Source organism: Exiguobacterium sp. s166 (assembly GCF_018618855.1).
In the GTDB taxonomy this organism is placed as follows: Bacteria; Bacillota; Bacilli; order Exiguobacteriales; family Exiguobacteriaceae; genus Exiguobacterium_A.
In genome coordinates this window covers 807,402-904,819 of sequence record NZ_JACSMU010000001.1, presented here as the reverse complement: position 1 = coordinate 904,819, position 97,418 = coordinate 807,402, and the positions used below count along the sequence as shown (strand labels likewise).

Genomic DNA, 97,418 nt, shown 5'->3' with positions numbered 1-97,418 from the left:
CCGGCTGCATATTGTTGGAATGTTTTATAGACGTCGGCTTCATGGGCACGGAGGACTTCTTCCGCTGCTGCCTTCGGCAGTTTACCTTCAGTTGCTGTATCGAGGAAGCTCGAGAGATCCTGGACGAACTCTTCTGTTTCCGCTTTTGACGCGTTGATGCCGTCCTGGTCGTCCGCTTTCACGGCTTTGACGAGATCAGTTGTGTATTTGTTGTGATCAACGAAGATTTTTTCGAATTGTTTTGCACCTTCATCGCCATAGACAGAAGCGATCGCCGGTGTCATGTCGAGTGCGTTCTGTTTCAGTGCTGCTTCATAATACTTCGCATCTTTTGATCCGTCATATTGTTTTTTCATGTCCATGACGGCAAGCACGAAGTGCTCAGAGAGTAACTGATCGAGTGTTGCACGGAGGTCAGCGGCTTTTGTTTTGACCGTGACGTTCTTCGCGCTCTCTTCATGTTTCATGTCGTCTCCGCCACCGGAAGCGAATGCTGCCGTTCCTGGTAATACGAGTGCTGCTGCCATTGCTGTTGCTGCGAATTTTTTTGTGTTTTTCATCTTGTCTCATCCTCTCAAATTTGGGTGATATCTAGTTAGTATTTGGTAGTTGTTGTCTGTATCGTTCTGAACAGCATACGCACCTGGTTTTTGTTTGGATTGGAAAATTGAAAAAGTTTTTTAAAAAAAGTATGAACGGTTCGGTTTCTTCCTTATATACAAAATGCGGAACTTTTTTTACAAGTTCATCGTTTGTGCATGTTACACTAAAAAAAAGAACCGTTTTGTAGCTAAACTGCAACTATTTAATACCAGGTACTAATATGCTATACTGTTCTTTAGACTGAACCAATGAAAGGTGATCAAGATGGTACAAAATCAAGCCGGAACGGACCAACCGACCCGTGAACGTCTGAAACGTAATCAACAGATCAAAAACGAAGAGCAACAGGAGCAGGAACCGAAACAACGTAAAAAGCTGCGTCAGTATTCTTCACGCCGCGTTCCCATCCTTGTTCGTTTATTGATCATTGTTCTTCTTATTGTCCTTGCGTTAGTGATCGGTGCCATGGTTGGGTATGCGACACTTGGTGGTGGCGAAGCGATGGATGTCCTCAAGCTCGACACATGGACCCGCATCACCGATTTTTGGACACAATCTTAAATTAACCAGTGATTGGAGCTGTGTGATATGTATACGATTGAACAAATCAAGGAAGTGATTCCGCACCGGTACCCGTTTTTACTCGTCGACCGGATTTTAGAAGTCGAAGAAGGAAAACGTGCTGTCGGCATTAAAAATGTCACGGCAAACGAAGAATTCTTCAATGGCCATTTCCCGGACTACAACGTCATGCCTGGTGTTTTGATCGTTGAGGCATTGGCGCAAGTAGGTGCCTTTGCTGTTTTGAAGATGGAACAAAACCAGGGCAAACTGGCCTTTTTTGCCGGCATCGAGAATTGTCGTTTTAAACGTCAGGTCGTTCCCGGTGACCAGCTCCGACTGGAAGTCGAACTGACGAAACTGCGTGGACCGATTGGTAAAGGACGTGCCACAGCAACAGTCGATGGGGAAGTCGCCTGTACTGCTGAACTGACTTTCGCAATCAAGTGAATCCGTGATGAAGCGTGTGCTGATTCCTTTGGCAATCTCGCTGCTTGTCATTACCGGTTGTCAGCATGCTGACGAGGTGGAGACTGCTTCCCCGACGGTCATCATCGATCCTGTCACACGTGCTGGACAAACGGAAAACATCTCGGCTCAGATTTCAGCGACGGAAAATGATCGGATGCGTCTGACGATTCGGACGGCAAATGACATCCGGCTGGATGACCAACAGGTCGATATTCGACTGGATGTTGCCAATCAGTCGATTCCGTTCCCATTCGTTTCGTTTACGGCGAAAAAAATGGGGGAAATCAGAACATATACCTCGGATACGACGATTGAAAAAGAAGTCTTCGATGAAAACCGTCTGCCGGTTTTAATCATCGATGCCGGCGCCGGACGTGGAATTGAAATTCCGCTTGAAGTCGTCCGTTAATGGAAAAGAACCATACGATAAACACCGGTTCCCCGGTTATCGTATGGTTCTTTTTTTCATGTTTCTAGTAGCTAAAAGAGGGAATTTCTCAAAGGAATACTTAGTCAGAAAAAATGAAGGAGGAACGAACCATGTCTGAACATCAACAAGTTGCGTTAAACGAATTACAAAAGTGCATCATAGCCTGCAATGTCTGTTTTGACGCTTGTCTAAACGAGCCGTATGTCGGTCATATGGCAGATTGTATCCGTCTTGATCGTGATTGTGCCGATATTTGTAGTCTCCTTAGCCAGGCAATTGCCCGAAACAGTCTGAACATCGCTGCTCTTGCGACGGCGTGTGTGGAGATTTGTCGAGCGTGTGCAGAAGAATGTGGCAAACACGAGCATGATCATTGTCAACAGTGTAGAGTTGCCTGTGAAGCCTGTGCGACAGCGTGTGAAGCATTAATCTGATGAACAAAACCAATAAAATCCATATAGGTTGCTTTGTTCCTTTGAGCAAAAGCGACCTTTTTTAATGAAAAACAATTGAATTTAAGATTTGATGTGGTTTATTTTTCCTTTATTGTTTAAAATCTAGGTAGAACATATTTAAAGAATGGGGCGAAATGAATAGAATGAAAAAATTAGGCATGTACATACTAGCCTGTTTGCTTGTTTTGGGTGTCATCACACCGGCACAAGCTGAAACAGCATTGACGTGGGACGTCAAAGGAACGGGAACGAATCCTTACACATTAACCTTTACGGGAGAAGGAGTCGTCAACCTCGAATCGGAAACTGCATTGGTTTTTGAAGAAGGTGTGACAGGGCAAGACATCGATATCGCGAAAACACCGATCGTGACGTTTACAGCAGAGACGGCACCAGTCGTCAAGATCGTCTCAGGCGATCAAACGAAAACGGTCTTGATTGAGTTTGGCCGTGAAGTCAAAGAGGAACCGACACCAAAAGAGCCGGTGACGGAAGAACCACCGGCAGAAGAACCGGTGACGGAAGAACCACCGGCAGAAGAACCAATCAAGGAAGATCCTCCTGCCGAGGAGCCAGTTAAAGAAGAACCAGTTAAAGAAGAACCAGTCAAGGAAGAACCGGTCAAGGAAGAACCAAAACCGGAGACGGAACAACCGGTCGCGACGACAGGAACGATCAGCGGAACGATCTGGTACGATGAAAACGAAGACGGAATCCGTCAAGACAAAGAAACGCGCATCAGTGATGTGCCGGTCTACCTCTTGGACAGGGACTATGACGTTGTCGACGAAGCCTATACAAAAGACGGTCTTTATTCGTTCAAAGACCTGAAGCCGGGCACATACTACATCGACGTCTACGGAATGGACATCGGCTACTACTCCACGTCACCGCAACACGAGGGGACGGACCCGACAATCGATTCTGACCTTGATGAGGATGATATGGCGAAAGTTAAACTGACAGCCGGTGAGAATGTAGAAATCGATGCCGGTTTATACGGTTATGATGAAGAAGCAGAGATGGATTTTTCAAACTTATTGCTCGTCACGAACTTCTTTGATGCGAACGCCGACAAGATTCCAGGTTACTCGGAGCAAACACTTCCTGCGACGTATACGGTGACGGATGCAATCACAGGCAGCGACGTCTATACGGAGAAAGTCGGGAAAGACGACGCATTGATGATTGAATTGACACCTGGTACGTACACAGTCAAAACAGAAGTCGCTTCCGGATACACGGTTGAAGCGATGCACCACATCTCACTGGACGACTTGATGGATTCGTTTGATTTTGAAATGACGAAAGCCAGCGTCAAAGCATTGGCAGTCGGCATGGCGGATGAAGAGGAAGAAGAATTCCCGGAATACGATGAGTTCTTGAAACTGTTCGAACGCAAAGCAACAACCGATTCGATCATATTGACGGAAGACACGATGGGGTATTTCCTCGTCGCGGAAATCGTGAAAGCAAAACCGGTCGTAGCACCGAAGCCAACACCGACACCGACGAAAACATCGGTCAAGACGGTCGAAGCACCGGCGACGAACGTAGCGGATCAACAAACAACGAACACGACGTCAAACGAACGTCTCCCACAAGCAGGTGAAGACAAACCATTCCCATATGCAGCAACTGGAGCAGGTCTCGCTGTAGTCGGAGTTTGGTTATTGTTACGACGCGCTGGATAATAGGAAAGCCCTTTGGACCGAATCGGTTCAGAGGGCTTTTTGATGTGTGTCTTGATTGACACACACGCACACACGTGTGTATATTAAGGGTATCAAATGAATGGAAAGAGGGATGACGATGTTAACAACAAAACAGATCAGTGAATTGTTACGTGTCTCGGAAGAAACGGTCCGTCGTTGGATTCGGACAGGCGAACTGCATGCCGAACAGGATGGTAAAGGGTACTTGGTCGATGAGTTGGCGTTAAAACGTCTCGTCGACGAGAAGTCACAGATTCCAGGCAACGCGATGAACAAAGTCTTGCCGATCATCAACGACCTGTTTGGTCCGGAAGCAGCGAAGTTCGCGAAGTCGAACTTGTTTGATCCGCTCCGTCAGTCGATGGATCAGTCAGCACCGCCACGTCCGGAAGCATCACCGGAGTCGGTCGCAGAAGAACTGAGCCAGCTGAAGCGGAAAAAACGTCGCCTCGAACTCGAACATGAACTGAAGTTGCTCGAAATCGAAGAGAAGATTGCCGTCCTCGAACAAAAGGCGTCACGTCTTTAATTTGAAAGAGCTGAACGATTCCGGTTAACTGACCGGGGTCGTTTTTTTATGAACGAAACCCTTTGATAAGCAAACGAATGCGGCTTCCGGACTCGGTTGTGCGACAATGAAAATATAATGAACGAAGGGGTTGGGAAAATGTTCGAACGTGATGTTAAGAACCATTGGCAAGTGACGTATCAACAAAATGGTTATCCGCATGTGCAGCAAGGCTGGGTCCTGTCACCGGAGCGGAAGGACGAGTTTGATCCGTTTATCCTGATGGCGGAAGACTGGTTCAAACGCGGAACGTTTTCCGATCATCCGCACCGCGGCTTCCAGACGATTACCTATGTCATCGACGGTCGGCTTGAACATATCGATAATCATGGCGGACACTCGATTTTAGACGCCGGGGACGTCCAGTACATGAACGCCGGCTGGGCGGCACGGCATGCCGAAGAAGCGGTCGATGACGATTTGATCCATACGTTACAACTGTGGCTCAATCTGCCGAAACGTTTGAAAGAGACGACGACATCGTATCAAAACGTCCTGCTGGAACAGGCACCGGTCGTGCCGCTTGCCGGTGGACACGTCCGGGTCTATTCCGGTGCGATTGCCGGCGTGACGGGACCGCTCGAGAGTCTGGTGCCGATTACGATGAGTGAGATTTCGCTGGCTCCCGGAGCGACGTATTCGCATGTCTTACCGGCGAATCATAACACTTTTCTATATGTCCTGGCAGGCGAACTGGAAGCCGGGACAAGCGGGACCCGCCTCAAGAAGACGATGGCAGCAACATTGACGTTTGACGAACAGGCTCAAGGGGACAGTGCATTCGCATTGACGGCTGTCAGTCGGACGAAGGTGCTGATTTATTCGGGTGAACCGATTCGGGAAGAAACGATTGCCTACGGACCGTTCGTCATGAATACGGAAGACGAGATTCGTCAGGCGTACCGGGATTACCATGATGGGAAGTTCGGACCGCCAGCCGTCTTGTGACGACAAAAAAACCAGTTCCGTCAAACGGACTGGTCTTATGTGTTCGATAGGCGGACACCGCTCGACCTCAAACTGAGGAAGAATCGGTTGTCCGTTTTTTCTTGCGACGCCAAAACCAGTAGCCGAGCCCGAGTGCAATCGGGATAGCGGCCAGGTAAGGATTCGCTTCTAGATAACTGATGATCTCAAACAGCGCGAACCATCCACTGAGTAAACCGAGGATGAGTAAGATCGTCCGAATCGCTTCGGGAAGCTTGCGGATACGATATGCGAAGAGACATACGAGGCAAAAGATGATAATCGCCACTAGCATTCCTCCCATTCCCGTATCCAGTATAGCGTATTCGAAAAGCTTTTTCGATGTTGAATGGTGTGTTTTTTATCCGCATGATTTTCGAACAATCCCACCTCTTGACCTGTCATATAGGGTGAGTCCATCAAGGATTCATCCTATTTTTTATGGAAAAGGAGAAGACGGATGAAAATCGACTACTTCAGCGTCATGCCGAGCGGGCCAAAAGGAGCACTGGAAACACACTGTCTGACGAATGGAAACTGGTACGAACGAATCAGTGAAGAATGGGAACGGGCGATTCATTATGGAGCAGGTTTGATTCGGATCAAGGACAAGGGCGCCGAATTACGGATTCCGATTGAATTCGGATTCGGTTACGTCTTGCAGTACTTACGGCAGTTCGCAGCAGCAGAACGACATACGATTGACCGGGCCAGACGACATCTCCAGCAGCAACTCGAATGGATCGGACGTGGTCTGCCGATTCAATTGCGTCGCTTGGGCGACATGATTGAACTGACGGCGGATGCCGATCACCGGTTTCAGCGCGAATCGTTTTTAGAGGCAGTCGATCAAGCGAATCAGAGTATATCCTGAGAGAGAAGCCGTCACGTTCAAAAGCGTGATGGCTTTATTGTATTTCAGAAAAATATTGACTTAAATGAAATTATATATAAATGTAAGCGTTCTCTTAAAAAGGTATGACCAGTTTTTTAATTTCCATATACAACCTGTGAATATATTTTACTAGTTACTACTATTCACCTATTTTTTACAAAAAACCTATTGTCGTTAGTTTCTGAGTTTTGTATATTTGAGCTGTAGCTGAGTGATTCACTTATCTCGAAGTGAGACTTGGTACGAACCTACAACATACAGAATGCCTTGTGAATGAGGCGTTCGACAACGTTTTTCTGTTCATCCCAAACTGGATACATAATGGATCACTGACGATCGTCTACTGTATAGGCGATGGATCGGCGTGTGAAACAGAACGTATTCCTCCGAAGAAGACAGAAAATCAGTTGAATGGCTAAAGTAAATATTTACAAATATTTTACTTTAAGTGTAGGTTATCTGGTTGGGGTTGTCGCATTTAGTTTTGAAAGACAAGAGGAGGAATTGTAAACATGGCTTACACGAAAAAATCAAACAAATTGTACGCTGCTGCAGCTGCACTCGCAGTCACTGCATCTGTCGTCGCACCGGTTGCTGCTGACGCGGCTTCGAAGGTCTCTGTCAAATACATCGAACCGATCTTGATGAAACATGCAGGCGGTGATAAGTACGCTGTTAAGAAATTGATGTTACCGACGAAAGTCAAAGTCAAGCTCACAAACGGCAAGTACGAAATGCGTTCAGTGAAGTGGAACGGTACCGTGAAGTTCGAGAAAAAGTACATTAACAAGTTCCAAGTCTTGTATGGAACAGTTTCTGGTACTTCGAAAAAAGCAATCCTCAAAGTAGAACTTCAGAACTATCCGGTTGATGTCCTCGAACCAGTCCTCGAACCAGTCGCAGTCGGAGGAAAAGTTGTTCTTCCAAGCACAATCAGCATCCGTTACAAATCAGGTATCATCGTTAAACGCCCGATCAGCAAATTCAACCTGAAAACACCAAACACATCAAAAGCAGGCAAGTATAAGCTTGCTTACTCATACAAAGGTGCGAACTCTGTCGTGACAGGTTCAATCAACTATGAAGTCAAAGCAGCGAATATCATGAACGTCATGGGAAGCGTCGATGATCAGACACTTTCTGTTAAAGCAGACGTCATGTACGCAGCGGCAGGCGCAATGACAGAACTCTTAATTTACCCAGGTAAAGATATGTCAAAAGCACCAATCGTCGTCAAAGGGACGCTTTCAAAAGGGAAATTCATGGCTTCGAAAGGCGGAATTCCTGAAGGTACACACAGCTATGTCGTGAAAATCGGCGATGTGAAATCAGCAGCAATGGACTTCACAGTAGCGAACACGATGTTGACGTCAGCAAAAGCAATCGGCAACAAAAAAGTGGAAGTCTCGTTCTCACGCGCGGTTGATAGCGCTTCAGTCGAAAACTTCAAAATCGCAGGCGGAACAGTTACAGCTGTTACCCTCAGCCCGGACAAAAAATCAGCACTTCTCGACGTGTCAGGTCTTGAGTACGATAAAGACTACACAGTGGAAGCGAAAGGCATCATGATCGGCGGCGTCGCTCGTGACCTCGGTTCAATGAGTTTCATGACACAAGGCGTTGAAAACCTCTGGATGCTTGAAGTCTCACCGAAAGCGTCGACAATCGTCGCAAACGGAGCTGACAACACAGAAGTGACGTTCTTACTCAAGGACAAAGCAACTGGTGAAGTCGACAAAAATGCAGACGATATCGTCTTGAAATTATCAACATCATTCGGTGCCCTTGCAAAAGACCGCGTGACAATTCAAGACGGAAAAGCAACGGTCATCCTCACTTCAGAGTTCAGCAATACGGACCTCGAAGCTATGATCCGTGCAGAAATCATCGAAACGGCAGCAGGCGATTACAAAAACCTCATCGGTAGGATTTCAGGAGAGACGAAAGTCAAGTTCAGCACAATCGCTGTTACTCCGGCTCCGATCGAGATGATTAACGTGCTCGCAGCTGAATCGAACCAAGCAGATCGCGTTACGGTCTTCCTCGATAAAGCAGTCTCACGTGAACTCTTACTCAAATCATTCGGACTTGATAAAGTCATGCAAGGTCTTCACGAAGAAGATTACCTCGCAAACGACAACATCCAGATCGAACAGTTTGACGGCATGAAACGCGTCATCGGTGTTAAAGCGATTCCTTCGAATCCAAAAGCATTCGAATTGATCCTGGACAAAGAAACACCACTCCAAGACAACGCAGTCGTTAAGCTCGTCGCTAAAATCACGAGCAGCACGGATACAGAAGTGAAATCAAAAGCAAGCTTCAAGTTGACGGATGCCCGTCCTGCTGAAGTAACATCTGTTAAAGCAGTCGGTCTGAACCAACTCGAAGTGAAATTCTCTGAAGCGGTCGATTCTGCGAAATTCAAAATCGACGGTCAATACGGAGAGAAGTACTTCAAAGTCACGCATTACGGATTTGACAACAAAACAGGTGTCGATCGCCGCGATACAGTCCGTATCATGCTCGATGACAACTATCCAGGTGTCAAAGAAGGTTACTTCGCTGCAGGTAAACACTCGCTTCAAGTCTGGGATACAATGGACTTCGCAGCACTTTCAGATGAAAGCAACATTGGAACGACACAAAACCTCGACTTCACGGTTGCGGCTGACACAGTCAAACCGACAGCTGGCGTCGTTGTTGAGTCACCTGAGCAATTCCGCGTGATGTTCAGCAAAGGCCTCAAAAATGCGAATATCCTTGCATTGCTTGATAACGAACTGAAGTTTGAGCGTTACAACTCGAACACGAAGAAATACGAAGACTTCAGCAAGTATGTCAATGTCACGTCGTATAACAAAGAGACGGGCGAAGCTGTCATCGAGTTGATGAAAGACTGGACGGAAATCTACGATACAGTCAACACGAAAGAAAACTACTACAACGATAAGTTCCGCATCACGCTCGACAAAGGTGCCATCCAGGCCGAAGCGAACGGTGAGAAGAACGATGCGTTAATCCTTGACCTCAGCTATGAAGGATCGCCGCTCAACACGCCGGACCTGAAGAGTGCTGAAATCAACACGATCGACCGCGTACCAATGACAAACGACTTCGTTGTCATGATGAGCGAGCCGGTGAAAATCCGTGACCTCGATGAGTACAACACGCCACTCATCAATGCGGACGGTATCGTCTTGCCTCCGAAAACGACAGTTGAATTCATCGGTAAGAACAAAGATGGAAAAATCGTTACAATCGACGGATCTGTCGTCAAGTACACGGATACAACGGACAAAAACTTCCAAGTCAAAGCAAACGAGAGCCTGCAAAAACTCGTCGACATGGAAGGGTACGGCGAAGACTGGAAAGTCGTCGTCAAATCATTGTCTGATGATGTCGGTAACACGGTTGCAACAGCGACACATGACTTCAAACTCATGAAAACGCCTGTTAAACCAGTCTTGACGCCGTTCGAAATCGTTAAAGTCTCGGCAAACGAGAAAAACGAGAAAGACGTCATCCGCATCAAGTTCACAGAGGGCGTTCAATACTCTGGTATGTACGATGCGACAAGCACAGCGAACTACATCCTGAACGGAAAATCACTTCCGGTCGGAACAAGTATCTCGCTTGCTGACTCAGATGACATCGTATCGAACGGACTTGATATCGTTAAAATCAAAGTCCCGGCTGGTACACTCAAAACGTTGTCGAACGTCATTGTCGTCAACAAAGATCTTCAGTCATACGACAACTCAGTCTTGACTGGCGGTTACGAGAAAGCAGTTCTTCTCGGATTAAACTAATTCCCTCGAACACCTTTCGTCTGGAAATGGATGGAAGGTGTTCTTTTTTATGACAATTAGTGCAATCGATTGCATTTTGTTAAATATATTGACTTTTTTTGAAAAATAGAAGGTGTTATCTTGAAAGAAAGATGTTAAATTATGTGATGTTGTTTAGTAATTAAAGGAAAAAATAATCAATTAAATACAGATAGTAAAGGAGACTTATATTGATGAAGAATACCAAAAAAGTATCGGCTGGACTGCTTGCTACCCTCGTAGCAACAAGTAGCTTCGGTGTAGCACCAAAACAAGCAGCAGCTTATACATCAGGTGAAAAATTAGATAATCATGTCATTTTCCAAAGTTTTAGTCTCTATCAGCCATATGACAGCAACATGTATCGGACACTTGCTAAAAAAGGTGACCTGTTAAACTCATGGGGAGTAACAGATGTATGGATGCCACCTGCTTATCGTTCGTTTGATATGGCGCGTTACATGGAAGGGTATGCTATCGCCGATCGGTATGACTTAGGTGAATTCCCGCAAGGACCGGGCGGCGCAACGGCGACGAAATACGGAAAAGCTAGTCATCTCGAGATGATGGTCGACATGTTGCATGATGACAACATCAAAGTTCAAATGGACTTGGTCCCAAACCAGATGCTTGGATTAAACAAGCGGGAAGCTGTTTTCGTACGTCGTGCGACAAGCTCAGGTGAGTTATTCACGAATCCATACACGGGCGGACAGACAACAAAAACGCTCGCGACACCTTACCTCGCCTATACAAAAGGCGGCGGACAGGGACAAGAAAAATACGGGTACCTCAAAGAGTGGAACAAAACCTTCTTAAATGGAACATCGCTTCAAGGTCAAGGTACAGGACGTGTCATGACGGACAAAGACGGTAAACCGTACCGTTACTTTGGACCGGAGAATGAGAAAAACTATTTACCTGAATGGTTGATTGAAGCGTCTAAAACTCAAAACTTGAATGTCGTCGATACTTATCTCGCGGCTGACGGTTGGTATGAAGTTTCACCGCAGAACTGGAAACCGATGTTATCGCAATACGCGAAGGATCCGGGTTACCTTGCTTATATGAAAGAAAATGGTTTCGAGACAAAAGAAGCACTCCTCGCGTCAGCGGACAATGGAACGATTGCGAAGTTGACGGAAGAATACATGAAGACACAAGCAACTTACGGATACGGAACAGAAGAACGTTCGTATCAGAATGATAACTCGGGCATCGATATCGAAGATCAGTTCCTCTTCGTAGATGAAACAGGATTTCCGCTTCAAGCCTATAACAAGACGATGACGAATAACGATGAGTTCTTACTTGGCGTAGACTTAGCCAACTCGAACAAAGAAGTCATCAAAGAACAAAAGAACTGGATGAAGTGGATGCTTGAAACATACAAGTTCGACGGCTTCCGGATTGATGCAGCGTCACACTACGATACAGCGATTTTAAAAGCGGAAGCAGAAGTCGCGAAAGAACACTTCGGTAAAAAAGAGCATTTAAGCTATATCGAGAGCTATAAGTCAGAGCAAAAAGCATACATGAAAGCTAATAACGATGAGCAGCTGATCATGGACTCACCACTTTACTTCACGATGCGGAATGCCCTTGGAAATGAAGCATCAAAACGTCCCTTGAGTGCCATCGTGACAGGTTCAACTGTTGATCGTTCAGCGACTGGTGCAACAGATGTATCAGCTAACTGGTCATTCGTTAATAACCACGATCAAGAGAAGAACCGCGTCAACCAGATCATGCTCGATCTGTACGGCATCAAAACAGGTATTCAGTACAAAGCAGGCGAAGAGCCGAAATCGTTTGAAAAAATGTACGATAAAGATACAGAAAAACAAGCACTCGCAATCTACAATGCAGAACTCGCAAGCACAAAGAAAAAGTATTCAGTGGATAACGTCGTCTCACAATATGCGTTCTTGCTGACGAACAAAGATACGGTTCCGACTGTTTACTACGGTGACTTGTATCAGACGGATGCTTCATATATGTCTAAGCAAACGCCATACTATGACGAAATCACGAACTTACTGAAAGTCCGTAAGCAATATGCATACGGTGCTCAGAAAGTGGCGTATCATACGACGAACACTTCAAAAGTCGCCGGCAGTCATTTGATTTCAAGTGTCCGACTCGGTAAAGACCGTAACACGGGTGTTGCGACAGTCATCGGGAAGAAGTCAACACTTAACACGACAATCAAAGTCGATATGGGCAAACAACATACGAACCAAGTCTTTGTCGATGCGAGTGGTGTAACCCAAACGAAACTTGTCACAGACAAAAACGGAATCTTGACAGTTCCGGTTAAAGGGATGAGAACGGCAGAAGTAAATGGATACCTCGGTGTCTTCGTTCCACAAACAACAAAAGCACCGACGGCAACAATCGAGAAAGCAAGTGTCTATCAAGGAAAAGGTATCAACCTGAAAACAAAAGTCTTGAATACGTCATCAACTGTATCATCGATTCGTTATCAAGTAGCGGACACGTCAAAAGCAACAGTGGATACTACGGGACGTCTCGTTGGTAAAGCATCAGGCAAAACGACTGTGACGGCAACCGTGACATTAAAAGACGGATTCGTCCTGACAACTACATTACCGATCGAAACGAAAGTTAATGAAGTGAAGCTGAAAGCTACACAAAAAACATTGAAAAAAGGTCAAACAACGACAATCGGTTATGCGTCAGCAAGCGATAAAATCAAATCTGTCAGCTATGCGTCGCTCAATAAAAAAATCGCGACGGTGAACACAAAAGGACAAGTTAAAGCAGTCACTAAAGGAACAACATCAATTCGCGTTACCTATACGACTGTTGAAAATTACAAGGTCGTTAAAACATTCAAAGTCATCGTGAAGTAAAGCGAATATCCATCACCTATTGAGGTGGTGGATATTTTTATTCCAAAAATAAAGGAATCAGGTAAATGATTTTTAATATTCCACATTATTCCAAAATTAACGGGTATATAGGGGTATAGACCTAAGACAATTGAAGGGGCGAAGGAATGAAAAAAATCATTGCAGGAAGTCTTGCCGCGAGTTTGTTCATGGGACTCAGCGTAAACGGGGAAGCCGTCGCGCAACAAAAAATTGCTGGTACAACACAAAAAACTGTCAGTGCAAAACAAATCAATCAAGCAAAAACGTTACCGACATTCCATGGCAGTTATGCCGGAACACCGATGAAAGGACGATTTGATGAAGACGGATTTGCTATCTGGTACATGGACGCCAAAGACTTTGTTCAGGACGGAACTCATCTTGAATTTGAACTGGATTGGGATGTCTACGGCACGATGTTTACGAGTAAGGCAGACATTGATGCGGGACGCGTCTACAATCGTTATTTCCAGCGTAACGACGAGACGATGTATTTCCCGCTCAGCTGGAGTGGACGGCAGTACTTGATTTTAGAAGGTTACCCGGGCGATACATATTCCGTCCCGTTCAGTGTCTCGCGTTACGAACCGATTGATGCGACGAGCAGTTCCTCTGTTAAAACGAAAGCGAGTACGACAACGGCTCTTATCATCCAGACAAAAGCGGGTATGGTACGCAGCAGCAGTCTTGGTGCCAAGTCTGTCGAAGCTTTTGCTCCGGAATTGCGTTTAGAAAAATTGACGTATCGTTCAGCGGCGGAAACGAAATTAGCGAAACAAAAGTTTGAGCAGTCGAGTGCGACGGCCTACGTCGAATATGATACGCCGATTCAAGCGTTCGGAACGGACGCTTTCAAGCATCATCAATGGTCGCTCCTGAACACCGGTCAGAAAAAAGGGTTGAAAGGAGCGGATATCGGTCTGACGGCGATGCAGAAACGGATTGCGAAGAAAAAACAGTCGACAACGCTCGTTGCGGTCATCGATTCCGGTATCAATCCGAGTTATGCCGATTTCGCCGGGAAAGTCCGGATGGATCTTGGTTATGATTTCGTCAACCGTTCGAAGACGGCGTGGGATGATTACGGGCATGGGTCGCATGTCGCCGGTATCATTGCAGCCGGAAGTGACAATACGTATGGGATGACAGGGATTAATGCCAAAGCCTCGATTATTCCGATCAAGGTCCTCGATGAGAACGGTGCCGGCTATACGTCGGACTTGGTCAGTGGAATCAATCATGCGGTGAAAAAAGGTGCCAAAGTCATTAACCTCAGTCTCGGTGGCGATACCTCTTCCAAGGCGGTCGAGTCGGCACTGGCTTATGCGAAAAGTAAAAATGTACTGATCGTCGCCGCCTCCGGGAACGCCGGCAAAAAGGATCTATCATATCCGGCACGCTCGAAATATGTGCTTTCCGTTGGTGCAACAGGGCGGACAGATAAACGGGCGTCGTTCTCGAACTACGGAACGGGACTCGATCTTGTCGCACCAGGTGTCGCGATTCCGAGTTATCTCGCAGACGGAGAACTTGCCTTTGCGAGCGGAACATCGATGGCCGCGCCGCATGTCGCCGCTGTCGCCAGTGTCTTGTACAGTTTCAAGCCGACGATCAAGTCAGCGGACGTCGAAAGTATCCTCAAAAAATCAGCGAAGGACCTCGGTTCGAAAGGATATGATACGACCTATGGTTCCGGTCGTCTGAATGCTGACCGGGCGACGAGTTACATTAAATGAAACAAAAGGTGGATCCGGTTGACGCCGGATCCACCTTTTGTGTGAAGTGACTTGAAAACAGAAAAAAATCTACGCGAAACGTAAAAATTAGGTGTTTAGCGTAAAATTTTCCATTATACTGGTTCTGTAGGTCAAAAGGTGGATGAAGGAGTGGAGAAATGAAGAAATGGATCGCAGGATTGACAGTAGCAGGTCTTCTCGGGACGATGATCCCGACTCAAATAGAAGCAGCAGGTACCGGGGCAAAGAAATTACCGACGCTGGACGCGAAAACAAAGAAAGCCTATATCAAAGGCAAGTTTGACAGTAAAGGAAAAGCATTATTTTATTTCGATACGAAAACCTACCTGACAGGCGGAACCCATCTGAAATTTGCTGCCGACGAGACAGAAGCCGTCACCGTTTATAAATTACAATCCGACTACAAACGACAACTGGTTTACGGACGATATGATCAAGTTACGGATCAGTCGCTCGTCTTCCCGCTCAGTTGGAGTGGTCGTCAGTACATAGAAATCGAAGGGAAGAAAAATGCGTCGTTTGTCGTGCCGTTTAAGCTTGAACGGTTGCAACCACTTCGGGAATCGATTGGTCAATCGGGTACGGTTGCGAAGTCAAGCAGCCTCGTAGTCAAGATGACAGGAGAGAACAGCCAGAAACAACAACTGTCCGTGAAAACGGCAGCCGTCAAGCACGAAACAATTGATGCCGGCCTCGGCCTCGTCAAGTTCACGTACCGGACGGTCATGCAGGCATTGGCGGCGAAACAGCAACTCGCAAAATCGAACAGTGTTGCGTATGTCGAGCTCGACAGCTCCATGCATGGACTCGGAGGCGACGTCTTCAAATCGTATCAGTGGTCACTAAACAATACAGGGCAACGCGGTGGCGTCAAAGGCGCCGATATCAACTTCGATGCGATGAAGAAACGGATTGCCGGGAAGAAACAATCGACGGTGCTCGTCGCGGTCATCGATACCGGTATCAATCCGACGTACGCGGACTTTGCCGGACGTGTCCGGATGGACCTCGGCTACGATTTCGTCAACCGCCGGCAACAGGCAATCGATGATCACGGGCATGGCTCGCATGTCGCTGGTATCATCGCTGCGAACAGCAATAACACGTACGGCATGTCCGGCATCAATGCCAAGGCTTCGATCATTCCGATCAAAGTGCTCGGCGAAGACAACTACGGGTCGAACTCGGATATCGCGAAAGGGATTTTACATGCTGTTAAAAAAGGTTCCAAAGTCATCAATATCAGCATCGGCGGTGGATTTTCATCCCGGGCTATCGAAGACGCTCTCGCATATGCGAAGCGAAAAGGGGTTCTCGTCATCGTCGCTTCCGGAAACGAAGGACAAAGTAAATTGTCGTATCCGGCCCGGTCCCAGTATGCGTTTTCGGTCGGATCGACGAACCGGTTCGATAAACGGTCGTCGTTCTCAAACTATGGCAAGGGATTGGATTTAGTCGCTCCGGGACAAGACATCCCGAGTTATCTCAGTGACGGTGAATCCGCTTTTTGGAGTGGGACCTCGATGGCAGCCCCACACGTCGTCGGTGTCGCGAGTCTCCTCTACAGTCTGAAGCCGACGATCAAAGCGTCGGAAGTGGAAGCGATCCTTAAAAAATCAGCACAGGATCTTGGCGCGAAAGGCTATGATTCGTCATACGGATACGGTCGCCTCGATGCCGATCGGGCGGTTCGATTACTGAAATGAAGAGAGTAGGAACATCATGAAGTGTTTAAAACAATTGGTGCTGGTCCTTGTCATCGGTGTCCTCTGCTTGAGCGGGACACTCGACGGACAAGCTGCATCGAAGGAAGAACAGCGCGTATTAAAAGAATACCGGTTGTTTAAGTTCGGTCTGACCGTGACGCAAATCGCCAAAATCATGTACGGTCCATCATACAAACAGCATTTAAAACAGACGAATGGAGCGACGGTCTTTAAGAAAAAAGCAGATTGGGCTAAGAATGAACAAGGTCATCGGTCACGGCAATATTCGTTTTATGACCAATCAAAGACGTTACCCCAAGTGACGACGCTTAAATTTTACACAAAGAAGAACAAAACAACATACTACCTCACGGAAAAGACGCTGCAGTTTGTAGCAGATACGACTACTGGTTTACGTGAAAGTACTCGGATGCTCCGACATGTGACACATATTGAGGGAGAAGAAACGGAAGCAGAGCTCGATCAGCTTTTGTCCGGTAAAGGATTGGGCATGGTAGCGCTACGTTGGTCTTGGAATTATCGTGCTGTTCAAACCAAACAGCAACAAAAAGAGCATGACTACCGGGGACGAGCTAAAATGTATGTCTTTAAAAGTTCGAATCCAAAGAAACAAATCAGTATGACGATGGGATTTGACGGCCGGAGCAAGCAGTATAAGTTAGATAACTTTTCTATCTTCCCGATTGAAATGAAGTAAAAAGGAGCAGTCTTTCATGCTAAGAGAAATTTTGAAATATGCGGTCTTGGTGTCGCTCATGACTTCGACTGTAGTGAGTATCCCGGTCGACGCGGCCACGAAACAGGAAAAACAAGTCACGACGGATTTTACAAAGTATAAGACAGGCATGACGATCGCCGAGTTTGCGAAACAACGATATGGAAAGACGTATAAAAAACACCTGACGAAAAAGAATGGACGGACGATTTTAAAGGAAAAGTCACCAAAAGAAGAGACGTCTAAGGATTTAGACTTCACAGTGTACTTCGTTCCCGGCAAAGAGGAAAAAAACTATATGACCTTTTTGTTTGCAGCTAAGCCGAAAGATAAAGTCTACCGTTTGGCATTAAGGTCCCTTGATTTCAGTGGGGAAAATCCGATGAGCGTCCGGCAAAGTGATCGACAACTCAAACGAGGCAAACAGGTCCAGTACGATATGACGGAGCAGCAGCTCGACAACGTATTGACAGGAAAAGGTCTGGGGGACTGGATGACATGGTCGACAACAGACTTCAGTCATAGCTTTTCCAAACAAGAGCTGAAAAAAATGGGTCTTGGTGAAGGCAAAACAAAAATCTATATTTTTCGGACAAATCATCCGAACAAACGATTACAAGTCCATATGACATTTGATTCAAAGAAAAAAACCTATCGTGTCGATTGGATGGAAAATATATCGAGTACGCAAGAACTCTACTAATCCTAAAACAGAAAAGAGCGACTACACATGAAAACAACATTTAGTAAACTCACAATCGCAGCATTAATCGCCGGATCAACACTGATCGCCGGAACAGCAGAAGCGGCAACGAAACAAGAAACAAAGGTAACGACACAATTCAAGACGTTGAAGAATGGGATGACGATTGAACAGGCAGCAAAAGTTCTTTACGGAAAAGACTATAAAAAACAATTAACGAAAAAGAACGGAATGACCGTCCTCAAGCAAAAAGCAGAGGCGACGAGCACGACACAAGGTCAAAAGACGACGATTTATAGTTTTTATGACAAAAAGGAAATCGTGCCTTCTGATATTACGACGCTGATGTTCATGACGAAGAAAAATAGTTCGGTTTATCGTTTGACATCGAAGTCGCTTGATCTGTTCCGTGACTCTTCGACAGGCGCGCGTGAAAGTAAGATGAAACTTGCAAAAGGCGCGAAAATTAAAACAGGAATGACTGAAAAACAATTGGATGGTGTATTGTCAGGAAAAGGATTGGGCGAATGGACAGGACTGGATTCAATTGATATGACATCTGTCCAAACTAAGCAGGAGATCGATTTAGGACTTGCGATTAAATCAGAGTTTAAAACATATGTCTTCCCGACTTCGACAAAACAGAAAAAATTTGTCATGCTCGAATACAATGTAAAAAAGAAAACGTACACTGTCTCAAGTCAAATGTCATATTAATAAGGACGAAAGAGTCTGCCAACCGGTAGACTCTTTTTTTCATCTTTTCCCGTTTTTGACAATTCGCCCGTAATTTTCAGTATACTCGACTGTAAGATCGTTTTTATTTGACCGATAATAACGAGAACTCATGAAGTTACATAGGAAACAAGCAACGTATAATAGAAGGGAACGTGGGAAAGTGGAACGTGTCAAAAAAAGAAGGAAAGTCAAAAAGCGCTGGACGCCGTTAAAGGTTATGCTGTTAATCGCTCTAGTGCTGGTCATCGGAATCGGAGGGTTTATCGGCTACACGTATTATCAGGTTGATCAAACCGTCAAAAAGATCCAGTCGCCAATCAAAAATACGGGTGACGAAGTCGTCGAGAAACAAAAACCGGTGTCTGTTTTATTGCTGGGTGTCGATCGTCGTAAAGGTGAAACAAACGGACGAAGCGACTCGATTATGATCATGACGCTCAACCCGACACAAAACGAAAGTCGTTTGATCAGTATCCCACGCGATACGAAAGTTGAGATCGTCGGTAAGGGGACAAATGATAAAATCAACCATGCCTATTCGTTCGGTGGACCGGAAATGGCGATTAAAACCGTCGAGAAGTTTCTCGATATTCCAATCAACTACTATGCAGAAATCAATATGGAAGGATTCACCTCACTCGTTGATGCGGTTGGTGGAGTGACTGTTAATAACGATCTAGATTTCAAAGTCGGCGATAAACAGTTCACGGTCGGAAAAATTAACTTAAACGGTGATGAAGCCTTGAAGTATACACGGATGCGTTATGAAGATCCGCGTGGTGACTTCGGTCGTCAAATGCGTCAACGCCAAGTCATCGAACAAGTTGTCGCTAAATTATCATCGGATGTTTCCGTCAGTAAGTTCAATGCGATCATGGATGTCGTAGGTAAAAATGCTCAGACAAATGTATCATTCAAACCGATGCGGACACTTGCCTTTGATTACATGGATGCGTTTAAAAATCAAAAGAATTTAAAGCTTGAAGGAACAGGTGGAAAAGAAGCGGATGGCATTTATTACTGGCATCCGACTGATGATTCACTGGCCCAAACGAAAACCGCATTACGTTACTCGCTTGGTCTGGAGTAAACAAAAGGGACAATCCGAAAAATGGATTGTCCCTTTTACTGTTATAGATTTTGTTCAGCCAATCGCACCCGGCTGGTACTTGTTTCTGTTTGTTCAAACCGTTGCAGGCGATAAGAATTACTGGTCACAAGACCAGTCGTCTCTGTTTCGAGTTGGAGAGGAGCGAGTGTCGCCAGTTCAGCATTGGTGATGGCTGTTTCAGCCCAGTCAATCGCAATGACCTTGTTATTTTGAAGGGTAAAAAAATGAGTTCCGTAAAACAGATACGTGTTGACTTCATCGGAAAACGTCCGTTCCGGTGGACCATAAGTACTATTTAAATCTTCGGCTTTTTTGCCGATAAGGTCAATGAGCGTCTCGGTGACGAAGCTTGTATCGAGATTGTCATTGACCCACGTCAATAAGGATTCGTCAGCAATCGCGTCTCCTTTTAAAGACTTCGTCGTATCGTTATTTTTGATATAACCTGTCAATTCATCCGTCAATTCAATCTTACTGATGGAGTCGGTCGTTTCAAGAACCCGGTAACCGTCACCAAAGTCAGCTTCAAAAAGTAGATCGGTCAAGGCAGAGTCACTATAGATGTTGCTGTTTCTGCTTTTGACGTAAATGACATTTGATTCTTCTTTGACCTCCGGCGTTGGTTCTTTTGTTTTTTCCTTTTCTTTTTCAACAGTGACCGGTTGTTCGATTGTTGACTTCGGTTTGCTGGAAGATGGACTCGCGATGTAATTGGAATAGACATATGTTCCACCGGCACCAAGAAGGAAACATAAAATCAGTAGAGCAACCCAACCCCAAGGGATTTTTCTTTTAATGCGTTGTTCTGGTCGGGTTTTCACTTTGTTTCGACGGATGGCTTCTGGTTCACGGTGCGTCCGCGATAGGGCTGGAGCAATTTCGATGTCCTCTTTAGGTTCGACAGGGCCATCTTCCTCAAGAATCGGACGAGCCACGAGTGTTCCATAAAAATCCGCCAATTCATTATGATGTTTGCCGGCTAAAAAAGCTGACCATTCTTCGGCGGTCACTGTATCCTGCTTGAATGGAACGAGTGGTGTTTGGCCGGTCAAACGAATCATCGTATCTGTTAACGATTCTGTCGAAGCAAGGCTTAAACGAATCCGTTCATGAAGGCGACGGATGTCTTCTTCCGAGTGCGATGTATAGTATTGAAGGGTTTGTAGAGAGCGATGCATGAAGATCTTCCTCCTATGTTGATATCCGGAAATTCATGTAAAACGAAACATGTCATTCTTTATTATACGCAACAAATTTCAAAAAACGTATGTTATTTCCTGAAATTTAATCAACCATTTCCCAATTTTTTGTTATACTGAGTTCTAGTTGATGAAAAAAGACACCGTATTAGACAAATAAAGGAGAATAATTAAACTATGAATGAAACGATCAGCTTACAGGAATTATTTTCAATTTTGAGAAAATCGCTTTGGCGGATTCTCGCATTGACCATCGTCGCAGCCGTCATCTCATTTGCCGTCAGTACCTTTTTGATCAAACCGACCTATCAAGCCGGTACGCAAATTTTAGTCACACCGAAAAAACAGGAAAACGATGTGATTGATGCTTCACAAGTCCAATCGTCCGTCACACTTGTCAATACATACCGCGTCATCATCAAGAGTCCGGCTATTCTCGAAAAGGTTCAGGCAGAAGTGGAAAATTCTCCCACTAGTATTAACGCCTTAAACAATATGATCACCGTTGAAAGTGAACAAAATTCGCAAGTCATCAATGTATCCGTTCAAAATACAGATGCTGCCCTTGCGTCAAACGTTGCAAACTCGGTTGCGAGCGTGTTCAGTGAAGACATTACGGATTTAATGAATGTCGATAACGTCAAAGTGTTATCTGTTTCGGGCATTCCGACAGCTCCGGTCAGTCCAAACATCATTTTAAATACAGCCATCGCTGCAGTGGTTGGCTTCTTATTGGGAGTAGGTCTTGCCTTCTTACGTGAAGTGCTTGACCGCCGGATCCGGACAGAGGAGCAGGTTCAGCAAATTCTTGATCTGCCTGTTTTAGGAAGTATTCCGGATATCGACAGCAAAGTCTTTAAGTCATCAGCGAAAGCAGCAAAACGGGAGGCGGCAAAACAATATGGCTAAGAAAAATAAGATGAACAAAGATGCCCGTAATTTAATTACGGTCACTCAACCGAAGTCGCCAATTGCAGAACAATACCGGACCATCCGGACAAATATTGAATTCATGGCAGTGGATAAAGAAATTCAAGTCATACTCGTAACATCAGCCACACAAAGCGAAGGGAAATCGACAACGTCTTCTAATCTTGCCGTCGCATATGCGCAACAAGGGAAAAAGGTATTGATTATCGATACGGATATGCGCCGTCCGACCGTGCATTATACGTTCCGTGTCGCAAACGGTCTTGGTCTATCCAGTTTATTAACGCGGCAAGCGGAACTTGAAAAAGCAATCATGCCGACAAAAATCGAAAATTTATCGATCCTGACGGCAGGACCAATCCCACCGAACCCGGCTGAATTGTTATCATCCAAATCAATGGAAAACCTCATTTTAAAATTACGGGAAGAGTACCATGTCATCATCTTGGACGCACCCCCGCTACTTCAAGTCGCGGACAGCCGGATTACGTCTAAATTGACGGACGGAGTCGTCCTGGTCGTCAGCTGTATGACGTCAGATCGTCAACGGGTCTTAAAGGCCAAAGAACAACTCGAACTGGCAGAAGCGAAGATTCTCGGTGTCGTCTTGAACCGCCGGGAGCTGACGGATGATTCAGCGTATCAATACTATTATTCCTATGAATAAGGGGTGCCATTATGGTTGATCTTCATTGTCATCTATTACCGCTGGTCGACGATGGTCCGGCGAGTGTCGAGCAAATGTTACAGCTGGCAGAGCAGGCCGCGAGTGAAGGTGTCACACGAATCATTGCGACACCTCACCTGTTCCATCCGCAGTTTGAGACGGAAGACGTCGATGTGAAACTGACCGTCGATGAACTAAACGTCTTACTCCATCAACGAAATATTCCGATTGTTGTTTACCCCGGGCATGAGATTCGTTTGACGGGGGATTTAATCGAAGAAGTTCAAAAGAGCATAGCGCTACCTCTCGCGAATTCCCGTTATTTACTGATTGAGTTTCCTTCGACCGGAATTCCGTCGTATGCACGACAAATGTTTGCCGAATTGATTTCAGATGGTTATGTTCCCGTCATCGCTCACCCGGAAAAAAACAAAGCGATCATTCAAAACCCGACATTGTTGTTTGATTTGATTTCAAACGGGGCAATCAGTCAAGTGACATGTGCCAGCCTGATCGGTAAGTACGGTAAAGATGTCCAACGTTTTGCCGTTGCGTTACTCGAAAACGGTTTGGCGCATCTTGTGGCATCAGACGCCCACCATACTGAAAAACGCCCGTTTTATTGGGAACAATGCCGGACATATTTGGAGCATGAATTAGAAGACTGGTTGTATGAAGAAATTTATGAAAATAATGAAGCAGTTCTTTTAAACCAACTCGTGACAATCAATCCTCCGAATCCGGTTGAAAAAAACTGGAAAGGTCAGTGGGTATAAAAGATGTAATGTCAAGAAATTGTAAAGAGAGTGGAAATACACTCTCTTTTTTCGATGATATCGTTTACATTTTAGGTATATGGAAAATTTTATAGAAGTGTCATTGATGGATGTGTTAATGTAAATTACATAAAGAATTCCAAATTAATTATATTATAGGGGAATTAAATGAGATGAGGAGGGGTATCATGACTCGTGTCAAAAAGGCTGTTATTCCAGCTGCCGGGCTCGGCACACGTTTTTTACCGGCAACCAAAGCGATGCCGAAGGAAATGTTGCCGATCGTCGATAAGCCGACGATTCAATATATCATTGAAGAAGCGATTGAATCGGGGATTGAAGATATTTTAATTATTACCGGTAAAGGGAAACGCGCGATTGAGGATCATTTTGATTCCGTGCCGGAACTGGAAGCGAACTTGATTGCGAAAAACAAATCGGAGTTGCTCCATCTCGTCGAAGCGACAACAAACATTAATATCCATTTCATTCGTCAATCAAAGCCAAAAGGTCTTGGAGACGCAATTCTGCAAGCGAAAGCGTTTATTGGAAACGAACCGTTTGTTGTCATGCTTGGGGATGATATTGTTCAGGCAGACGTCCCATGTACCCGTCAATTAATCGAGCAGTATGAGATTACGAACAGTTCCATCATCGGCGTTCAACCTGTTGCGGATAAAGATACACATCGTTACGGTATCGTCGATCCAAGCACAAGCATCTCAGAGAACTTACATAAGGTAAAATCATTTGTTGAAAAGCCGGCACCGGGAACAGCACCATCAAACTTAGCGATTTTAGGTCGTTATCTACTGACACCGGAAATTTTTAAATACTTGGAAACACAGGAAGTCGGATCCGGCGGTGAGATTCAATTGACGGATGCAATTACACGACTGAATGAAATGCAGCGGGTTTTTGCCTATGAATTCGACGGCAAGCGCTATGATGTCGGGGAAAAACTAGGATTTATTCAAACGACACTCGAGTTTGCCTTAAAACGCGATGATCTTGGAGACGACGTTGCTAAGATGATGGCAGACTTACTCGCAGAACGGGCGAAGGCATCTTCGTTAGTCTGAAAAATGCTGTAACCACCAAACGAGAAAGGAGAGTGTCCTTTGAAATTCTACTATTATTACCGCACGTTGACCTTAGCCTGCATTGATGCCGTAGCCTTAGGGGTTGCGATGGGATTCACCTACTTCTTCTTATATCCTAAAGAACTGTTTGATTTGATTGATAGTAAATTATTACTTCAATCAGCTGCTGTCTTTGCATTGTTGTTTGTCACATTGGCCTTTTTAATGAAGTTGTATCGTGTCAACTGGAAGTATGCCAGTATCCAAGAGGCGCTGACCTTGTCCTTGTCACTCGGTGCCAGTTCGCTTGGGCTGATGGTTTATCAAAAATTTGTGTTCGGACAAGTGCTTGAACGCATCACGATTCTTAGTTTTTGTATTTCATTATTATTGCTCGGAGCGATTCGTGTCGCTTTACGGTTACTCGGAATCGGACAACATTGGCGAAAATACGCGTTACCAAGAAAATTGGTCAAGTCGCGTAAACGAACTCTTGTCATTGGAGCAGGTCGAGCTGGAAGGTCTTTAGTCCGCCAATTATACGTATCTCCGTTCCATGAGTTAAAGCCTGTTGCATTTTTGGATGATGATCCAAAAAATATGCATTTCATGATTCAAGGGATTGAAGTGGTTGGGACAACAGCGAACTTAAAGTCGGTCATCGAAAAGCACCGGATTGAAGCGATTGTGCTTGCAATTCCGTCATTGACGCAACAACGACGAGTCGAACTGATCACGGAAGCGAAAACGCTTTGTAAAAACGTTCAGACGTTGCCGATGATCGAAGAATTGATTACCGGTAAGGTTTCTGTCAATGCGATTCGTGATGTTTCGATTGAAGATTTACTTGGTCGTGAACCGGTTGAACTCGATATTTCAGGGATTAAATCTGAAATCGAGGGACGAACGGTTCTTGTGACCGGAGCAGGCGGATCGATTGGATCAGAAATTTGCCGACAAATCATTCAATTTAATCCAACGACACTTGTACTGCTAGGTCATGGTGAAAACAGTATTTATCTGATTGAACGAGAGCTACGCGGACTTCAGTTTCCGATTAACTTAGTCCCGATCATTGCGGATGTCCAAGATCGCACACGACTGGAAGAAGTGTTTGCGACACATAAACCACAGGTAGTGTTCCACGCAGCAGCCCACAAACACGTGCCGTTAATGGAAGCGAACCCGTACGAATCAGTTAAAAACAACGTGTACGGGACAAAAAATGTTGCCGAAGTAGCTGACTTATTCGAAGCAGAACGATTTGTGATGATTTCAACTGATAAGGCCGTAAATCCAACAAACGTCATGGGATCCACAAAACGGATTGCGGAAATGGTTATTCAAGAGCTGGGATGTCGTAGCAAAACAAAATTTGCGGTCGTACGTTTCGGAAATGTACTGGGTAGTCGTGGCTCTGTCATTCCACTGTTTAAATCACAAATTTTAGCTGGGGGACCAGTTACGGTCACTCATCCAGAGATGACACGTTTCTTCATGACAATTCCGGAAGCAAGTCGGTTAGTCATTCAAGCCGGTATCTTAGCGGATGGTGGAGAAGTATTTATCCTTGATATGGGAGAGCCGGTCAAAATCGTTGATCTTGCGAAAAATATGATTGAACTGAGTGGTTTTACGGAAGACGAGATGCCGATCGTGTTCTCAGGGATTCGCCCGGGTGAGAAAATGTATGAAGAACTACTGAAAGATGGCGAAGTGGATCCGGAAGCAATTTATCCGAAGATTTTTGTAGGCCGAACACGTCAAAAAGAACCAGTCATGAATATTTTAAATATAGTGGATCGACATAAGAATGCACCACTGCAATTAAGAAACGTCTTACTTGATATTGCGAACGACGTAGTGGTTCGTGAAGAAAATTTAGTCTGACGAGCGATTTCTAAAAGGAGGAATGAAATTTGAATTACTTAAAAATCAAACGTCCACTTGGATTTTCGATTGCCTGTGTTGCCTGTTTAGTATTGATTCCTGTCTTTATCTTAATTATGGCTGCAATTAAAATTGAATCACGAGGTCCCGTGTTTTTTAAGCAAAAACGAGTAGGACTGAATAAAAATCATTTTAATATTCTAAAATTCCGAACGATGTATATTGAAACACCAAATGACACACCAACGCATTTGTTGGCCGATCCGGATGTATACATTACGCGTGTTGGTAAGGTTTTACGTAAAACTAGCCTCGATGAATTACCACAACTCTTTAACATTTTAAAAGGTGAGATGGCATTTGTCGGACCACGTCCGGCTTTATGGAATCAATACGATTTAATCGATGAACGTGATAAGTATCAAGCCAATGACACATTACCCGGTTTGACAGGCTGGGCGCAAATTAATGGACGGGATGAACTACCGATTGAAATCAAAGCCAAGTTAGATGGAGAGTATGTAAAACGAATGGGAATCCTGATGGATACCCGGTGTTTCGTCGCAACAATCTTTAGTGTTTTGAAAAGTGACGGAGTAGTTGAAGGCGGTACAGGAAAGATTACTGTAAAAGAAGTTGCAAGTACAAAGGAGTAACGAAATTATGAAAAAGGTCCTGATAACGGGAAAGAATGGTTATATAGGCACTGAATTTTATAAATGGATCAAAATTAACTCTACCGAGATTAGTATAGAATTTATAGATGTGAAAACAAATGAATGGAAGAATAAAAATTTTTCAAATTATGATGTGGTTTTACATTTAGCGGGAATAGCTCATTCATCACGTAATCCTAAATTGAAAGATTTATATTACAAAGTGAATCGGGATTTAACTTTTGATTTAGCAAAAAAATCAAGACAAGATGGTGTGAAACAATTTATTTTCATGAGTAGCATTATTGTATATGGAGAAGGAAGTTTAAATAAGACAAAAATTGATGGGAATACTATTCCAGTACCATCTAATTTTTATGGAGATAGCAAATTACAAGCAGAGAAATTAATAAAAGAGCTAGAAGATGATAGCTTTAACATTGCAGTTATTAGACCACCAATGATTTATGGAAGAAACTCGAAAGGAAATTATTCGAAACTATCTAAGTTATCGAAACTTACTCCTGTATTCCCAGATTTTTATAACGAAAGAAGTATGCTACATATAGATAATTTATCCTCATTCATTGCAACTATTATTTTAAAAAATGTTAAGGGTACATTTTTCCCTCAAAATAAATCCTACGTGACTACTTCTGAACTAGTTAAAACAATTGCTGAAGTAAATGACAAAAAATTGATTCTTGTACCAGGGTTTAATTATTTAATAAAAATACTAATAAAAAAACAAGAAATTTTTAATAAGCTATTTGGAAATTTAGTCTATGATAAAAAATTATCAGAGCATCAAAACCTAAATGATTATTGGGTGAATGATTTCTATGAAAGTATAGTAAAAACGGAGAGGGATATACCTTGAATAAACGACATATACTAGTGATTAGTCAGTATTTTTTTCCGGAAACTTTTCGAATAAATGATATGTGTAAGGAATGGATTGAACGAGGATACGAAGTAACTGTAGTTACAGGGATTCCAAACTATCCTCAAGGAAAATTTTTTGATGGATACGGATTTAGTAAAAAGAATAGAGAAAATTATGAAGGAATAAATATTATTCGCTTACCAATCGTTCCAAGAGGAAATTCAGCTGTTAATTTAGTCTTAAATTATATTTCATTCGTAATAAGCGGCGGAATATGGTCCTTATTTTCCAAATTAAATCCCACACATGTATTTATATTTGAAGTTTCTCCTATGACTCAAGCGCTTCCGGGAATATGGTTTGCACAAAAAAAGAAAATACCGTGTTTTCTATACGTACAAGATCTATGGCCAGAAAATGTAGAAATTGTAACAGGTATTCATAACAAAAATATTTTGAATGCTATTGGAAAAATGGTTGATTACATTTATAAAAGAACAACAAAAATTTTTACAACTTCTAACAGCTTTGTAACAGCAATTTCTAAAAGAGGTGTTCCATTAGAAAAATTAAAATTTTGGCCTCAATATGCCGAAGAGTTTTATAGAGTAATAGAGGATAAAGAGGTTCATGAAGAAAAAAATATTCGTTCGTTTGTATTCACAGGTAATATTGGTAATGCACAAGGTTTGGATATTTTGCCGAAAGTAGCTGCTGAAGTGAAAAAACTTAATCTAAAGAAACAAATAAAATTCACTTTAGTTGGTGATGGACGCTATAAATCTGAGCTCATAGCCTTAGTTAAGATGAACGATGTAGATGACATGTTTACTTTCGTAGATAAACAACCTGCAGAAGCAATTCCGGAAATCCTAGCAGAGCATGATGTTGCAGTTCTTACTCTAGCAAATAGTAAATTATTTTCAATGACAATTCCTGCGAAATTACAATCATATATGGCATGTGGTATGCCGGTCTTGGCTTCGGTTGAAGGAGAGTGTGATTCCATTATTAAAGAATCACTATCTGGCTTATCAAGTTCACCAAATGATGTTAAGTCAATGATTACTAATTTAATTCAATTCGTTAATTTATCGTCTGAAGAATTAAATGAAATGGGTATGAATTCTAAAAAATATTGTGAAAAAAAATTCAATAAGAAAAAATTGATGAATGAAATGGATGGCTATTTCGAAAAAAAATAAGTTTTTATAGATTGGAGTACATAAAAATGTTCAAAGATAAAATATTATTAATTACAGGCGGTACAGGATCATTTGGTCATCAAGTATTAAAACGATTTATTGATACAGATATCAAAGAAATACGTATCTTTAGCCGTGACGAGAAAAAACAAGACGATATGCGTAACTTAATTCAAAACGATAAAGTTAAATATTATATTGGTGATGTTAGGGACTACAACAGTATCGCTGACGCAATGAAGGATGTGAACTATGTTTTTCATGCTGCTGCATTAAAGCAAGTCCCTTCATGTGAGTTTTATCCAATGGAAGCAATCAAGACAAATGTCCAAGGTTCAGATAATGTATTTCGTGCTGCAAAGTATCATAATGTGGAACGTGTCGTTTTGTTAAGTACAGATAAAGCAGTCTATCCAGTTAATGCTATGGGAATTTCAAAAGCAATGGCTGAGAAGTGTATGATTGCAGCTTCACGCAATGTTTCTGAAGACGAGACAGTATTCTGTTCAACACGTTATGGTAACGTTATGGCTTCACGGGGATCGGTTATTCCTTTGTTCGTCAATTTGATGAAAGAAGGAAAAGATTTAACAATCACGGATCCGAGTATGACACGCTATATGATGTCATTGGAAGAATCAGTTGATTTAGTATTGTATGCCTTTAACAATGCTAAACAGGGAGATATTTTTGTACAAAAAGCCCCTGCATGTACAATTTTTGAACTGGCTACTGCGTTAAAGGAACTATTCAATGCGAAAAGTGACTTTAAAATCATCGGACCACGTCATGGTGAAAAGTCGTATGAGACGCTACTTACTAAAGAAGAATTTGTTAAAGCAGAAGATCACGGTGAGTACTATCGTATACCGGCCGACACACGTGATTTGAACTATGAAAAATTCTTTACAGAAGGTAACGAGTTAGTTCGCGACCATTTGGAGTATAACTCTGACAATACAAATCGAGTAAACGTGGAGCAAGTAAAAGAAATGCTTTTAAATCTTCCTTATATTCAGTATGAGCTAGCACAATGGAAAGGCGAAAAAGTCGAATCAGATAGCATCATTGAATTGATGTAAGGAGGATATATAATGAAAATTTTAGTAACAGGATCAAAAGGTTTTGTTGGGAGAAACTTGATCTCACACTTAAATGAAAATTCAAGATTTGAAGTATTAGAATACTCAAAAGATAATTCGGAAGCTGAATTAGAATCACTAGTAAAACAAGCAGATAAAATTGTTCACCTAGCTGGAGTGAACCGGCCAAAAACAGAAAATGAATTTAAGAGCGGGAATCAAGATTTAACGGCTAAACTTGTAGATTTTGCTAGTCGTTCGAATAAACATCCGCATATTTTACTATCATCCTCTACTCAAGCTGAGCTAAACAATCCCTACGGAGAAAGTAAATTGGGAGCGGAGCAAGAAGTACTTAAATATCATGATCAGACGGGATCACGTATTACGATTTATCGTTTACCTAATTTATTCGGTAAATGGAGCCGGCCTAACTACAACTCAGCAATTGCTACATTTTGTTACAATGTTGCGAATAATTTAGAAATTACTGTTACTGATCCTTCCATTGAGCTGAACTTAGCTTATATTGATGATGTAGTTGATAGCATAGTTGCTAACTTATTATCTGATAACAACGGTGTAAATAACACGTATGTTGCAGTACCAGTTACTTATAAAAAAACGCTCGAAGAAATAGTAACGTTGATTCAAAGTTTTAAAAACATGCGTGAATCTTTACTGTTGCCTAACTATCAAGATTTATTCGTCAAAAAACTATATACGACTTATTTATCTTACTTAGACGAGGATGAATTCTCATATGGTTTAACAAAACATGAGGATAATCGAGGTTGGTTAAGTGAATTGATTAAATCGGATTATATGGGACAAATGTTTGTCTCAAAGACAAAACCGGGTATTACACGAGGAAATCATTATCATCATACGAAAGTAGAGAAGTTTATCGTTATCAGTGGTGAAGCAATGATTCGATTCAGACATATTGAGAAATCTGAAGTAATTGAATATAAAATTGAAGGAAACGAAGCGCGAGTTGTGGATATACCACCTGGTTATACACACTCGATTGAAAATATTGGAACAGATGAAATGATTACTTTGTTTTGGGTGAATGAACAGTTTGATACAAAAAAACCAGATACTTATATGAGTGAGGTCATAAAATGAAAAAATTAAAAGTCATGACGATTGTTGGAACACGTCCAGAAATTATTCGATTATCAGCAACAATTAAAAGATGTGATGAATTCTTTGATCAAGTTTTAGTACATACAGGCCAAAATTGGGACTATACTTTAAATCAAGTTTTTTTTGAAGATTTAGAGTTGAGACAACCAGATCATTTTTTAAATGTTGTGGGTAGTCATCTAGGGGAAACGATGGGAAACATCATTGAAAAATCATATGAAATTTTACGTAAGGAGAAGCCAGATGCCCTTCTCATTTTAGGAGATACAAACAGTTGTTTATCAGCTATTTCAGCAAAACGTTTAAAGATTCCTGTATTTCATATGGAAGCTGGAAATCGCTGTTATGATCAAAACGTTCCAGAAGAGATTAATAGAAAAATTGTAGATCATACATCAGATATCAATTTAACTTATACAGAACATAGTAGAAGAAATTTAATTAGTGAAGGTATTCGTAAAGATCACATTATGGTTACTGGTTCACCAATGTCTGAAGTCTTGAAAATGCAAAAATCTCAAATTGAAAATAGTAATATTTTAAATGAGTTAGGATTAGAAAAAGACAGTTATATTGTTTTATCTGCGCATAGAGAAGAAAACATAGATATAGAAAAAAACTTTAATGAATTGATTGAATCAGTTAACTATATTGCAGATAAACTGAATAAAAAAATAGTATTTTCTGCTCATCCAAGAACATGGAATAAGATTGAAGAAAAAAATGTGAAATTGAATAAAAATGTAATGAAATTAAAACCATTTGGATTCAACGATTATAATGCATTACAAAAAAATTCTTATTGTGTACTTTCGGATAGTGGAACTTTGTCAGAAGAGTCGGCAATTTTAAAATTTTCAGGAGTATTAATCAGAACTTCTACTGAAAGACCAGAAGTGTTAGACAAAGGTTCAATTGTTATAAGTGGATTAGAAAAAAATACTATTGAGAATAGTATTCTTATTTCTCGTCTTTCTGCTAATGAATATAAAAAAATAACACCATTACCTGTAGACTATGAAGATGAAAATGTATCTATAAAAGTTGTTAAAATAATACAAAGCTATACTTCTATAGTTAACAGAGAGATTTGGAAGAAAGGTTAATTGAAATGAATTATTTAATTTCTGTCATAATACCAACAAAAAACCGAAGTAGTTTTTTGTCAGTAGCATTATCTAGTTTTGTTGAACATGAAGATATAGAAGTAATTGTAGTTGATGATAAATCAAACATGAGTGAACAATTAAAAAATAAAATAATTTGCCAAGAGTTATCGGCAAATTATTTTATTAACGAATATAAAGCCGGGGCTTCAAATGCAAGAAATTACGGGGCTTCAAAGGCTAATGGGAAATACTATTGGTTTTTTGATGATGATGATAATGTTACAGAAAAAACAATTTTAGAATTGAAGCATTGTATCAACAGTATGGAATCAGATATTTATTTACTTCCAATGAACCTAATTACAAACAACACTATAAAAAGAACTATTGTTCCATTGCCATATAAAAATAACTTTAATTATTATAGAAAAAATGGGCATCAAGTAAATACTTCTTGTATGCTATTTAAAAATGAAGTAATTTCTCAAAATTTATGGGATGGAAATCTTTTATCAGGACAAGATACAGATTTAATTTTACGTGCATCTATGGGTAGGAATATCAGTTGCTTAACATCTGTTAACCCAGTAAACGTTTTAATAGATCATAATGATAGAATAACAAAGAATGTAGAAAAACAGATAAATGGTAAAATACAATTTTATAAAAAAAATAAAGATCTACTTTCTCCTAAAAGAAAATTATATTATCTCACCACATATTATCTAAAAGTACCATACATAAAGAAGGTGCTTTCATGGTAAATAAAATCAGTGTTTTGTATATTAGTTCAGCAACTAGCCCAAAAGACATAAAGATTTTTTGTGACAAATACATGGACGGTATGCCTTTAAGAACACCACAACAAACATTTGATTATTCTATTGCAACAGGATTAAACGATAGTATGGAGAATATATCCTTTCTATCCTTACCTCCTTTACCTTCATTCCCTAAGAGTAATATCTTATACTATAAAGGGAGTAAGTCGAATATAGGTGGAGAAAATTTCATAAAATTTATGCCGATTCTTAATTTGCCGATTTTCAAATCTATATGGATATTTTTATATTGCATCTTTTATATATTACTTTTTAGTAAAAAGTCCTTAAAAAAAGAAATAAGTCCTATTTTAGTACTACACTGGCCATTTTATCCTACTATGCTAGCTGCTTTTTTTGTTAAGAAAATGACGAAATTAAAAGTGATTCAAATTGTACCTGATTTACCTGAAGATTCTAGTATGTATTATAAAAATAAATTTAAAAATTTTATTTTTAAATTTATTAATTTTGTTAAATTCCCCGTTATTCATTATATGGACGGTTTTATATTGTTGACAGACTTAATGAATAAAAAAGTAAATAAATTTAATAAGCCAAATATCATAATGGAAGGTATCGTTGATAAAAATGTTTTTGATTCAATAAGTTCTCAATCTTTAGAACAAGGAGAAAAAAATGAAAAAATCATAATGTATGCTGGTGCCTTAAACGAAAAGGTTGGAATATTAAATTTAGTAAACGGTTTTAATAAATATATAGAAGATGAAGATATATATCTTTGGATTTTCGGTAGTGGAGATTCTGTCAATTATATAAAAGAAATTGCAACTACCAATAATAGAATTATTTTTAAGGGGTCAAAATTTAGAGAAGAAGTATTAAAAAATGAATTAATGGCAGATTTGCTAATAAATCCACGACCCTCTAATGAGGAATATACGAAATATTCATTTCCTTCTAAAACGTTAGAGTATATGCTCTCGGGAACACCTTTACTCACAACAAAATTAACTGGTATACCTATTGAGTATGATCCTTACGTATTTTGGATTGAGGACGAGAGTGAGAAAGGCATTGCAGAAGCTATATTGAGAGTATTAAGTTTGAAGGCAGAAAATTTAAATTATCATGGACAGAAATCTTCAGAGTGGGTAAAGAAAAATAAAGACACAAAATCACAAACTTCAAAAATTATTAAGTTCTTAAAAAAAGTGTCTAGCGAGGTATGTTAATGAAAGAAATATCTAATAAAGGAGTACTCTATCTACCAATTGTTGTCTCTTTTATCTATTTAAATTTTACAATGTTTTTATATGAATTTGGACCATGGGATTGGCATACGCAAAACAAGTTTGCAACTTATTCTTATTTATATCTATATTTAGTATTTTTACTGTTAGGTTTTATATGGGGTGTTAAGAAAAATCTTAAAACTAAAGAGATTTTTCTTAATAAAAGAGACTTTAAAATTCCTTATAAACTAATAATTATATTCAGTATTTTTATGATTATTTTTAATACTGTAACTATTATTAGAAATTTGGGGCTAATTGGTTTTTCTTTTAGTGAGATTTTAGAACAAGTATCACTAGGAATAAGTGATCCTGGAGATCAATATTATAAAAAGTTAACTGTAGATAAATCTAATGCGATTGGGGGCTCAATATTTACATTTACTAGTGTAATCTTAAGTCCATTCACTTGGGCTGTTCTGCCGTTAGCATTTTATTTTTGGAAATCTATGAATAAAATTTCTAAAATGATATTTATTATAGCAATTGTATCAGAATGTTTGAAATGGATATCTATAGCTACTAATAAAGGGATATTTGATATTTTGATAATACTATCTTCAATTTTACTCTTATTAAGGGCCAACTATAACAAAAAAGAAAAGACACAGAATAAGCTAAAGCTAAAGCTAAATGGAATAAAAGTACTATTTATTCTCACACTTTACTTTGTTATTTCTTTTTTTGCTAAAAATATTTCTGGTCGTATAAGTGGGAATTTTAAAGCATTGCAATATAATACTGAAATCAATTTCAGTAGCATACTATTTTACATTATACCTGATAGTATGCATCCACTATTATTAGCGCTTTCCTCGTACTTAACACAAGGATATTATGCATTTTCTATAAGTACAAATTTAAAATTCCCAAATACTTTAGGATTTGGAAATTCTGTTTTTATTCAAGAAAATATGAAAAGTATAATTGGAAGTACGTTTTTGGATAGTACTTATCAGATGCAGCTGTTGAATTATGGTTGGGATCCGAATGTTAACTGGCACACTTTTTACTTGTGGATTGGGAATGATGTTTCTCTTATAGGTGTTCCAATAGTAATGTTTATAATTGGATTTTTATTTGCAATTAATTGGACAGAATGCATTATAAAAAAAGACTTAATCTCAATCATTAGTTTACCATTTTGGTTTATATTAATTTTTTATATTCCAGCAAATAACCAAATAGGACAAAGCCCTTACTTTTTCATTCCATTTTTCTTTTGGATAAGTCTATTTATAATAAAAAAATATTTTGTTTTGAAAAAAGTGGAAATATGAAAAATTTTTTAAGAATCTTATCATCGAGTGTTATTTCCATAATATGTAGTTTAGTAATTGCAATATTAATACCTATTAAATTAGGTGTTACAGAATTTGGATATTGGCAAATATTCTTTCTTTACTCAGGTTTTTTAGGGCTTTTTACATTCGGCTTCTTAGATGGTATTCATTTAAAATATTCTGGTTTAAATAAAAATAATACTAATAAAAAATTATTTCGAACATACTTTAGATTTTTAAATATATTGTTATTTTCTATATGTTTTATGTTTATAACGATCATATATTTTCTACCGATAAATCCACAAAAAGAAACTATTTTATATTATTTATCTATTAATCTTATTTTATTTAATTTAAATGGTTTTTTTATTCATTATTATCAAGTAACCTCAGAATTTAAGATGTACTCAGTTTCTCTGACTTTGGACAAAATATTTTTTGTGTTTTTAATAATGCCAATTTTATTTATTCAAGATTTTAATAATTATAAAATAGTTATATTTGCGAATGTTGCTTCTAGGCTTATTTTGTTGATAATACAGTTGAACTACAGTAAAGAAATATTGTTTGGAGAAAGATATAGAATTTTTAGAATCAAAAAATTAATTTTAAGAAATATTAAAAGAGGTAGTTTATTAACTGTAAGTTTACTGATTTCTATATTGCTCTTTTCTTACCCTAGAATTATTGTAGAAAGAACTTTTCCGATAGAACTATTTTCGATATTTTCTTTAAGTATGTCTATTCTATCAATGGTTGTACAAATTCTTTCTTCATCTTCAGCATATGTTTATTCATATTTAAAAAAAATAGATAAAAGTCAAATTAATTTCGTTTTAAAAAATATCTCAAATATCCTATCGCTGTTAACACCTCTCATATTGTTCTCTTATTACATTATTTATATATTAATAAGTGAATTTATGCCTAGATATAATGGAATTTTCGAATATATGTTCATGGTGTTCCCCGTTATAATTTTTCAATTAAGGAATAACATTTTAATAATAAATAGTTATAAGATAATAAGCTTAGAAAAGAACCTCTTCTATAATAATATTTTCACTTTTATAACTATAGTGTTTATTTTTCTTTTTACAAATCTTTACTTCTCTCTTGATATCAAAATGATTGTCAGTATTTTTTTAGTTATGAACATTTTTTATAGTATTTTAATGACTTATAGAATTAATAAAGTAAGAATATTGGATTTATCGTATCCGATTAATGAAATGATCCTTTCATTAATATTTATTCTTGTTAATTATTTGTTTAATGCTTTGTTAGCTATTAGTATAATGTCATTTATTTTTTTGATTTATTATCTGATTGAACGAAAAAAAATGGTTTGTGTGAAAAATACATTGAAAAGGATTTGATTTTATAAATGAGGATTACAGTAGCAGGAACGGGATATGTCGGTCTTTCGATGGCTGTTTTACTCGCCCAGCATAATGAAGTCACATCGATTGATATCATTAAAGAACGTGTCGAGCTTGTCAATGATCGGAAGTCACCGATCGTTGATGCGGAAATCGAGAACTTCTTACAAAACAAAGAATTGAATCTGCATGCGACAACTGATAATTTTGAAGCGTACAAAGATGCGGAATTCGTCATTATTGCGACTCCGACGGATTATGATCCAACACGGAACTATTTCAACACGCGGACGGTTGAGAGCGTCATCGCGACAGTACTTGCAATTAATCCGGATGCGACGATGGTCATCAAATCGACGGTACCGGTTGGCTACACACAAGAGCTAAAGCAGAAGTTCGATACACCAAACATTATCTTCTCACCCGAGTTCTTGCGTGAAGGACAGGCACTGCATGACAATCTTTATCCATCACGTATCGTCGTCGGTGAACAATCAGAACGGGCACAACAGTTTGCTAATCTGTTACTTCAAGGAGCCATTAAAAAAGATGTGCCGATTCTTTTAACAGATTCAACAGAAGCTGAAGCCATCAAGTTGTTCTCGAATACGTATTTAGCGATGCGTGTCGCGTTCTTTAACGAACTCGATACGTATGCGGAAGTCCGTAATCTTGATACAAAACAAATCATTGAAGGTGTCGGGCTCGATAGCCGGATCGGCAATCATTACAACAATCCTTCTTTTGGATATGGTGGTTACTGCTTACCGAAAGATACGAAGCAACTCCTGGCGAACTACGATGAAGTTCCGAATAACATTATCGGGGCCATCGTTGAAGCGAACCGTACACGGAAAGACTACATTGCGGATACCATCATCAAACAAAATCCGAAAGTCGTTGGGGTATATCGTTTGACGATGAAAACAGATTCAGACAACTTCCGCGCGTCGTCGATTCAAGGCATCATGAAACGGATCAAGGCAAAAGGAATCGAAGTGACGGTCTTCGAACCTGTGTTGAAGGAAGATACATTCTACAATTCTCGTGTCATCCATGATCTTGAAGCGTTTAAACAAGAATCAGATGTCATTCTTTCAAATCGGATGCATCCTGAGTTAAGTGATGTAGAAGATAAAGTATATACGCGTGATTTGTATAGTCGTGACTAAAAGAGATTCTTTGTAGATTGTTCTAAATAATAGATAAACCCTTATTTCGGAGACGAATGAGGGTTTTTTTATATCACCAAATCAAATAATACCAGCGTGAAGCATAAATTTCTTGAGTTGAATTTTTTGCTTTCGATTGGATATATTTTTTATGGATCCAATGAATGAACAACATAAATCTTCTGTTTGATTAAAGTCAGTTCTTAAAGAAAAATAAAATCGTGGAATTTTATAACGAAATGAAGAACAGAATTGTTTTTGGAAATGCTTCGAGTCTAACGGAAAAAGTAGTTGTTCTTCTCAACTATGAGAAAAACAACTACTTTATTTTTAGTCTGAAGCCGAATTTCGGTTCAACTTTTTTGTTTTATTCCGCTTCTGTTTTTGAATCATTTTAATGAGTGATAAAAATATCATCTGTCCGTCTGTCGTGACCGGGAAAAAGTTAAATACATTTACTAAACAAAGTATTTTCACCACTACCCATGCTCCGCCGTCCCCTTCGACCCATATACCAAAAGAGAAAAGAAGTAATGGTGCTGAACCTGAAATGATCAGATTTTGCCAGTCTACATGAGTATTATGATAACGGACCGTCGGAGTCAGAAAACGGTCGAATGTCACGCGTGGCTGACGTCGGAAGAGAAGCGCGAAACACCAATGGATACATTCATGAATAGCCACGACTAAACCAATCAACAGGACATAACTGATCAGGAGCAGTAGTGTCTCAGCTGTCATGTCGAGCAGAAGTCCGTCGTGTCTGCATGAATAATCCAAATAAAGTGAACAGTACGATAAAGGCGAGATACATGAGGAGCGCCTGTAATGTGAGTGAGAAATGCGTATTCAGTTCTTCTTTCGTCATCACAGTAGAAATTTTCAGACCGGTCATCGTTGTCACAACACTGGTTTCATTGATTTGGAAAAGCTCATAAATGTAATCAATCAAAAAGATGACCGCCCAGATTACAGTTCCTACACCAATCAATTTTGTGATTTTCATTTTGCCACCTCGTATTCTTTCTTTAGTATGAGATACAATACACCGAGCAAGAACAATAATGCAGGGTATAGCGCACCGTCTATGCTGACAAGTACTGACAGGAGAATAATTAAGATAATCGTCAAGACGGAAGCAATCGTCTCGTTGATATTACTTTGTGATTTCGGAAACAAAAACCCTGCGATTGTTGCCGCAAAAAAGATATTGATCCCGTATAGATAGGGGTTCAAACTACTTGTCTCGACAATCCCGACATATAAGGCAGGGGCCATTAGAATGATTGACACTCCGAGTAGGGAGCCAAGCTCCATCAACGGATGGATGCGGTATAATCCATACAGTTTGCGTACCGCCAACGTCGCATCTGCATAAGTGATCGTTACGATTCCTAAAATCGGTAAAAGGAATAACCACAGTTGCATCGTCCCCCCCAGACCCACTTGATAGAGCGCCCCGGCTGACATGACAGCTAGTAATGCCCAGAAATAAAGGAAGTTCTTACTTCGAATAATGGCCGGCATCGTTGTTGCCAGTCCAATATTAAAAGCGGGCAAGCCCAATTTAAAGTAACTCTGACGCACATAAAGATGGTTGCGGGAGAAGAATAGGGTTTGCAGGAGATACGCAGCTCCTCCAATCAAGATGCTTCCTGCCAGTACGAATAGGGTTAGTGTAAGAATAGAGTACGGCAGCGTGCTGACCCAAACATCGATTTGAAATCGTGTCTTGATTAAATGAAAGGTCACCAGGCCGATCAGACATAAATCGAGCACGAATCCTAATAGGGTGCGCTTCAGTCCGGAGATGTTTTGTAACAGGGCTGCGTACAAAAAATCAAGAATCCAAAAGCTTGCAATAAATACAGTATGTAGCGTTAAGAGCACAAGAAGCGCAGTTCCCCATTGCATCGGAATCAACTTCAGTGCAGGTGCCACGATAATCATCAATAACTCAAAAAAGACAAGTGCGACACTCAGTTTAAACAAGCGTTGACTGACATTAACTTCCCGTTCAGAAAAAGGAAGTGTTTGGGCGAAAAATAAAGAGTTTCGATTCAACGAGACTGTTGCGTTCAACAGAATGAACATGAACGTTCCTAAAATGAAAACGACATTGAAGTAACTGCTCAACGTCATTTTTCCTGCTAACAAGAGCGTCGCCTGATCAGCTTCTTTTGCGTTAGTCGTCAACGTCGAAAGTTGGACCATATTTAAATAAAAGTATCCGAGGTAGGCTGCCGTCAGCAGTAGTAATAATCCGTAACGGTTCAATCGGCTACGAAAGAACGGACGATTGAACAAACCATGAAATGTATCGTTATAGAAGAACTTCAGAAGACATAAAATGTTTTTGGACGATGGCGAACTTCTCACGCAAGACCTCCTCTTGTTTTATGACTTGTGTCAACTCTTCGGGAGACCCCTCAAAGTGTATAAGGGAACCATGACGCATGAGTCTGACGTCATTCGGAAAACGATCAATCGTGTTCCGTTCATGCGATACGATGATGATTTTCTTCGTCTCGCCAACCGCTGCGAACAGCTCCTGTACTAGAAGGGAGGTATCGAAATCCAGTCCGCCGAAAATTTCATCCGCGATTATATACTCAGTATTGGCAGCGAGTGCTGCAACAATTTGAATTTTCTTCTTCATTCCAAAGGAGTACGATTCGATGGTTTTATGTTGTCCATCCGCTAAATCGAGTAGTTCGATTAAGATGGGTGCTTTCTCATACTCACTTGTCTCGTATCGACTTAAAACGAACTGTACATATTCTTTACCTGTCATGTATCCAGGCAAATAAAAATCTGAAGGCAGATAGAAGAACTTAGACTTATATGCTTTGCTGCCCGGAGATAACGCATCAATCAAAATGTCACCACGATCTGCTTCGAGTAAGTTTGTCATCATGTTTAGTAATGTCGTTTTCCCACTACCATTTGTCCCGACGATCACAGAAACACCGGTTTTTGAGAACGTTGTTGATAATTGATCAATAATACAATTTTTTTTGAACGACTTCGTTAACTGTTTGATTTCAATCATTTTCTCGCCTCCTAAGAAAAACGGGAGCCCGAAGAGCCCCCGCTTATTAAGTACGTTACGAGGCTTTACAGCCAATACCCATTTGCCAAATCTTTGGCCAATTCAGCTTTACGTTTCCGTTAAAGCTGTAGCCGCGGCTTGTGCAATAAAAGGCATATGCAAAAATTCCAACTAAAAGGACTAACGCAAAAACCATCCAGAACCACTTGTTTTCGATCATGTTAAAGAATTTTTCTTCCAATGATAACTGATACGACACGAACATTGCAGACATCCGAATTCCTCCTTTCTCTTTTAAGATAGAAAGTTATTCATCCTCATGAAACATGGCATTAGTTTTTTGAAGAGAAAATTAAAACTTCCTTCCACTTGATTGTAACAAAAATTCCAATATTAGGAACAAGTCCTTTTGGAGCATCTTATTCAACGAATAATCATGACTTTTCTACCGAGGATTTCTCTAATACTAGTAGGTTATTAACTTGTTTTATAAATATCTGAATGGAACGTCCTACAAAAAGTAAAGATTATTCTCATAGTAGAATTAGATATATTATGGAAGAAGTGTTTGACATTACGTATTAATTGAGAAAACGATGACATAAACATGTATCGTTTTTAAGTGTGGGTCAGGTAGTCTTCAGGGGATTTTTAGAGGATGGCTAATTTGGTATTTTCCTGTGAGCTGAGCGATAGGAAAGTGTTGAAGTAGTGATCATATATTCGAACAGACGATAAAACAAAAACGGGTTTGGATGAAGTGAAATTTGAAGAGACCGACAAAAGCTGAACTTTTTGTTTGATTAAGGAGTTCAGCCTTTGGAGTATGAGAAGCGCATAGTTAAGCAGTTTTTAATCTATATGAGTGATACAGTCTTTACTTGATTAAAGTAAGAGTTATTTTTATTACTTTTTTTAAAATGATGCGTGTCAGACTCACTAGTGTAATAGAAACAAATGCTATTTACAGTTTAAACTAATTGATGAAGTTGTCCGATAATATAGTACAAGATTAGGCAAAATCATTAATGACTTGATGAGAGGACTGTAAAAATATATGCTCAATGTTTTTAAAAAATCAAGTGAGATTTTAAAATCACGTGCACACGTTGTTTTATCAGGCTCTCTGAATGAAGATATGAATTTCTTAGAAGGGCATCCTGATGCCATTTTTATATTAAATACAAAAGGTGAAATATTAACATGCAATAGTAAATTACTTGTTCTCTTAGGATACAAAAGGGAAGAACTCAAAAGCTTTTTAGAAGAAGTCGTCCCACCGAATTATCGGGAAGAGGTAAAAGAGTCTTTTCAAAGTACTCTTAAAGGCAAGACGGTTCATTATTCAATTGTAATTCGCCAGCAGAATGGTCAATCGCTTACAACGGAAATCACAAATATTCCGTACTATCAAGAAGGCATAATTAGCGGAGTATACGGCATCGTGCGTGATGTTACGGAAGAACAAATCTTTAAAAAGAATTATGCAGAATTGTTAAAACGAAATGAAGAAGAAGTATGGCGTTTAGCCACTCATGATCATGTTACAAAGCTGCCGAATCGTTTTTATTTTATGAATACAGCAGAGCAATGGCTTAATGAAGATAAAAGCATGACTGTAATAGCAATTAGTTTTAATCAAATCAGCGAAATAAACCGTACTTTGGGATACACGTATGGGGATGTATGGCTTCACGCGACGGCACAGCTCTTAAAAAACAACACACCTAAAGAGGCGTTCATCGGACAGTTGATAGGTGATGATTATGTAATTTTACTTCCCGAGTTAATAGGGTTCAATAAAGAGGAATGGATCGAAACGCTTTTATCGTTTAATAATCATAAATTTAGTTTAGAGTCGTACGAATGGTATGCCAAAGTTTCATTAGGAGTAAGTAACAGTAGTCCTGGTGAAGACGAAAAAGCCGAAACTTTAATCCGCCATGCTAATATTGCTTTGGATCGATCTAAAAAAAGTACTACTAAAGTCCATATTTATGATGCCTATTTAGACATTGAGGCATTTAAGCGTTATAAAATCTATTCAGACTTACGCTATGCGGTTTTGCGAGAAGAATTGTTTTTGGAATACCAACCAAAAGTAAATGCATGGACTGGTAAAGTGGAAGGTGCAGAAGCATTAATTCGCTGGGATCATCCGAAGTGGGGTCGTATTCCTCCGAATGATTTTATTCCACTTGCAGAGGAAAGTTCTGTCCATCTGAAAATTGCGGATTGGGTCGTAGAAGAAACATGTAGACAACTATCGGAATGGAAAAAGCAAAATCTTTTACTAGTACCTATCTCAATAAATGTTTCTCCCAAAAGATTATTACATGGTGATTTTGCAGAGGTTGTCTTTAAAAACTTAAGAAAACATAAGTTACCTTCTTCCTTGTTTGAAATTGAGATTTCAGAAACAGATATTTTATATGAAAATGTAAAAATCTCAGAAACACTGCGTCAATTGCATGATAAAGGGATAAGTATCTCTTTAGATGATTTTGGAAAAGGATATTCCTCTATTTCTTATCTACAGGACTATCCGATTGATACGATTAAAATAGATCGTAAGTTTATAAAGGATATTGATTCAGAAATTCGTGCCCGTTCCATCGTAAGGTCCGCAATTTTTATTGGTCAAGAGTTTAGATTGAATATTGTAGCGGAAGGCGTAGAAACTGCTGCGCAATTACAAGTTCTTCGCGGATTAGATTGTCCTACTATTCAAGGCTATTTATTCAGTCAACCTTTACTAGAAGCGGATTTTGCTGAAGTATTATCACGTCAACTGTTACTACCGAAAGAAGAGATTACTAATAAAGAGATTGCTACGTTATCGTTGCAGGCAAAATTAACAATTGATCGTATTGACGACGTGCCTGTGAAAATTGGCTCCTCTGTCATCATGATTTGCAGAACTAATTTGAAAAACTTAACTTTTTATTCTAACATTCGTTTTCCTGTTAAAGAGGAAGTGGAGTATAGATTAACTGTAGAGTTAACAGATAGATTTCAGGATGTTTCAATCCGGCTTCACGCTATGAAAGAGCTCTCAAACGGATTGCTGGAATATGAAGGATACTATACCAGCATTCATCAATCACATATCGTCATCACTGCCTTTCAAAACCTTAGATGAAGTAAAGCTTTAAAGTGTCGCTGACCTTTAGTCTCTTCCAGTTTTATCTTTATATACGAAGTTAGGCTGAGTGACAATATTAAGAAAGAAACAATCAAATAGTACAAACTTTCCGATTTTTCTACATTTTAAAAAGTTCACGGGTAGAGTTATTATATGAATGGGATTGAATAAAAAGTGAATGGGGAATTGAGGGGGAAATACTTTCTAAAAGGAGGTTCTTCTCATGACACATTTTGAATATCTAGACCACTATTTGAAAACGCATCTTTTTTATAGTAAATCGACAATCAAAGCATATCGCAGTGATTTACGACAAATGAAAAATCATCAAATTGAATGGTCAATGAAATCCTTGCAACGTTACTTTAATGAGTTGATTAAACGATACAAACCAACGACCGCGATGCGGCGATATCATGCCTTGATGGCACTGGGAAATGAACTCATCCGAGCGAAACGTCTCAAAGTTAATCCGATGAAACAAGTCCGTCCGATTGTTCACCAGCATATCCAACAACGTGAGCATCATCCACTCGAAGAAACGATTCAAATGATTCGTCACATTACGGATCCGACCTATCGTCTCTTCTTTGAACTCATCAGTCAAACGGGCCTCCGCTTTATGGAGGCCCGTTTGTTGTCGATCGAGGATATTCAGTTTGCGAAGTCGACGTTACTTGTACGACATGGGAAAGGCCGACGATTGCGGACGGTTCCGCTTGGAGAAGGACTTGTGAGTAAGCTTCGAACGTTTTTAGAAGGACGGACGACAGGGCTCGTCTTTCAGTCTGTCCGAGGCAAAGCCATCAATGAGCAGTCGGCTCGTGATGCATTACGTAAGCAGTCGCTTGCTAAGCGTGGACGACCGTTACATCCGCACGACTTACGTGTGTCGTTTGCGACGTATCTCTATCAGACAGGCAACCGTAAATTGCTTGAGATTCAGCAGTTACTTGGTCACGGCAGCTCCCGAACGACAGAAGGCTACATCATCAGTCAGGAAACGAAGCTCCAGCAAGTCATCGATGCATTGTCGGCGTAAGGCGGTTGATCGAGGACCGGGCAACTTCAGACGACGGTAAGATATACTGTTGCGTCGTCTTCGCGTCACTATGGCCGAGCAGGCGCATGACAGTCAGTAAATCAGCTCGATGTTCCCGGTAAATTGTCGTCGCGAACGTGACCCGTAAATCGTGTGGTCGGAGTGTCCGTTTTAAGACTTGCTCGCTGGCAAGCCGGAGTTGTTTTCGCGTCTGATTCGGATCCAGCAAACCACCAGCAGTGTTTTGAAATAAGGGACCGTCATTGGGTTGAACATCGAGATAGCGCATCAGGACAGTAACCAGTTCGTCGTGGAGCGGGACGTAGCGTGTTTTCTGTCCCTTGCCATGACGGACAAACAGTTGCCGTTCGGTTAGGTCGAGATCGGTCCGACGTAATTGTCGGGCTTCGTTGAACCGAAGACCTGTATGTAAGAGCAGGAAATAGAACGTATACATCGTCTCGTCTTGCAAAATCTCAATGACACCTCTCGCTTCGGTGTAACTAAAGGCAGTGCGATGTTTCGGTAGCGGACGCGTCGGTTTCTTAATTCGGGATAAGGGGTTCGAGGGAATGGATTTTTCAGCGACTAAGGCGTCAAATAGTGTCGCGAGTGCATTAATCCGCCGGGAGACAGTTGTCGGGGCGTAGGTTTGTTTTAACAACGTGATGTAACGATGCATGGAAGGGATGTCGATGGTGTGGGCGTGGGTACAGAAATGACGGACGTCAGCACGATAGGCTTTTTTCGTCAGAGGACTGTAGCTCGGTGACTGTTCGATGATGGCCAGTAACCGGTCCAAGTAAAACGTCATCATAGGAGGATGTCCTGGACTTTCTGTTTGAGTTCCGACTTGAGCGACCGGAGGCGGGCCGGAGAGTAGCCGAGGGTTTCCTCGTTACCATGAAGGAGGGCTTGAAGAATCGTAAATTCCTTGCGGGACAGTTCCTGTTTCAGTTGATCGAGTAGATAAGTGAACGAGACTTGCTGCTGACGGGGGAGTTCCGGTAACATCTCTACAGCGACTTCACCGGCGAGTGTCCGGTTGCGGGTCGCCAAGTAATCGAGCATCGCACCCTTCGCGCGAATCCGGGCGAAGGTGACGGTCATGACCTTACCTTCTTCGATAGATTTCCAGAGTCGGAGAAGTGCGGCTTGACGGCATTCATCCTGTTCATTCGGATGAATCGAAAGGCGGGAGAGAAGAGAGTTGACGAGGGGAATCCATTGTTTTAAGGCTTCATTCATGACGAGATGATCCAATCTGAGATATGCATATCTATGTATTCCGCGGTAGTTTCAGTATAAGTAGAGTTATCCTCTCTTTTCAAATCGTCTTTTTTGAATTATGCCAACGGTTTTCTAAACTTTCCGATTTCCTACTGTCGTCATTTCTACGACTGAACACGAAAAACTTCTTGAAAAACCGCCTGTTTCCGCCACTTGCTTCAGGATAACTCTACTTATCCTAAGGGGTGTTCGAAAAAGAAAATCCTTTTTTTGCAAGTCGTTACTACACAATTATTCTACAGTCTGAAAAACCAAGGTTAAAAGAAAAGACGAGATTTTTCAGATACTGCTTTCCTTGATGTGCAATAGAGAAGTAGAAGCGGATTGGCTGAAGGTGATACGGTAATTAAACCGGTAACGTTAATCTTCAACACGAACAATAATACTATTAAAAAGAAAAGGTTGGTTGAAATGGGATGAATTTAAAGAAAAAACGCCCGCGCATAACACTCATCCTAATTGGTGGTTTCCTGTTGCTAAATCTTGTCTGGTACGGGGTTACGGCGGTTGAGTACAAACCATTCGTTTCGGCTGTACCGGATTTTGATGGCGTACACAGTATGATGCAAGACGGTTTCTCCTATACGGTGGAGACACCTGACTACCTGTCTTATACAGGTAGACTGATGATCGCTGACAAACAAGCCGGATTGGCAGTCGGTGTATACCCACACTTGTTTCAAGACGACACGTACGAAGTCTGGATTCAAGAAGGATTGAATGGATATCTTCTTGACGTCAACAATCGTTTGGAACTACTCGAACCGTACGACGAGCAACAAGATGTACTTAATCGGAATAAATCGGAAATCACGCGTCTCATGGACCAAGTGAAGAGTGTGTTTTCACTTGATTGAATAACTATCTGAACCCAATTAAAATGTACTATTCATGTATGTTTTTAAAAGAACAAGGGTAACTGTAACTGTTAGCTAAGGGAATAAAAACTGACATTTACGGAGGCGGAAAATAATGAAGAATCTGGATGGATTTCCAACATCGTACTGGCGCACTTCGATTGAACCATCGAATTATCCGAAACTGGAAACAAATCTAACAAGTGACGTCGTTGTCATCGGGGCAGGCATCGCCGGACTCGTCACGGCTGTTCAACTGATTGAACGGGGCTATGACGTGACGTTGATCGAGGCTGACCGGATTGCAAGCGGGACGACCGGTTATACGACGGCGAAGGTCTCGTCTCAGCACGGCTTGATTTATGACGAACTGATCCAGACGTTTGGCGAAGAGAAAGCACGGCTCTATCACGAAGCGAATGAAGAGGCGATTCGGTTCCTCCGTGATCAGACAACACGCCTGGCAATCGAGTGTGAGCTTGAGGAACAGGATGCTTATCTGTATGTCGCGTCAAGCGGACCGAAACACAAGCAACTGATCAAAGAAGCAGAGGCATACAGCCGGCTTGGAATCAACGGCGGAGACGCGACGGAAGAGGTCAGAGGCAAGTTACCGTATCCTGTCGAACAGGCCCTCGTCATTCGCAATCAAGCTCAGTTCCATCCGGTGAAATACTTACTTGGTCTGGCCCGTTATTTCACGGAACAAGGCGGAAAGCTGTATGAACAGACGCGGGCGACGTCTGTCGAGTCGAAACGGACACCGACGGTATTGCTTGAATCCGGTCACCGGATTGAAGCGAAGAAAGTCATCGTCGCAACACACTTTCCATTTAACGACTTCAAGGGACTCTACTTCTCGAAACTCGAAGTTCACCGCTCTTACATCGTCTCGGGACTTGTTCCGGAAGAGTTCCCGGACGGTATGTTCATGAGCGCGGACAAACCGAGCCGGTCGCTCCGTCACGTGCACACGGCGCACGGGAAACGGCTTGGGCTGTTCGGTGGGGAGAACCACCTGTCGGGACATCAGACGGATACGAAAACGAACTATCAAGCGTTGGGTCATTTCGCCGAGAGTGAGTTTGGGGTAGCTGAAATTGATCAATTTTGGTCGGCCCAGGATTTGATTTCGCTCGATAAAGTACCGTACATCGGTCAGATGACGAGTGATGATCCGAATATTCTGGTCGCGACCGGATTTGCCAAATGGGGAATGACAAACGGGATTGCGGCAGGGTTGCTACTTTCCGATTTATTAACGGGAACGCCGAACCGCTTCAAGGGATTGTTTGACCCGAACCGGTCGAAGCTGAACAAGCAGGACGCGAAACAATTTGCGAAAAATAATGCCGATGTTGCAATCGAATTGCTGAAAGGGAAAGTGACCCGTGCCAGTCAATCGGCGGACGAACTCGGTATTGATGAAGGGGGACTTGTCCGTCATGCCGGGAAGACGGTCGGAGGATACCGAGACGAATCCGGTGAGTTACATCTCGTCAAGACGACCTGTACGCATATGGGGTGTGACGTCAAATGGAACAACGGGGAACGATCGTGGGATTGTCCGTGTCACGGCTCGCGGTTTGATTACGAAGGAAATGTCCTGGAAGGACCGGCGGTGAAACCTTTGAAAAAATTAAACTGACTAAAAAACATCCACGCCCATTGATGCGTGGATGTTTTGATTAGTTGTAAACACTTTTCGGAACAAAGATTTCCGGCTGACCTGTCGAATAAGGCGCAATCTCGTAAGACTGGAAGACGACCTTGATGCCATCCTTCATCATCAGATATTCTGATTTTTTTGAGACATCGACGTCACCCAATGTATCGACGAAGTAATCGTCATTGTTTTTTAATTTATTGTAGATGTACTTCTCAACTTTTTTAAACTGTGTCGATGTTTTTAAGACGCTTGTGATTGGCACTTCTTTACCTGTTTTCAATGAGTAGTTGACCCCATATTTATAACCAAATCCGTGGGCACCGCCTGTATAAGAATAATCCGACAAAGTGAATGTCAAATAAGACGTGTTATTTCCAGTAACTTTATAAGACGTGCTGTATGTATAGTTGCACATCGACGGATTTTTTTTGCAGTAAGAGGTTTTTCTTTCTTCTTTCTCGAAGGCTTCGATCTCTAAATAGTTTTGATAGGCGAACTTGGAGAAATCAGTTAGGTCAGTGTTGATCGTTTTTTGGACACTCGTCGATGGACCTTTCGTGACATATGGGTACTTCAATGCCTTTTTGTCTTTTGCGTACTTTGTGATGACGGTTGGTTTCGTCGCTGCATCAACAGACAAAGTGGTCGGTAAAAGTAATGTCGCTGACAGCAGGGGGATGAACCAGGATTTTTTCATAAGTAATCGCTCCTTAAAAATGTATTTCTTTTAGTATACGGGATTCTAGCCTAATTGTAAGTAATTCCCTTTACATTTCTTTTATCTCCAAATCAATATTTTGGAGTCCATCTGACCATAAATATTTCAAGTGATATCAGAATTTAATATTCATTTATTTTTTCGATGTGCTATAATTACCAGGTATTAAAAATATTCAAGCGTTTAACTATATCGGTCGGGTCGATCTTCATGTGGATGTTACGAATTCACCGTCACGAACGCCGTTTACAGGTTTCATATCAAGTTCATTTCATAGTAGCGTCGTGAACGCTGTACGAATTCGAGGAGGAAGCAACACATGAGTAAAGAAAAAATCGCCCAGCTTCGCAAACACGTTTCGCCTTTTGAGAAGGCAGACGTCAAATCAAGCGTCCGGCAAATGATCAATACGATCCTGCCGTTTCTCGTCGCCTGGTTCCTGGCCTATCAAGCTTTACAGATTTCCGTTTGGCTCGCTGTTCCGCTTGCGATCGTCGCAGCCGGTTTCGTCGTCCGGATGTTCATCATCTTCCACGACTGTACACACGGGTCATTCTTCAAAAACAAAAAGGCCAATGCAGTCGTCGGAACGATTACTGGCATTCTGACTTTATTCCCGTATGAGAAGTGGAAACGGGAGCACTCGATTCACCACGCATCCAGTGGGAACTTGGACAAACGCGGTGTCGGTGACATTTGGGTCATGACAATCGAAGAATATGTCGAAGCTTCAAAATGGACGCGTTTGAAATATCGTCTTTACCGTAATCCGTTCGTCATGTTTGGTCTTGGACCACTCCTGTTGATTTTAGTCGTCAGCCGCTTTAACCGGAAAGATGCCCGGAAAAAAGAACGTATCAATACGCATGTCATCAATGCGTCACTAATCGTCTTATACGGCATCATGATTTACTTCATCGGATGGCAGGCGTTCCTGATCATTCAAGGAACAACGATGTTCACGGCAGGCGTACTCGGAATCTGGTTATTCTACGTCCAGCATACGTTCGAAGACTCGTATTTCGAGGATGAGAGCGAATGGGATTACGTCAAGGCAGCTATCGAAGGCAGCTCATACTATGAATTGCCGAAAGTCTTGCAGTGGGTAACAGGGAACATCGGTTTCCACCACGTTCATCACTTAAGTCCGCGTGTACCGAACTACAACTTAGAAAAAGCGCATACGGCGACACCACCGCTTCAAAAGGCAACGACAATCGGCTTGTTCTCAAGTCTGAAGTCGCTGCGTTACAAGCTGTATGACGCTAAAAATAAAACGTTCGTGACGTTCGGGGAAATCAAGCATCTCTTGCGTGAACCGAAAACGTCTGTCTCATAAACGATAGGGTCTTACTTCTTTTTAAAAGGAGTAAGGCTTTTTTTGTTGCGAACTCCGACTTTTGCCGTATGTCTCGCCCGGGAATCCATGGTACGATGGCAAGTATTGAAAAGGAGGGATGTTCGGATGCGTCGCCCATCAATCGGCTACATCATGGCAGGAGCTATTTTGCTTTTATTATTTGGATTCAGTTCGATGAGTTATCAGCAACAATCCTTGATTCCGTTTCTGACGAATCATATCCCACTCGGATGGGTCTATGCCTTTTCGTTCGTCTCGTTTCATTATGAGGTGCCGATTAGTGTCGCAGCCCTGGGACCCGCAGCATTCCTTGAATTTTTCATCCGTAAAGGGATGCATGCCGGCCTGTTCTTCATCCTCGGGACAAGCCTCGTCCATGTCTTGCGTCTGCGCGGCTATCGTCCGGTTCCAGCTGCTTTCTTTGCCGCGACGACAGCGATGACCGTCGGAGTGTTCGATGAGTTCCATCAGCAATTGACCGGCGGACGGACCCCGCTCGTCGGAGACGTCCTCATTGATGGCAGTGGGGCTGTATTTGGAATTGTTCTGTATACGGCCATTCGCCTGTTTATCAAAGCCGACCGAATCGTTAAGACTGAGTACTTGCAGTCGAGTTAAAGACAAAAATACCCGGTCGTCTCAATCTTGCTGAGGCGACCGGGTATTTGGACGATTAGAAGCGTTGGACCCATTCGATTTTATATTGATATTGCGTCCGACCGAATTGTTTACGAAGCATCGTATCTGCTTTTTTCCGCGCTGCCGTGTGGTCACCGGCTTTAATGATCAGGCGATCTGTGTCCACGATTTCATCCTGTTCGATAACTTGATATTGAATCGTATATTCCTTATTAAAAAGTCCTAATAATCCCAAGAAAATCACTCCCATATTCTTCATTCTAGTAGTTAGTATATGGTATTTAAGAGGGAATAGCAATTTAAATAAATGACTATTGTCGCACCTGTCACTAAAAATTATATGGTTCTAAAGAATCATTCGCCTAATGTTTCAAATGTTACGATTTATGTTGGTATAACTAGATAAATGGTGTTTGAAAGTGGCTTTTAATCAACTTATTTATAACTTTAATGAGTCTTTAGACATACTTAGGGGGAATATATTTTTATCCTTAAAATATATTTAAATATAATGATTTGGATGATTAACAAGAATTGCCTTGGAACTCTTATGGAATTACCGGTATGATAAGAGGAGTGAGAAAAAGAGGTGAACCAATGCATGAGGAAGTGAAACAAATCAGACAGAGACAACAGTCCGCGACCGTACGAGAGCGACTTTATTTTTGGTTACTCTTGCTGAGTACACTCGTAACGGGTTGTGGCTTAATCATCGGCATTCTGACGCTTGAAACAATATGGATCATAATCGTTGGAACGGCCCTTGTTTTACTCGGTATGTTCTGGGTTCGTCAGTGGATTCGTGTCATGACCATCCGGACGGACGGGATGGTGCTGAGTGAACAGCAGCAGCCGCTTGTTTATGAACAACTTCGGCAGGATACGGAACGACTGGGATTCTGGAAGGTGCCGGAAATCATCGTAACAAACCATAAGACAATCAAACGTCCACGGACGATCGGCTTGTTTCAAAAGTATCTGCTTGTCTTACCGCCCGGTTATCCGGTCGATGAGGCGACGCGTTTCGAACTGTTGCGCGAGCTCGTCCATTTAAAACAGAACCACGAAGAGAAACGGATGCTACTGTTGCTCGGGAGTTGGGTGCCGTTCCTGAGAAGTGCTTATCTCCGGGCATGCGAAGAGACGGCTGACCGGCTGGCACTGGCTTGTCTTGCAGAAGAGGACCGTGTCCCGGCGCTTGTCAGGTCCGTTGTCGGTCCTGTCTCCTGGCAGACGTTGAACCTTGATGCCTATATCGGTCAAAAACGCCAACCGATGCCGTTTGCCGCAGCGCTCAGTGAATTGTTCCGAAATCAGTCGTCCATTTCCCGGCGGTTGACGTTTGCCGGACTCGACGCTCCGCGAAAACAGTCGACCCGTATTGCGAGTGCCGCCGTCGTCAGTCTGAGCTGTCTGGCCCTGGCCGGTCTGGTCTTCGCCGTGACCAAGCTTGAGTTGCCCACTTGGTTGCCGAATGGTGCCTCTTCCGTTGCCGAACAGACGGCGAAAGAAGATCTTGGAGAATCGAAACTGATGGCGGCGATTCAAAAGGGGACGCTCGCAGAAATCGAAACGTTGATTCCGAAGAGTGATATGCAGGCAGTCGATGCCGACGGCGATACGGCCCTGCATTATCTCGGGTACCGCAAGTCGAGTGAGGGGCTGGAAACAGTCTTTAAAGCCTTGCTTGCTGCCGGCAGTGATGTCGACGCCGTCAATGAGTTCGGCGAACGGCCGTTCATCACAGCGGTCTACAGCAACAACAAGGAATTGGTTGAGCTGTACTTAGAACGGGGTGAGAAGATCAATCAACAGGACGACGAGAAATACACACCACTCCATCACGCGGTTGAAGGCGAAGGAAAAGAGACCGTCCAACTATTGCTTGAGCGGGGCGCCGATCCGGTAATCAAAAATACCGATGGTTATACCCCATTGATGATGGCACAGGAGTATGAGCTTGATGACATCATCATCTTGCTGAAACAAAATCAGACCCAGACGTTATGAATATAACAACAGGATGGGATATGCTCCGCCTCCTGAAGACGCAAAAAGACCGGCTGTTAAGCCCGGTCTTTTTTTGCGGAATTATTTTGTTTCTGCTTTTGTATCAACGATCCGGCCTTCGATTTTGTAATCGACTTGACCGAGTGTTTTCGTAAAGTCGCGGAGGTTTTCCCAGTCTGAGAGACCAAGATCCGTCACACGGCCGGCTTTATAAGCCACTTCGAACGGTGTGAGTCCGTCGCCACCTTTTGCTGTGAAGGCATTCGTTGCGATGACATACGTTTTCGCAAGGTCAAGGGCTTCAAACGTATCGCCGTTTTTGACTTCTACTTTCGTGACACGGTCGCCTTTTGCGAGTTTGCTGCTGTATTCGAACTTCATGCCTGAGACGTGGAGGAAACCGCCGTTTTCGATTGGAGCGACGCCAACGCTGATTTCAAGCAAGTCTTTGATTTCCTGACCTGTCAATTTCGCTGTTGCGAGTGTGTTACCGAATGGAAGTGTCGTTAAGACTTCACCGACCGTGAGTGGACCGGCATTGATGGCAGCACGGATTCCACCACCGTTTTGCATCGCGATGACAGTCTCTGAATTGTACTCTTTAGCTTTTTTAAGCATACCGTCTGTGATCAGGTTTCCGAGTGCCGTTTCGCTGTTCCGGACACTGACTTCGCCACGCGGGTTCACAAGTTCGTTGACGATGTTCGCGCCGACTTCTTCGTTTTTAAGTTCTGTGATTTGATCAGCGTACGGTTTAAGGATAGACGCGGCAGTAGCATCTTCTGCTGCTTTCGAGACGTCGATCAATGATCCTTTATACTCTGTCAATTTCCCTTTGTAGTCGAACGTCAGGTTAAGATTTCCGAGGAAATCACCGTACTGGTAAGCTTGAGCGATGATAGTCGGCTCTGCTTTACCCGGTACGACCGTATCATCGACGACGACCGGTGTTTCGAGTTTCGTATGCGAGTGACCACCGACGATGACATCGATGCCGTCCACGTTACGAGCGAGCAACTGATCGTTGTCGACGGCCGGATTGTCATCGAAACCGATGTGCGTCAAGGCGACGATTTTGTTGACGCCACGGTCTTCGAGTTTTTTGACGGCTGCTTTCGCGCTGTCGATGTAGTTCGCGAAGGCGACAGTTCCCGGACTCGAGATATCGGCCGTTTCTTCTGTCGTCAGACCGAAGAAACCGATTTTTTGTCCTTTGTATTCTTTAATGATGCCTTGATAGATTTTACCTTTTTCAGGACCGGCTGTGATCGTTTTAGATTGCAGACCACTAAGTAATTCGTTTTTGCTGAAATCGACGTTCGCTGTGATGAACGGGAATTTCGCTTTCGTGACGAATTCTTGTAACGCGAGATGGTTGTCCGCATCCCCGAGATCGAACTCATGGTTACCGAACGTCATCATGTCGTATTTCATATAGTTCATCAGTTCGAGATCGGCTTGTCCTTTGAACTTATTGAAGTAAAGGGAACCGGAGAAGACATCGCCTGCGTCAAGTAACAGTGATGGTGTGCCGTCTGCTTTATAGGCAGTGCGGAGTTCTTTAATGACGGTTGCCCGTTTCGGTGCTTTATCAAGGTTTGCGTGCGTATCGTTCGTGTGCATCAAACCGATTGAGAAATCATCTTTATTGATATCGAGGACGTTGATTTTTGCTTTGAGTGTGATTGTTTTTCCGAGACGTGTGTAACTCGCGACGGCATATTTCACACCGGCTTCGCTCGTATCGACTTTCGACCAGCGAACCGGCTTGTCGTAGACACGGCCTGTCGCATAGAGGACAGCCAACATTTTCGGAAGTTCCGGTTTTTCACCGACATAGATTGTCTGTTCCTTGACACTTTCAACGAACTTGACGGCATAGTTTTGAATGAGGATTTTCACTTCGATCGGTGATTTCTTCTTGCCATACGTTCCTTTGACCGTCTGATAGCGGTTGAAGATGTGACGATCATAATTTTTCCACGTGATTTTCTCGCCCTTGTATGTAGCAGGTAACTTGACCGGGGCACCTTTTGTGAAGACGAGTGACTTGAGTTTGACCGTTTTGACCTTGACATGCGTTGCTGCCGATACAGTAGTCTGTGCAACCGGCACGATTGCCGATGTCGTCAGGGCGACAGCGACGGCTGCCGCGTAAAGCGGTTTTGATTTATACATGCGTAAAAATCCTCCTTCAAAGTGGGTGTATGAATACAAGGTCGAAATGCGATCGTTGACCTCTTCTTCTACTATAAGTCGTTCTTGACAGGTGGTGCGATAAAACTTTTGTAAAATTCGTAAATTCTTAGGTCGGACGACATGACAACCAGCGGGAGACGTCCGTTTCAGCACGTTTTTCTGGTTAATTTGACCTAAACATGTAAAATGATAACGCTTTCATTATAATCTGTCCGAATGAAAAAAGAAACGGAAATATACATCAAATCGTCAAACATTCCCATTAATTGATAATCTACTGGTGGAGTTCAGTGCATGAGTTCGGTATGATGAAGAAATGAGGAAACCGCGGGAGGAGAGCAACAAGACGATGAAAGAGACGATTCAAGGCACCATGGTTTTGGTCATCTTATGTGTGATGAGCATTTTACTGATTTGGGGATTGTCGTCCCCGCCCACGACGATTGAATTTCCACTTCTATCCCATTCCAAACCAGTCAGTAGCGATGTCTTTCATACCGCTGCCGACTGGTTTTTTTATCGGGGAGAAAGCTACAGTTTGGTGTCGGTTTGCCCAATACATTGACATGAATTTTAACGATGGCTAGAATTGATTAAGTGTATGGCACCCGGTGCCTGCTTTTTTAATAGGAAAAGAGTGCTTGAAAAGGAAGGGAGGAATGAATCAACGTGCAGGCGTCTGCCTGTCCGCAGTCGGTCGTTCGTTTGAAGAATCGCGAACGGAGCCCGTCTTTTTATTTTGAATTGGATGCAACCGAACTAAAATACATGTACCTTTACAGATCGGAAGGAAATTAATTATGTGGAAAGAAATGAAAAGCATCATCCGCGAACAAGTGGAGAATTTTCCGCTGATTCGCCGTCTCGCCCGTTATGAGATTAAATCGGCGCACGCGGAGCAACGACTTGGACTTTTGTGGGAGCTGCTCAATCCCGGTTTACAGATCTTTATTTACTGGTTCGTCTTTGGTGTCGGTCTGAAAGGGAATAAAAACGTCGACGGTGACACGCCGTTCATCGTCTGGCTCCTCTGCGGGATCGTCGTCTGGTTCTTCATCAATGATGCCTTGTTGCGCGGATCGAACTCGATCAACAGCCGACTGGCGATGGTGACGAAAATGCGTTTCCCGATGAGTGCGATTCCGTCGTATGTCATCCTATCCCGGATGTACCAGCATTTCGCGATGCTCCTGATTGTCTTCATCGTCATCATCCTGAACGGTATTCCGATCACATGGAAGTTACTCCAACTCCCGTATTATATGGCGGCGACTTACATCTTCGTCTACGCGTTCTCCCTGTGTTTCTCGACATTGATTACGCTCGTCAAAGACATTCAATTATTCCTGCAGTCGATGATGCGGATGCTCTTTTACCTGACACCGATTCTGTGGAACATCGAACGGTTCCCGGATGTCTTACATGGTGTACTTCGCCTGAATCCGGTCTTTTACCTTGTGGAAGGATACCGCGCGAGCCTGCTCGGCGGAGCCTGGGTTTGGCAGGAGTGGCCGACGGGACTTTATTTCTGGAGCGTGACACTGCTCTTGTTCACAGCCGGAACGTTTTTACACATCAAGTTCCGTAAATCATTCACCGAGCTCGTTTAAGGAAGGAAATCGCCATGTCTATGATAAAACTCGACCATGTCACGAAACGGTTCGATATGGTCACGACGACAAAAGAAAAATTTAAGTTACTGTTTAAGAATCAAAGTAAAAACGTTAAGACGTTTACGGCGCTCCGCGATGTCTCACTTGATATCGGGTCCGGTGAAGTCGTCGGTCTCGTCGGAATCAACGGTTCCGGGAAATCGACGCTGTCGAATCTGATTTCCGGTATCATCTATGCCAACGAAGGCGACGTCGAGATCAACGGGGAAGTAGCGATCATCGCCGTTTCCCAAGGGTTGAAAAACGTTTTGACCGGCCGTGAGAACATCCACCTGAAATGTTTGATGCTCGGGATGGACGATGCAGAAATCGAACGCCGGATGCCGGGGATCATTGATTTCGCGGACATCGGGGATTTCATCGATCAACCGATTAAAAAATATTCAAGCGGGATGAAATCGCGCCTCGGATTTGCGATCGCCGTCAATGTCGATGCCGACATCCTGATCGTCGATGAAGCTTTGTCAGTCGGTGACCAGACGTTTTATAACCGGTGTATCGACAAGATGAACGAGTTCAAGAACGAAGGCAAGACGATCATCTTCGTCAGTCACTCGTTGAACCAGATTCGGAGTTTTTGTGAGCGGGTCATCTGGCTCGAATACGGACAGGTTAAACTCGACGGGACGACGAAGGAAGTCGTACCGGAATACAAGAAGTTCCTGACCGAATACAAGAAGCTGACGAAAGAAGAACAGCACCAGTACCGGCGGGATCGTCTGAAGGAACAGGGGGCCCAGGCAAAACCGGGCAAGAAAAACATGGATGCCGAAGATACCGTCAAACATCCGGGATGGATCTTGTCAGGGATCAGCTTACTGGTGCTTGCAGCCGGCAGTCTGATGGTCATCGATGAGACACCGTCATTCGCGACGTTTACAGAAGCCTTAACTAAACTATTTTAAGAACGGATCAGAGACATGTGTCTCTGGTCTTTTTTTGAGTAAAACAGGGAACAATATACTGGAAAGCGAATGTTTACGAGTAACGGATCAAGTGCTGAGGAGGAATGTATGTGTCGAAAGTCAGAAAAGCCATCATCCCGGCAGCCGGTCTCGGGACCCGGTTTTTACCGGCGACCAAAGCGATGCCAAAAGAAATGTTACCGATTTTAACGAAACCGACCATTCAGTATATCGTCGAAGAGGCGGTGGCATCAGGAATCGAACAAATCATCATCGTCTCCGGACGGAACAAGCGGGCGATCGAAGATCATTTCGACCACGCACCGGAACTCGAGAACATCCTGCGTCAAAAAGGGAAACTCGACTTGCTGAAAGAGGTCGATGCCTCGACGACGATGGCGGAGATTCATTATATCCGTCAAAAAGAACCGAAAGGACTCGGACATGCGATCTGGAGTGCCCGGCATTTCATCGGCGATGAACCGTTTGCCGTCTTGCTCGGGGATGATATTATCGTCTCGGAAGAACCGGGTCTAAAACAACTGATTGATCAATACGAACAACTGGACGCCTCGGTCGTCGGTGTCCGGCACGTCCCGACGGAAGATACACACCGGTACGGCATCATCGATCCATTGAATCAGACAGGACGCCGATATCAGGTCCGTCAGTTCGTTGAAAAACCGGTCCAGGGAACGGCACCGTCGAATATGGCGATCATCGGACGGTACATCCTGACTCCGGCGATTTTTGAATACTTGGCGACTCAAGAAGCGGGATCGGGCGGAGAGATTCAGCTGACGGATGCAATTGAACGGCTGAATGGACAAGAAGAGGTCTACGGATATGAGGTGGAAGGGAAACGGTTCGATGTCGGGGAGAAGATGGGGTACGTCGAGACGACGTTAGCCTTTGCGCTCGAAGACGCAGAGATTCAGGCAGACGTCCGGCAGTTACTCAAACGGTATGTCGAGAGCTGGAAGGATTAAAAAAACAGGGGTGACGGATGAGAGTTCCGTTACCCCTGTCGAAAGAGAGTAGTTGTCAGCTTGATGTGTCACGTTTGCTTCGTGTTCATATACGTTTTCATTTGTGGTGCATGATAAGAGCGGAAGCGTTCGAGCAACCGTTCCGGATCCGATTCGACGAGCAGCATCGACGCGTGTTCCGGAATCAGGAAACCTTGTGTCTCCATTTGTTGAAATAACGCAACGAGCGGATCGTAATAGCCGTCAATGTTTAAGATGCCGCACGGCTTTTCGTGAAGACCAAGTTGTGCCCAGGTAAAGACTTCAAAAAACTCTTCCATCGTTCCCGGACCACCGGGAAGGATGATGAATCCGTCGGCCAGTTCTGCCATTTTCGCTTTCCGGTCATGCATCGATTCGACGAGATGAAGTTCTGTCAGATTCGGATGGGCAATCTCCTTTTCCTGCAAGAAGTGGGGCAGGACACCGACTGCCTGTCCGTTGGCTGCGAGGACAGCGTCCGCAACGGCGCCCATCGTCCCGACACGTGAACCGCCATAGACAAGTCCGATTTGATGCGCTGCGAGCGTCGTCCCGAGTGTTGTTGCGGCTTGACGGAAAATGGGTGTTGCTCCATCTTTAGAACCACAAAATACTGCTAACTTTTTCATCCATAGGTCCCCCTTGTTAAAAATCGTCTTCTGTCAACATATCATATCAGGATGTTTCGAATAAGAGGGATTTTGTAAGTTTTTGACGAAGAAAAACAAATCAAGAAACATTGAAGTGGAGGAGGAAGTAATGATACCTAAAATCATCGTCTGGCTTGTCTTATTGATTGCGGCAATCAATCTTGCAATCGGTCTTTGGATCCCGGAATCACCTGCCCGAACAACGGTTAGCAGCATTTTGCTCGGACTGATCGTCTTACTTGGAGTGGGGTATTTCATTGCACTGCGCCGTTCTTCAAAATAAATTAAACCCGTTTCGTTTGCGTGCAGCAGACGGAACGGGTTTTTGTATACGAAAGAATCATAAAGATGAGAGTGAGTGAATATTCTAAAAAATCTATTTTCATACACTTTATCGACACAAAGGTGGATAAAATGTAAATAATATGCACGTTTCGGGACCTATGACCTAAGACGAAAGGTATGGTAAGTGTAAATAATGTGCAAAATACACTAAATATTCGTATTCGAATATCCGGAGGGGGTCTAAGGTTATATGATGTTGTTACAGAGCTAGACAAAAAAATTAGGAGGTTATTCATTATGAACTTGAAAAAGAAGCTTGCTATTGCAGGTATTTTCGTTGTATTAGGAAGTGGTCTTACTATAAATAGTAATATATCTTATGTAGCAAAAGATCTTCTACCAGGTGAGTTCTCGGTCAAACACGTAGCAAAAGATCTTCTACCAGGTGAGTTCTCGGTCAAACACGTAGCAAAAGATCTTCTACCAGGTGAGTTTACAGAAAAGAATAAAGCTTAATCATCACTTTCGTACAATCTATTTATTGTAAAAATACTTTATTATTACGTAAAAGAATTTGTTTATACTCATTCATTCCTAAAATGTCGAATAAAGTATAGGCCTTATGATAAGCACTTTCTATTTCTTTAGAACTAGAGTCACACATTTCTAAAGCATACGCCTTTTGGTAATAAAGTTGACCTAATAAAGACATGTCTTTAAATCTTAAACTCTGCTCAATGCCATCGTCTATATATTTTAGAGCTTCTTCGGGTCTGTGTTTAGCCACTAATACTTTAGAAATATTGTACAACAATCTTATTTTTTCAACTAATAGTTCATCACTATCTAAGCTAAGTGATAGTAATTCTTCATAGACTTTTAATCCATGTAAATAATTCTTTTTCTCATAATAAATTGTAGCGATTGCAGATTTTATACGGATTAACATTTTCGGAGAGTAGTAAAAGGTGACATATTTTTCTGATAGCCTTTGCATCTCAACGATACACGTCCTATAGTCTATCTTTTCCATACGATAGGCACTTAAGTGCAAGTAATAAGAATAAAGAGAATATAATTCTTCGTCTTTCTGTAAAATATTCAATTTTTTTTTAGATTCGTTGTATATAGTTGCATAGTCTTTATTTTGAAATTTAGTTAAAAGTTCGTCATCTATTATTTTAATTGAATCTAGATGATGTTCTTGACTTAAAAATAATGTAATTGGAACTTGTAACCTTCTCGATAACGCATATAACAAATCAACCGTCGGAGAATGTGTCCCACTTTCAATTTTACTGATTTCCGCCTGGCTGCAAATTCCGTTCGCCAAATCCTTCTGCGTCAGATTATGTTTCTTGCGAAGGCGGCGAAGGGCCAGACCAATCTGCGGTGACGTGAATTGATCCATCGGGTTCTGTCCTTTCTGTCCAGTGGATTTGAGAAAACGATACCCTTTTCCATTATAAGAGGGAACGGGATCTGATACCAAACTTTTAGTTCAAAAAGTCGTCAACGTGTTGTCTGCCATTTTAAACGAATGAAAGGGGTAACTCCTATGAATCTCACCTTTAAAGAATCGCGCCGGACGATGACATCTTACGGCTGGTGCTTAAATGTTGCTACTGTCTCGGTCGCACCCTTGGCAAGTCGGGAAATGGACCGGATCAAACCGACGGCGAAACGAGAATTAAAAACTTCATGATGACGTCTCTTGCTGACGTGGCTTCATTCCGTCACAGGTTTGAAGCCTTTTTTAATACAGACTGCTGAAAGGAGCATGGATATGATCGGACTAACGGTTCTTTCTGAAAGCGAAGGATGGTTACACCAACTCGACCCGACCGATGCGCTCACGACTTTTTGTGAGCAGCACCGGTTCTCAATGGATCGTTATGATTACGATCAGCATACGTTTTTGGATTTACTCGACTATATGGACTTTCAAGAATTCGAACATTATTTGTTTGTCCTGCGAGGAACGGGGGAGCGGGCCTTGCGACTTGTCGCGTATTTACAACAGCGGATGTTACATGTTCAGTTTCATCTGATTAATGAGCGGGGCGATGTCTTGTTCGGTGATCCATATTTCTTGAACGGAACCATCCCGTTAGACGGGATGGCAGTGCATACGCAACCGATTGAATTACAAGATGCGTTGATGTCTTTATTCACCGGTGTCTATCCGGATACGGCTTCTCGGGAGCCGCAACCGTTGCGTCACGTCTATGTCGAAACAACAGAGTTACTCGACTCGATTGTACCCACCCTGTTTGATCAGATGACGATTAACAGTTTGTTGTACATTGATCAGTCGACTCGTCATGATTTGCCGGTCATTGAATTGATGAGCCGGACGCCGGTCTTGTTAGCCTTTTCCGATACGTTATCCTTTAATGTCAGAGAACGATTGGCGACGTTTGACCGCCAGGAGTTGGATGCTGCTATCAAACAGTGGCATGAGACAAGTGTCGTCTCTAATCCGGAACAGCGGATCGGGATTCTTGATTATGCGACGCTCACCGGTACGCCGTCCTCCCATCGTCTGTTCATTCACAGTGACGGGATCTATGCGGATTATGGAAAACGGCTATTGCTTAGTGCGGCGTTCGACTTAAATATTTGTCAGTTACGTCAAAATCAGTTGGCGAGATGGGAAGCGCTCGCTCCGATTACTCAGCTCGCCTTATATCCGATTCTGTTTCAACTCGCTTCAACGTTTCAAGGGACCAGTCAGTTCGTGACGCCTTACAGCGCATTTGAACTGCCGCGGACCGACGGAAAGATTGGTCCGCTGACGATGATCGGGATTCAAAATAACGAAGGATGTTTCGCCTTCGAACTGGTGACGAATCAGTTGTTTGAGACGGATGAGACATTCCTCGCCATTCTCGAAGCCGATCAAAAGGAACGGTTTGATGTTTTGCCAAAGCGGCTTGGTACAGACTATGAATCGGCGATTCAGACGTATAAGGAGTTGATCTATCATGGATGACAGACCATTATTCGGTCCATTTGCGCGAAAAGGGAGTTATTCACGTGTTCAAGTTCTCGATCATCTGTTTGCAGACGACCGATTCATGGCACTTTATCAAGAAACGTCCACCTTGCCTGAAGTTGATGAGTTGATGTTATATCGCCGGTATCTGCAGAAAGACGACCGTGTCTTGCTGCACGGGAACTTTTCCCCGCATCTCTTCAATCTGCTATGTGAAGAAGGATATGATTTGCATCTCGTTGAACCGGAACTGAATCGGATTACGGGTATCTCTGAACAATACCTGAATCGGGTCTATGGTCTCAGCAATGAGTTGATTGATGTGATGGGGAATGGAGTATTCGATAAAATCGTTTTACCGGGTACAACAATTGCACGATATTCACGGGGGGAACTGTTGTTGTTCTTCCGGAATATCCGTCACTTATTGGCAACGGACGGTCAATTACTGATCAGTATCCATAAAGCGGATTATTTAAGACAAAATGTCCAACCGATTGCCTCGCGACGTATTGAGGACTGTACCTTGTTTTACGGTCAAAAGGTCGATCGCGACCGGTTGATTTTTAATACGTATCTGAAATCGGCTTCTGATGAGAAGGTTGGTTATGTAGTGGAACATCTGTACGAAACAGATACGTTGTTTGAATTTGCTAAACTGTCCAGGTATCGGGGACGGACATTGTACGCCGGGAAAAGCATCAGTATTTTAGAGTTTGATAAAATCGGTTGATTTTACAATCTATCTTATACTATCAAAAGGGGCAGATTTTTTTATGATCTGTCCCTTTTTGGTATCATAAAAAAATCGCGTGCTTTAAATCGTTGTTACGAAGAAAAAAATTAAAGAAGTCAGCCTTTTTGAAGATAATTAGTTCCTTAAATTGGATAAAAAATATTTTAAATACTAGTTTAACTAGGTCTAAAGGTGGGGTAATAAACAAAAGCAGCCCTTATTAATCAGTTTCATGATGCCATCAGACAATCGGAGGATAGGTAAATGTTATGGATGAGAAGGTAGCAAAACTGAAAGCCAGTTGTTTATCGTTTATCGAAACATTATTTCCGGAAGAGCGTTTTGAGTTTGTGGATTATGTTATTCTTCCCGATGCCTTTGGTAAGAGCGGAACACATTTGACATTCAAATCCGCTGCACGGGAACTCAAACTCAGTTTTGTCGATCAAGCACATAGTCGCTTCGAACGTGTTTTCTTAGCTGAAAAGACGCCGAAGTCTCCATTTTTCAACCGGATGATGGAAGCGACATATGAAGACGGTCAACTTTACATTCACCATGTCTTAAAATCTGATTGAAACGGCAAGTAAAAACACGATGAGATGTGTACAGGAAACATCCTGTCCGCTTCTCATCGTGTTTTTAAGTCAAATCTTAATCGATTGCAAACCTTGTTGGAGTGCTTGATTAATGGTTGTCGCCATATGATCACGGACCTCTTGTGTCAGCAGACGACCATTGAAGTAGACTTCCGGTGAGAGCGTCAAGTGGACGAGAACATCTTCCAGGACGAGCTTGAAATCGAGCGGTTGCGTCGGTTCGAGGGATTGAGCCATAAATTCTTGTAATGAAGGATGTTGGACATATTGGGGATCAATCAAATCAATCACAGTCGTATTCAAAGCAAGAGCAAGCCGTTCTAATGTTTGCGTATTTGGCATTCGTTGACCACGCTCGTAAGCGGAAATCGAAGTGACCGTTTCTCCGCATCGCTCAGCCAAGTGTTTTTGGGTGAACTGATGTTGTTTACGCAATTTCATGATTTTTTTTCCGAGAGCACGTTCCACGGGCCTCACCTCCTATTCTTGCCGATAAGCTTACTAGTACTAAATAACCACTTTCATTATAGCGCAAACCTTCTAAATGTAAAAAAAAGTTTTTAATAAAAAATAATTACATGATTATGTATTTAATGGGTTTAAAATTCACGGTATCATGTGTTATTTGAAAATATTGGGAAGTTCTCTAAAAGAGAACATGCTATTCTAATAGTTAGCGAGAAAAGGAGGGCATATATGTTTAAAAAAATTCCATGGTCCGGTTATGTGACCCTGTTGATTGTAACCATCTTGTTTATCTCGAGTTCGATGCCATATGAAGAGCAGTCGTTAAAGCCTGGGTTGTCGAGGTACTTTGATTTAGGTTTCGTCGAAAAGCTTCGGTTCATTTCGTTTGACTACCATGGGGAAGTCAGCGTGGAAGCGCTTGGTGCTTCTGGATTTGTTGAGTTTTTCATTCGAAAGGCAGCCCATCTGTCCATCTTCATCGTTCTCGGCATCGCCTTGGTGGATTTAACGTATCGAATGATCCGTCCGTATGCGTTGGCCGGTTTGTTTGCGTATACAGTCGCAATTACAATTGCCGTCTTTGATGAGTTTCATCAAATATTGACGGGCGGACGGACCGGATTGATTCAGGATGTCTTACTGGACGGCACGGGTGCTTTGATCGGGATTCTATTGTATCGATTATTTTGGAAGAAAAGACCAAGTGAACAATGGATGCGCCCGTGAGTCTTCTGTCCTATTTTTTTTAGAGAAAAAGCAGGGTTTTGATGATGGAAGTCGAAAAAAAGATTAATCTCATTAACTAAAAGGAGTGAAATCGGATGCAGCATCCTCATCTATTGATTACGAGCGCCGGTCGCCGGGCAAAGCTCGTCGAGTATTTTGTCAAAGAGTTCAAGACGGGACGTGTCAGTACGGCAGACTGTAGTCCATTGGCATCCGCCTTATATATGACGGAGGACCATTACATCGTTCCGAAGATAGATGAGGTCGATTACATCGATCATTTACTGAAGCTTTGTCAAGAGGCGGGAGTGACGGCCATCCTGACACTGATTGATCCGGAACTCAGTTTGCTGGCTCGATCAGCTGAACGATTTCAAGCCGTGGGGGTGACAGTCGTCGTTTCACCGTATGCCGCCTGCCAACTTTGTTTCGATAAATATACGATGTATGAGTACTGTCTGCGTCAAGGTATCGCCCATGCGCGGACGTACCCCTCGATGGAATCGTTTCAAGAAGCTTTTTCCATAGGAGAAGTGAGCCTGCCTGTGTTTGTCAAACCACGTAGCGGGAGTGCCAGTACGGAAGTCCGCCAGGTGGAAACCTTCGAAGAGGTCGAACAGTTATTCGCGAAGAATCGCGATCTGATCGTTCAAGAGTTATTAGTCGGTCAAGAGCTCGGCGTCGATGCGTATGTCGATTTGATTTCTGGAAAAGTGACTTCTATCTTCATCAAGGAGAAATTAACGATGCGGGCAGGGGAGACGGATAAAAGTCGTTCCGTCGTCCGGGAAGACGTTTTTGAATTAATTGAACACGTCTTGGAAGAATCCGGCTTGACGGGTCCGCTCGATTTTGATTTGTTTGATGTCGCAGGTACATTGTATCTTTCGGAAATTAATCCGCGTTTTGGTGGGGGCTATCCCCACGCCTATGAGTGTGGCGTTAATTTTCCGGCGCAACTTTACCGGAATCTCATGCAACAAGTCAACGTCCCTCAAATCGGACAGTACATGAGTGATGTCTACATGCTAAAGCATGACACGGTCACCTTGGTTTCTGCTGCTGAACTGCAACAAATCAAGCGATGAATGCAAAAAATGCCGATTGGGTTTCGTATAGAAATCCGGTCGGCATTTTTATTACAGATGACATCCGTCAAGAAATCGAAACACGGGATCGTTTGAGGCACTGTACAGCAGACGTCCAGCTCCCGAATAAGGCGTTGATCGTCGACGTACTCGGGACGGATCGTCCTTCCGCCCATTTCCGGTAGTGGATGATGCTGAGCGATGGGAGCTCGCGTTGTGCCTGTCTCAACGCATCAAGGACATCTTCTTCGACCCACTTCCGCCGTGGGGGAGCGATGTCGAGACAAGTGAGGGCATCAACCCATGAACCGTATTTTCGGGCAATCGTCGCGACCGTCGGATGTCCGTTTTCCTGCGCCCAAATCGAGTAGGTCTGGGTCGTCAGGCGCGGAAGAACGTCCGATGCTTCGAGGAGCGCGTTGATAATGCGTTCTTCTGTCATACAGATTGAACGTGTCATCTCGATGTGTGCTTCCTCAAGGGCCCGTGACCATGACCCGAAACGAAGGTTAATCAACGTCAAGGAAGGACCGTGTTTGGCTTTGGCCCATTCGCGGTAACTGTTGCTATGAAACGGATGCAAACGTTCTGAAGCTTCTTTGATGAAAGCGAGGATCTCCTGATCGGAATAGTATGGCCGAATGGATGATAACCCAGCTGCATGCAACGCTTCACGCCATGATCCGAACACGTTGATAATCGTCGTGATCGACGGGATTTCTTTTCCGGTCGACCAGCGGGCATACGTCTTGGCGTCCAAGGCAGGATAAGCAATACTCGCCTCGATTAAGCTGTCGATTACTTGTTGTTCTGTCCATTTCTTCATGATGTCATACCCCTTTCGTGTAGGTGTTCGTCTAGGTGTGGGTACTTTCTTGTGAGGTCGTGCGACGGCGTGTCGCATAAATCAGAAAACTGAGCCAAATGAAATAAAATCCACTGGGCCGGATCAAGACACTTTCTGTGAACTGGAGCAAAAGCAACCAGATACTGAGTAACAACAAACTGATCGCTAACGAATCGTCGTAGCGGTAATCCTGAATGAACCGGACGAGTATCAACAGAAATGACGCGGAATACAGCAACAGTCCGAAAAATCCGAGTTCATACAGATAGACAATAGGCGTGCTGTGGAACGTATACAGTGTACTCGGTCCGAGCTGTTGTTCAAGCCCGATCACAGCAGAGCCGAGTCCGTGTCCGAACCAAAACCGGTCGAGTGAAGCGGTCAGACCGGCTTGCCATAACTCACTCCTTCCGTTGAGGCTGATCAACTTGGCGAATAACGAGTGGTTGAGGGACAGTGAGCCGATGAGAATCGCGGCACCAATCAGATAAAGCCCCGTCACCTGATAACGCAACCGATGGGCCGGAATCAATAAGATCGTCGTCAACAGCGCAAGCAGACAAAATGAATAGAGACCAGTCTGCGAAGCACTAAGGATCAGACCAATGAAAATCACAATCAGGATAATCCCGAACAGAACGAATGACCGGAGATTTCGGCGAGCAATCGACTGCAGGACAGACATCCAGGCCATGAGACCGCCAGGAACGAGCCATGCTGCCAACGTATTCGGATTGTTGGTCAGACTGGCTGACCGGAGAAAACTGCCTTGCTCACCGACATAAAGTTGGGATAAGGAAACGGGACCAAGTTGCAACGACTGAATGTTCTCGATCGGAACGTATTGTTTTCCGAATGAGACGATGAGTGCATAAACAGCGAGAAAGAAGGCCTGATAGAGAAGGATGAGGTTCAACAGCTGAAACCAACGGATGAAAGGTTGAAGCGTCAGTGATAGAACGATGATGACGAAAAGCCATGTCGTAAACAGATGGAGTAGGGCAAGCGAAGAATCGACAGCTGGACGAAAAAAGAAAATGATAGCGTGAAACGTGAGATAAAGTAAAAACGAAGTGACAAGTCGTTGGGTCAAGGCGCGTGGCGGAAAATACAAGGGACGGGTAACAAGATAAAGGCCAGTAAACAGAATCAGATAGATAAGAGCGATCCAGATGTTCCAATGACTCGGCAGGACTTCGTCCGTGAAGGAGAGAGGACGTGTCCATAAATCGATCAGGACCCAAAGAGCCAGGAGGAATAAGCCAATCGATTCAGGTATATTGTATGATTTTAACATCATTACTAGTATCTATCCACCCTTCATATAGGACTTATTACCGAATTTTCAGTATTTTAATCATCAAATTGGTATTTACCCTTCATTTACTAAAATTCATGCAGTTTTCACGGATGATTTTGAAAAAATGGCGATCATTTTTTTGTGAATCGTCTTTTTTTTGTGAATCAATCTTTTTCGATGAACTAACGATACCGAAGCATGATGACTCCTCAAAAAAATATAATCATTTCCACCAAGCTCTAATTGTTTTGGCAGTCGTTTGGAAATAAGGTGTAACCATAACCAGTGTCCATCCAACATGTCAGGTAGTGAGAAAGAGGTGAACCATGTGAATTCCATCCATCAAAAAAAGACATTCGGTGACCATGTGATGACATTAAAGAAAGGGTGGTGGGTACTCTGCTTACTGACTCTTCTCTTAGCGGGTGCCGGATATGCCGTCAGCACTTATGTCATTCCACCGACGTATGAAGCGACTGCCTATATCCTTGTCGTCCCGCAACAGGATGCGGAAGCGACATCGACGACGACGCTTGTCAGTACCTACCAAGATATTTTAAGAAGCCCTGAAGTCATTGATCAGGTCGCTCAAAAGATGGACGTCACGGATAAACGGATCTTTGATTTGACGGATCGTCTGACCGTTGCCAGTAACCTGGACTCCCAAGTCATCGCCTTATCGGTCACGGATCGATCGGCAGAACAAGCCGCAATCCAGGCGAATACGATGACGGAAGTCTTCCAGGATTATGTGCCGCAACTGATCAAAACAAGCAGCACGGAAGTCTTCTCGACAGCCCGGATTCCAACGAAACCGGTCTCGCCGAACATTCTGATGAATACCGCAATCGGCGGGATTCTCGGACTCCTCTTCGGATTATTGATCGTCTATTCCCGGGCGCTCGGAAAAAAGTCAGTCGTTGAAGAAACAAAAGAGACGTCTTACCCGCAAGCTGTCAGTCATCCCAGCCGTTCTTGATTGAAGAAAGGAGGAGCCGATCATGCAAGCCCCGCCATTTCAGCAATATCGCCGGCATATGAAAATCGGTCTACTGCGGCTGATCGATGCCTCAATCATCATTGCTGCGACGGTCGTGACCTTTTACTTCTTTAACCCGCTGAACCTCACGGCCAACTTTGAACTGATGGATGCTATCGAAATCGCCCTGATTCAATGGGTCGCCTTGACGCTGGTCGCCCACTGGATGTGTTTTTATCAAATCATTTGGCGGTATGCCAGCCTCCGAGATTTGGGTGTGCTGCTCGTCGTCGTTGTTGCGAGCAGCTTCGTCCTTCTCGGACTTGAGTACGCGTTGTTCGATTTTGCCGTCGAACGCGCCGTTTTCCTCCAAACCGGACTGGTTCTGAACGGAATCTTGTTCGTCCGTCTGCTGATCCGTGGACGGAGTCTCGAACTGAAACGTGAAAATCGGTCGCTCGGGAAACGGACGTTGATCATCGGTGCCGGTGCATCGGGGCAGATGATCACGAAAGAGCTGAAACAGAAAAAAGCCCACATCCTTAATGTCGTTGGATTACTCGACGATTTTACGGAGCTGAAAGGGATGATGATTCACGGTGTCCCGGTTATCGGAACGATTGACCAGCTCGAATGCATCATTGAAGAACATAAAATTGAAGCCGTCGTCCTGGCGATTCCGTCACTTGCCTATCCGGACCGGGTTGCCTTACTGAACCGGATCAAACAGACGAAAGTCGAAGCCCATACATTACCGATGCTTGTTGAACTGGCTTCCGGCAAGGTTTCCGTCAATCAGATGCGCGAAGTATCGATTGCTGACCTGCTCGGTCGGGAACCGGTGGAACTCGATATCACGGAGATTGAAAAAAGTGTCAGTCAAGCAACGGTCCTTGTAACCGGTGCCGGCGGATCCATCGGTTCAGAGATTTGCCGGCAACTGATTAAATTCAAACCGGCCCATCTGATTTTACTCGGTCATGGAGAAAACAGCATTTATCTGATTCGGCGTGAACTGGAAGCCGTAACGGAAGGAATCACGCTCCACTCCGTTATCGCTGATGTCCAGGATGCGGACCGGATGATGGATGTCATGGCACGTTTTAAACCGGATCTCGTCTACCATGCGGCCGCGCATAAACATGTCCCGTTAATGGAAGATAATCCGAGTGAAGCGGTCAAAAATAACATTTACGGGACACGGAACGTCGCGCTTGCCGCGGAAGCGGCCGGAGTCAAGCGATTCGTCATGATTTCGACCGATAAGGCGGTTAATCCGAGCAGTGTGATGGGAGCGACGAAACGAATCGCGGAGATGGCCATCCAGCAGATTGCCCGCAACAGTGAGACGACATTCGCTGTCGTCCGGTTCGGCAACGTGTTAGGGAGCAGGGGTTCCGTCATTCCGCTCTTTAAGGACCAGATTGCGAAAGGCGGTCCGATTACCGTGACGGACCCGAAAATGACCCGGTATTTCATGACGATTCCAGAAGCGAGCCGGCTCGTCATTCAAGCAAGCGTCCTCGCAGAAGGTGGAGAAGTCTTTGTCCTCGACATGGGCGAACCCGTCAACATCACGACGCTCGCCCGGAACCTGATTCATTTAAGCGGCTTTACCGAACAACAGATTCCAATCGTCTACAGCGGCATCCGAAAAGGTGAAAAGTTATACGAAGAGTTGCTCGCGACGGAAGAAGTACATGAAGAACGGGTCTTTGACAAGATTCTCGTCGGGAAGACACGACCGTTCGGATCCATTGATCCTTATTTACGGAACATCGCCTTGACGCTGGATGATGAACAGGCGTTACGGACGTATCTACTTGAAGCGACGAACCGGACCGACATGATGCCGGAGACGATTCCACCGGCGATTCGGATCGCCCGGGAATGAGGGGGAGACGAGATGAAATCTGTTCGGCAACTGTCACGATTTAATCTGATTTTCATTGCAGATACGGCCTATTCCCTCCATCAGTGGATGATTTTGACACTGCTGATTAAATGGAGCACACCACTCAACATCGGTTACTTCAATTACGCGCTCGCTTTAACCGCTCCGATTGTCATGTTTTGCTGGTTAAATGCCAGCACGATCCTGACGGCAGAACGGTCAGGCTTAAAAAACTTCAATTTGTTCATCAAGACCCGCTTTTCCTTATTATCTGTCGGAGTATTCGTCCTTCTCGGTGTCTATTATTTCTTTGGGGAAGCCGATATCCTCTGGCTGACGTTACTCGTTTACCTGAACAAGTATATGGAATCATTCGCTGATCTCGCCTACGGATTTCTCCAAGGACATATGGCGTTCAAGGAAGTCGCCTTATCCAAGATTTTCCGCAGTCTCGTCAACGTCTCAGGTGCGGCCTTGATTCTTTTTACGACCCATTCGATCCACGGCTTCGTCTTAGCACTCGTCGCCGGAAACCTGATCATGTTGATTCTTTACGATTTACCGACCGTCCGGCGTGTCGGTCACGGATTTGAAAACCAGCAGATGAGTGAACGGTATCAAACGGGACGGCAATTGTTCTTTAAAGCAGTCCCGCTCGGATTCGTCGCCTTATTGATCGCTCTCAATGCCAACATTCCCCGCCTGTTCGTCGGACATGCAATCGGAACGGAAGAACTCGGTTATTATGCGAGCATCGCGTATCTCCTGGTTCTTGGCAGCTTGTTCATTCATTCCCTCGTCGCCGTGTTGCTGCCGAACTTCTCCTCCGACAGCGGGGAGCGGCAAAGCTTACCGGAATTACGGAAGCTGACCCGGTCGATGCTGCTCATGACGAATGCAGTCGGTATCCTGTTGATCATCGGGTCGATTTTCTTCGGGAAGTGGGGCTTGACGATTTTCTACAATGCCTCGTTTGTCCAGTACCATACGATTTTCGTCCTGATGATGGTCGCCTCGCTCTTCTTTTATAATTCGACCGTCATCCAAGCGTTGTTGACCGGTTTTCAACAGTTCCGTGTTCAGACGATTGCCATCTTCGGCAGCGTCATCGTTAATATCGTCGCCTGCAGCATCCTGATTCCGATGTACGGTTTGTACGGGGCAACGACAGCTTACGGATTATGTGCCGTCACCCAGATCGGACTGTTGATTCCGGCGCTCTATCGTTCGCTTTATCCACGAAAACTGACACTGGCAATTGAACAAAGCAGCTAAAGGAGGGAAAAGCATGCGGCCGATTCTGATTGTCGTCGTTCTGGAAGCCTTGCTCAGCCAATTGGTCCGACCGCTCTTTTTGACTTCTGAAGGTTACGTCGCAACCGTTCTTGCCATCAACTCGGTCTTGCTGATGTTTTATCTTCTCCGGCAAGCCGAGACGACACCGTTGTTCCTGATTTTCGTGACAGCGTTCCTGATCCGGCTGACATTGATGCTGGTTGATTTGGAGCTGTTTCGGCTCCCGCCGCACAGTGGTGACGATACGGAAGCGTTTCATCTCGAAGGATTGCTGATTTATACCGACCCGACGATGTTCAACGAAGTCGTCCGGGGAAGTTACTCCAAATTTTTAGGAATCTTTTATCTTGCGTTTGGTCCGGAACGGATGCTCGCCCAGTACTTCAATGTCATTCTCGGCGTCGTCTCGATCGTCATCTTGTCGAAAACGTTGCTGCTTTTGAAACTGCCGATGCATTACGTCCTGATCGCAACCGGTGTGTTTGCCTTCTTTGCCCAGGGCCTGTTGTTATCACCGATTCTCTTACGCGACCAGCTCGTCGCACTCGGAATCGTCTATACGCTCTACTACATGGTGCGCTGGACGCTTGATAAATCGGTGACGAGTCTGACTTTCGCCTATCTCGGTTATTTGATCAGTACGATGTTTCATTCGGGTCTCGCAATCGGGATTCTGGTCCTCCTCCTCTACTTCTCCTTTTATAATCACGAGACGCAACGGATGGATTTTGAAGCTTCGAAAGTACAGCGGTTGCTGGTCCAAGTCGTCATCGTCGGGTTCATCGTCTACAGCTTCCAGGACGTGCTGTTCGCGAAATTCACTCACGTCTCTGAAAACGGACAGCTGTTCAGTGGGATGAGTTATGACCGCGGCGGATCAGCCTATCTGAACGGATTGATGGTGACCGGACCGTCGGACATGGTCCTGTACGCACCGCTGCGGATGATTTACTTCCTGTTCTCGCCGTTTCCATGGCAATGGTCGAGTGTGATGAACATCGCGATTTTCTTCGCCGATGCGGCTTTTTATCTCCTGTTATGCGGTCTGACACTGATGCATCTGAAATATTTGAAACAACACCCGCTCGGCAGTGTGCTTCTGTTCATGCTGATTCTGTTCATGGTTAACGCCGTCATTTTCGGTCTCGGGACAGGGAACGTCGGAACAGCGATCCGTCACCGGTATAAACTGTTTCCGATGCTGCTGATTGCTTATACATCGATTCATTACATCCGCTATCAAGTGCTCCACCACTTCGAGGAGGTTGAGAAACGTGCAGAATAAGACGATTTTAATTACCGGGATTGCAGGATTCATTGGATTTCATGCGGCACGTCGCTTTATGGCGGAAGGGTACCGGGTGATCGGACTGGATGAAGTCAATGATTATTATGATCCGTCACTGAAAGAAGCCCGCCTGATGGAACTGGATCCGAATCGGTATACGTTTTACCGGGTGTCACTCGAAGATGCGGCGACAATCAGTCGGATTTTCGAGACGGAACAGATTGACCTGGTGCTCCATTTAGCGGCTCAAGCCGGCGTCCGGTACAGCATCGATCGTCCTGACGTCTACATCACATCGAACATCGTCGGGTTCCTGTCCATCCTCGAAGCCTGCCGGCACTATCCGGTTGAACAATTGATCTATGCCTCTTCGAGTTCCGTCTACGGATCGAATACGAAGATGCCGTTCGCAACGACGGATGCCGTCGATCATCCGCTCAGCCTCTATGCCGCTTCGAAAAAAGCGAATGAGCTGATGGCACACACCTACAGCAGTCTTTACGGAATCAAGACGACCGGACTTCGCTTCTTCAGCGTCTACGGACCATGGGGACGGCCGGATATGGCCTTGTTCAAGTTCACGGAAGCGATTGCGAAAGGACAGCCGATTGATCTTTACAACTACGGGGAGATGGGACGGGATTTCACCTACGTCGATGACATCATCGAAAGCATCTACCGGTTGATGCAGACGGAACCGGTTGCCGATCCGGCGTTTGATCAGGAAAATCCGTTGCCTGACCGCAGCAATGTTCCGTACCGTGTCTTTAATATCGGCAGTCACAGCCCGATCCGGCTGAACGAATTCGTCGCCTTGATTGAAGAGCGGCTTGGTAAAAAAGCCATCAAACACGAAATGCCGCTCCAGGCAGGAGATGTTCCCGAAAGTTTTGCTGATGTTGAATCGTTATTCGAGACGATAGGTTACCGGCCGCAAACGACGATTGAAGCAGGTGTCCATGCATTCATCGACTGGTACGAACAGCATTACCGGCTGAAGGAGGAAGTCCAGGATGGCGCTTAAAGAAGAGATTTACTATAACTCTCCAATATTTATTCAGAATATTTTGACATCCATGTACGGAAAAAAGCTGATGCAGGAACGTTACGGTCCGGGATATGAGAAAAAAATTCAAGAACTCCGAGTCAAAGACCGGACAGTCGATTACCGGATCGAACAGCTGGAACGGCTGAATACGTTTCTCCTGTTCATCCGGGAACATACGCCTTATTACCGGAAACTGTTTCGGGAGCACGATATCCGTCTTCCGTTCACGTCAATCGACCAGTTACAGACGATTCCGATTCTTGAAAAAGAAACGTTACGGCAACAAAACGAATCCTTCATGTCGGAAGTGGACGCGCCGGTTCGCGGCCGGACCGGCGGGACGAGTGGAAAATCCCTCCAAGTCGCCTTCATGCGGGAAGACGTTCAGGAACGGATGGCGCATCTCGATTACTTCAAGGAATTGCACGGCTTTCATTCCGGGATGCGACGCGCGAGCTTCACCGGGCGGACGTTAACCGCGATCGATCAGAAAAAACCGATCTTTTGGCGGAAGAACCGGCCACTCAATCAGTTGTTATTATCGATCTTTCATATGAAAGAAGAAAATTTTCCGGCTTATATCGAAGAGTTGAACCGGTTTCGGCCGGCGGCACTCGACGGCACACCAACCGCGATGCTGGAGATTGCCTTATATCTGCTGAAACATGAGTTACGGCTCGACTTTCCGCTGATCGCGATTTTCCCAACATCGGAAACAGTGACGCCGGAGATGCGCCGGTTAATCGAAGAGGCGTTTCAAGCGCCGGTTTTTGACCAATACGGTTCATCGGAAGGGGCACCGATCATCTCGGAATGCCGGGAACACAAACTCCATCTCCATCACGAAACCGGCATCATCGAACCGTATGGGGACAGGGGAGAAGTCGTCGTCACATGTTTTACGACCCGCGGGACACCGCTCGTCCGGTACCGGATCGGCGACCGGATGACACTCGGACAAGAGGCTTGCACCTGCGGACTGAACGGTCCGGTCATCGAGTCGATTGACGGGCGGGGAACGAGTTATATCGTCAGCGAGAAACGCGGCAAGGTTTTTGAAGGCGACATCACGACGATCGCCCGGGAACTGCCGAACTCGGTCTTACGCCTCCAGGTGGAACAACATGCGCTGAATCATGTGACGCTCCGTTACATTCCCGACGAGCAGCGGTTCGTGCCGAAACATGAAAAAATCCTGTTGCGGGAGATGCAGAAACTCCTCGGATCGTCGATGCAGGTCACCCTCGAGCCGGTCCGGCAGATGAAGCAGGAACCGAATGGAAAAACACTGATTGTCAAACAGTCGATGAAATAGGAGGAATCCATCATGAACAAGGCAGTCAAACACATCGTAGATACGACAGCAGCCGAAACACGATCACTCCCCATCGCCAACCGTTCGATTGCCGTCGTCGGTCTCGGATATGTCGGTCTTCCCGTCGCCGTCGCCTTTGGCGAAAAAACGGAAGTCGTCGGCTTTGACATCAAAGAACAGCGGGTCGCCGAACTGAAAGAGGGCATCGACGCAACGCTTGAACTCAGTCCGTTCGTCCTCAAAAATGCCGACGTCGAATACGTGACGGACGCAACAGCACTTGGTGTGAGTGATTTCATCATCATCGCCGTCCCGACACCGATCAACGCCCAAAATCAACCGGATTTGACACCGCTTCTGCGCGCTTCACACCTCGTCGGACGCCAACTCAACAAAGGCGATATCGTCGTCTACGAGTCGACGGTCTATCCGGGAGCGACGGAGGAAGATTGTATTCCGGTCCTTGAAGAAGCATCCGGTCTGCGGGCCGGGATCGACTTCTTCGTCGGTTACTCGCCGGAGCGGATCAATCCCGGTGATCATGAGCATACATTCAAGACGATCAAAAAAATCGTCTCAGCCCAAAATCAAGAAACACTCGATATCGTTGCTGAAGTCTACGAAGCGGTCGTCGAAGCCGGCGTCCACCGGGCGTCCTCGATCAAAGTCGCCGAGGCGGCAAAAATCATCGAGAACACGCAACGCGACTTGAACATCGCGCTAATGAACGAACTGGCGATCATCTTCGACCGGATGAACATCGATACGCTTGAGGTTCTCGAAGCCGCCGGAACGAAGTGGAACTTCTTACCGTTCCGTCCGGGACTCGTCGGTGGTCATTGCATCGGGGTTGATCCGTTCTACTTGACGATGAAGGCCGAGTCGCTCGGTTACCATCCGGAAGTCATCCTGGCCGGACGCCGGATCAACGATACGATGGGACGTTTCATCGCCACCTCGCTCGTAAAAAATCTGATCAAACAAAACATGCCGGTTCTCGGTGCGCGGGTGACGGTCCTCGGTCTATCGTTCAAGGAAAACGTCAGCGATATCCGGAACTCGAAAGTCGCGAACCTCGTCAAGGAAATCGAAGAATTCGGTATCGAAGTCCAGGTGACGGACCGCCTTGTCGAAAAAGGAGATGCCAAACGCGAATACGGAATCGATTTAGTTGATATGGCAGACTTGAAACCCGCCGACGTCGTCATCTTCGCCGTCTCGCACGAAGAATATGTCGAAGGCAACTGGCTGCTGGCGCAACATCTGCTCAAAGTCGGTCGCGGAATCGTCATCGATATCAAAGGGATGCTGGAACCGGCGGAAAAACCGGAAGGGGTGCATTTATGGCGACTTTAAAAATTCTTCAGGTCTGCGCCCTCGATACGACGGCCGAGACGATGTTACAACCGTTGCTGTTAGCCTTGCAAAATGCCGGACACGAAGTCGGCATTGCCTGTGCCGACACCGGGGCAGCATCGAAACTCGCGGCGCAAGGATTTACGATGCACGACATTCCAATCGAACGGAAAATCGACTGGACGAGTAACTGGAAGACGATTCGTTCGATCGTCCAGATTTTAAAGACCGAACAATATGACGCCGTGCATGTGCACACGCCGGTCGCGGCCGCCCTTGGCCGGGTCGCAGCGAAGCGGGCGGGCACGAAACACATCGTCTATACGGCACACGGTTTTTATTTTCATGAAAAGATGGGACGCGTCACGTACCAGCTGACGTATTCCGTCGAGAAATGGCTGGCACGGTTCGCGACGGATTATCTATTGCTCCAAAGTCAGGAAGACTACGAACTGGCGAACCGGAAACGATTTAAAAATACGACCCGTCTGATGCATCTCGGGAACGGGATTGATTTGACCCGCTTCTATCCACGCCCCCGCCAAACGACCGGACCGTTCACGTTTTTATTCATCGGGCGGATCGTCGAAGAAAAAGGAATTCTCGAACTGTTGAACGCTTTCGAACAGGTTGTCGCGGTCCAACCGGACGTCCGGTTGATGATTGCCGGTGAGATGATGGAAAGCGAACGCGATCAGACGACGAAACATACGTTCAGGAAACGGATCCGGGAAATCCCGAACATCGATTATCTCGGTTTCGTCGAAGATGTACCGGAACTGTTGCATCAAATCGATGCGTTCGTGTTACCGTCGCACCGCGAAGGTGTTCCCCGCTCAATCATCGAAGCGATGGCGACGGCGAAACCGGTCATTGCGACAAACATCCGCGGCTGTCGGGAAGAAGTAGTCGACGGCAAAACCGGTTATCTGGTCGAGGTACAGGATGAAACACAACTGGCCCGGCGGATGCTGAATCTGGTCGAACAGCCGGACGTCGCGTCTGAAATGGGACGGGCCGGATTCGAACGGGCGATGAAACACTTTAACGAAGCAGATGTCATCAAGCGGCAACTCAATCTCTTTTCGAACTTATGAGAAGGAGGACGTTATCATGAAACGGACATTCGATTTCACTGTCAGTCTACTCGCTATCCTCGTCCTGTTGCCGGTCTATGCCTTCGTCGCCGTATTCGTCTATACGAAGCTCGGACGACCGATTTTCTTTAATCAAGTCCGTCCGGGGTACAAAGGAGAACTGTTCAAGATTTATAAGTTCCGGACGATGTCGAACGAAACCGATGCGGACGGCAAGCTGTTACCGGATGCCGACCGGATTCCAAAATCGGTCGAATGGATCCGGCGCCTGAGTCTCGACGAGATCCCCCAGTTCTTTAACATCCTGCGGGGACAGATGAGTTTCGTCGGACCCCGTCCGCTGCTCGTCAGCTATTTGAACCATTACTCAAAAGAACAGATGACACGGCATGACGTCCTGCCGGGCTTGACCGGATGGGCGCAAATCCACGGTCGAAACGCGACGACCTGGCAGGAACGGTTGGAACAGGATCAATGGTATGCAGCGAACCATACGTTCCGACTCGATTTATATATTCTTTGGAAGACCGTCAAGATTGTCATTTCTTCAGAAGGGAATTCGACCGACCACCAGACGGGGATGGGTGAGTTCAAGGGACTCGATGGGGGTGTCCATCATGATGTCGCTAAGCAATGAACGTCTGATTCACGATCCCTTGGAATGGGATGCCCTTGTCGCCCGATATGGACTTGATTGTTATTATGAATACGCTTACTTTGAACTGGCGCAAGAACCGGAAGCGGTACCCGAGATGTACATTCATCCTTCCGAGTCCGGTGTGCTGATTTATCCGTACTTGAAACGTAAAATAACCGGCACACCGTTTCAAGACTTAACGACTCCATACGGATACGGCGGACCGGTCTTCGTCGGACGCTGGTCGAGCGATCAAGTCGAGGATATCCGCCGCCACTTTCTCGATTATTGTCACGCGGAACGGATTGTCAGCGAAACGATTCGTTTTCATCCGCTCCTTGAAAATCAGGAACTTGGACAGGTTTGGTGTGAGACGACGACAGTTCTGCAACAGACGGTGACGGTCGATCTGACCGATTCGTTTGAGACGATTGAAAGTCGGTTCTCTTCGATGACACGGCGGAACATCAAAAAAGCCATTCGGGAAGACGTGACGGTCCGGGTCGCGGGACAGGACGAATATGACCGTTTCATCCGGCTTTACCGGCTGACGATGGACAAACACCAGGCCGATGCCCGTTATTACTTCACCGACCATTACTTTCACCAGTTTCAGGATGGGCGACTGCCGGCCGAATTATTGGTCGCTGAGCAAGAAGGAAAGATCATTGCCGGTTGTATCGTTCTCTACGGTCAACAGTTTGCACATTATCATCTCGGTGCATCCGATCCGGCGGAACTGGCAGCCCGTCCGAATCATCTTCTGTTCGCTGAAATGATCCGCCGTGCCAAGGCACTCGGAAAAACGGCCCTTCATCTTGGAGGAGGAACGACGCGGAACGAGAACGACAGCCTGCTCGCCTATAAACGTTCCTTCAGCCATCGCCAGACATCGTATACGCTCGGGACATCAGTGCTCCATCCTTTACTGTACCGGCAATTATCCGAACAGCATCTCACACACCACATCCCGTCGTCGCAAGACTGGTTTCCGGCATACCGGACACCTGTCCGCCAACTGTCACCAAGGGAGGAGCAGTCATTATGAAACACATCCCGTTATCAATCCCGCATCTCAGTGGTCAGGAAATACGTTATGTTACGGAAGCTTTGGAAACGAACTGGGTCGCGCCGCTCGGACCAAATGTCGAAGCATTCGAGGCGGCAATGAAAACGTACAGCGGTGCAGCAGCGACACTTGCAACAAGCAGCGGGACCGCAGCCATCCACTTAGCCTTGGCGACGCTCGACGTCACGGCAGGGGATGATGTCTTTTGCCAGTCGTTAACCTTTGTCGCCTCGACGAATCCGATCCGCTATGTCGGCGCAAGACCGGTTCTGATCGATTCCGAACCGGAAACGTGGAACATGTCACCGGCGGCACTGCGCCGGGCGATGATTCAAGCCGCGACCCGGGGACGCCTGCCGAAAGCCGTCATCGTCGTCCATCTGTACGGGGTCGTTGCGAAGATCGAGGAGATCGCCGCCATCTGTGAGGAGTATGATGTGCCGTTGATCGAGGACGCGGCAGAATCTCTCGGATCAACGGTCAACGGCCGGATGACGGGCACGTTCGGAACGTTCGGCATCTATTCGTTTAACGGTAATAAAATCATCACGACGTCGGGTGGCGGCATGCTGGTCTCAAATGACACCAGATTGATTGAGCGGGCCTTTTATCTCGCGACTCAAGCCCGTCAGCCCGTCTTACATTATGAACACACGGAAGTCGGCTTTAACTACCGGATGAGTAACGTCTCTGCCGGCATCGGACGCGGACAGCTGGAAGTGATCGAAGAGCGCGTCGAGGCACGGCGGACGATTTTTAATCGATACGTCCGGGCGTTCGAGACGGTCGATACCTCGCATTATCAACAGGAGATTGAAGGAAGCCGTGCAAACCGCTGGCTGACGGCACTGACGTTACCGGGCGGCATGGAACAACGGGATATGTTGATTCGGCAGTTGCAGCAAAAAAATATCGAGGCGCGTCCGGCCTGGAAACCGATGCATCTGCAACCCGTCTACCGGGATGTTCCGTATATCACGGCGAATGAGGAGGATGTCAGTCGCCGTCTGTTCGAGGAAGGAATCTGTTTACCGTCCGCTTCGCAAATGAGTTTTACGGATCAGGCACTCGTCATTCGTTTTGTTCGCCAGGGACTCGTTGAAGATGTTCGACGAAATGTTCAGTTATGAATGTGTGGGAGGGAGACATCGTGATGAGCGATTTGGAGGAAGCGATTGAAGCACTCCGTCTCGCTGCGAACGGGAAAAATGAACTGACGGCAAATACCTACTTTCGCTGGCAACTGAATACCCAGTATCCAAGCGTCGCGGAAATCCTGATTTTATTCGGATCATGGCAAATCGCTCTCGAACGGGCCGGTATCGGTCATGTCCGGGTACCCTTCACCAAGTCGGATATCATCGAGGCCTTACGAGCCGCGAAGGAAGAACTGGAACCCTTCACGAGTGCGACGTATCGTGAATGGGCTCAGCAACATCAGGCGCCGAGCTTGACCGATATCGTCCATCAATTCAACTCGTGGCAGCAGGCATTATCGGAAGCAGAAATTTTAAAAGAACGGGTGCAGGAGATGGAGCGCCGGATCATCGAATCGTTACTCGAAGCACAAGAGACGTTATCCGTCCTGACGAGCCAGACGTATACGAAATGGGCAGCCGGAAAAAACCGGCCGACGGTGGCAACGATTGCGAGACGGTACGGATCGTGGAGTAATGCTCTGGAAATCATCGGGATTGAACAACCACGCAAACGCTGGACGGAAGAGGAAGTGTTACGCATTTTACGGGAGGCATCGGTTGAAATGGATGGTTTGACGATTGCACACTATCAACGCTTCAGTGAGGGACGGGAGGCGCCGAGCATCGGTGTCATCACGGCCTTGTTCGGCAGTTGGAGCAATGCGGTGATGATCGTCTCCGACCAGCAATCGTAAATCGACTTGATCCGAAGGAAAAGGGGATATCATGATGAAAAAATGGACGTGGCTGATCATAACAGTGGTTGGTATCGGGTTACTCGTTTTTTTCGGATCAGGTGGGTACATCCAGCAGGCAGATCATCCGACGAGCAAGCAGGCGGAGGTGGCCGATTCGACACATGTCGAGGCGACGACTCCGTCTCAACCGGCAAAAGCCTCGAAGAGCAAACCGGCAAATCAACAAAAGGCGTTGTCGTTTTTATTGCTTGGTGTGGATCAAAGGGGAGACGAAGCAGGACGGAGCGATACGATGATTGTCGTGACGGTTAATCCGGCGACCGGCGAAAGCAAGATGCTCAGCATCCCCCGCGACTTGAAGACGGAAATCATCGGTGTCGGTTCGAACGACAAAATCAATCATGCCTATGCCTTCGGAGGTCCGGAAATGGCACGGGATACGGTCGAGCATCTACTCGATCTGCGAATCGACTACTTCGCCGAAATCAATCTCAAGGGGTTCACCGATTTAGTCGATGCCGTTGATGGAGTGACCGTTGAAAATGATATTAATTTTTCCTATTATGAGATGCAGTTCCCGAAAGGTCCAGTGTCACTGAACGGAAAGGAAGCTCTTGCGTATGCCCGGATGCGTCACGATGATCCGCGGGGGGACTTTGGACGGCAAATCCGGCAACGGCAGGTTGTTCAGGCCGCCGCAGATAAACTGACGGCTGATTTTTCCTTGACGCGTTTTAACGATGTGTTGACGGCACTCGGTAAAAATGTCAAAACGGATATCCCGTTCCCGGTCGTCCGGAAGCTTGCGACCGATTACCGGGACAGTTTGAAACAAGTCGAGACGTTGTCGCTTGAAGGAAGCGGCGGCATTGAGTCGGATCAGATCTATTACTGGCATCCGACAGCCGCTTCGCTGAAGCAGGTCCGGACCGAGTTGCAAAAGGAACTGAAATGATGGTTATAGTCCTCGAAAAAGGGCGGCAGATTAAAATCCGCCGCCCTTTTTCATATTCATGCCCGACGTTGAAACCAGGATGGATGGTTGTTTTTAGTTTTTCGAACGGACAATCGTCCGGACAGGCAGGAACTTAACGGCCGCATAGATGAAATACAAGACCGTCATGATAGCGGCTGCACTCCAGATGAGCTGGTAGCTGGCACCGTTCGTCCCGAACCGCAGTCCGACGAGAGCCGGAACGATTAGCGTCAGCCAGCTGAGGACAATCGCAACCCGTGCCGTCAGAGCATCGATGCTGATGTTTAATCCCATCCCGAGGAAAAATAATCCCCACAGGATGACCCAAAATAACCACGTCGCACCACCCATGAAATCGCCGGTACTAAAGCTGACCCCTGCATAAAACAGCGCGGAGATGGCGACAAACAGCGAGAACCAGCCGACGCCGCTCCCATCAAGACCAAATAAAAAGGTGATGCCGACATAGAGGTACGTAAACGCAAATAAATAGATGCTCGCATAGCCGAACGTCAATGCCGGATCTCCGGCTGCCCCGATGACGAGCCAGGTCGCGATGAACGTCTGCAGTAATCCGGTCAACAGACTGAACAGGCCTGCACTCTTCAAATCGACTTTACCGAACAGCGACAGACTATTTAAAAAGAGGGCGACGCCTCCGAATAACAAACTTACATTTCCCACGTGAATTCCTCCATTAAGACGTCAGACGTCTGATTGTTATCTCCACCATATGATGAATTCGCTTCCATTGCAAGTGAAATTTTTAAGAGAAAATCAACAAAAAAGACTCGCGATTCCACTTTCCGAAGAAAGCGGATCCGAGAGTCTGTTCTTAACGATTAAGGACGGAACGTAACGTCGTTTCTGTTTGAGGAAGGGTCCCTTTTAACGTGACGAGACCGTAACGTGTTGAACCTTTTTTAATGAAGAAGACCCGTGTATAAGCAGATTCCGGAGTGTAACCGGTCTTGCTTGCATAGACACGCGTATCACCTGGAAGTGACGTGTTCGTGTGATACCACGTCAACGTCCGGGCATACGGTCCTTTAACGGTCGTCTGGAACGACTTACGTCCGCTGACCGTCATCAGATAACTGTACTTGGCATAGGTATTGGCAAGCTTCTGCATATCCGCCGCCGTCGTATAGTGGCTTGGATGATAGAAGCCGTGTGGATTCATGAAATGACTGGCCGACATGCCGATTGCTTTCGCTCGGCTGTTCATCATGGAAACGAAGTTCGACTCCGAACCGCCCGTACGGACCGCGATGGCTTTCGCGGCATCGTTGCCTGACCGGATCAGCATCCCGTTTAACAGTTGACGCATCGTGACTTTGTCACCCGATCGGAAACCAGCGGAGCTGCTGCCGGCAGGAACAGACAACATCGAATACGTCAGTGTAAATGTCTGATCGAGTGTCCCCTTTTTTGCAGCCGCGTCATAAGCGACAAGGGCCGTCAATAATTTTGTCGTACTCGCCGGGTAACGGCGGGCAAAGCTTTCTTTCGTCAGTTCATAACCGGATGATCCAAGCTTGAAATAACGCATTGAAGCAACCGGATAACTGCCGCTCGCTGGAGCAGGAGAGCTCGTCGTCAGCTTTCTGGCGACTTGGTTCGAAACATAATAGTAGTTCGTTTTCCCTTTGACCTTATACCAGCCATTCGAATAGGAAACGGCATTGAACTTTGACTTGTATGTAGCATGCCGCTTGATATTTTTAGAGGAAGCTGTACTTGGTGACGTGCGGACGTTTGCGCCGGCCGTCGAGTAAACGATGATTTTATATGTCTTGACGGAACTTGTTGTCACCTTTTTAGCGACTTGATTCGACAGATACCGATAGGCACTTCCATCTTTGATTTTGTACCAACCGTTCGAATAGGAGACCGCTGTGAATTTAGCTTTATACGGAGCACGACGGGTAATGGTTGCAGATGAGCTTGTACTCGGCTTCGACCGGATGTTCGCTCCAATCGTCGACGTGACGATGACCTGGTAGCTTGCTGCTTGGGCAGGAACGGCCGGGAGACATAACGTAATAAGTAGGACAAGCGTCAAACCAATCCTGAATAATGATTTCATAAAAAAACTCATTCCCTCCTTTTGCAAAATATGTTCTTATCATAAAACAAAAAAAGGAAATTATCTTCTTTTTTAAAAAAATACTTTAGTTACACGAAGTGTATGAAAACCGCTAACATAGGGTATGAGAGCAAAAGACGTGTCCAAGGAGGAATTTAGATGAAGATTGCAATAATTGGTTTAGGCGATATCGCTCAAAAGGCATATTTACCGGTCTATGCGGAGCGGACGGACTTAGAGGTCTATCTTGTTTCAACGGATCAGGAAAAAGCAGAACGGTTACGGAACGCTTACCGGTTTGCCGGAACATTGTCTTCACTCGAAGACGTGATCAAAGAGGGGATTCAAGTCGCGATGATTCACTCAGCAACGAAAGCCCACGCGGAACAAGCGAAACAGCTGCTGACGGCAGGTGTCCATCTCTACATTGATAAACCGGTCTCGCTCGAAGTCGCGGAAGTCCGGGCCTTAACAGAACAGGCGGAAGAACAAGGACTGCATTTCATCACCGGCTTCAATCGCCGGTTCGCATCTGCCCATCGGACGTTACTCGAAGTCGAAGAACCGAATCTGGTCGTCATGCAAAAAAACCGGACATCCTTCATCGAAGATGCGAAGACCTTCATTTTTGATGACTTCGTCCATGTCGCGGATACACTTCGATTCCTGACGGGACGAGGTGAAATCGAACAGTTGCAAGTCCGCGGTAAAAAAGTCGATGGGTTGTTGCATCACGTGACGATTCAATTCGAATCGAACGGTATCACGGCGATCGGCATCATGAACCGGAACAACGGCGTGACGGAAGAACGCGTCGAAGTAATGGGACCAAATGAAAAACGGATTGCGACAGATGTGACGTCGGTGGAACGGCTGACGAAAGCCGGTACGTTGCGTCTTCCGCTCGATAACTGGGAGCCGACGCTTCACCGTCGCGGATTCGTTGAGATGGTAGATGCGTTCATCGAAACCGTCCACGGAAATCCGTCAGCATCTGTCACGGGGAAAGACAGCCTGGCGACGCACGAGCTGTGTGCGGAAATCGTCAGTCGACTGGATGCATTGTAATTCTTTTATGTAAGTAAAAACGAACGCTGCCTCTTGAATCATCAAGAGACGGCGTTCGTTTTTTTCGTTTACTGATCAGCTTTTTTTAATTGATAGATTCGTTTCCCGCCCGTACCTTCGAAGGTGACGGTAAGACCTGCCCGGCTGAAGACATAACTGACGAGCCCTTCGGATTGGGGGAGGCGGGCCGATAAATCCGGTTCGAAGCGGACTGTCTCTGTATCACTCCGGGTTGCATCAGTCGTTCCGAACTGTTGATACTGGATCGTTGCCAGCAACGTGTGTGGTTTACCGAATGATACTTTCACTTGACCTGTGGCAGGGAAGGATTGTTCTTGCAGCCCGTCATCGAGAATACTGCGCTCGATTTGATAAGTACCCGCTGCTTGTTTTAAGCGCTCGATCATCGCTTCGGCACTGAGTTGAATCGACTTTGCCTGCAAGCGAACCGAATTATCTTGTGTTAACGGCAACTGTTCAATCTTTCGGGCAGTAGTGACGGCGTCATGAAAATGGTAACTCGCAAATTGCGTTTCCAAGCGAACCATCAACTGAGCTGCTTCATCCATCGGGTCCTGACGGGTCGATTGATCGACGGCTTTCGTATATTGTCCCATGTCCAGTTCGTCCTGGATACGTGACGGCTCCTGGGAACACCCCATCAACAGACTGCATAAAAGAAGTATGGCGAACATTCTCATGCGGGCACCTCCGTCCGGACGATGTGCGTGATCTGCAGGTGATCCGTATGTAACCGAACACTGTAACGGACAACGTACGTGACGAGCTGATGACCGGCAGGAAGTTGATACGTTTCAATCGTCCTTACCTGATAGGAATCTCCTTTTGAGACGAACCCCTTAAAGTCAACTGTCTGGAGGCGCGGTGGAATCGGACTGTCGGAAGCGGCATGGATCGTCCGTAACGCCCCGACTTCTGACTGAAAGGCATCCAAGGTCGCGAACTGGATGGCGGAGAACGTTTCCAGTGTATCCGTCGCTTTTGAATAATTGGCTGTTTCCGGAACCGTTTGTGTATATTGACGGACGAACTTCAAGATATCGTAAGAGGCCGGAGGGTTTTCCGACGAATAGGTTTGATTGTAGGCAGATGTCTCATCGGACCAATCCGACAAAGGTAAGGCTTGAACGGGCGCCGCCAGCGTCGTGCGGGCTGAGTCGGTTTGCGTCAAGGCATACCATGTCCCGATCGATCCAACCGCTAACGCGAAAACGATAATGAAAGATAAGATGTGACGGCTGGATTTGACCGGCGTGACCGGTAATTCCTCATCGAAGCGTTGTTTTTTGAGGACAGGATGTTTGCAGTAGGAACATGCTGTCGCTTCTGTTTCCAATGGTGTTCCGCAAAGTGAACAACGTTCCATGAACCATCCCTCCTAAGTAAAATGACATAATATTTTTTGTATCGAATAATATTTTTGAAATTCTAATTTAGAATAACATTAATTGGAAATCAAATCAAAAAGCAATGGGCTGAAGGCGGTAGTTGTTCGGCTCAACAGAAAAAAGGATTCTTTCCACGGGTGTGGAAAGAATCCTTTCTCATATGAAACTTTCATGTTCTTAGACGGAATAACTGCCGTCCGATTGCTCGGTTAACTCGAGTGTGTCTTTCGCAAAATAGCTGTCGACGACACGTGAAGCCGCCGAACCATCTTCCATCGCACAATACGCTTCCCGGAAGGAATCGAGTCGCGACTGGTAGTCGTTCGTCAATTGCGGGATATTCGCCAAGGCCTCAATAAAGGCATCTTCGGTCTCAAGAATCGGTCCCGGTAAGTCTTTGTAGTAATCAAGATAGAAACCGCGTAACGTATCGCGGTATAAATCAAGATCGTAAGCATAAAAGAACATCGGCCGGTTCATATTCGCGAAATCAAAGAAGACGGACGAATAGTCGGTAATCAATAAATCCGTGATCAAATAGAGTTCCTGAATATCCGGATAACTCGTGACATCGATGAAACGTTCCCGGTGTTCGGCAGGAATCCGCGGTTTCTTCGTCACAAGGACATGGGTCCGGATCAAGAAGACGTACTCGTCTCCGAGCGCTTCAGCGACGCGGTTGAAATCGAACGGATAGTCAAAGAAGAACTTTCCGTTTCCGAGCGACTGATGATCGCGGAAAGTCGGAGCATATAAAATGACTTTCTTATCATCCGACAATTGGAGTTTCGTCCGGATGCTTTCGATTGTCTTCGGCTGATTGTTCGAGAAGAACAAGTCATTGCGCGGATAACCGGATTCAAAAATCGGTCCATCATACCGGAAGGCACTTTTGAAAATCGTCGAGGCATAAGCACTCGGAGACAACAAGACGCTCCACTGCTTGATCGAGTTCGTGACCCGGTCGATGTATCCCTCGTCCCGTCCGTGAATCTCGTCCAAATCGAACAACATCTTCTTGAGCGGTGTGCCGTGCCACGTCTGAATATAGGTCGTCTCTTTCCGGCGTGTGAAGTAATGCGGGAAGTTCTGGTTGTTGACCCAGAACTTCGCCGTCGCCAGGTAATAGAAGTAAGCAGGTGACAGACGTTTGATGACTTTGGCATTCGGATCCCCGAGATACAGACGCTTATGATAGACCCAGACGACTTTATAATCGAGATCACGTCGTTTTAATTCTTCATAGATATAACGCGGGCTGTCGGAATACTGTTTACCGAGTCCACTTTCAAACACGACAAGTTTCGGGTCGACCGGCAACCGTTGCATTAAACGATAGGCCAGTTTCATTGAAGGGAAGTAGAACCGGCTCCGGCGATACAGACGGAAGAGAATATTGGCGGCTTCCGCCGTCTGGATTTGTTCGATCCAATTCCGTTCCTTCTTAAAATCGACGATTGTTTGAAGAATTTTCTCCGAATACGAAGACTCGACGGGTTGCAAGAAGGCTGCAGCACGTGCCTGATATTCCGGCGCCATCGCGAACGAACGGGCAGCCGTCGCGTCGAGATCATTAAACAACTCATCGAGTGTCGATGAGATCGGTCCCGGTAATTCCTGTTCCAGATCCAGATAAGAACCCTTTGGTCCGATGAACCGGACCGGGTCAAATTGGAAATAGTGAACCGGACGATTCAAGAAACTAAAGTCGAACGCGACACTCGAATAATCGGTCACAAGGAGCAGACTTTCCTTCATTAATCCTTGTACGTCCCGTTCACCCTGATGGATGACCGTGATCGGCAAGTCTTCGAAGTGACTCGTATATTGTTGCATGTTCGGATGCAGGCAAAAGACGATTTCGAGCTGATGTTCGTCCGCGAATCGGTGTAATCGTTCACTTGTCAGCAACGTCTGATATTGTTGATAATACTCGGATTCAAAGAATTGAAGCGGTGTCTGTAACCAAGAACGCCATGTCGGGATGATCAACATTTGTCGTTTGACTTCGACATCTTTTGCAAGCAAAGCATCGAAGCGGGACAGACCGGTAATCCGGACTTCCCGTTCCGGATACCCCATGTCCTGAGTCACAAGACGTTTTTCCCGTTCTGAACTGACAAGGAATAAATCCGTATCGAACGCCGGTGCGAATTTGCCGTACTGGTCGTCCATGTTTTTCGTCCCAAGGACACCGTGCTGGATAAAGACACGATCAGCTTTCATCTTCCGTTTGAAGGCTTCCGACCGGAGCGGATAAAGATATTCAGCATGATGCGTCCCGATGACTTTTTTCGACATCAGTGAATGATAAATATGTTCCTTTGACTTGAACGGTAACGCATGTCCTAGCTGTTCGACTTGCGAATATTCATTGGACTCAGGATCAATCACGTAATAGACAGGACGATCGGGATACGTCTCGCGCATGTATTTAAAGAAATGATAACCGTTGTCTTGTGCTTTGTAAGGACGTTCGCCGACGAGCCATGTATTCTTTTCGGCAAACAGTCGATAGAGCGGAGCAAACTTCATCATATGATTCAAATAAGCATAGTTGTCATTCGTAAATTCCGTCATTTCGAACGACAGATTCCGGTGTCCGACCGTAAAGTACGGGATGATATGCATCGTCGTCGCATCTCCTTGACCCCGTGTTTCGGGGGTCAATTGACGGGTGATATAACGTGCCCGTCCAAGGCGAAGCAACGTTGGGGCAGAACGGTGGTAATAGTCCAGAGCAACGAAAGCATCATAAATGCCTTCTTGTAAAAGTTGATGCTCCTGGTGCAGACGTGTCCAATTGATGACTGTCCGGTACGTATACCGGTAGAGACCAAATTTTTCGGCACTCCGGGCGTTATCGTACACCCAATCAATCGGGACCGGGATTTGCTCACCCGTCTCGCGGTGCACGAGTTGTAACGTTCCTTTTCGGATGAAAGCATGCCGGGTAAAGATTTTCCCTTTGATTTCCGTTTGATCGGCGACTGGAGAATCAATCGCATCAATCTGCATCTTCGGTTTGACCTTTGGTTCCTTATTTAATAACAGGCGAAGATTCCCTTTTAAATCCGTATACAGGTGGGCAACATGTTGGAAGTCCGCATCAAGCAGTGGTTTTAATGGCGCGGCGATCCGGGTCTCCAAGAACCGGCCGAGAATGATTTCACGTGTGAAGAGATCATCAATAATCGTGGCGTGACTCGGTAAGCCGTTTGTTTCCCATTTCTCGAGCGTCGCAGGTTGGAAATCAGTGACGCTTTTCGAGAATTTGAGCCAGAGCGAGAAACGTCCGGAAGGGAGTTCTGTCTCCTCTTCAGTCGTGTCGTCAGAAGCATCTGTCTCTAAGCTTTCTAACGTGTCTTCAGCCTCTTTCAAAAGCAACGGCTGTTCCTGCTCGGTCAGTTCCTGATTTTCGAGGACACGATTGACGAGGGCAGGAAGTATGTCATGCGTCAACGAAAAGGAAAACTGATGTCCTCCTGAGCTGTGCGTGTTAGGTAAGGCGATTACTTCGTTTAAAAGACGATCGCGAACAAGTAAGGCTTCGACCGTCACTGTAGTATCAGAAAGTTTTCCTGAAAGGGTCTGTTCTTGGAATGTGGAATCCAGTTGCAGGAATTGTTTGAAATTCGATCGTTTTGGACTGTTTTTTTTCGGTGCTGGCAAAATCGTTTTTCCGAATCGTGCCATCCGTAATAATGTCTTGGAAAGACTCACGGGGTAGAACCTCCTCATAAAAAATCGTCTGTTTTCGACGGCGAAAACAAACAGAACGTGTCGTGTGCATGACAATTATCATATCATATTTTACTTTTTTTAGATGGTCAAAATAAAGACAAGTTACAGGAGGCAATCAAGATGCATCATTTCATCTGTATCGACAGCTTCAAAGGCTGCATCAGCTCGTCGGATGCAGCACATGCCATCGAACGGGGGATTTTACACGCCGATCCTGACGCGACGATTGATTGGAGCCCTGTCGCGGACGGTGGAGAAGGTACGATTGACGTGTTATCCGCCAACGGATTTGAGAAAATCGTTGCTCCGACAATCGATTTAGCCGGTCGGCCGATTGAAATGTCCTATGCTCAAAAAGACCGGATTGCCGTGATTGAGGTGGCGACAATCTGTGGGTTGCACTTGAAACGTCCGGAGGATGATGCGTTTTCAGTTCATACACGAGGAGTCGGGCGTCTCGTCCGGCAGATTTTGGCGACTGGTGTATCGGATGTCTTTCTTGCCTTGGGCGGTACGGCGACGACCGATGGCGGACTTGGTTTTTTGGCGGAACTGGGGGCTGACTTGCTGACACAAACCGGTGCGCCGATTCCATGGCAAACGAATCCGTTGATGGAAACGAAACAAATCCGTTTGCCGGCAAGGTCCGGTTCCTTACACGTATTGGCCGACGTTACGGCTTCGTATGCCGGCGAACAAGGAGCTGCTTACGTCTTCGGACCTCAAAAAGGACTGATCACATCCGACATCAATTTACTCGATGGCCGGTTAAAAGAGATTGGAAGCCAACTTCACATCGACCATATCAAAGGGGCAGGGGCTGCCGGAGGACTTGGTGGAGCGGCATATGCGCTCGGCGCTTCAATCGAATCCGGAGCATCGTTTGTCCTCCGGATGATTCATGCGCAGGGACGAATCGAACGAGCCGCTTATGTCTGGACAGGGGAAGGACGGGTCGATCGTCAAACCGCGATGGGAAAGCTTCCTTCACAAGTCAGCGCATTAGCTGATCGTGCGGATGTTCCTTGTATCGTCCTGGCAGGAGAAGTCACGGAACGATTGGAACAGGCGTGGATCTGCGAAGCAATTCATGATCTGGGTGAAGGGAAGACACTCGATCCATTCATCACGAAACAATGGTTGGCGCGACGGGCAGAACAAATCGTCCGGCGTTTAAACCTGAAATGACTTTTCTAATTTAGGGAAATGGTTGACTGGAAAAGGAATGAAGCGCTGGCGCTTAGGGTAAAAGAAACTATACTACTCTATCAATTGGAAGGCAGGTCACCACCATGATCAATCAGTCGATTCAACTGTCATTTCGACAAGTCCGGGCACTCGTCGAACATACATTATTGTTATTCAAGGAGCTCGATCAACAACTCGCCAATCGGGGGTACGAACCGATTTTACCGGATGTCGTCCAAACGGAACACGGCATCAGCATTCATCAGACGAAAGACAGCGCGGAGTCACTGGTTCCGCATTTTTTGACCCGGTCTTACACACGTCAAAATGAAAAAGTCTCGAATCATGCGCTGATTGTGTCCGTTCAATACACGCATCCGCTCCACGAACGGTTTGATCCGGTTGTCCTGGTCGGAGATGTCATGTTCAAAAATCCGAAACAGACGACAAAACTGTTGCTCGATAAACCATGGCTGTTGAAGTATGCCGCCTTCGAATCGACGGCTGCCGGATCGTTTGAAGCGACCGGCAAACGTTTCCGGACCCAGCCGATTGAAGAAATCGAATGGCTGGATGTGTGGGGACATCCGTTTACGGAAATGCGGGATGTCGAGGACGTAAAAGTATTGGCGGAAGAAATGATCAAAGGGCACTTAGAGCCGGGAACACCGTAAATTGTTTTGTATCAGCAAAAAGAAAACAGGGGGACGGATATTAAATCTGCTTCTCAGGAAACGATTCGAAGCAAACAAAAAGTGGTTCTTCTCAATTAAGAGAAAAACCACTACTTTGTCTTCAGTCTGAGGAGTCGGGTTAAAATAAGGCGCCTTTCTGACGATAGGCAAGAGGCTGACTTGAGAAGGAATCACTCATTCTTTCACGCCCTTTCCTCAGGCGAGACACAAGCCAGTTTCCCTGCCTCCTTCAGGCAGGAAACCGGGTCTTGTTTGTCTCTGACAGTGCAAGCCAGCTTGCGCTTTTTCCTGTAGGAGTCGCGTGAAGGCGAGTGATTCTTTTATTAGACTGACTTTTGATTCGGAGAACCTCTTGTCTGATGGACAGATGTGCTTCCTACGAAGCGATCTTAAACGGGAACGACGATCCGTTCGATGGCTGCGACAAGATCTGTCGGATTGGTTTTTGGTGCAAACCGTGTCACTTCCCCGTCGCGCGTCACTAAAAATTTCGTGAAGTTCCATTCGACATCCTGCTCACCTGTCGTGTTCGGGGCAAGTGCCTTCAGTTCTGCGAACAAGGGATGTGTTCCTTCCCCGTTGACTTCGATTTTTGAGAAAACAGGGAACGTCACGCCGTAGTTCATTTGGCAAAAGCTTTGAATTTCTTCATCCGTTCCCGGATCCTGTCCGGCAAACTGATTACACGGAAAACCGAGGACGACGAGCCCTTGTTTCCGGTAGTCCTGATGGAGTTGTTCGAGGCCTTCAAACTGTGGCGTCAAGCCGCATTTGCTGGCAGTGTTGACAATCAGCCAAGCCTGTCCCGGATAATCTTTTAACGTCGCTTCCGTACCGTCGATCCGTTGAAATGTCTGCTCCTGTAACATATCTGAATTCCCCCTTATGGTCTTAATCCCAGTGTAGCAAATGCCTCCGGCTTTCGCCTGAATGACGGTTATCAAGATGACAATCCCTTCACAATCCGGTGTCAGTCGCCCTGAATCGTGCCGATATTTGATAAAATACAAAAGACTTTGGAAGGAAAGGAGAGATGCCACATGAGAAAGATGTTGAAACAATCGCGTTTTGTCATGATCGCGACGCTTTGTCTCGTCTTGGTCGCAAGTGTTGTGACACTGCTGACCCTCGGATTCGAACGTGATATTGTGATTCTTGTTTCTGGAGTGGTCGCCCTGTGGGTGACGATGCTAGCTCCTTTGACGGTCCAGGCCAAACTGAATGAGCAATCATAACCGGTGTTGATTCAAAAAAACCGCAGTCCGATTTCCTGCTGAAGGAATGTTTCCATTCAGATGAAGGAATCGGTTTCTGCGGTTTTTTTTCTTCTATAGCATAGGCTAAAAAACACTATTTTTATAAAATAAGTCATCAAAAAGTCTGACTATATTTTTTTTAGAAATTCTATTTACAACGTCAAATAATCGGAGTAATATCCATCTCATCAACGAACACTAACATGTTAATGCTTCGATCTCAAAGTACGCCGAGTTCATGATTGAAGCGGGGGACCCAACCGTCACGACACGTGACACGGGGTGAATCTTCTCAGACAAGAGAAGTAGGGCAAAATCCTAGGTATGCCCGAATCCGACAGCTAACCTCGCAGGCGTTTTAGGAGGGAACGACTCTTATTCAGTGCTGCCATTTTTTAAGGCGATGCTGGGGCCGTTACTGCCTCACATCGTCTTTTTGTCGTGTTTAATTGTAAAAAAATTGAATAATATGGAGGTAATTTCAACATGGGGGATATCTGGAGCATTCTTTTATTCGTCTTCTTTTTCGGAAGCTCGTTTTTGATGATCGGTCTGATTGAACGGATTCAATGGCGGGCAGGTGACCGGAAATGACATGGTTTTTGTTGGCAGTCGGTTGTCTTGTCTTTTTGTATCTGAGCTATTGTCTGATGTATCCGGAAAAATTCTAATCGCATAGGAGAAACAAATCATGTGGACTCAATTTTTACTTCAATTTTGGATTTTACTGGTCATCGCACTCGGAGCAGCCGTTTTGCTTGGGCGGTACATCGGAACGGTCTTTGCACCTGTAGGTATTCGAAAGACTGACTGGATTGGTAAGCTGGAGCGGCGTTTGTTGTTGCTGCTCGGTGTCGATGAACGAAAACAAGACCAGTCGTGGGTCGGGTATTCGAAAAGTCTGTTACTCGTCAACTTGCTGTTTTTTGTCGGAGGATACCTGTTACTGCGTTTTCAAGGGAGTTTGCCGCTGAATCCGAATGGAGCCGTCAATCTAGATTGGTCGACTGCTCTGCATACGACGATCAGCTTCATGACGAATACCGATCAACAGCACTACTCTGGTGAAGCGTTATCGTATCTGTCCCAGACATTTGTCCTCGGTACGATGTTGTTCGTCGCACCGACGATGGCCTTCACGGTCTGTATCGCCGTTAT

91 protein-coding genes, 1 pseudogene and 1 riboswitch (1 of these 93 only partly in view) are annotated in these 97,418 nt (G+C 44.6%); of the genes and pseudogenes, 68 read left to right on the top strand and 24 right to left on the bottom strand.

Features of this window, described 5'->3' with window-relative positions; all coding sequences use genetic code 11:
• Window positions 1-560, bottom strand: a pseudogene (locus KNP93_RS04440) (copper amine oxidase); the annotation flags it as partial.
• A 307-nt stretch (window positions 561-867) separates the two neighbouring features.
• Here KNP93_RS04440 and KNP93_RS04435 point away from each other — a divergent pair.
• The 7 genes from KNP93_RS04435 (at window position 868) to KNP93_RS04405 (ending at window position 5,751) form a co-directional block, all read left to right on the top strand.
• Entirely contained in the window at window positions 868-1,164 is a 297-nt protein-coding gene (locus tag KNP93_RS04435) for a DNA-directed RNA polymerase subunit beta (RefSeq protein ID WP_131502383.1), read from the top strand.
• 27 nt (window positions 1,165-1,191) lie between these two features.
• Window positions 1,192-1,614, top strand: a complete 423-nt coding sequence (gene fabZ, locus KNP93_RS04430; protein ID WP_012371522.1) for a 3-hydroxyacyl-ACP dehydratase FabZ — start codon at window positions 1,192-1,194, stop codon at window positions 1,612-1,614.
• 7 nt (window positions 1,615-1,621) lie between these two features.
• A complete protein-coding gene (locus KNP93_RS04425) occupies window positions 1,622-2,044 on the top strand; it encodes a hypothetical protein (RefSeq protein WP_188004782.1) in 423 nt (140 codons plus the stop codon).
• Window positions 2,045-2,157: 113 nt separating this feature from the next.
• On the top strand, window positions 2,158-2,499 hold the full coding sequence (locus tag KNP93_RS04420) for a four-helix bundle copper-binding protein (RefSeq protein ID WP_371819864.1): 342 nt from the start codon (window positions 2,158-2,160) through the stop codon (window positions 2,497-2,499).
• Window positions 2,500-2,654: 155 nt separating this feature from the next.
• Window positions 2,655-4,214 carry an SdrD B-like domain-containing protein gene (locus tag KNP93_RS04415; RefSeq protein WP_251138608.1) on the top strand — a complete coding sequence of 520 codons (1,560 nt, stop codon included), beginning with the start codon at window positions 2,655-2,657 and terminating at the stop codon, window positions 4,212-4,214.
• A 118-nt stretch (window positions 4,215-4,332) separates the two neighbouring features.
• The gene (locus KNP93_RS04410; RefSeq protein WP_012371518.1) at window positions 4,333-4,764 is read left to right on the top strand and encodes a helix-turn-helix domain-containing protein; all 432 of its coding nucleotides are present in this window, start codon (window positions 4,333-4,335) and stop codon (window positions 4,762-4,764) included.
• A 138-nt stretch (window positions 4,765-4,902) separates the two neighbouring features.
• On the top strand, window positions 4,903-5,751 hold the full coding sequence (locus tag KNP93_RS04405) for a pirin family protein (protein ID WP_214853432.1): 849 nt from the start codon (window positions 4,903-4,905) through the stop codon (window positions 5,749-5,751).
• A gap of 67 nt (window positions 5,752-5,818) precedes the next feature.
• Here the strand turns inward: KNP93_RS04405 and KNP93_RS04400 are convergent, their stop codons facing one another.
• A complete protein-coding gene (locus KNP93_RS04400) occupies window positions 5,819-6,064 on the bottom strand; it encodes a hypothetical protein (RefSeq protein ID WP_251138607.1) in 246 nt (81 codons plus the stop codon).
• A gap of 165 nt (window positions 6,065-6,229) precedes the next feature.
• Here KNP93_RS04400 and KNP93_RS04395 point away from each other — a divergent pair, with 165 nt between their 5' ends.
• From KNP93_RS04395 to KNP93_RS04355, 9 genes are all read left to right on the top strand, one after another.
• Window positions 6,230-6,643 carry a hypothetical protein gene (locus KNP93_RS04395; RefSeq protein WP_214853429.1) on the top strand — a complete coding sequence of 138 codons (414 nt, stop codon included), beginning with the start codon at window positions 6,230-6,232 and terminating at the stop codon, window positions 6,641-6,643.
• A gap of 533 nt (window positions 6,644-7,176) precedes the next feature.
• Window positions 7,177-10,476 carry a hypothetical protein gene (locus tag KNP93_RS04390; protein ID WP_214853426.1) on the top strand — a complete coding sequence of 1,100 codons (3,300 nt, stop codon included), beginning with the start codon at window positions 7,177-7,179 and terminating at the stop codon, window positions 10,474-10,476.
• 212 nt (window positions 10,477-10,688) lie between these two features.
• Complete coding sequence (locus KNP93_RS04385; RefSeq protein WP_214853423.1) at window positions 10,689-13,370, top strand: glycoside hydrolase family 70 protein; 2,682 nt, start codon at window positions 10,689-10,691, stop codon at window positions 13,368-13,370.
• A gap of 146 nt (window positions 13,371-13,516) precedes the next feature.
• A complete protein-coding gene (locus tag KNP93_RS04380) occupies window positions 13,517-15,127 on the top strand; it encodes a S8 family peptidase (RefSeq protein WP_251138606.1) in 1,611 nt (536 codons plus the stop codon).
• A 158-nt stretch (window positions 15,128-15,285) separates the two neighbouring features.
• Complete coding sequence (locus tag KNP93_RS04375; protein ID WP_214853420.1) at window positions 15,286-16,854, top strand: S8 family peptidase; 1,569 nt, start codon at window positions 15,286-15,288, stop codon at window positions 16,852-16,854.
• A 16-nt stretch (window positions 16,855-16,870) separates the two neighbouring features.
• Window positions 16,871-17,572: a hypothetical protein gene (locus KNP93_RS04370; RefSeq protein WP_214853418.1), complete on the top strand. Its 702-nt coding sequence runs from the start codon at window positions 16,871-16,873 to the stop codon at window positions 17,570-17,572.
• 16 nt (window positions 17,573-17,588) lie between these two features.
• On the top strand, window positions 17,589-18,293 hold the full coding sequence (locus KNP93_RS04365; RefSeq protein ID WP_214853415.1) for a hypothetical protein: 705 nt from the start codon (window positions 17,589-17,591) through the stop codon (window positions 18,291-18,293).
• A gap of 27 nt (window positions 18,294-18,320) precedes the next feature.
• On the top strand, window positions 18,321-19,010 hold the full coding sequence (locus KNP93_RS04360; protein ID WP_214853412.1) for a hypothetical protein: 690 nt from the start codon (window positions 18,321-18,323) through the stop codon (window positions 19,008-19,010).
• Between the two features lie 181 nt (window positions 19,011-19,191).
• A complete protein-coding gene (locus KNP93_RS04355; RefSeq protein ID WP_214853411.1) occupies window positions 19,192-20,121 on the top strand; it encodes an LCP family glycopolymer transferase in 930 nt (309 codons plus the stop codon).
• Between the two features lie 41 nt (window positions 20,122-20,162).
• On the opposite strand, the gene KNP93_RS04350 is transcribed toward KNP93_RS04355, so the two are convergent.
• Window positions 20,163-21,320: a hypothetical protein gene (locus KNP93_RS04350; RefSeq protein ID WP_214853409.1), complete on the bottom strand. Its 1,158-nt coding sequence runs from the start codon at window positions 21,318-21,320 to the stop codon at window positions 20,163-20,165.
• Window positions 21,321-21,518: 198 nt separating this feature from the next.
• On the opposite strand from KNP93_RS04350, the gene KNP93_RS04345 reads away from it, so the two are divergent.
• The 15 genes from KNP93_RS04345 to KNP93_RS04275 all read left to right on the top strand — a co-directional run bounded on the left by KNP93_RS04345 (window position 21,519) and on the right by KNP93_RS04275 (window position 38,693).
• Window positions 21,519-22,250, top strand: coding sequence for a YveK family protein (locus KNP93_RS04345; RefSeq protein WP_214853407.1), 732 nt, complete (start codon window positions 21,519-21,521; stop codon window positions 22,248-22,250).
• Entirely contained in the window at window positions 22,243-22,938 is a 696-nt protein-coding gene (locus KNP93_RS04340; protein WP_131972133.1) for a CpsD/CapB family tyrosine-protein kinase, read from the top strand. Before KNP93_RS04345 ends, KNP93_RS04340 begins: the two co-directional genes overlap by 8 nt.
• 11 nt (window positions 22,939-22,949) lie before the next feature.
• A complete protein-coding gene (locus KNP93_RS04335; protein WP_214853405.1) occupies window positions 22,950-23,714 on the top strand; it encodes a tyrosine-protein phosphatase in 765 nt (254 codons plus the stop codon).
• Between the two features lie 188 nt (window positions 23,715-23,902).
• Entirely contained in the window at window positions 23,903-24,796 is an 894-nt protein-coding gene (gene galU / locus KNP93_RS04330) for a UTP--glucose-1-phosphate uridylyltransferase GalU (RefSeq protein WP_131972137.1), read from the top strand.
• Window positions 24,797-24,835: 39 nt separating this feature from the next.
• Window positions 24,836-26,686, top strand: coding sequence for a polysaccharide biosynthesis protein (locus tag KNP93_RS04325; protein ID WP_214853403.1), 1,851 nt, complete (start codon window positions 24,836-24,838; stop codon window positions 26,684-26,686).
• Between the two features lie 29 nt (window positions 26,687-26,715).
• Entirely contained in the window at window positions 26,716-27,342 is a 627-nt protein-coding gene (locus KNP93_RS04320; RefSeq protein ID WP_214853400.1) for a sugar transferase, read from the top strand.
• A gap of 7 nt (window positions 27,343-27,349) precedes the next feature.
• On the top strand, window positions 27,350-28,222 hold the full coding sequence (locus KNP93_RS04315; protein WP_214853397.1) for an NAD-dependent epimerase/dehydratase family protein: 873 nt from the start codon (window positions 27,350-27,352) through the stop codon (window positions 28,220-28,222).
• Window positions 28,219-29,433: a glycosyltransferase family 4 protein gene (locus KNP93_RS04310; protein ID WP_214853395.1), complete on the top strand. Its 1,215-nt coding sequence runs from the start codon at window positions 28,219-28,221 to the stop codon at window positions 29,431-29,433. Before KNP93_RS04315 ends, KNP93_RS04310 begins: the two co-directional genes overlap by 4 nt.
• Before the next feature lie 26 nt (window positions 29,434-29,459).
• A complete protein-coding gene (locus KNP93_RS04305; protein WP_214853393.1) occupies window positions 29,460-30,515 on the top strand; it encodes a polysaccharide biosynthesis protein in 1,056 nt (351 codons plus the stop codon).
• A 12-nt stretch (window positions 30,516-30,527) separates the two neighbouring features.
• Window positions 30,528-31,646, top strand: coding sequence for a polysaccharide biosynthesis C-terminal domain-containing protein (locus tag KNP93_RS04300; protein ID WP_214853391.1), 1,119 nt, complete (start codon window positions 30,528-30,530; stop codon window positions 31,644-31,646).
• On the top strand, window positions 31,643-32,773 hold the full coding sequence (gene wecB, locus KNP93_RS04295) for a non-hydrolyzing UDP-N-acetylglucosamine 2-epimerase (RefSeq protein WP_214853388.1): 1,131 nt from the start codon (window positions 31,643-31,645) through the stop codon (window positions 32,771-32,773). Before KNP93_RS04300 ends, wecB begins: the two co-directional genes overlap by 4 nt.
• Window positions 32,774-32,778: 5 nt before the next feature.
• Window positions 32,779-33,540, top strand: a complete 762-nt coding sequence (locus tag KNP93_RS04290; RefSeq protein WP_214853385.1) for a glycosyltransferase family 2 protein — start codon at window positions 32,779-32,781, stop codon at window positions 33,538-33,540.
• On the top strand, window positions 33,534-34,793 hold the full coding sequence (locus tag KNP93_RS04285) for a glycosyltransferase (RefSeq protein ID WP_214853382.1): 1,260 nt from the start codon (window positions 33,534-33,536) through the stop codon (window positions 34,791-34,793). Before KNP93_RS04290 ends, KNP93_RS04285 begins: the two co-directional genes overlap by 7 nt.
• Window positions 34,793-36,133, top strand: a complete 1,341-nt coding sequence (locus KNP93_RS04280; protein WP_214853379.1) for a hypothetical protein — start codon at window positions 34,793-34,795, stop codon at window positions 36,131-36,133. The genes KNP93_RS04285 and KNP93_RS04280 overlap by 1 nt, the downstream gene beginning before the upstream one ends.
• A gap of 1,393 nt (window positions 36,134-37,526) precedes the next feature.
• Window positions 37,527-38,693 (top strand): nucleotide sugar dehydrogenase, encoded by a 1,167-nt coding sequence (locus KNP93_RS04275; protein WP_214853371.1) that lies wholly within the window; start codon window positions 37,527-37,529, stop codon window positions 38,691-38,693.
• Between the two features lie 330 nt (window positions 38,694-39,023).
• On the opposite strand, the gene KNP93_RS04270 is transcribed toward KNP93_RS04275, so the two are convergent.
• From KNP93_RS04270 to KNP93_RS04250, 5 genes are read right to left on the bottom strand one after another with little or no spacing between them, the layout of a single operon-like run.
• On the bottom strand, window positions 39,024-39,434 hold the full coding sequence (locus tag KNP93_RS04270; RefSeq protein ID WP_214853364.1) for a metalloprotease family protein: 411 nt from the start codon (window positions 39,432-39,434) through the stop codon (window positions 39,024-39,026).
• Window positions 39,424-39,699, bottom strand: coding sequence for a hypothetical protein (locus KNP93_RS04265; protein ID WP_119923519.1), 276 nt, complete (start codon window positions 39,697-39,699; stop codon window positions 39,424-39,426). The genes KNP93_RS04270 and KNP93_RS04265 overlap by 11 nt, the downstream gene beginning before the upstream one ends.
• Window positions 39,696-41,072 (bottom strand): hypothetical protein, encoded by a 1,377-nt coding sequence (locus tag KNP93_RS04260; protein ID WP_214853361.1) that lies wholly within the window; start codon window positions 41,070-41,072, stop codon window positions 39,696-39,698. Before KNP93_RS04260 ends, KNP93_RS04265 begins: the two co-directional genes overlap by 4 nt.
• Window positions 41,017-41,745 carry an ATP-binding cassette domain-containing protein gene (locus KNP93_RS04255; protein ID WP_131972171.1) on the bottom strand — a complete coding sequence of 243 codons (729 nt, stop codon included), beginning with the start codon at window positions 41,743-41,745 and terminating at the stop codon, window positions 41,017-41,019. Before KNP93_RS04255 ends, KNP93_RS04260 begins: the two co-directional genes overlap by 56 nt.
• 55 nt (window positions 41,746-41,800) lie before the next feature.
• The gene (locus KNP93_RS04250) at window positions 41,801-42,019 is read right to left on the bottom strand and encodes a hypothetical protein (RefSeq protein ID WP_026830228.1); all 219 of its coding nucleotides are present in this window, start codon (window positions 42,017-42,019) and stop codon (window positions 41,801-41,803) included.
• 783 nt (window positions 42,020-42,802) lie between these two features.
• Here KNP93_RS04250 and KNP93_RS04245 point away from each other — a divergent pair.
• Both KNP93_RS04245 and KNP93_RS04240 read left to right on the top strand, forming a co-directional pair.
• Window positions 42,803-44,887 (top strand): sensor domain-containing protein, encoded by a 2,085-nt coding sequence (locus KNP93_RS04245; protein ID WP_214853358.1) that lies wholly within the window; start codon window positions 42,803-42,805, stop codon window positions 44,885-44,887.
• A 226-nt stretch (window positions 44,888-45,113) separates the two neighbouring features.
• Window positions 45,114-45,932, top strand: a complete 819-nt coding sequence (locus KNP93_RS04240; protein WP_214853355.1) for a tyrosine-type recombinase/integrase — start codon at window positions 45,114-45,116, stop codon at window positions 45,930-45,932.
• On the opposite strand, the gene KNP93_RS04235 is transcribed toward KNP93_RS04240, so the two are convergent.
• Together KNP93_RS04235 and KNP93_RS04230 are read right to left on the bottom strand one after the other, a co-directional pair.
• Complete coding sequence (locus KNP93_RS04235) at window positions 45,910-46,749, bottom strand: tyrosine-type recombinase/integrase (RefSeq protein WP_131502354.1); 840 nt, start codon at window positions 46,747-46,749, stop codon at window positions 45,910-45,912. The two genes, KNP93_RS04240 and KNP93_RS04235, sit on opposite strands and share 23 nt — an antisense overlap.
• Window positions 46,746-47,180 carry a sigma factor gene (locus KNP93_RS04230; protein WP_188004751.1) on the bottom strand — a complete coding sequence of 145 codons (435 nt, stop codon included), beginning with the start codon at window positions 47,178-47,180 and terminating at the stop codon, window positions 46,746-46,748. The genes KNP93_RS04235 and KNP93_RS04230 overlap by 4 nt, the downstream gene beginning before the upstream one ends.
• 515 nt (window positions 47,181-47,695) lie before the next feature.
• Here KNP93_RS04230 and KNP93_RS04225 point away from each other — a divergent pair.
• Window positions 47,696-48,079 (top strand): hypothetical protein, encoded by a 384-nt coding sequence (locus KNP93_RS04225; protein WP_214853352.1) that lies wholly within the window; start codon window positions 47,696-47,698, stop codon window positions 48,077-48,079.
• 115 nt (window positions 48,080-48,194) lie between these two features.
• Entirely contained in the window at window positions 48,195-49,727 is a 1,533-nt protein-coding gene (locus KNP93_RS04220; RefSeq protein ID WP_214853349.1) for an FAD-dependent oxidoreductase, read from the top strand.
• Between the two features lie 40 nt (window positions 49,728-49,767).
• Here KNP93_RS04220 and KNP93_RS04215 read toward each other — a convergent pair whose 3' ends face one another.
• Window positions 49,768-50,445 (bottom strand): DUF3298 and DUF4163 domain-containing protein, encoded by a 678-nt coding sequence (locus KNP93_RS04215; protein WP_214853346.1) that lies wholly within the window; start codon window positions 50,443-50,445, stop codon window positions 49,768-49,770.
• Between the two features lie 340 nt (window positions 50,446-50,785).
• Between KNP93_RS04215 and desA the strand changes: the two genes are divergently transcribed.
• Together desA and KNP93_RS04205 are read left to right on the top strand one after the other, a co-directional pair.
• The gene (gene desA, locus KNP93_RS04210) at window positions 50,786-51,805 is read left to right on the top strand and encodes a Delta(5) desaturase DesA (protein ID WP_188004747.1); all 1,020 of its coding nucleotides are present in this window, start codon (window positions 50,786-50,788) and stop codon (window positions 51,803-51,805) included.
• A gap of 126 nt (window positions 51,806-51,931) precedes the next feature.
• Complete coding sequence (locus KNP93_RS04205; RefSeq protein ID WP_131972185.1) at window positions 51,932-52,444, top strand: VanZ family protein; 513 nt, start codon at window positions 51,932-51,934, stop codon at window positions 52,442-52,444.
• A gap of 55 nt (window positions 52,445-52,499) precedes the next feature.
• Here KNP93_RS04205 and KNP93_RS04200 read toward each other — a convergent pair whose 3' ends face one another.
• Window positions 52,500-52,700 carry a hypothetical protein gene (locus tag KNP93_RS04200; protein ID WP_214853343.1) on the bottom strand — a complete coding sequence of 67 codons (201 nt, stop codon included), beginning with the start codon at window positions 52,698-52,700 and terminating at the stop codon, window positions 52,500-52,502.
• Window positions 52,701-53,062: 362 nt separating this feature from the next.
• Here KNP93_RS04200 and KNP93_RS04195 point away from each other — a divergent pair, with 362 nt between their 5' ends.
• Window positions 53,063-54,475 carry an ankyrin repeat domain-containing protein gene (locus KNP93_RS04195; RefSeq protein ID WP_214853341.1) on the top strand — a complete coding sequence of 471 codons (1,413 nt, stop codon included), beginning with the start codon at window positions 53,063-53,065 and terminating at the stop codon, window positions 54,473-54,475.
• Between the two features lie 81 nt (window positions 54,476-54,556).
• Here the strand turns inward: KNP93_RS04195 and KNP93_RS04190 are convergent, their stop codons facing one another.
• Window positions 54,557-56,653, bottom strand: a complete 2,097-nt coding sequence (locus KNP93_RS04190; RefSeq protein ID WP_214853338.1) for a 5'-nucleotidase C-terminal domain-containing protein — start codon at window positions 56,651-56,653, stop codon at window positions 54,557-54,559.
• 821 nt (window positions 56,654-57,474) lie between these two features.
• On the opposite strand from KNP93_RS04190, the gene KNP93_RS04185 reads away from it, so the two are divergent.
• The 3 genes from KNP93_RS04185 (at window position 57,475) to galU (KNP93_RS04175) (ending at window position 60,241) form a co-directional block, all read left to right on the top strand.
• Window positions 57,475-58,284 (top strand): ABC transporter permease, encoded by an 810-nt coding sequence (locus KNP93_RS04185; RefSeq protein WP_026827415.1) that lies wholly within the window; start codon window positions 57,475-57,477, stop codon window positions 58,282-58,284.
• A 14-nt stretch (window positions 58,285-58,298) separates the two neighbouring features.
• Window positions 58,299-59,252, top strand: coding sequence for an ABC transporter ATP-binding protein (locus KNP93_RS04180; protein WP_131972192.1), 954 nt, complete (start codon window positions 58,299-58,301; stop codon window positions 59,250-59,252).
• A gap of 110 nt (window positions 59,253-59,362) precedes the next feature.
• Window positions 59,363-60,241 carry a UTP--glucose-1-phosphate uridylyltransferase GalU gene (galU, locus tag KNP93_RS04175; RefSeq protein WP_131972194.1) on the top strand — a complete coding sequence of 293 codons (879 nt, stop codon included), beginning with the start codon at window positions 59,363-59,365 and terminating at the stop codon, window positions 60,239-60,241.
• Between the two features lie 68 nt (window positions 60,242-60,309).
• Here galU (KNP93_RS04175) and KNP93_RS04170 read toward each other — a convergent pair whose 3' ends face one another.
• Window positions 60,310-60,891: an LOG family protein gene (locus tag KNP93_RS04170; protein ID WP_214853332.1), complete on the bottom strand. Its 582-nt coding sequence runs from the start codon at window positions 60,889-60,891 to the stop codon at window positions 60,310-60,312.
• 130 nt (window positions 60,892-61,021) lie between these two features.
• On the opposite strand from KNP93_RS04170, the gene KNP93_RS04165 reads away from it, so the two are divergent.
• Together KNP93_RS04165 and KNP93_RS04160 are read left to right on the top strand one after the other, a co-directional pair.
• Window positions 61,022-61,195: a hypothetical protein gene (locus KNP93_RS04165; RefSeq protein ID WP_214853329.1), complete on the top strand. Its 174-nt coding sequence runs from the start codon at window positions 61,022-61,024 to the stop codon at window positions 61,193-61,195.
• 299 nt (window positions 61,196-61,494) lie between these two features.
• Window positions 61,495-61,713 carry a hypothetical protein gene (locus KNP93_RS04160; protein WP_214853327.1) on the top strand — a complete coding sequence of 73 codons (219 nt, stop codon included), beginning with the start codon at window positions 61,495-61,497 and terminating at the stop codon, window positions 61,711-61,713.
• 22 nt (window positions 61,714-61,735) lie between these two features.
• On the opposite strand, the gene KNP93_RS04155 is transcribed toward KNP93_RS04160, so the two are convergent.
• Window positions 61,736-62,608 (bottom strand): helix-turn-helix domain-containing protein, encoded by an 873-nt coding sequence (locus KNP93_RS04155; RefSeq protein WP_214853324.1) that lies wholly within the window; start codon window positions 62,606-62,608, stop codon window positions 61,736-61,738.
• Window positions 62,609-62,755: 147 nt separating this feature from the next.
• Between KNP93_RS04155 and KNP93_RS04150 the strand changes: the two genes are divergently transcribed.
• The 4 genes from KNP93_RS04150 (at window position 62,756) to KNP93_RS04135 (ending at window position 65,509) form a co-directional block, all read left to right on the top strand.
• Window positions 62,756-62,902, top strand: a complete 147-nt coding sequence (locus KNP93_RS04150) for a hypothetical protein (RefSeq protein WP_165871603.1) — start codon at window positions 62,756-62,758, stop codon at window positions 62,900-62,902.
• A gap of 81 nt (window positions 62,903-62,983) precedes the next feature.
• Complete coding sequence (locus KNP93_RS04145; protein ID WP_214853319.1) at window positions 62,984-64,192, top strand: hypothetical protein; 1,209 nt, start codon at window positions 62,984-62,986, stop codon at window positions 64,190-64,192.
• Entirely contained in the window at window positions 64,185-64,928 is a 744-nt protein-coding gene (locus KNP93_RS04140) for a hypothetical protein (protein ID WP_131502336.1), read from the top strand. Before KNP93_RS04145 ends, KNP93_RS04140 begins: the two co-directional genes overlap by 8 nt.
• Before the next feature lie 272 nt (window positions 64,929-65,200).
• Window positions 65,201-65,509 carry a hypothetical protein gene (locus KNP93_RS04135; protein ID WP_131972206.1) on the top strand — a complete coding sequence of 103 codons (309 nt, stop codon included), beginning with the start codon at window positions 65,201-65,203 and terminating at the stop codon, window positions 65,507-65,509.
• Window positions 65,510-65,578: 69 nt separating this feature from the next.
• Here KNP93_RS04135 and KNP93_RS04130 read toward each other — a convergent pair whose 3' ends face one another.
• Entirely contained in the window at window positions 65,579-65,998 is a 420-nt protein-coding gene (locus tag KNP93_RS04130) for a helix-turn-helix domain-containing protein (RefSeq protein WP_131502334.1), read from the bottom strand.
• A gap of 228 nt (window positions 65,999-66,226) precedes the next feature.
• Here KNP93_RS04130 and KNP93_RS04125 point away from each other — a divergent pair, with 228 nt between their 5' ends.
• Together KNP93_RS04125 and KNP93_RS04120 are read left to right on the top strand one after the other, a co-directional pair.
• Entirely contained in the window at window positions 66,227-66,724 is a 498-nt protein-coding gene (locus KNP93_RS04125; protein ID WP_214853316.1) for a VanZ family protein, read from the top strand.
• 95 nt (window positions 66,725-66,819) lie between these two features.
• On the top strand, window positions 66,820-67,812 hold the full coding sequence (locus KNP93_RS04120) for an ATP-grasp domain-containing protein (protein WP_131972212.1): 993 nt from the start codon (window positions 66,820-66,822) through the stop codon (window positions 67,810-67,812).
• Between the two features lie 67 nt (window positions 67,813-67,879).
• Here the strand turns inward: KNP93_RS04120 and KNP93_RS04115 are convergent, their stop codons facing one another.
• On the bottom strand, window positions 67,880-68,638 hold the full coding sequence (locus KNP93_RS04115; RefSeq protein WP_131502331.1) for a hypothetical protein: 759 nt from the start codon (window positions 68,636-68,638) through the stop codon (window positions 67,880-67,882).
• Between the two features lie 31 nt (window positions 68,639-68,669).
• Window positions 68,670-69,959 (bottom strand): O-antigen ligase family protein, encoded by a 1,290-nt coding sequence (locus KNP93_RS04110; protein WP_131502330.1) that lies wholly within the window; start codon window positions 69,957-69,959, stop codon window positions 68,670-68,672.
• A gap of 328 nt (window positions 69,960-70,287) precedes the next feature.
• Between KNP93_RS04110 and KNP93_RS04105 the strand changes: the two genes are divergently transcribed.
• Genes KNP93_RS04105 through KNP93_RS04045 form a run of 13 tightly spaced genes read left to right on the top strand, consistent with a single transcriptional unit; the run spans window position 70,288 to window position 84,790 of the window.
• Window positions 70,288-70,938: a YveK family protein gene (locus tag KNP93_RS04105; RefSeq protein ID WP_131502329.1), complete on the top strand. Its 651-nt coding sequence runs from the start codon at window positions 70,288-70,290 to the stop codon at window positions 70,936-70,938.
• A gap of 22 nt (window positions 70,939-70,960) precedes the next feature.
• A complete protein-coding gene (locus KNP93_RS04100; RefSeq protein ID WP_214853312.1) occupies window positions 70,961-72,832 on the top strand; it encodes a polysaccharide biosynthesis protein in 1,872 nt (623 codons plus the stop codon).
• Window positions 72,833-72,844: 12 nt separating this feature from the next.
• Window positions 72,845-74,107 carry an oligosaccharide flippase family protein gene (locus KNP93_RS04095; RefSeq protein ID WP_131502327.1) on the top strand — a complete coding sequence of 421 codons (1,263 nt, stop codon included), beginning with the start codon at window positions 72,845-72,847 and terminating at the stop codon, window positions 74,105-74,107.
• A 13-nt stretch (window positions 74,108-74,120) separates the two neighbouring features.
• On the top strand, window positions 74,121-75,413 hold the full coding sequence (locus KNP93_RS04090) for a hypothetical protein (RefSeq protein ID WP_214853309.1): 1,293 nt from the start codon (window positions 74,121-74,123) through the stop codon (window positions 75,411-75,413).
• Window positions 75,403-76,440, top strand: coding sequence for an NAD-dependent epimerase (locus KNP93_RS04085; protein ID WP_114594974.1), 1,038 nt, complete (start codon window positions 75,403-75,405; stop codon window positions 76,438-76,440). Before KNP93_RS04090 ends, KNP93_RS04085 begins: the two co-directional genes overlap by 11 nt.
• Entirely contained in the window at window positions 76,430-77,779 is a 1,350-nt protein-coding gene (locus KNP93_RS04080) for a phenylacetate--CoA ligase family protein (protein ID WP_214853307.1), read from the top strand. The genes KNP93_RS04085 and KNP93_RS04080 overlap by 11 nt, the downstream gene beginning before the upstream one ends.
• A 12-nt stretch (window positions 77,780-77,791) precedes the next feature.
• Window positions 77,792-79,135 carry a nucleotide sugar dehydrogenase gene (locus KNP93_RS04075; RefSeq protein WP_131972222.1) on the top strand — a complete coding sequence of 448 codons (1,344 nt, stop codon included), beginning with the start codon at window positions 77,792-77,794 and terminating at the stop codon, window positions 79,133-79,135.
• A complete protein-coding gene (locus tag KNP93_RS04070; RefSeq protein ID WP_131972224.1) occupies window positions 79,123-80,232 on the top strand; it encodes a glycosyltransferase family 4 protein in 1,110 nt (369 codons plus the stop codon). Before KNP93_RS04075 ends, KNP93_RS04070 begins: the two co-directional genes overlap by 13 nt.
• 16 nt (window positions 80,233-80,248) lie before the next feature.
• Window positions 80,249-80,869, top strand: coding sequence for a sugar transferase (locus tag KNP93_RS04065; RefSeq protein ID WP_131502321.1), 621 nt, complete (start codon window positions 80,249-80,251; stop codon window positions 80,867-80,869).
• Window positions 80,850-81,917 carry a lipid II:glycine glycyltransferase FemX gene (locus tag KNP93_RS04060; RefSeq protein ID WP_214853306.1) on the top strand — a complete coding sequence of 356 codons (1,068 nt, stop codon included), beginning with the start codon at window positions 80,850-80,852 and terminating at the stop codon, window positions 81,915-81,917. The genes KNP93_RS04065 and KNP93_RS04060 overlap by 20 nt, the downstream gene beginning before the upstream one ends.
• Window positions 81,914-83,068: an aminotransferase class I/II-fold pyridoxal phosphate-dependent enzyme gene (locus KNP93_RS04055; RefSeq protein ID WP_131972228.1), complete on the top strand. Its 1,155-nt coding sequence runs from the start codon at window positions 81,914-81,916 to the stop codon at window positions 83,066-83,068. Before KNP93_RS04060 ends, KNP93_RS04055 begins: the two co-directional genes overlap by 4 nt.
• Window positions 83,069-83,091: 23 nt before the next feature.
• Window positions 83,092-83,832: a hypothetical protein gene (locus KNP93_RS04050; protein WP_214853476.1), complete on the top strand. Its 741-nt coding sequence runs from the start codon at window positions 83,092-83,094 to the stop codon at window positions 83,830-83,832.
• Between the two features lie 34 nt (window positions 83,833-83,866).
• On the top strand, window positions 83,867-84,790 hold the full coding sequence (locus KNP93_RS04045) for an LCP family glycopolymer transferase (protein ID WP_131972230.1): 924 nt from the start codon (window positions 83,867-83,869) through the stop codon (window positions 84,788-84,790).
• Window positions 84,791-84,883: 93 nt separating this feature from the next.
• Here the strand turns inward: KNP93_RS04045 and KNP93_RS04040 are convergent, their stop codons facing one another.
• Both KNP93_RS04040 and KNP93_RS04035 read right to left on the bottom strand, forming a co-directional pair.
• Window positions 84,884-85,495 (bottom strand): AmiS/UreI family transporter, encoded by a 612-nt coding sequence (locus KNP93_RS04040; protein ID WP_131502316.1) that lies wholly within the window; start codon window positions 85,493-85,495, stop codon window positions 84,884-84,886.
• 151 nt (window positions 85,496-85,646) lie between these two features.
• Window positions 85,647-86,900, bottom strand: coding sequence for an SH3 domain-containing protein (locus KNP93_RS04035; protein WP_251138605.1), 1,254 nt, complete (start codon window positions 86,898-86,900; stop codon window positions 85,647-85,649).
• Window positions 86,901-87,059: 159 nt separating this feature from the next.
• On the opposite strand from KNP93_RS04035, the gene KNP93_RS04030 reads away from it, so the two are divergent.
• A complete protein-coding gene (locus KNP93_RS04030; RefSeq protein ID WP_131502314.1) occupies window positions 87,060-87,968 on the top strand; it encodes a Gfo/Idh/MocA family protein in 909 nt (302 codons plus the stop codon).
• Between the two features lie 68 nt (window positions 87,969-88,036).
• Here KNP93_RS04030 and KNP93_RS04025 read toward each other — a convergent pair whose 3' ends face one another.
• The 3 genes from KNP93_RS04025 to KNP93_RS04015 form a co-directional block, all read right to left on the bottom strand.
• Complete coding sequence (locus KNP93_RS04025) at window positions 88,037-88,669, bottom strand: hypothetical protein (RefSeq protein WP_214853304.1); 633 nt, start codon at window positions 88,667-88,669, stop codon at window positions 88,037-88,039.
• Window positions 88,666-89,355, bottom strand: coding sequence for a zinc ribbon domain-containing protein (locus tag KNP93_RS04020; RefSeq protein ID WP_131502312.1), 690 nt, complete (start codon window positions 89,353-89,355; stop codon window positions 88,666-88,668). The genes KNP93_RS04025 and KNP93_RS04020 overlap by 4 nt, the downstream gene beginning before the upstream one ends.
• Window positions 89,356-89,554: 199 nt before the next feature.
• Window positions 89,555-93,100 carry a CDP-glycerol glycerophosphotransferase family protein gene (locus KNP93_RS04015; RefSeq protein ID WP_131502311.1) on the bottom strand — a complete coding sequence of 1,182 codons (3,546 nt, stop codon included), beginning with the start codon at window positions 93,098-93,100 and terminating at the stop codon, window positions 89,555-89,557.
• 141 nt (window positions 93,101-93,241) lie between these two features.
• Between KNP93_RS04015 and KNP93_RS04010 the strand changes: the two genes are divergently transcribed.
• Together KNP93_RS04010 and KNP93_RS04005 are read left to right on the top strand one after the other, a co-directional pair.
• Window positions 93,242-94,309, top strand: coding sequence for a glycerate kinase family protein (locus KNP93_RS04010; RefSeq protein ID WP_214853302.1), 1,068 nt, complete (start codon window positions 93,242-93,244; stop codon window positions 94,307-94,309).
• 104 nt (window positions 94,310-94,413) lie between these two features.
• A complete protein-coding gene (locus KNP93_RS04005; RefSeq protein ID WP_214853290.1) occupies window positions 94,414-94,983 on the top strand; it encodes a hypothetical protein in 570 nt (189 codons plus the stop codon).
• A 410-nt stretch (window positions 94,984-95,393) separates the two neighbouring features.
• Here the strand turns inward: KNP93_RS04005 and KNP93_RS04000 are convergent, their stop codons facing one another.
• Window positions 95,394-95,873, bottom strand: coding sequence for a glutathione peroxidase (locus KNP93_RS04000; RefSeq protein WP_026827448.1), 480 nt, complete (start codon window positions 95,871-95,873; stop codon window positions 95,394-95,396).
• Window positions 95,874-96,044: 171 nt separating this feature from the next.
• Here KNP93_RS04000 and KNP93_RS03995 point away from each other — a divergent pair, with 171 nt between their 5' ends.
• The 3 genes from KNP93_RS03995 to kdpA all read left to right on the top strand — a co-directional run.
• Window positions 96,045-96,239 (top strand): hypothetical protein, encoded by a 195-nt coding sequence (locus KNP93_RS03995; protein WP_012371418.1) that lies wholly within the window; start codon window positions 96,045-96,047, stop codon window positions 96,237-96,239.
• Between the two features lie 239 nt (window positions 96,240-96,478).
• A riboswitch (cyclic di-AMP (ydaO/yuaA leader) is annotated at window positions 96,479-96,631 on the top strand.
• Window positions 96,632-96,850: 219 nt separating this feature from the next.
• Complete coding sequence (locus KNP93_RS15845) at window positions 96,851-96,931, top strand: potassium-transporting ATPase subunit F (RefSeq protein ID WP_214853474.1); 81 nt, start codon at window positions 96,851-96,853, stop codon at window positions 96,929-96,931.
• Window positions 96,932-96,951: 20 nt separating this feature from the next.
• Window positions 96,952-97,418 carry the beginning of a potassium-transporting ATPase subunit KdpA gene (kdpA, locus tag KNP93_RS03985; RefSeq protein WP_214853287.1) on the top strand. It continues 1,174 nt past the right edge of the window, so the window shows 467 of its 1,641 coding nt (coding positions 1-467); the start codon lies at window positions 96,952-96,954; its stop codon lies off the right edge, out of view.

Bases quoted from the DNA above. Each gene is read 5' to 3' on its own strand.
- KNP93_RS04285 (WP_214853382.1), top strand. From the start codon at position 33,534: ATGGTAAATAAAATCAGTGTTTTGTATATTAGTTCAGCAACTAGCCCA.
- KNP93_RS04035 (WP_251138605.1), bottom strand. From the start codon at position 86,900: ATGAAATCATTATTCAGGATTGGTTTGACGCTTGTCCTACTTATTACG.
- KNP93_RS04090 (WP_214853309.1), top strand. From the start codon at position 74,121: ATGCGGCCGATTCTGATTGTCGTCGTTCTGGAAGCCTTGCTCAGCCAA.
- KNP93_RS04255 (WP_131972171.1), bottom strand. From the start codon at position 41,745: ATGATTGAAATCAAACAGTTAACGAAGTCGTTCAAAAAAAATTGTATT.
- KNP93_RS04265 (WP_119923519.1), bottom strand. From the start codon at position 39,699: ATGAAAATCACAAAATTGATTGGTGTAGGAACTGTAATCTGGGCGGTC.
- desA (WP_188004747.1), top strand. From the start codon at position 50,786: ATGAGTAAAGAAAAAATCGCCCAGCTTCGCAAACACGTTTCGCCTTTT.
- KNP93_RS04235 (WP_131502354.1), bottom strand. From the start codon at position 46,749: ATGATGACGTTTTACTTGGACCGGTTACTGGCCATCATCGAACAGTCA.
- KNP93_RS04045 (WP_131972230.1), top strand. From the start codon at position 83,867: ATGAAAAAATGGACGTGGCTGATCATAACAGTGGTTGGTATCGGGTTA.
- KNP93_RS04290 (WP_214853385.1), top strand. From the start codon at position 32,779: ATGAATTATTTAATTTCTGTCATAATACCAACAAAAAACCGAAGTAGT.
- KNP93_RS04065 (WP_131502321.1), top strand. From the start codon at position 80,249: ATGAAACGGACATTCGATTTCACTGTCAGTCTACTCGCTATCCTCGTC.
- KNP93_RS04185 (WP_026827415.1), top strand. From the start codon at position 57,475: ATGTGGAAAGAAATGAAAAGCATCATCCGCGAACAAGTGGAGAATTTT.
- KNP93_RS04300 (WP_214853391.1), top strand. From the start codon at position 30,528: ATGAAAATTTTAGTAACAGGATCAAAAGGTTTTGTTGGGAGAAACTTG.
- KNP93_RS04405 (WP_214853432.1), top strand. From the start codon at position 4,903: ATGTTCGAACGTGATGTTAAGAACCATTGGCAAGTGACGTATCAACAA.
- KNP93_RS04240 (WP_214853355.1), top strand. From the start codon at position 45,114: ATGACACATTTTGAATATCTAGACCACTATTTGAAAACGCATCTTTTT.
- KNP93_RS04140 (WP_131502336.1), top strand. From the start codon at position 64,185: ATGGATGACAGACCATTATTCGGTCCATTTGCGCGAAAAGGGAGTTAT.
- KNP93_RS04250 (WP_026830228.1), bottom strand. From the start codon at position 42,019: ATGTCTGCAATGTTCGTGTCGTATCAGTTATCATTGGAAGAAAAATTC.
- KNP93_RS04315 (WP_214853397.1), top strand. From the start codon at position 27,350: ATGAAAAAGGTCCTGATAACGGGAAAGAATGGTTATATAGGCACTGAA.
- KNP93_RS04245 (WP_214853358.1), top strand. From the start codon at position 42,803: ATGCTCAATGTTTTTAAAAAATCAAGTGAGATTTTAAAATCACGTGCA.
- KNP93_RS04385 (WP_214853423.1), top strand. From the start codon at position 10,689: ATGAAGAATACCAAAAAAGTATCGGCTGGACTGCTTGCTACCCTCGTA.
- KNP93_RS04025 (WP_214853304.1), bottom strand. From the start codon at position 88,669: ATGAGAATGTTCGCCATACTTCTTTTATGCAGTCTGTTGATGGGGTGT.
- KNP93_RS04160 (WP_214853327.1), top strand. From the start codon at position 61,495: ATGAACTTGAAAAAGAAGCTTGCTATTGCAGGTATTTTCGTTGTATTA.
- KNP93_RS04305 (WP_214853393.1), top strand. From the start codon at position 29,460: ATGTTCAAAGATAAAATATTATTAATTACAGGCGGTACAGGATCATTT.
- KNP93_RS04400 (WP_251138607.1), bottom strand. From the start codon at position 6,064: ATGCTAGTGGCGATTATCATCTTTTGCCTCGTATGTCTCTTCGCATAT.
- KNP93_RS04195 (WP_214853341.1), top strand. From the start codon at position 53,063: ATGCATGAGGAAGTGAAACAAATCAGACAGAGACAACAGTCCGCGACC.
- KNP93_RS04070 (WP_131972224.1), top strand. From the start codon at position 79,123: ATGGCGACTTTAAAAATTCTTCAGGTCTGCGCCCTCGATACGACGGCC.
- KNP93_RS04030 (WP_131502314.1), top strand. From the start codon at position 87,060: ATGAAGATTGCAATAATTGGTTTAGGCGATATCGCTCAAAAGGCATAT.
- KNP93_RS04420 (WP_371819864.1), top strand. From the start codon at position 2,158: ATGAAGGAGGAACGAACCATGTCTGAACATCAACAAGTTGCGTTAAAC.
- KNP93_RS04120 (WP_131972212.1), top strand. From the start codon at position 66,820: ATGCAGCATCCTCATCTATTGATTACGAGCGCCGGTCGCCGGGCAAAG.
- KNP93_RS04075 (WP_131972222.1), top strand. From the start codon at position 77,792: ATGAACAAGGCAGTCAAACACATCGTAGATACGACAGCAGCCGAAACA.
- KNP93_RS04020 (WP_131502312.1), bottom strand. From the start codon at position 89,355: ATGGAACGTTGTTCACTTTGCGGAACACCATTGGAAACAGAAGCGACA.
- KNP93_RS04350 (WP_214853409.1), bottom strand. From the start codon at position 21,320: ATGCATCGCTCTCTACAAACCCTTCAATACTATACATCGCACTCGGAA.
- KNP93_RS04010 (WP_214853302.1), top strand. From the start codon at position 93,242: ATGCATCATTTCATCTGTATCGACAGCTTCAAAGGCTGCATCAGCTCG.
- KNP93_RS04275 (WP_214853371.1), top strand. From the start codon at position 37,527: ATGAGGATTACAGTAGCAGGAACGGGATATGTCGGTCTTTCGATGGCT.
- KNP93_RS04110 (WP_131502330.1), bottom strand. From the start codon at position 69,959: ATGATGTTAAAATCATACAATATACCTGAATCGATTGGCTTATTCCTC.
- KNP93_RS04435 (WP_131502383.1), top strand. From the start codon at position 868: ATGGTACAAAATCAAGCCGGAACGGACCAACCGACCCGTGAACGTCTG.
- KNP93_RS04005 (WP_214853290.1), top strand. From the start codon at position 94,414: ATGATCAATCAGTCGATTCAACTGTCATTTCGACAAGTCCGGGCACTC.
- KNP93_RS04425 (WP_188004782.1), top strand. From the start codon at position 1,622: ATGAAGCGTGTGCTGATTCCTTTGGCAATCTCGCTGCTTGTCATTACC.
- KNP93_RS04270 (WP_214853364.1), bottom strand. From the start codon at position 39,434: ATGACAGCTGAGACACTACTGCTCCTGATCAGTTATGTCCTGTTGATT.
- KNP93_RS04345 (WP_214853407.1), top strand. From the start codon at position 21,519: ATGAATGAAACGATCAGCTTACAGGAATTATTTTCAATTTTGAGAAAA.
- KNP93_RS04080 (WP_214853307.1), top strand. From the start codon at position 76,430: ATGGCGCTTAAAGAAGAGATTTACTATAACTCTCCAATATTTATTCAG.
- KNP93_RS04415 (WP_251138608.1), top strand. From the start codon at position 2,655: ATGAATAGAATGAAAAAATTAGGCATGTACATACTAGCCTGTTTGCTT.
- KNP93_RS04280 (WP_214853379.1), top strand. From the start codon at position 34,793: ATGAAAGAAATATCTAATAAAGGAGTACTCTATCTACCAATTGTTGTC.
- KNP93_RS04115 (WP_131502331.1), bottom strand. From the start codon at position 68,638: ATGAAGAAATGGACAGAACAACAAGTAATCGACAGCTTAATCGAGGCG.
- KNP93_RS04360 (WP_214853412.1), top strand. From the start codon at position 18,321: ATGAAAACAACATTTAGTAAACTCACAATCGCAGCATTAATCGCCGGA.
- KNP93_RS03995 (WP_012371418.1), top strand. From the start codon at position 96,045: ATGAGAAAGATGTTGAAACAATCGCGTTTTGTCATGATCGCGACGCTT.
- KNP93_RS04220 (WP_214853349.1), top strand. From the start codon at position 48,195: ATGAAGAATCTGGATGGATTTCCAACATCGTACTGGCGCACTTCGATT.
- wecB (WP_214853388.1), top strand. From the start codon at position 31,643: ATGAAAAAATTAAAAGTCATGACGATTGTTGGAACACGTCCAGAAATT.
- KNP93_RS04170 (WP_214853332.1), bottom strand. From the start codon at position 60,891: ATGAAAAAGTTAGCAGTATTTTGTGGTTCTAAAGATGGAGCAACACCC.
- KNP93_RS04395 (WP_214853429.1), top strand. From the start codon at position 6,230: ATGAAAATCGACTACTTCAGCGTCATGCCGAGCGGGCCAAAAGGAGCA.
- KNP93_RS04215 (WP_214853346.1), bottom strand. From the start codon at position 50,445: ATGAAAAAATCCTGGTTCATCCCCCTGCTGTCAGCGACATTACTTTTA.
- KNP93_RS04095 (WP_131502327.1), top strand. From the start codon at position 72,845: ATGAAATCTGTTCGGCAACTGTCACGATTTAATCTGATTTTCATTGCA.
- KNP93_RS04060 (WP_214853306.1), top strand. From the start codon at position 80,850: ATGATGTCGCTAAGCAATGAACGTCTGATTCACGATCCCTTGGAATGG.
- KNP93_RS04340 (WP_131972133.1), top strand. From the start codon at position 22,243: ATGGCTAAGAAAAATAAGATGAACAAAGATGCCCGTAATTTAATTACG.
- KNP93_RS04390 (WP_214853426.1), top strand. From the start codon at position 7,177: ATGGCTTACACGAAAAAATCAAACAAATTGTACGCTGCTGCAGCTGCA.
- fabZ (WP_012371522.1), top strand. From the start codon at position 1,192: ATGTATACGATTGAACAAATCAAGGAAGTGATTCCGCACCGGTACCCG.
- KNP93_RS04230 (WP_188004751.1), bottom strand. From the start codon at position 47,180: ATGAATGAAGCCTTAAAACAATGGATTCCCCTCGTCAACTCTCTTCTC.
- KNP93_RS04205 (WP_131972185.1), top strand. From the start codon at position 51,932: ATGCGTCGCCCATCAATCGGCTACATCATGGCAGGAGCTATTTTGCTT.
- KNP93_RS04055 (WP_131972228.1), top strand. From the start codon at position 81,914: ATGAAACACATCCCGTTATCAATCCCGCATCTCAGTGGTCAGGAAATA.
- KNP93_RS04380 (WP_251138606.1), top strand. From the start codon at position 13,517: ATGAAAAAAATCATTGCAGGAAGTCTTGCCGCGAGTTTGTTCATGGGA.
- KNP93_RS04155 (WP_214853324.1), bottom strand. From the start codon at position 62,608: ATGGATCAATTCACGTCACCGCAGATTGGTCTGGCCCTTCGCCGCCTT.
- galU (WP_131972137.1), top strand. From the start codon at position 23,903: ATGACTCGTGTCAAAAAGGCTGTTATTCCAGCTGCCGGGCTCGGCACA.
- KNP93_RS04375 (WP_214853420.1), top strand. From the start codon at position 15,286: ATGAAGAAATGGATCGCAGGATTGACAGTAGCAGGTCTTCTCGGGACG.
- KNP93_RS04050 (WP_214853476.1), top strand. From the start codon at position 83,092: ATGAGCGATTTGGAGGAAGCGATTGAAGCACTCCGTCTCGCTGCGAAC.
- KNP93_RS04125 (WP_214853316.1), top strand. From the start codon at position 66,227: ATGTTTAAAAAAATTCCATGGTCCGGTTATGTGACCCTGTTGATTGTA.
- KNP93_RS04150 (WP_165871603.1), top strand. From the start codon at position 62,756: ATGAATCTCACCTTTAAAGAATCGCGCCGGACGATGACATCTTACGGC.
- KNP93_RS04145 (WP_214853319.1), top strand. From the start codon at position 62,984: ATGATCGGACTAACGGTTCTTTCTGAAAGCGAAGGATGGTTACACCAA.
- KNP93_RS04135 (WP_131972206.1), top strand. From the start codon at position 65,201: ATGGATGAGAAGGTAGCAAAACTGAAAGCCAGTTGTTTATCGTTTATC.
- KNP93_RS04370 (WP_214853418.1), top strand. From the start codon at position 16,871: ATGAAGTGTTTAAAACAATTGGTGCTGGTCCTTGTCATCGGTGTCCTC.
- KNP93_RS04190 (WP_214853338.1), bottom strand. From the start codon at position 56,653: ATGTATAAATCAAAACCGCTTTACGCGGCAGCCGTCGCTGTCGCCCTG.
- KNP93_RS04100 (WP_214853312.1), top strand. From the start codon at position 70,961: ATGCAAGCCCCGCCATTTCAGCAATATCGCCGGCATATGAAAATCGGT.
- KNP93_RS04180 (WP_131972192.1), top strand. From the start codon at position 58,299: ATGTCTATGATAAAACTCGACCATGTCACGAAACGGTTCGATATGGTC.
- KNP93_RS04365 (WP_214853415.1), top strand. From the start codon at position 17,589: ATGCTAAGAGAAATTTTGAAATATGCGGTCTTGGTGTCGCTCATGACT.
- KNP93_RS04000 (WP_026827448.1), bottom strand. From the start codon at position 95,873: ATGTTACAGGAGCAGACATTTCAACGGATCGACGGTACGGAAGCGACG.
- KNP93_RS04410 (WP_012371518.1), top strand. From the start codon at position 4,333: ATGTTAACAACAAAACAGATCAGTGAATTGTTACGTGTCTCGGAAGAA.
- KNP93_RS04165 (WP_214853329.1), top strand. From the start codon at position 61,022: ATGATACCTAAAATCATCGTCTGGCTTGTCTTATTGATTGCGGCAATC.
- KNP93_RS15845 (WP_214853474.1), top strand. From the start codon at position 96,851: ATGACATGGTTTTTGTTGGCAGTCGGTTGTCTTGTCTTTTTGTATCTG.
- KNP93_RS04335 (WP_214853405.1), top strand. From the start codon at position 22,950: ATGGTTGATCTTCATTGTCATCTATTACCGCTGGTCGACGATGGTCCG.